The organism is Leptolyngbya sp. PL-A3 (assembly GCF_039962325.1).
In the GTDB taxonomy this organism is placed as follows: Bacteria; Cyanobacteriota; Cyanobacteriia; order Elainellales; family Elainellaceae; genus Vacuolonema.
In genome coordinates, this window is sequence record NZ_JAMPLB010000024.1 from 1 (window position 1) to 105,962 (window position 105,962).

Genomic DNA, 105,962 nt, shown 5'->3' on the forward strand with positions numbered 1-105,962 from the left:
CTCTAACTGCTCCAGGCTCTCCGTCACCGTGACTTGAAAAGGACGTCCTGTCATCGCCCATCACCTCAAAGAGGACTCTTCTAGTTTGGCGCAGCTTCATATTTGTTTGGTATTACATCTAGTACCGCTTTAGCAGCAGACTCCAGAACCATTATTTTTTTCGCCACTTCGCGATAAAAAACAACGGTTCTGGAGTCTGCTGCAGAATGTGAAGCAGGTTATAAGTCCTGCTCAATTTCTACCAGTTTTTGCCGTGATAATTGCCCCAACTTAATCGTGACTCTAGACTTAGAAACTCCATAGGTTTTCGCCAACAGCTTAATCAACTCGGCATTGTTTTAAGGGTTGTTTTTTCCTGCGCGAAGCGCAGGAAAAAACAACCCTTCCAGATAGCTGTAAAACGTGCCCTAGTAGTCTAGAAATAGCATATCGAAGGTATCCACATGATCGGGTGGAAGCACCACAGGGGGCGGTTGGACAGGATTACCTTCAGCCGCCCGCATCTGATCCACCGAGTTCTCCATGTGGGCAACATGGCGATCGAGAACGGTAATGCGATCGCAAATCTGCTGTCGTCGTTGATCTAGACTTTCCAACTCTTGCTGGAGCCGCTTCTTCTCAACTACCAACTTATAAATATCAAGAAAAGCCGCCGCTTCCGACTTCTGGCGGGGCATAGTAGAAATCTTGGGACGAATGATTCCGCGATGTTGGGAGCGGGGCATGGACGCATTCCTCAGCTAGCGACCCGAACGGTCTTATTCTTCCCACTATTCCATTCCCCTCATCGGAAATCCGACAAACTTCGCATTCATTTATGTCCAGGAATTTGTGTTGTGGGTGGGGATGCTTCGCATCCCTACCCACAACACAATTCGTAAGTCCTAATGTCCACAGTTCCAAGCGTTTTTTGCTGACTCATAACTATAAAGCCCAGATGCTGCCTGTTAAGCAAGCAGCATTGGGTGCATCCCACTTTTGCAGATTTGGAAACCCACTTTTGTAAGTGAGGCGGGCTTAGCCCGCCTCACTTACAAAAGTGGGATGCACCCGCAGCATTTAGCTACTTTGGACTGCTTACTTCCTGCGGGGAAGAATTAAGTGCGATAGGCAAGACGCAAGCTTTGATAGAGCAGGAAGAAGGAGGCGATCGCCATCAGTCCACCCCAAAACCAGTAGGGTAACAGCAAACTCTGGGCGATCTGCCCCGAATCTGACAACATAAAACGTCCGCCGATTAAAGCCTGACGAGTGAAGAGATAATCCAACTGGTGATACGTGCTGATACAGGCTTGTACCCCCAAGAATTGGATGGAGAAAACTTGCAACCAACGAGAACCCCTCAGAGCGATCGCCAGAATTGCTAACCCCATCAAAGGAATAGCCACGAGGCCAAAGAGCGATCGCACCCAGATCAACGCCGACAGTACCAACGTTCCTCCCAACAGCAGCAGAGCCGTACGAGCCGAAGCCCGACTGCGAGAAGCCAGGATTAAAGCCGCACCGGCCAACGGAGGCCCCATTGGCCCAGCCGCAGACACCAACGCTCGCCCCAGAGGCCCCAAAACTCGCACATCACTGTGAAAAGCTACCCCGGAGCTATTCGGAAAAATCAGCAATCGCTTAAAGTTGCCCCCCAACAGCATAGCCATCAGACCATGCCCCATTTCATGAAACCAGGTGGCAAGAATACTGAAGGGATAAAGAATGTAGTTGCCAAAGGGAAACTGCCAGAGCAAGACGGTCACGATCGCCGCAGACACCAACCAGGTCAACCCAACGCGATCAGGAGCTTTGTCCATACCTATCATCGAATCATTCCAGCGATCGCTCATAGAGGCCGCACCAAAATGAAGGGATCGCTTCCACTCTAGCGATTCCTTCAACAAATTGACCATTTCTCAAAACTTGAGCTGCCTTAATATCTCACCTTAATCGGCACCGTCTTCAAATCTGCCTCCAGAGCTTCGACTGATCCATAACGGTTTTCTAAAGTCGGTTCCGTCAGCCGATGCAAAATGGGCACCATCTCCTTCGGCAGTTTAGGAATCAGGCTAGCTCGGAACCGGAGTTGGCCTTCCTGATCACCGTAAAATACAACGGGGTTATGGCCGGTGATCAGGAAGGCCAGCAGCGGAGCCAGGGCGAAGAGGTCAGTACCGGGGGAAGCATGGAGCTGCATTTGCTCGGGAGCAAAGTAGCCGCGTGAACCGGGAAGCATGGGCCGTCCCAAAATAACCCGTTTAATAACCCCAAAGTCGACCAGAGCCAGGGTGTCTTGCTCAGGGTTATAAATGATGTTTTGAGGCCGTAGATCACGGTGGGCAACGGGAGGCGTGAAGTCATGGAGATAGCCAAGGATCTGGCAGAGTTCGAAAATCCAGGCGATCGCCCGCTCCACCGTGACAGGCCCATGGGCAGCAATATAATCCCGCAAATTTTGACCGGGCATCATCTGCATCACAAGGGCAGGCTTTTTCCCTTCGGAGAAAAACTCAATCAGGTGGGGAAGATGTGCGTGATGAAGATGGCGCAGGGTTTCGGCTTCATGCTCCAGGCTGGCGAGCACTTGAGGGTCTTTGAGCCACTCCTCGTTTAAGGTTTTAAGGGCCACAGTCCGACCTGCACGCCAGGCTTGATAAGTAATACTCAGGTCGCTCTGACCGAGCACCGTAAGCAACTGATACTTACCCAGAGTATCGAGCACCTTCAGGGGTTGACCACAATCAACACAAAACAGGTCTCCCCCCCGTAAGTGGGGGCAATCCTGGTCAAAAAAACCAGGGAATGAGCTAGGCCTTTCCCCAGAATCCATAGAAGGGATCATGGAAATTGGATCGGCCGGCTCATCAGAATCGGCTTCAGGGTCAATTTGAAGATGCGCCGGAACGGGAATGATGCCACTAATCGATGAGTAGGAAGCCCCCTCATGCGGCACACCTCGCTCCAGACCGGGAAAACCGGTCTTACGATCTGTGACTTCGGTCGGTATCAGTATGTTTTCACCCCGAGGTTGAGTCTCAGTGCGGTTAGCCCGCATGGCAGCTGTGTCTTCCTTCAGAGCCTCAGGCCCCAACCGAATTTTGATATTCGGCCCTGAGCGAGCCAGGCGAATGATCGACCCGTCAGAGACGGGCACCTGGGTAATACGTTTCCCATCTAGATAGGTGCCATTCGTACCGAGGTTAACAGCTTCCCAGTTTGCGCCCACTCGTCGCAACTCAACGTGATGGCGAGAAACAACGGCACTGTAGAGAATGACATGATTATCGGTGGATCGCCCAATACGAATCACAGACTCATTTTCAAACGTCCAGAGCTGTACTGGGATTTGCTTGATCGGGTGCAGGAGGGATAGGGTAATCACACTGATGGGGAGATGGGTGATAACGGGTTGATCGAAGTGTCGAGGTGGGCAGAACTCCGGTAAGGGCGGTAAGGTCAGCGTAAGGGGAAACGTCCTCACTTATAAAGGCAATTCTAGAGGAACCGTAGAAGACCGGGCGATGGCCAGGGCGGTAAAGGCCAAATGAGCTTAAGATAGTTGGAAAATGAAGGTCACCTTGTCCCCCTTACCGAGGGAAAGGCGATCGCCCGGACGCAACCGATGACGGTTCCCCATGGGCAAGGGCATGTTGTTGACGTAAGTGCCATTGGAACTACCCACGTCCTCCAGGTAATAGGCGTCACCCTCTACTCGGATATCAGCATGGATGCGCGAGACGATCTCAGAATTTGGGAAACCTGATACGTCGATGTTAGGGGGAATGCGATCGTTCGGCTTGCCCAGATGAACAACGGTAAGATGCCCTGGAATTTCAAGTAAAGTATCTGTCTGCACATGCAACAGGCGAGCGGTCTGAAGTTGCAGTTGGGTCGCTGTAATGGGAGCCGGTACTTGTGGTGGTGGCGGCGGCGGTGGGGGTACGACAACTTCTTGCCCTGATAGGGGCGGCATTGAGGGAAGCGCTACTTCCTCTCCTGCCGCAGGAGGTACAGCAGGAACCCCAACTTCAGCCACTAACGGGTCAGGCATGGCAAGGGGATCTAGAGGCGGTAGATCGGGGATATCCAGACCCGGAGTGGGAGCAGGGGGTATGGTAGCACTGGCATCGGGTGCAACAGCCGGGCTTCCCTTTAGATTAGACCCACACTGACCACAAAAGCTTGCGTCAGCCTGCACCTTTGCCCCGCAACTCGGGCAATTCATCATGGTGGGTAGAGGTGTGTAGCAGGCTTCACACTGAATAGCTCCGTCGGGGTTTTGGTGGTTGCAGTTTGGGCAGACAATCATCGTTGCAATCTCTCGGCTGTGTTCCCATCAACGACATCCTAAGCGAGCCGATGTGTTGGAAACAATTTTTTAATGTCCTGTTATGCATTTTGGCTGAAATCTGAGCTATCGGCACCCTCATCTTAGAATTGGCTGATTTTTGGGGGGCTATACCCCCCAAAAACCAACAATTCTCTTTTATTTCGTTTTTAATGCCGGTACGTGACATTAAAAATTGACAAAGCACTAGGCTTGGGGCCAGGCCGCTGCATCCAGTAACCAATACAGCATACCCTGTGGTTGAATGAGCCGGGAGGGGTACTGATCAGCATCTCCTTCAGGGGCAAACACCTGGATTAGGGCAGGATGCTTGCTAGCTCCAGAAACCATGAATACAACGCGATCGCTCTGGTTAATCAAAGGCACAGTGAAGCTGATGCGGGGTTGACCGTCTTTGTTGCCAACTGTGATCAGGCGATCGCGGACTCCCAGCGCTTCTGTATGGGGAAAGAGGGAGGCTGTGTGTCCATCGTCTCCCATACCCAGGAGGATCATGTCCAGGGTTGGGACGGTGCCGGAAGTGTTGCCCAAAAAGGCTTTGAGTTCCTGCTCATAGCGATCCGCTGCGACAGCAGGGTCGGCGTCATCGGTGGGCATGGGGTGGATGTTTTCGGCAGGAATGGGGACGTGGTCGAGCCAGGCGCGGCGTGCCATCCCAGCGTTGCTATCGGGGTGATCGTGAGGAACGTAGCGTTCGTCGCCCCAAAAGACATAAATCTGCTCCCAGGGGAGGGATTGTTGGGCGATCGCTTCATACAGCGGTTTGGGGGTGCTGCCTCCGGCCAGGGCAATAGTGTAGCGTCCATTGCGGGCGATGGCTTCTTGGACGCTTTGTAGCACTAATTCAAGCGATCGCGCGACGAGGGCTTCGCGATCGGGAAACACTTCGACTTGGCGGGGCTTAGCGGAATCCATAGCATTTCTCCGGAAAGTGGAATGGTGTGCCTCAGGGCCTCGAGTGTGGATTGGTAATCGGAGGTTTGAGGTTCTCCCCAGGTTTAAGGGCGATCGTCTGGATTCGCAGAAATATTAACGATTTCTAAGGGTTTGGCTTAGGGTCTGGGGGACAAAGTGGTGTGTTATGGCGTGGCTCTCCTGCCATAATTGGCTTGAATGTGGCGCTTCGCATCGGTGGGAGAGGATCAGGTTTATGCGCTGTAGGAAATAAGTCTGCTTAGGTACGCTTTATGCAGATCAGTTCTTATTCTTAGGTTCCTCGGCTCACTGAATATGATGTGCTATCCGGTTCGTGAGTGGCACATCATTTTTAATGTTTATTGATGCCTACCGACTGAGTACTCGAAAAATCAGTTTTGGGTTTTTGGATATTGTTATCGCTTGGATGGTTAGGACATGGAGAGACAGTAGGTTCTAGGTTCCTTCTTTCATGGCTCTCGCCAGAGCCATGACGCCGTAAACTCGGATTCCTTGCTGTTTGAAGGCATGGATAGCCGCTTGGGCTGTAGCTCCAGTGGTATAGATGTCGTCCAGGAGTAGAACGCTTGAGTTGGATGGGCAGTGCCACGGCGGATTGACTTGCATCGCTCCCATCAAGTTTTTGCTCCGTTGGTCTGTAGAGAGGCCGAATTGCGCATGGGTGGAGCGAACGCGGAGTAAGGCACGTCGTTCGAGGGGGAGGCGGGTGATCTGGCAAAAGCTGTCAGCCAAAAGTTCGGCCTGGTTGAAGCCCCGTTGCTGGTGTTTGTCAGGATGCATGGGGATGGGAACGACCAGGAGTTTGGGGGGGTGTTGGATGGATTTCCAGGAGCGGCCCATCCAGTGCCCCAGGGGTTGAGCTAGCTGGGGATGGTTTTCGTATTTGAGGCTGGCGATCGCCCGTTTCAATGCACCTCCATACTGCCCCCAGGCAAACACAGGCGGCGTTTCCTGTTTGAAGCTGGTGAGGGTAGGGAGCTGGCAGTGCTGTACCTGTCTGATACAGCTGGGGCACAACTCCTGTTGGGTTGGCCGTTCGCAGAGAGGGCAGTCCTTCGCGAGTACTAAATTTACAAGTGGTTCGAAGTAGCGTGTCCACCCTGAAAAACTCGGCATGGAGGAGGTCTCATTGATATAGTAGATTTCCAAGTAACGGTCTAACTCGGTTAATCGAGCCCAACCGTTAGGAAGATGTAGCTATGACAGAAGAGTGCCAGAATCAACAGCAATCTCCAAACGTTTGCCTTGAACTCACCGGGCTCAGCCCTGTGATGTTTAATGGATTTGGCATTTAACAAATCTATAGTTCCGCTTGAATCGGTTAGAACTAACATAGTTTTACTTAGTTATTGCTTTGGGCTACCTTCCCAGGGGCCGCCCTGTTGACGTTCTGTACCGAGGTCACAAACCCAACCGAAACGATTGACGCGTTTTACATTTCCCATGGCATTACCACTACCCACAAAAGCAGCTCGCGATTTACCGGCTATTAACGAACGTATTCGTTTTCCACAAGTCAGAGTTATTGATGTTGACGGTACCAATCTCGGCGTGATGCACCCGAGGGATGCTCAAAGAGTGGCAGAGGAGAAAGAGCTCGACCTGGTTCTTGTAAGCGGTGAAAAAGCCGACCCGCCGGTTTGCCGCATTATGGACTACGGCAAATATAAATTTGAGCAGGAAAAACGAGCGCGGGAAGCACGCAAGAAGCAGCATACCTCTGAAATCAAAGAGGTGAAGATGCGCTACAAGATTGAGGAGCACGACTACAACGTCTGTGTAAACCGGGCTGAACGCTTTATCAAATCGGGCGATAAGGTAAAGGCGACAGTCATCTTTAGAGGCCGAGAAATCCAACATAAGGATTTGGCCGAAACCCTGCTAAAAAAGTTGGCATCGGATTTAGAGCCTGTTGCTGAAGTGCAGCAAGATCCCAAGCAAGAAGGCAAAAATATGATTATGATGCTGGCTCCAAAACGTTAGAGTCTGCCTTAAAAGTTGTTTTTTCATGCGTTTCGCGCATGAAAAAACAACCTTCAGGCAGCTCTAAAGCATGCCCTAATCTTCGTTCCCTGTAAGGGTGGGCTGACTCACCTTTACCCGGTAGACCATAGCCGCTGTATTGAGCGGTTTGTTTTGCTCTGCTCTACGTCTGCAAAAGCAAATCTAACCTTCTGGAAAACGTTCGCTATGGAGTTTTGCAGTTCGCTGTTGTTTGTTTTTGAGCTGAGAATCTGGCGTAGCTACAGACAAAACCTCTCAGGAGATTTCCAGATAAGAACTTCCCCATTATTTGGAAAAAAGGCGCGGCTTCGCCGCGCCTTTTTTCCAAATAATGGGGATATTGTTTCTCAGAAATCTCCTAGGACTTAGATTTTTCCGTTGGGGAACTTTGCCTCCCAACGGAAAAATCTAAGTCCTAGAGGTAGTTTTATTTTTTGCCCTGTACTGAGCAGTACTTCAACAAAAATTTACAAGTCCTGTGTATGCTTGTGGAGTCTACCCCACAAAAGATACAGGTTTGGCATACACCAGGTTTCTTGAGGTCGGTTTAGGCCAGTAAAAAGGGAATGATGAGGTTAGAAGAATAGTAAACATCAAAAAAGGGCGATCGCTATCACCCTTTTTATGGTTATGACAGCCTGCTCCACAACTCATCCTGACCGCTGGTGTCTTTCACTTAATCGACCCGTATAATCCGGCCCACCTACTTTACGTGGAGGAAAGTACCCTAAAGGTCTGAGCTGACCTCTGGGTTTGCTTCGTTTTCCTCTATGCCAACATCTACCGCTCACCCAGTCAAAACTTGTACCATCATCGTCAGGTTGAGGCACCATTAGGGGTTAGAGCATCTGCAGGGACATTACCCAGACTGCATGGACACCAACACCGGGTCGCCGACCCATACTTACAAAAAATCCTTGCTTGAGCGCACCCTCCTGCGCTGGCTTAACCTGCGGGCCGAAGAGAGTGCCCGAACCTTCTGGATGTTCGCCTTCTACACCGCTACCTCGATTGGGGTCCTGTGGCTGGAAGTGAGCATTGCCGCTAAGTTTCTGGATGCGTACGGGGCCGAGGCGTTGCCCTGGATTTACATCGTCAGTGCGGGCATTGGCACGATTTTGGGGTTCTTCTACTCATTCCTCCAAAAGTTTTTGCCCCTGCGCCGAGTGATTGTCATTATTGCTGTATTGATGGCTCTGCCATTGCTGGTGTTCCGGGTAGGCCTGAGTTTGCCCTTGATGGTGGGCTACACGGTGTTTCTCATGCGGCTATGGATGGAAGCCATCTATGTACTAAATGAGCTGAACACCTCCATTACCGCCAACCAGCTTTTTAATATTCGAGAAATTAAACGCACCTATCCTCTCATTAGCAGTGGAGTGTTGGTGGCCGACGTCCTCAGTGGTCTTTCATTGCCTCCGCTTCGCAACCTGATTGGTCTGGATAACATTATTCTTGGAGCTTGTTTACTCCTATTAATTGGCGCTCTCATCCTGTTTTACCTGAGCCAGACCTATCGCCAGTTTTTCCCCGATTCTTCACGACGGCGGCTCCAGGAACGTCAGCCTGACTTTACAACACGACGCCTTCGAGGACCATTGCAGCGATATGTCATTCTGGTCATTGCGTTCTTTGTGATGGCTCAGGTGCTCTGGCTGCTGCTGGATTACCAATATTTGGCACAGCTAGAACAAAATCTAAACCTGGATAATCTAGTTGATTTTCTCGCCATCTTCAGCGCCATTCTGGGCACCTTCGAGCTCTTGCTGCAATGGTTTGCCTCAAGCCGCATGATTGAGCGTTTGGGGGTGTTCATTGTCACCATGTCGTCTCCGGCCCTGCTGTTTGCCGTCAGTGGGCTGGCCCTCGGGGGAGCCGTCAAACTGTTTATCGGCGTGATCCTTCTACGGTTTCTGGATGAATTGCTGCGATATACCGTATTGGCGACCACGGGGCCTATTCTCTTCCAGCCAGTTCCCGATACCGTACGGAGCCGTATTCAATCTTTTGTGCGCGGAATTGCAGAACCCGTCGCCACAGGGTTGATGGGGGTGCTGATGTTGGGTGTGTTGGCGATGTGTAAACGCTACTTCGGCAGTCTTGATGAAGCTGCCTATGGGGATGTTGTCAGCAAGGCGTTTGTTGGCATGATTGCGATCTTTAGCCTGATCTGGTTATTTACGGTCTGGCGGTTGCGATCGCGCTACGTCGAACTGCTGGTCAAAAGTGCTGACCGTGGGGATCTCAGTCTTTCCGATGTAGACCTGCGAACCTTCAAACGGGCCATTGTGGAAGCCTTGGGCCGGGGGACTGATGCTGACAAGAAATCCTGTATTGAGTTGCTCACCCACATCGATCCCAAAAATGTCGGGGATGTGCTCAGCCCAATGTTGCCTCAACTCTCCCCAGCTTTGCAACGGCAAAGCCTGGAGGCGATGGCCGAGTATCCCAGCGAGATCTATTTGGCTGGGGTGCGATCGCTTCTCTTTGAAGACCTAAAACCCGATGTGCTGGCCCTGGCTCTGCGCTACATCTGGCTGACAGACCCTAACCCCGAAATCGGCCAGCTCCGCCCCTACCTCAACTCTGACATTGACCCCGAAGTGCGAGGCACCGCCGCGTCATTAATGCTGCGTCGGGGTAATCCTCAGCAGAAGGCCGAGGCTACCGATACCTTACGCCGAATGCTCACCCATAAGCGGGAGCGGGAGCGGGTGATGGGTTGTCGAGCCTTGGGAGAAGCGGTTTACATGCAAGCCCTGCGGCTCTACATCCGACCGCTGTTGCAGGATGAGTCGCTGCGAGTGCGCTGTGCGCTGTTAGAGGCGATCGCTGCCACACGCCTGGAGGAATATTACCCCTCTCTATTGCGGGGACTGTATTACAAATCCACGCGTGAGGCCGCTACGCTGGCCCTGGTCAAGCTGGGAGATGATGCCATCCCCATGCTTGTAAAGCTAGGCGAAGACATCTATAAACCAGAGCTGGTGCGCTCTCAAGCCTGGCTTACTCTGGGGCGAATTGGCACACCCCAGGCCATTGAAGCTCTAGTCTCCCACCTGATGGCTGCTTGGGGGCATACCCGCCGTTCGATCCTCCGCATCTTGCTGAAGCTACCTCAAGAACGGGGCATTGATGCGGTGGCTGACATTCTGGGTCGCCAGGGGGTTGAAACTCTAATCAACCAGGAATTGCAATTCATTGGGCATACCTACGCTGGCCTGCTGGATCTAGCTCCCGATCGCATTGCTGGCGATGATGCCGAACTATGGCGGCGCGCGATGCGAGATGCCCAGGAGGATTCTCGTCAGCGCATTTTCTTGTTAATGCGTTTTCTTTATTCTTCCAGCACGATTCAGGCCGCTCTGTTCAACCTGCAATCCAACTCCTGGGAAAGCAACGCCCGAGGTCTGGAGATCTTGGACAACACTCTAGATATCGAGAGTAAGGGGGCCTTGCTTAATGTGTTGGATCGGCGCAGCGATCGCGAAAAATTGGACAGCCTCTCCGATTTCATGGAGTATCAGCCCTTGTCCCCTAGCCAACGACTGCGGCATTTGTTGGATTTACGCTACTTCCTGTCAGACTGGGTGACGGCCTGCTGCTTCCACCTGGCTCGGCAACAGCGCTGGAGCCTGACGGCAGAGCAAACCGTCGCCGGGTTGCGACATCCCACAGGGTATGTTCGAGAGGCCGTGCTGGCTTACTTAAGTGTGGCTTCCCCTCGCTCCCTTCAAGAGTTCCTCCCGTTGTTGCAGCAAGACCCCGATCGCCTGGTCATGGCTCAGGTAAATTATCTGATGGCAAAGCTGAGGCTGGCGGTTGATCGAAGCAATTCCTCAAATGGGCATGCTAAACCTGCGCCCTCTATGACAGACACGACCGGACTAAACCCGATTTAGTCTGTAACGCTTGATCTAGAGGGAATTTATGCATCAGGGGAACTATAATGAGCCGTTATGCTACTGACCAGCGTTGATCGATTACTATTTGTTCGAGCCGTCCCCATCTTTCAGGAATTGCGGGATGACTTTTTGGTAAGGCTGGCATCCATTATGGATGAGTTGTCCTTCCCAGCCCGGCACACCATTTTTACCGAGGGGCAAGAGGGGCGATCGCTCTATATTCTCGTTTCAGGGCGGGTGCATGTGCATGTGGGCGATCGCGAGCTGGCTCGTCTTGATAAGGGAGCCTGCTTCGGAGAAATGTCAGTATTCGATGCAGAACCACGTTCTGCCTCCATTACCACCATTGAAGCTTGCGAGTGTTTGATGCTCACTCAACAGCAGCTCTACGAGGCGATCGAGGAAACTCCTGGTATCGCTGTCAACATCATTCGCCTCCTTTCCCGTCGTATCCGTGAGCAAAACATCAAAATTAACGAACTTCAGGAAACGAGTGGAAAGCGGCTGCCTATAGCCATCCACGAAAAATTAAGTGGCTTATAAGAATTTCCATACTTGTGGTGAATATCGCAGTAGTCACAAGGCCTATAGCAAAAAGGGGTGGGCTAATCCCACCCCTTTTTACAGTATTCAAATTGATTACAGCGCTTTTCAAACGCTTCAAATCTGGTTGTTTTTGTGAGAGCCGCGCTGAGCGCGGCTCTCACAAAAACAACCGTGGCTGATTCAAGCGCAAAGCGCTGTAAGTACAAGAGGGAGTGTGTGGCAGCACACACTCCCTCTTGTACTTAATCAACCTACACAGGACTTACGCAAGCCCGCTATCCGTAGCGCATTTGTGTTGTGGGTGGGGTGCGAAGCACCCCACCCACAACACAAATGCGTAAGCCCTGCTACATAAAGCGGTAGGCTTTAGGACACATGATTATCGGGGCAAAGCAAAGGGATCGGCATCGAGTGGATCAGGTGGTAACTCTCCTTGAGGAGAGGGCTGTGTCCTTTGAGGCTGAGCTTGAGGTTGAGGTTGGGGAGGAGCCGAAGGCTCAGCTTGGGACCGGGGTGATGGAGCCGCACTGGGTGCGAGGGGATCACCTGGCAAAGGAGTGAAGGTTGTTCCCGGAGGCAGCGTACCCGGAGCTACAGGTGTAGTTTGATTACCCTCAGTGCCCCCCTGACTACCGGGAGCTTCTGGCAGCGTGGCTAAGGCAACGCGATCGCCTCCCACCGAACGTAGAATATCGAGCACCTGAACCACATCGTTGTAACTGGCTAGCCGCGACGCGTAAAGCACCATAATCCCGTCGGGATTTGCGTCTCGAAACTCCACCAATCGCCGTTGCAGTTCCTCTGCACTGACCGCTTCTTTGTCGATATAGATCAAGCCGACAGGATCTACGCTAACCAGTAACATCTCCCGCATCTGAGTAATGCCACTGGTCGCGCGGGGTAAATCAACATTAATCCCTGCCTGCCGGGTGAGTGTTACCGACGCCAATAGAAAAAATGTCAGGATGCAGAAGATAACGTCAATTAGCGGAATTAACTCAATCCGAACTTCCGTCGCACTCGGTTGATACTTGACCTTCATAGAAGAGAGCCCAAATAAACAGCGCAGGTAAATGGAGTAATAGGCTTCAGGGTTCGATAGACTCCTGAACCTCAGTCGGGGTATCTGAGGCACTATCAGGTGAAGTCACTCGCAAGTGACCACTATTATTTTGTGCGCTGCCTCGTTTGGCCCAATTTTGCCGGTAAAGCAACTCAAGTTCGTTGCCCGCTTTCTGAAAGAGCTTGACCTGTCCAGAAGCTAAACCCTGGAAAACTCGATAGAAGGCGAGGCTAAGCAAGGCGACGATCAAACCAGTGGCAGTAGAGTAGAGGGCTTCGGCGATCCCAAAGGATACACCTTCAGTCGCACTGGTACCAATATCCCCAAGGCGAATATTTCCCAGGGAGCTGATTAGACCTAGCACCGTACCTAGCAGACCGAGTAGGGGAGCGATCGCAATAGTCGATTCGAGGATCTTGTCCCCCCGTTGCATAGCAGCTAATTCCTCATCGGCAGAAGCTTCTAAAGCCAACTTCAAAACATCTGGCTCCGGGTCATACAGCTCGAGGGCTGAGTTGAGGAAACGACCAATGGGCTGATCCGTGGAGCGGCGGGCAATATCTGCAGCAGCACCCCAATCCCGGCGAGCTGCTTCTAACACACGTCCGGCGATTTCCCGCTCGCGGGTTAGCATCTTCCACCAGAACCAAGCTCGCTCAATCGCTACCGAAAGCGACAAAAAGGACAGTATCAGTAGCGGGTACATTACAACCCCGCCTCTGGAAAATGCCTCGGCAATATTCACAACCCATGTCCTCCCAAACGTCCCTCGCAGACTCTATCGCAATCTGGGGTCCCAATCAAAGTATGCGAACTCATTTTAGTAGCTATGTCGTATTCCAGTTAATTCTAGTTTTCGCTTCGGTAATCGGGTTATCCGCACGAAGCGTCTCAATTCAAAAAATCCACCTCAAACATTGACGAATTTTTTCCCGGAAAGTGCCACTCATCTTCCAAAATTAGGATGCTTTCAGGAATGAAATTACCTCTTGACGCAGGTGGTTTGCTTGCTCTGTAAGCAAACCACCCACCTCACAGGTAAATTCCTAGGCAGAAATCCCCTTACACCTTCATAAATTCGGGTTTTGAGGGGGTAAATCGTTAGGCAGCTTCACCCCGCAACGATTCATGCAGGAAGTCTATTGCATAAAGATTTGTCAGGCGATCGCCAACTCCAGAGCCCCTAAAACCCCTGGGTCTGGCTCGTCAAAGCGTTAGGTTATGTCTAGTCATTCAACAATTTCGTACCGAACAACTTGCAATGCTTTCTACAAGGAGTGACAGCATAAAAGGTTAGATGCGTTCTCTTCATATAGTGCAATAATGTACTCGCGACTCGTGAAAATCGAACGGTTGCTTACGTCTCGATTAGCAATCCAGTCGTTGTAGCTCAAGCAAATTCCCTAAAAACAGATCATGGCCACACTCGAAGAAAATAAGCGCGTCTGGGATGGTAAATACAAATGGCCTCAGGGCGGAGACGAATGGTCAGCAGCCTGGGGTGGTGCTCGGATGCAATGGTATGGAACACTTCTACCCCGGATTCATGACTTTGTTCCTGCGGACTCTATCCTGGAAATTGCCTGTGGCTATGGACGCTGGACTCAGTTTTTAAAGGATCTCTGCAAAGAGTTAACAGTCGTTGATCTCTCGGCAAGCTGCGTCAAAGCGTGCAAAGAGCGATTTGCGGATGAGACCCACATTAAGTATTTCGTTAATAACGGTAAATCCCTCGACATGATTCCTGATGAGTCGATGGATTTTATTTTCAGCTTCGACTCCCTCGTGCATGCCGAGGCTCCCATTCTCAAGGGTTACGTTACTCAGTTGAAGCGTATCCTGAAGCCTACAGGGATTGCCTTTATCCACCACTCGAACCTGGGTGAATATCCAATTTATAGCCGCATTACTCCCTTCTCCAAAACCCATAAAATTCTGGCCAAGCTGGGGGTGATGGAAGAAAACATCCATTGGCGTGAAGGGGGCGTAACCGCAGCAGACGTTGCGGCTCATGCAGATGCTAACGGCTTGCGGTGCATCAGCCAGGAAATCGTGAACTGGGGTACAAAGAAAGCACTGATCGATTGCTTTTCGGTGATCGTGCGTCAAGATTCTCCCCATTGCCATGACACCGAAGTCATTCGCAACCCTCGAATGATGGAAGAGGCTGATACCTTACTGAAGTTGTCGAAGCTATACGAGCCCAATACAGCCCGTTAAACTTCAAACAATTAAAGCGCTGTGCAGGTTGATTAAGTACGGTGGTGTGGGGCACTTCGTGCCCCACACCACCGCTTCTGTACTTAACGCACTTGCACATTGCTATATCGAGCGGGGAGCTGAATTCTTCCCGCTCGATTGCTTTAAATATCACCTTCTCCTTCAAAAAGCGTGCGCAGGGGTTGGGCGTTAATCTGGCAGGTTTCGCTCAGGTAGCGCGACAAAATATCTGATTGACCGTGGGTGACGTAAACAGTTTTGGCTTCTGTTTGCTGAACCGTCGCAATGAGACTGGGCCAATCGGCGTGATCGGATAGAACAAAGCCGCGCTCGTAACCGCGACGGCGACGGGCACCCCGTACGGCCATCCAGCCTGATGCAAAAGCGGTTTGAGGGTGTTGAAAGCGTTTCATCCAAGCTGAACGATGGGCTGAAGGAGGAGCCAGAATTAAATCCCCCTTAAAGCGATAGTCGCGAGGCATCGCTGAAACGGGAGTGGTTGGGGCCATTTCAACGCCAACTTCACGATAGATTTCAGTTAAGGCGTGAATTGCGCCGTGGACGTAGATAGGGCGATTGTCTCCGCTGTCCGTCTGAAAGTTGCTCAATCTCTGCAACTCTCCCAGCACCCGCTGAGCCTTACCAAAGGCGTAACAGAAAAGAATTGAGGGGCGATCGCTATCCCCTTGCCACCAATCATAAATTTGCTGGGCAACCTCTGCTCCCGTTTGCCAATGGTAGATGGGTAAACCAAAGGTAGCCTCCGTAATAAAGGTGTCACAGGGAACCACTTCAAACGGGTCACAGGTTGGATCGGCGCAACGTTTATAGTCACCTGAAATGACCCAAACTTCCTCCTTCGATTCCACTCGGAGCTGGGCTGATCCCAGTACATGCCCGGCAGAGTGGAACGATACCCAGACATCTCCCAATTTTAGTTTTTCTCCATATTCGACCCCCTGAAGGTTGGTGCGATCGCCCAACCGCTTGCGCAAAATCCCCTCAGATATATGGGTGGCAAAGTACTGCTGCGAACCTGAGCGAGCATGGTCGGAGTGGGCGTGGGTAATGAGAGCCCGTTCCACCGGACGCCAGGGATCAATATAGAAGCCGCCCTTCTCGCAATACAGCCCCTGAGCTTGAACTGAAATGAGGGACATTGGCTAGCTCCTTTCAGCAGATGGCTGTGTTTAAAGGTTGTTTGAAAGGTTGATCCGTCTATGCAGACGGATTAACCTTTCAAACAACCTCTTAGGATCTTAGACTGAATTGAAATTCTGTAAGCTGAGGAGCTGACAAGCCAGGTTCTTAGCTCAAGAAACCCGAAAAATTTATAGCTTGATAGCCCACTCCCAGAAGAAGAGAAGGCGGATGCAAAACATCCACCTTCTCTAGTTGTTGCTAACAATAAATTATGGAGCGATCGCCTGCACTCTTCCAAATAGGTAAGACGCTCATTCTACAAAGGTTTGAGTTAATCTCTCTAACAGCCTAAAGACTCCCGAGTATCAACACCTGTAGTGGGATTTGTACCGCTGGCCGTTTTACAAAGATGGGAAACCTGCTCACGATCGATTACGGCGAAGCTAAAATCGGCCCCGGTAACGTTGGCATCCTTGAAATTTGATTTCAACATCATGGCAGAGGTGAAAATGGCGTCTGTTAAATCGGCCTCGGCCAGGTTCGTAATGTAGGCAATGCCATCGCTAAAGTTAATACCATGCAGATTGGCCCCTCGCAAATTGGCCCCGTTGAATACAGCGCCTGTCAAATCAGCATTGCTGAAATCAACCCCTTGTAATTTGGCATCACTAAATTCGGCCCGTACCAGGTTCTGGCCCGAGTAGTTCTGCGTGGTGGGCTGTACGTCGTCATAAGCGCGAATTGCTGCAGAACTGGCAGCATCTGCTGGAGCTACAAACCCACTAAGGCTCACCATCAGAGCCATGAAGATTCCAAAGAAAATGCGAAGTAAACCCATAATGGTGTGAACGAACGGGGATGACATCATTACAAACGTTAACATTTTTGAATGTCACTTTCGCTCAGGATTTAAATCCAGCGGCAACTCTCGCCATATCGAGCAACCCCAGTCGATCGAAAACGAGTGTTTTGGGTGTACTTTGCACACCCAAAACGCCTAAAAATAGAGAGGAAAGTGGCGCTTTGCGCCACTTTCCTCTCTATTTTTGAGCATATTTGCACTCTACTAAGCCTGAGGTTAGGTTAGGAGCATTTTCAAATGCCGTACGTCACGCAGCATTTAAAAATGCACTTCAACCCTCTCACATACCTTGCCAGGTTGAAAGAGTAATAGCTGTCGCTAAAGTTGCTCAGTATGTAAAGCAGGATGTGTTTTCGAAGAGCCTTGTGGAGCGCTATCTTCCCAACACACACCCTGCTTTACATACTGAGCAACTTCTTTATCGTTATTAATGCAGCTACTAGAACGGGTTCCAGCTGCGGCGCTGGGGGCGTTCACAAAACCGCCGATTAAACCAGGTTAGAAACTCTTCATCAGAACGTAATCGGACGGTATGGCCTGTGCTGGGGTCGTAAATCATACAGCAGGGTTGGCCGTTGCGATCGTACGTTTGCCAGATTGCCGGCTTGTCACCCTGCAAAAGGCGGCAGGTGAGCGATCGCCGAACTCGACGTATCCATTGCTGGACAGGAGGGAGATCGGAATCATCCTGTTCCCAAAGCCATTCCGGGATAAGTTCTAGTTTCTTATATTGAACCCATTGGGGTCGCATAAGGGGGAGCCTCCTATAAAGCAATGTGGGGATTAAGTCGTATGGGCCGCTCTATAGTGAAAGTTCACCAGACACAGCCTTTATTACGCACGTAGGACTAAATCTCATCAAAAACTTTTATGATGAGAGGGTCGTAAAGTTTTGTAAATCATGCACGGCTCGTTAACCTTGCAAGAAAAAGTTGTCGTCGTTGTAGGCGCGACGGGGGGCATTGGTACAGCTCTGTGTCAGAAACTAGTTCCGACGGGAGCAAAATTAGTGCTGGCGGCAAGGCAGAGCGATCGACTGACGTCCCTTTCCCAGACCTTGACAGCCATGGGAGCGCAAGACGTTCAGGTGCTTCCCACTGATATCACCGATCCTCTTCAGCCTAACGCACTCATGAAAAAAGCTGTGGATCAGTTCGGTCGGGTAGATGCCCTGGTAAATACCGCCGGAGCCGCTATTTTGAAGCAATACAGCAAGCTTGGGCCGTCTGATTGGGATGCCATGTTGGATCTCAATCTAAAGGGGTGTTTTTATACGTCACAAGCAGCTGTAGAGGTCATGAAGGAGCAAAAATCTGGGCACATCTGCAATGTGGTAGGTATTTTAGGAAAACACTCCATGATTACTGGAGCGGCCTACTGTGCCTCGAAATTTGGGGTTGTTGGCTTCAGCAAATGTATGGCTGAGGAGGTGAAACGGTATGGCATTAAGTTCACCTTGTTCTACTTCGGCGGTATTGATTCTCCTTTCTGGGACACAGCTGGCTTAAAGGTCGATCGCAGCAAGCTGTTGCGACCCGAAACTGCCGCCAATGCAATTCTCTTTGCCCTATCCCAAGAGCCTCAGGCGATTCCTGCAGAAATTAACATTCAGCCTGAAAGCCACCAGTTCTTCTAAACATTGATTGCCTTGGGCAATCTGGCAGAATAGTTCATTTATAAAAAGCTGCGCGAAGCGCAGCTTTTTATAAATGAACTATTCTGCCCTCATAGCACTATGGTGCTATCAATTCAGCCATTCGTGGTCAGAAAGGACTAATTGAAGGCGCATAGCCCTCTAAATCTCTGAGTGAAGGACGGGCCTTGTTTCCAAGTTCCCCAGCAAAGAGATTTTGCAAGGGAGGCGTTAGATCACTACGCATCCGTGGGGTTCAAATTAGGCCGGATGTTGTTGCACAAAACCTTAAACCAGTGATTAGGAAAGCAAGGTTATCTGCCCCGTAGTGCCATCGATCCGCACTTGCTGACCATTACGCAGCCGCTGGGTAGCTTGTTCGACATTCATCACGGCCGGGATACGATACTCCCGAGCCACGATCGCCCCATGGGAGAGTTGCCCGCCTACATCCGCGATCAATCCACCCACCCGTGCGAGTACGGGAGACCAGCCAGCATCCGTGAAGGGCACTACCAATACCGTTTGGGCATCGAGGGGCGGGATTTGTTCCAGGTTTTTAAGAATGACCACAGTGCCCTCCATCTGGCCAGGACTGGCTCCAATACCACGCAGTTGCCCAGAAGGGGGAAGTTGGGTAATGAGTGTCGGGAAGAACTCAGGTGGGTCATTGCCGTAGACCAGAGTGGGCACGTGAGGTTGTGCGCGATCGCGCTCCCACCGTTCTCGTCGGGTTTCAATCCGTTGAGAAATAGAGGTTTTCAAACCTACCGGATTTTCAGCAATTAACTGGCGAATTTCACTCAATTCCAGAAAAAATAGGTCTCCTGCTTGCGTTAACAAGCCTGACTTCACCCATTGTTCTTCCAAGGCTAAAAAGCTCCAGCGCAGTTCGGCCAGCAGACGATTGTAAACTTCTGCAACACGGCCCTTCAAATCCAGGCGACGCTGCAATTCGCTACTCTTCCGATGGGCAGAGGGGCTATCTAACTCCTCAGACGGATTTTGCAAAAACTGTAACAACAACGACTGAACGGCCTGAGGATCTTCGCGCCATCGAGGAATGGCTATATCTGTTGCGACCGAGCCCAAGTAACCATACTGGACGAGAAAAGCATTAAATTCTTGCCTAATGGCTTCGGCTTCGGGGGCCTGACGCAAATACTCCAGCAGTTGGCTTGGATCCTGTAGCAAGGCATCCGCTGGAAGGATATGGCGAGCTTTAGCGGCGATCGCCCGCAGTGTTCGGGTAGCTGCGACATCCGGCTGCCGGGAATTATCGAGATGGGATGGGTCCGTTTTACCGATAGCCTGCCGTACTGCTACCCCTAAAGGAGCCAGGATGTTGTAGTAGGTCACGCGTTCCAGCACCGTGAGAATGGTTTCGATCCGGGCCAGTAAAGCTTCCGGATCAAGCCGCTGGGGCATCTGCGTAGTCAGGGTGTCCAGAGTAGGTTGGAAGGTGGTGCGATCGTCTTTCTCAAACGCCTTCACCAGCCCATTCTCACGGCCTACCAGCCGGAGTAAACCCGGTATATTGCCCAACGTTGAGCGGATCGGAGGTTTGCTAAACTTCGCGCCTCGGGTGAGAGATTCCAGGCTTTCCGGGGGCAAACCCATGCGTAAGAAAATATCGCCCAATAGCGTGGCATTGAAGTAGGCCGCAGAGTTGTGAAGCGTGGCTGTTTCGGTGAAATCGAGGTTGTGGGTGCGATCGCCCAACACTATGGTAAAAATTTGCCCCCACACACCACAGGTGAGCGGTCGATTAATCGACCAGGTCAGCGGGTGAATGAAGCCGGGGATAACCTCAGCCGCAATTTTCCGAGTCCAGATCGGGAGGAGTGTGGTGATGGGGCGAGACTGCAACAACCACAAAATCTGCCCGTCATAGCTCCATTCAATGTCCTGAGGAATCCCATAAAAGCGCCGCTCCAAATGCCGCGCCAGGTAAGCCACCTGTTGAATTAATCGGGGCGGGATGTTGCCCTGGCCCTCAATATCCAGAGTGAGGGTATCGGGTAGCTGCCAATCTCCCTGTAAAACGTCATCCGTCAGCCAAACTTTGTACTGTTCAGGGGTCACGCGGCCAGATACTACCTGGCTGGCTCCTCCCGGAAGCGCCTCAATTACCACCGCATCCCCCTGACGAGCAATGGGATCCCGACTAAAGGCTACCCCCGAAAAAACGCCCTGAACCTGCTGTTGCACTAAAACCGCCATCCCTTCCTCAAGAACTCCCTGTCGCTGTCGATATTGCACCGCAGCGGGTAGGTTATAGGAGCCCTGGCAACGAAGGATGGCCTGCTCCAAGGCGGGTTGACTGGTAATATCCAAAAACGATTCGTACTGTCCAGCAGCAGACGCTGCGATCGAGTCTTCACCCAGGGCAGAGGATCGCACCACTAAAGGCGCTTCAGGGGAAGGGTGGGCTGTTTGTAGAAGTGGTGCAGGGTCATCGCCTGGGGGTAGCACCCATCCCGGTGGCACAGGATAACCCCAGGCTTTTAGGGTAGAAAGAGTAGCGGCTTTAGCTCCGACTTTAGCCGCCTCCAGACGATAATCGAGGGAAATGAGCGCGCGATCGCCCCGAAAAAATTTGAACATCCGCTTAGACTCCGACTCCGCTGCACTTGCCGATAGATCCAGATCGTCCGGAATGGTTCGATAAATCAGAGCCATGACCAGGCTCAGACTCGTTACTGCCATAACCCTTACGCCATCATGAGGATGCCGTAAAGCGGTCAAAATGGGCAAGAGCACCAGAATGCTATATTTTCCGGTTTGCCGTTCTCGCAAAATTGTAAAGCTCACTCCACCAATCAGAGCCGTTAGTGCTGCAGTTACCCAATCATGAGCAATAAAGCCCCAGGTTACATTCGTGGTTCCTGCTCCTCGGCCAAAGAAGTAGCGTCCAAGTACCAGCAAAATCAGAGCCACGATTTCCAGAGATGGCTCTGTGGGAAATTGCCACCGGGCGTAGGCAACCACCGCAAGCCCCTTAATGGCCTCTGACAATACCGCCAGAATGCCCGCCACCTTGCCGCCATGGTAAAAAGCTGCCGATACCGTTACATTGCCCGTACCCAATTCTCGCAACTGCTTACGGGCAACCACTCGGGTTATCCAGGCAATCAGCGGTAGCCCGCCCACAATCGGACATCCCACCAAAAGAATGAGCACCGCCCACCAGGTTGGCAATGTCATGGCTCAGCTCCCTGTAACTCGCCGTGTCTAGTTTTCAGGGTATTTCAAAACTTCGATATGTGATACGAACTTCGCATGTTGTATAACCTCAATTCGGGATAAGCTCAAAAGCCCATTTTGTAGTGCGCTTCACGCACTACAAAATGGGCTTTTTCGAGGGGCGCTTTGCGTGCCCCTCGAAAAAGCCCTTAACCCGAACTCAGAGCCGTCTGTGAGGACAAAAAAGAGAGGGGGCCGTTGCCCCCTCTTTTTAAGAAGGATTAAGGTTGTGCTGAAGCCGTGGGACGTTGAAATGTCCCTGCAATGTCTTGCTCCAAAATTTCCAGGGCTCGGGAGTACTGAGGATCATCAGGCGTTCCAATCTGGTTCTGATTACGGCTCAAAGCCTCTCGCTGCTCCTCTGTCAACTCAATAGTGACATCGGGGGCAATGCCTTCATGGTTAATATCACGACCACTGGGAGTGAGGTACTTCGCCACGGTAATAGCAATTCCAGAACCGTCTCCCAAACCCCGTACTGATTGCACTAGCCCTTTACCGAAGGTTTGAGTCCCCACCAAAATAGCTCGATCGTTGTCCTGTAGGGCTCCGGAGAGAATTTCACTGGCACTTGCAGAACCACCATCCACCAAGATTACGAGAGGTTTATCGGTTATAGCTGTGCCGTTCGCTTGCTGAGAATCGGAAATTCCCTGGCGATTCACAGTTGAGACAATGACACCCTCATTCAGCCACATCCGAGCAATGGAGATACTGGCATCTAGGAGACCACCAGGGTTGGAGCGCAGATCCAGAACGTAACCTGAAACATTTTTGCCTTCCAGATCACGAATTGCTGTTTCCATTTCCTCATCGGAGTTGGCGCTGAACTGATTCAGACGAATGTAACCAACGGGGCCAGAGGGAGAATTTTGGACGTTGTAGCGCACCGGGTGGATTTCAATCCGGGTTCGACGCAGCTCGTAGTTGAGTTCCTCTTCGCCTCGACGGACGCTGAGGGTAACGCTAGACCCTACAGGCCCCCGAATCCGAGAAACCGCATCATTAACATCCATGCCCTCCGTGCTTTCGCCATCGATGGCTGTAATAACGTCCTGAGAGAGAATACCGGCTTCTGCAGCAGGGGTTCCCTCGATGGGGGATACAACAACAATATTCTTCGTTTCTTCGTCCTGGCTGATTTGGATACCAACCCCAGTCAGCTCACCGGAAGTATCGATTTGCATATCCCGGAATTCCCCAGGATCCATGAAGCGAGTGTAGGGGTCTTCCAGCTTCTCCAGCATCTCACGGATGGCAGTGTAAGCCTCTTCCCGATCCGTGTATTCACGGCCTAAATACTCCTCCCGAATCGAAACCCAGTCTACCTGGTTAAAAGTGGCATCGACATAGGTGCGATCAATCAGCTGCCAGACTTCGTCAATCAGCTCTTTCGGGCTTTCTTGAAAAAATGCTTGCCCCCGTGACAAGTGCAGCCCCGCATTGGTGACGGTCACTGCGGTGACGGCGACTGCCGTTGCGCCTAAGACAAGTCCGCGCTTGGTGATTGCCATAGTGTTCCTAAATGATGATGTTGCTAGGAGGTACGCCCAATCTAGCACAGACCTTGGCTAGGGGTGAGGGGGGATAGGGCAGAAGGATAGAAGGCAGAAGGCAGAAGGGAAAACAGGGTCAAGGAAGAAAAAATTAGAGCCTCCCTAATGCTGTTTTTATAAACAACAAGGGCAGTCATACATCAGGAAGTTCCTTCTGCTTTCTGCCCTCCGTTTCTTACCTTTTCTACCTTTTCTTCTTGTACCTTAAGGCTCTACCCAACGACCGTCAGCTTTAATCAAATTAATCAACTCCTGCACGCCTTCTGTTTCTGGAACGCGCTTGATTTCTTCGCGGCCACGATACAGGGAAATGTAGCCAAGTTGTTTGCCCACATATCCATAGTCAGCGTCGGCCATTTCACCAGGACCATTCACAATGCAGCCCATGACGGCAATGTTCAGCCCAGTCAGGTGATTGGTGGCTTCTCGTACTTTGTGGAGGACTTCTTCAAGGTTGAAGAGGGTACGTCCGCAGGAAGGGCAGGCAACATACTCAACCATGGTACGCCGCAGGCCCAGCGCTTGCAGAATGCTATAGCAAACAGGAATCTCTTTTTCAGGAGCTTCTGTCAAAGAAACGCGAATAGTGTCGCCAATGCCCTCAGCTAGCAGGGTTCCAATGCCAGCCGTGGATTTGATCCGGCCATATTCACCATCTCCAGCTTCCGTTACCCCAAGGTGAAGGGGATAGTCCATCCCCAGTTCATCCATCCGCTTCACCATCAGGCGGTTTGCCGCGATCATGACGGGTACGCGGGAAGCCTTGAGGGAAAGTTCAATGTTGTAGAAGTTGAGAGATTCGCAGATGCGAATAAATTCCAGGGCTGATTCCACCATGCCTTCGGGTGTGTCGCCGTAGGTGAAGAGCATCCGCTCAGCCAAAGAGCCGTGGTTCACCCCAATCCGCATGGATTTGTTTTGGTCACGTAGTTTGACGACCAGGGGTTCGAGGGTTTCGCGAATTTTTTCGCCGATTTCGTTAAATTCGGCTTCGGTGTATTCGGTGCGATCGCTCTTCGGCTTCTCAAACACATACAGACCGGGGTTGATCCGCACGTTATCGACATAGTTTGCCACTTCCAGGGCGATCTTCATGCCGTTGTGGTGCACGTCGGCCACTAGAGGCACGGGTTTGTAGGTTTTGATGAGGCGATCGCGAATTTCTTCCATGGCCTTAGCGTGAGCCATGCTGGGTACCGTTACCCGCACGATTTCACAGCCAATCTCATGCAGCCGTCGGATGGCCGCTACCGACCCCTCAATATCCAGCGTGTCTTCATTAATCATGGACTGTACCGCCACAGGATACCCGCCGCCGATGAAGAGATCCCCTACAGGGACGGCGCGAGTCTTACGGCGAACAATTGAGGTGTCAACTCCCGTCGTTTCGGGGGTGGCGTTAGCAGGCGGGTTAGAAAGCGTTTGCATACCCTGGGCTATTTCAGGAGATGGAGGACAACTACCGTAACTTTCGTTACTCATGTTCCAGAGTGCCACAGATTGGACGCATTCGGTGCAATTGGTATGCTGGATCAGCAATTCTCATTTTGAAATTAGGCCCGAAAACCGCGCGCCTCTGGCGCGCGGTTTTCGAGCATCAAAGCCGAGAATTGCTGAAGCTGGATGACCTTGAAGATTATTTAACCTGAGTTCGGGTTAAGGGCGTTTTCGAGTGCCGCGCGTTGCGCGGCACTCGAAAACGCTCATTTTGGCGTGCGCAAAGCGTACGCCAAAATGAGCACTTCAGCTTATCCCGAACTGAGGTTATTTATGGGCAGCCAAAGCTTGCTCAACATGGTCAATACCAGAAGTCGCAGTTCTTGAAGAACTGCGACTTCTAGCCCAGAATATGAGTGAAGAAACGTTACTCAATGTTGATAGAAGTAGGGCCGCTACCGCTGCCCGCAGCGGGTGTCGCGGATGCTTTTCGAACACTGGCGTACAGAGAATCTCGCCATTTAAAGAAAGGTTCAAAAGTACCTACATCTGCAATTCCAGGAACGCCTTTCCCTTTTAAGCCATCGGGTAAATCTAAATAGTCGCCGCTGGGAAATTTGACGTACATCGTGAGAGCCGCTACGGCGAAGTCTGCCAGGGTGGGATGGTCTGTGACCAGGAAGGGTTGCTGATCCAGGATGAAACAGAGGGCTGTTAAGTCGCGCTTCATAGCATCCAACGCCGTTTTTGAGGCATCGGGCGACAGGCCAGCACCTAATCCGAGCACCCCAAATACTTCATTGGGCACAGAACCCAGTACAGTTTTCAGAAGATCAGGAGTTTCCTTGGGTAGGAACGCTTGCCGAAAACTGACATCCTTACCCATAGCGCCCAACATGCATTTGCGGGCGTTGAGACCGACAGATTCGTCGGCCCACTGTTCCATCAAGATGGTCAGCCCCCGAAGTTTAGGCTCGGTGGGGATGATCGGGCGATCGGGATACTTACGTTCCAGGTACTCGGCGATCGCCGTCGAATCTGCAATTACTTCGGACCCATCTTTCAGCACGGGCACCTGCCGCTGCCCTGACATCCGAAATACCTCCAGTTGCCCGATGCCCGGTGTCACTTCTACTTTGCGATAGGGCAGACCCTTGTAATCCAGGATCAAGCGGATTTTTTCGCAATAGTGCGACAGTTCAAATTGATAGAGTTCCAACATGTTTGGTCTCCGTAAGCAACAGGAAGCCGGGAATAGCCAATGAATTTTCAGGAGATGGATGAAAGCTCCTGGAAGGAGAACTTTTCATGGATACACCCATAAAAAATTGACTTTCAAACACCGTGAAAGGCCAATCCAGGATTCAGTCTACTGAATGTTTTTCAAGAAACCCAGCTATATACCTGACATTCTGAGCCTTTTCCAAAGAATTCTTCCCTTGGAAAGGTTTTTTATGAGGCACTCCAATTAATCAGCTGCTGATCTTTTCTATAGCAGCTAAAGTGCCGTGCGATAGGCGGCACTTTAGCTATTTTGAGGTTCTGATTAGCTGGCTTCCACTTCGGCGATCGCCATCCGCGTCTTCAGCACAGAATCCGGGTTCAAGCTGATGGAATCGATGCCCAATTCCACCAGGAATTTGGCGAAATCAGGATAGTCACTCGGCCCCTGTCCACAGATACCGACCTTACGGCCATTGGCTTTGGCTCGTTCAATCAGGTGCTTGACCATACGCTTCACGGCTGGATTGCGCTCATCAAATAGGTGGGCGACCAGGCCAGAGTCGCGATCCAAACCGAGGGTTAGTTGAGTCAAGTCATTCGAACCGATAGAGAAGCCGTCAAAGATTTCACTAAACTCATCGGCCAGCATGATGTTGCTAGGCAGCTCTGCCATGACATAGATCTGCAAGCCGTTTTCGCCCCGCTGCAAACCGTGAACGGCCATTTCCTCAAGCACTTTCCGCCCTTCCTCTGGGGTGCGGCAGAAGGGAATCATGGGAATGACGTTGCGCAGGCCCATTTCATCCCGGACCCGCTTCAGGGCGCGGCATTCTAGCCCAAAGGCTTCGCGGTAATTGGGGTCGTAGTACCGAGATGCACCGCGCCATCCAATCATCGGGTTTTCTTCTTCGGGTTCGAACTCGCGACCGCCGAGTAAGTTAGCGTACTCGTTGCTCTTGAAGTCAGAGGTACGCACAATAACTGGATTGGGATAGAACGCAGCGGCTAAGGTTGCGATGCCTTGAACCAAGCCATCAACAAAGTAGTCCGGTTTGTTGGGATAGAGATGCGTTAACTGGGCAATTTTTTCCTTCGCTTCGGCATCTTTCAGATCATCAAAATGGAGGAGCGCGAGGGGATGTACCTGGAGTTGATTTGTGATGATGAATTCGGTACGAGCCAGGCCAACCCCGTCACTAGGGATGGATGCCAGGCGAAATGCCTCTTTGGGTTTCCCCACATTCATCAGAATTTTGGTGCGCGTTTGTGGCAAATTGTCGAGGGCTAGCTCATCCACCTCAAAGGGAATGGTGCCCTCATAGATTCGACCTTCATCCCCCTCAGCGCAGGAAACGGTGATGGCTTGACCTGTGCTAAGAACATCTGTTGCTGTGTTGCAACCAACGATCGCTGGAATTCCCAACTCTCTGGCAATAATTGCAGCGTGACAGGTACGACCTCCCTGGTCAGTAACGATCGCCCCCGCCTTCTTCAAAATGGGTTCCCAATCTGGGTCAGTGCGCTCTGTTACCAACACTTCACCGGCTTGGAAGGTGTCAAGTTCGCTCAAGTTGCGAATGACGCGAACCGTGCCCTGTCCGATGCGATCGCCTACAGCCCGCCCGGTTGCCAACGGTTTCAGCCCGTGGGATGCCGCCTTCTTCGGCCCCTCCGCCTCGGGCTTCAGGTGGTAGCTGCGCAGAACGTTCGCCTGCTTCTGCGATTGCACCGTTTCGGGGCGTGCTTGTACTACAAACAGTTCGCCGGTTTGCCCATCCTTGGCCCACTCCACATCCATTGGGGTGGGACGACCCATAATTTCGGAGTAGTAATCTTCAAGGGTGCAGGCCCAACGCGCCAGTTGGATGATTTCGTCACGATTCAGGGCGAAGCGATCGCGATCCTCATCAGATACTTCCTCCGTTCGAGTCCGGCCCTCTTCCGCAGAGGTTGCATAGACCATCCTCTTAGCTTTGCTACCCAGGCGCTTCGACAGGATGGGGTCAAATCCTTCTTTCAACGTAGGTTTGAAAACAATATATTCATCGGGGTTGACAGAACCTTGAACAACGGATTCTCCTAACCCGTAGGCTGCGGTGAGCAACACGGCATTTTGAAATCCTGTTTCCGTATCAATGGAGAACATTACCCCCGCCGAAGCCAGGTCTGAGCGCACCATGCGCTGCACACCAACGGAAATAGATACATCAAAGTGATCGAAACCTTTGTGGGTGCGATAGGCGATCGCCCGATCATTAAATAGCGAAGCAAAACACTGATGGCAGGTTTCCAGCACTGCATCGACACCATTCACATTTAGATAGGTGTCCTGTTGCCCTGCAAAGCTGGCATCGGGTAAGTCTTCTGCGGTGGCACTGGAGCGTACAGCTACCGAAATTGCTTCCCCGGCTTCAGCGCAAAGGCGTTCGTAAGACTGAATGATGGCCTGCCGCAAATCGTCGGGAAAGGGGGTTTCGAGGATGAGCGATCGCATCTTTTGCCCCTGCCGCTGGAGCACCTCAACATTATCCACGTCCATACCATCGAGCATTCCCCTCAGTTGAGGTTCCACGCCGGCAGATTTAAGGAAGTGACGATAGGCCGCTGCAGTAATGGCAAATCCATTGGGCACTTTAACGCCTCGGGATGCCAACCGACTAATCATTTCTCCCAGTGATGCATTTTTTCCTCCTACCAGGGCGACATCTCCCATCCCCACTTCATGGAACCAAAGCACCAAAGCCTGTTCCCGATTAATCGACAGAGTGGGTCGGTCTGTATCTGGCATAAAGTACCCTCCAAAATATGGCCGGTAAAAAGTGTGGTTTTAAAGTGCGTTAAGCTTCGCGATTTTGTTGCGAATCGCGTTCCTATTTCTATGCTAACGATCGTTTTTCTCCCTGCCACAAATGCGGTAAGTAGCAAACCCTTTCCAGGCCAGCCCTCTATGCCGCAGGGAAGAGGGAACTCATCATAAAAATTGACAAAACGCATTTAAGGATCAAGGTAAACAGCTTAAGATCCGATTACTTAGCGTCGTGCTACTGGGTGATTTCAGGGCTAGGGATAGGTGATTCTGGAAAGGGTGATCACCAAGAGCTAGCTCTACCGTTGCTGTCAAACTGGAACGGTTTGAATAGCGTACCTAAATCATTGTGTTGCGCTCAAAAAGACTAGACGCCCGGTGTTTTTAGAAACACCGGGCGTCTACTACAACATGCATCACTGATCTTCAAATTTAAAGTCTGATGGTGAAAGGTCGAACTCATGAATCAGGTTGTTCAGCGATCGCCCTCAATTTCATCAAGATAGCGGCAAAGCATTCCACATCTTCAGGAGGGATGGCCGTAGCAAAATAGGTTGCGATGCCCTCGGCGTAGATCTCCCACATACGCTCTTGCATGGCAATCCCCTCCTCCGTAAGAACGGCGTAGATGCCACGGCGATCGTTGGGACACGCTTTTCGGATGAGAAGCCCCGCTCGCTCCAGGCGATCGACCAGGCGCGTAAGATTGCTGCGAGTCAGGAGCACTTCTTCAGCTAACTCACTCAGGCGCATACGGTGCTCAGGCGCTTCTTTAAGGGTGTAAAGAACGTCGTACCATTCCAACGACGGTAAGCCCGCCTCATCCATTCGTTGTTGAATTCGTTCCAAAACACGGGTGTGGGCGGTTAAATACTGCCGCCAGAGGGTGTTGTACCGGGGTTCCAGGGAAGTTGAAGTTTTCATAGCTCTAGTATCTCTGAAAATTAGTTGCATTTTCAACTAAAGGATGTTAACTTCATTTTAGTTGCAAATGCAATTAATGCAAGCGCAACTAAACCACCTGCAACTATCAATGCAGTGAACCCAACCCTAAGGACAGTAAGTGCTTTCGGGCTTAGCCGTCCACCAACCTCAACCATTTCATCTGGAGACTTATGACTATGACTACGCAAGTTGCCACTAATTTCGACCTCAAAACCGCTTTCGAAGACATCAAGCAACTCGTGTTTCAAGGCAAAGCCATGGAAGCCTTCGAAACTTACTACGGTGACGATGTGGTGATGCAGGAAAACGAACAGCCTGCCACCGTTGGTAAAGATGCAAACCGCCAGCGGGAATTGGACTTCTTTAGCAAAGTGACCGAATTTCGAGGTATTGCCCTAAAGCAAGTGGCCTTTGGTGACAATGTCATCATCTCGGAATGGTCACTAGACTATACCCATGCAGATTGGGGCGATCGCACCTACGACCAGGTTTCCGTCCAGGTATGGCAAGACGGAAAAGTGGTTCATGAACGCTTCTACTACGGTGCATAGAAAATCTAGCCCTGTTGAATTTTGCGTGAGTTCACCTCACGCAAAATTCAGTCCTTCATCATTTGGAGCCACTTATGCCTGTCGATCTGCCCACTCTCAAGGTCATCAGCCACACGCTTTGCCCCTACGTTCAACGCTCGATCATCACCCTGCTTGAGAAGCAAATTCCCCATGAACGGGAATATATTGATCTGTCAAACAAGCCCGATTGGTTCCTGAAAATTTCACCTCTGGGTCGAGTACCTATCTTGCTAGTAAATGATAGTGAAGTGTTGTTTGAATCAGCTGTGATTTGTGAATATTTGGATGAAATCACCCCTAATTCGCTACATCCCCAAGATCCTCTCACAAAAGCTAGACATCGTGCCTGGATTGAGTTTGGCTCTGATATTCTAACTAAAATTGTAGGTTTCTATGCTGCTAAGGATGAGGAAACTTTCGAAGTGAAACGGCAGGCGTTAATCAGTAGTTTTCAAATCTTAGAAAATCAACTTCAAACGGCACCTTATTTTGCAGGAGCAACCTTTTCCCTGGTAGATGCGGTTTATGGCCCCATCTTCCGTTACTTTGCAGCATTTGAACGCTACGAGAATTTTGGCTTCTTTGCCCAAACACCCAAAGTACGAGCCTGGAGCGAGACTTTGCTGCAACGTCCTTCGGTTCAACAGGCTGTTGCCGATAATTATTTTGAGTTGCTCCACAACTTTCTGTTGCAACGCAATAGCATTTTGTCGCAACGAATTCTCGAAGCTGAAAAGCAAGCTGCGTAAGCTTCAATTTGCCTCTAGCCGCTGCTTCAACTGTTTCACCAAAGTGTTCGTTTCAAGACGGAGACTAATCAAACTCAAAACGTAGGCGATCGCTCCAATTTGCAGGAAAGAAGTTGCAGCAATTTGCGCCCAGTTTCCTGTATCCCGAAAGATAAAAATGGATAACCCGACGAAAGCAATCACCCCTATTCCCAACTGTATCCAGATTTGCCTGGCAATACGCGAGGTCAGCGCAAGGCGCGTGTAACGCTCATCTTCCAAATTCGGAAGAATCGTGACGTGGGTTACGAGAGTCCATCGTCGGTTACCATAAGGCCCCAAGATGCGGATACCTTTGGCTTGCGATCGCACCTTGTATTCATAACCTGCTAAAGTTCCCCGCTCACCCTGACGTATACCTGTCATGGTGAGCGTTTGCAAATTACCCAACACTCGGTGCAGGGGAGCCTCGATGGATAAAGTAAAGGTGCAGTAGGGGACGATCCAGGTTAGCCAGGGAGGGAGCGATCGCCACAATCCTATACTCATGCAGGCTGAGCAAATCGAATTTTCAGGTAATCTTCCTCCATCTTCGCCCCCGAAGGTTGCAGGGCTGCAAGTGCCTGGGGTAGCACCAGATTGCGACGGTGGTTACCAATGCGAACATTAAGTTCGTCGGCAGACTTGCTGAGTTCAATCTTGTCCTTCGGAATCCCTGGCAGATACAGCTCAAGGCTGTACTGGTTCTGTTCCTGTACAACCCGCATTGTGGTCTCTTTGTAGTAAACCTGAGCGGGATCTTCATTGGCGTAAAGCGTATCTTTCAGGCGATCGAGTGCCGCTAAACCGCACAGTTCCTCAGAAAACAGCGGCACTTCCTTCACGGGCAACGGCTGGAAGTTATCGTGAATTTCCTGACGATACTGCTGCTGATTTTCCTTCCAACGGGTGAAGAACGGATCAGATACCGAATCGGGAATAATGCGGTTCGCTACCACCATATCCGTCGCCACATTGTAGAGGCTGAGATAAGCGTGTGCCCGCAAGGATTCCTTAATCACCATCTTTTCGGGATTGGTGACCAGGCGCACCGAGGTTTTGGTGTTGTCCGTCAGTACCTTTTCCAAAGCCTCGATCTGCTCATAAAACTCGTAGGGCGCATCCATTACTTCCTGGTTGGGAAGAGAGAAGCCAGCGATCGGACGGAAGATCGGTTCTACCAGAGGACGCAATGCCGCAGAGACGGCCTGAAGTGGTTTGTAGAAGCGGCGCATGTACCAGCCCGCCACCTCCGGCAAGCTGAGAAGCCGCAAAGCTGTTCCGGTTGGTGCAGAGTCAATAATTAATACGTCAAACTCGCCTTCGTCATAGTGGCGCTTCATCCGTACCAGGCTGAAGATCTCATCCATACCCGGTAGGATAGCCAGTTCTTCCGCTTCAACACCTTCCAAACCACGAGCCTGTAAAACTTGAGTAATATAGCGCTTCACTGCACCCCAGTTGCCTTCCAACTCCATGAGGGCATCCAGTTCTGCCCCCCACAGGTTGGGACGCACCTGACGCGGGTCATGCCCCAGCTCCATATCGAAGCTATCGGCCAGGGAATGGGCAGGGTCAGTGCTCAGCACGAGGGTTTTGTGGCCCAGCTCGGCACAACGCAGGCCAGTTGCCGCTGCCACGGAGGTTTTGCCAACCCCTCCCTTTCCGGTCATCAGGATTACGCGCATAAAAAGCTTAAGTATTACGAACTGTATCTATCCTTAATGTATCGGCAATAGTTTGATTTTGGGAAATTTATATCAAATCTGGTTGAATCAGGTGTGACGCACCAAATCTGATTCAACCAAGGCCCAGGAATGGGAGAGAGCGATCGCTCTCTCAATGCCATTTAGAACCGCAATAATAGAAATTCTCTGTCACATCGTCGTAGGACAGATACTTCTCAAAACTCTGGAATCGAGCCTTAGCCTAAGTCATTGCAGTGTCGAAGGGCTATATAGAACAACCTTCCCCCTTCAGCCTAAACCGAACCTGAGCAGGGCTTACGCATCTGTGTTGTGTGCTTTGCACACAACACAGATGCACCAGGCAACGTATTTCTTCTATACGCACATACGGAAAAATAGATTCCTAGATTAGGCTTGCCCCGGAAAATGCTGCTTCAGCACATCCAAGCGAGAACAATGCCAGTAATCAATATGAGAAATAATCAAATCGTTCTCATTAAGCTTTAGTTCGCTCCAACCCGAAATTTGGATATGGGGATTCCAGGGTAGGGGCGTTGTCCAGTAAAGCGTCCAGTCAGTACGGATGTGTTTGCCGGTGCGCTGAATTTCGTGCAGTTCAAGACGGGGATCGCGAAACCAGGTGTCGATGAATCTAATCATTTTTTGATAGCGATCGCACCCCCGAAACTGAGTCATCGGGTCTTTGAAGTACACATCCGGAGCATAGAGACTGTAGGTTTGAGCTTTAGGAAAATTTTGATAATCCGCTTTGAGCGCCTCAAGAATATCCATCTTAAAAAATAGTTGAAATAGGTGTTTCTGAATGGGGGTATGAAATGGGATGCCAAACTACAGTCTTAATTCCATTTCATACCACCATTCAGAAATGGGTGAAAATATTCTTCCGGTACAAGTTCAGAGAATCGTTCTCAGTCTACGATAAGGAGTAGAGAGACACATTCTGGTTTGTAACAGGACGTTGCGGGCCATGACTTAAGAGGCCCAATCGTTGGGCAATTGGCTGAAGCCGGAGTTGCGGAACGATTGCAAAATCTGAAACACTCCAGAATTTCGGTGTTAGGATTTCCACAGAAGAAAGAGAGAAAGAAGGACAATTCGATAGATGGTCGGAGAAATAGAAAAGTCGATAGTCTTTGATGGAAGAGATATTCGGCTCAAGATTGGTCTGTTAGCACCCCAGGCAGGCGGTGCTGTGTTGGTCGAGTCAGAAGACACTGCCGTATTGGTGACCGCGACCCGAGCATCGGGCCGCGAAGGAATTGATTTTTTGCCGCTGTTGGTGGATTACGAAGAGAGATTGTACGCGGCAGGACGCATCCCTGGGGGTTTCTTGCGGCGGGAAGGTCGCCCACCGGAGAAAGCAACCCTGATTAGCCGTTTGATTGACCGCCCCATGCGGCCTCTATTTCCCCAATGGCTGCGGGATGACATTCAGATTGTGGCGACGACGATGTCGATGGATGAGCGGGTACCTCCCGATGTGTTAGCGGTAACTGGGGCTTCCATTGCTACCCTGTTAGCGCAAATTCCATTCAACGGCCCCATGGCAGCGGTACGCGTTGGCCTGGTCGGAGACGATTTTATTATCAATCCCACCTACGAAGAAATTGAAGTCGGAGATCTGGATCTGGTGGTTGCCGGATCGCCCGAGGGTGTGATCATGGTCGAGGCCGGGGCGAATCAATTGCCTGAGCAAGACATGATCGAAGCGATCGATTTTGGTTACGAGGCTGTCCGGGAACTGATCCAAGCCCAGCGTGACCTGATGAGCGATTTGGGTCTAGAGATTGTGCAGGAAGCAGCCCCCGTGGTCGATTCCACGTTGGAGGATTTCATTACGGAGCGTTCTACCGCTTCCATTAAAGAAATTTTGGCTCACTTCGAATACACCAAGCCCCAGCGTGACGAAAAGCTGGACGAGGTGAAAGCATCTGTCGCAGCAGCGATCGCTGAACTGGCTGAAGATGACCCCGTTCGTGTCGCCGCTGAGGCTGACGGCAAGGCCCTGCCGAATGTCTTCAAGAGCGTTACCAAGAAGCTGATGCGCCGTCAAATTGTCGAAGACGGCGTGCGAGTGGATGGCCGTAAACTGGATGAAGTCCGTAAGATTTCCTGCCGCACTGGGGTGTTGCCTCGGCGGGTGCATGGTAGTGCGGTCTTCCAACGGGAACTGACCCAGGTGTTGTCGGCAGTAACGCTAGGCACACCCGGTGAAGCGCAGGAGTTGGACGACCTGCACCCCGATGAGCAGAAGCGCTATATGCATCACTACAACTTCCCCCCCTACTCGGTGGGTGAGACGAAACCGATGCGATCGCCCGGTCGCCGTGAAGTTGGTCATGGGGCTCTAGCAGAGCGGGCACTGGTGCCGGTGCTACCCGAAAAGATCGACTTTCCCTACGTGCTACGGGTCGTTTCCGAGGTGTTATCCTCCAACGGTTCCACTTCCATGGGTTCGGTGTGTGGTTCTACCCTGGCCCTGATGGATGCTGGGGTTCCCATCAAGAAGCCCGTAAGCGGTGCTGCCATGGGTCTGATCAAGGAAGGTGATGAAGTTCGCATCTTGACAGACATCCAGGGAATCGAAGATTTCCTCGGCGACATGGACTTTAAGGTGGCCGGAACTGACACGGGTATCACCGCCCTGCAAATGGATATGAAAATCAACGGCTTGCCAATTTCTGTGGTAGCCGATGCCATCAAGCAGGCTCGTGCGGCTCGTCTACATATCCTGGGCAAGATGATGGAAGCCATCTCGGAGCCCAACAAGGAACTGTCACCTTTCGCGCCACGACTGCTTACCATCAAGATCGATCCCGATATGATCGGTATGGTCATTGGCCCCGGCGGTAAGACGATCAAGAGCATCACCGAACAAACCGGAGCCAAGATCGACATCGAAGACGATGGTACTGTGACGATCGCCTCCATCGATGGCATCAAAGCCCAACAAGCTCGCGCCATCATCGAAGGTATGACCCGCAAGTTGTCGGCAGGGGATGTTTATATAGGCAAAGTCACCCGTATCATCCCTATCGGTGCCTTTGTAGAATTCCTTCCCGGTAAAGAAGGCATGATCCACATCTCCCAACTCGCCGACTATCGCGTTGGCAAAGTGGAAGATGAAGTCTCGGTGGGTGAAGAAATCGTTGTGAAAGTCCGAGAGATTGATGGACGGGGTCGGATCAACCTGACTCGTCTGGGCATTCATCCCGATGAAGCCGCCGCTGCAAAAGCAGCCGCAGAAGCAAGCTAATTCAATGCTGTAACACAGAGAGGGGCGAATATTTCGCCCCTTTTTTGTGGGCACTTCTTAAAAAAGCACCTGGAACCTTCCAGGTGCTTTTTTTTTCAGACTAAACGAGCTCTAGGGAGCAGGAGTCAAAACCTTTTCAGCTTCAGCCTGAACTTCAGGGCTTTCGGCTTCCGAGGGAGGTACTACCTGCCAGAACTTGGGTAGATAGTTCGCCCAATCTGCCAAGACCGCCTTACCTTTAGCGCTACCCGTCCGTTCAACGTGAGCCTCAATCAAGGACTTCAATTGCTGTTCTCCAACAGGGCTTTGAATCCGCTGAAGTTTTACAATTTCGGGGTTCACGCGATCGCTAAACCCACCATCCTCATCCAGAAAGTATCCCAATCCGCCGGTCATCCCGGCACCTACGTTACGGCCAACGCGTCCGAGGACAACCACCACACCACCGGTCATGTATTCGCAGCAGTGATCGCCCGCTCCTTCAATCACCGCATGGGCGCGGGAGTTGCGTACTGCAAACCGCTCACCAGCCTGACCACTGGCAAACAAGCGACCCCCGGTTGCGCCATAAAGGCAGGTGTTGCCAATAATGACGTTCTTAGCTGCGTCATAGTTGGCGTTGGCAGGGGGACGGATGATAATTTCCCCGCCATGCATGCCCTTACCTACATAGTCATTGGCTTCCCCTTCCAGGTCGAGGGTCATACCGACCAGGTTGAAGGCACCAAAGCTCTGACCAACGCTGCCTTTAGCTTGAAGAGTAATTTGCCCTTCGAAGCCACTATCGCCATAGCGCTTGGCGATCGCCCCCGAAATTCGTGCCCCGAGGGTACGGTCGGTGTTGACGACTTTGATTTCCTTGGTAACACTGCTGTGCTGTGCGATCGCTGATTGAATATCCCCATCCTGCAGCAGCTCATCATCCAACACAGGCCCGTTGGTGTGAACATCACCATGCTCTAACCAGGAACGATTATCCCGAGTATCGGGCAGATTGGTCAGGCAACCCAGGTTCAAACTCTGAGTCTTGGTGAGGCCGACACCTTGGCGAGGCTTCAGCAGGTCAGCCCGACCAATAATGTCGTTGAGGTGGGTATAGCCCAAGCGAGCCAGGAGCGATCGCACTTCCTCAGCAACAAAGATGAAGAAGTTAACCACATGCTCCGGCATCCCAGTGAAGCGCTTCCGCAGTTCCTCACGCTGGCTGGCAACACCGACTGGACAGTTGTTGGTGTGGCAGATGCGGGCCATGATGCAACCTTCGGCAATCATAGCGATGGAGCCGAAACCGAATTCTTCGGCACCCATCAGGGCACCCATCACCACATCCCAACCGGTCTTGATACCGCCATCAACCCGGAGGATGACGCGATCGCGCAATTGGTTCTCCATCAACACTCGATGCACTTCCGTCAGACCCAATTCCCAGGGGCTTCCAGCATGCTTAATCGAACTGAGAGGCGAAGCACCAGTACCACCATCATGACCAGAAATCTGGATGATGTCCGCGTTGGCCTTGGCAACCCCAGCGGCGATCGTTCCAATACCCACCTCAGATACCAGCTTCACGGATACCTTTGCCAGTGGGTTGATCTGGTGCAGGTCGAAGATGAGCTGAGCCAGGTCCTCGATGGAATAGATATCGTGATGCGGTGGTGGCGAAATCAGAGTTACACCGGGCTTGGAGCGACGCAGCATGGCAATGTAGGGGCTCACTTTCTTACCCGGAAGCTGACCACCTTCACCCGGCTTTGCACCTTGTGCCATCTTGATCTCAAGCTGCTGAGCGCTCATTAGATACTCGGGGGTAACGCCGAAGCGGCCCGAGGCAATTTGTTTAATGGCTGAGCTGGCCGTATCCCCATTCTTGAGACCCTTCAGGTGGGGTAGCGTTCCCGACAGCCCTTCCCCATCCACGTCATCCAGAACTTTAAAGCGAACGGGGTCTTCACCACCTTCACCGGAGTTGGACTTACCACCAATTCGGTTCATGGCGATCGCCAACGTCTCATGTGCCTCTCGCGACAAGGCTCCCAGAGACATACCACCTGTGCAGAAGCGCTTCACGATATCCGTTGCAGATTCTACCTGGTCGAGAGGAATGGAGGGGCGATCGCTCTTGAAGTCCAGCAAGTCACGCAGAGCCGTTACCGGACGATCCTGCAAGTACTTCATGTACAGGTCGTAGTGGTCGGGGCTTTTCTGCTCGACTGCCTTGTGCAGATACTTCGCCATTTCGGGGCTGTTCATGTGGTACTCCCCACCAGGGCGATACTGCACGAAGCCATAGTTCTGCAACTTCTTGATGCTCAGTTCGGGGAAGGCACGGCTGTGGAAGGACATAACTTCGTTCGCCAGATCCGTCACACTTAAGCCGCCCAAACGAGAAGCAGTTCCCTTGAAGCCCAGGCTCAACAGATCCCCACCAATCCCAATCGCTTCAAAAATTTGCGCGCCATGATAGCTAGCCATCAGCGAAATCCCCATCTTGGAGAGGATCTTTAGCAAGCCAGATTCAACAGCCTTACGGTAGTTCTGCTGCGCTTTCTCTAGAGAAATAGCATCCAGCTTGCCCCGTTCCATTAGGCTCTGAGTCTTCGGGTCGGCGTACCAGTGGCGCACCGTTTCCAACGCCATGTAGGGACAGATAGCGCTTGCACCATAACCGACTAAGCAGGCAAAGTGATGGGTGCTCCAGCACTGAGCCGTATCCACAACCAGGGACGCCCGCATCCGCAAGCCTTGACGAATCAGGTGATGGTGGACAGCACCCACTGCCAGTAGTGGAGGAACGTAGGTCAACTCAGGGTTGAGAGTCGCAAGGCTACCATCGGTGGCAAAGCGATCGCTCAGAATCAATACCTTCTTGCCATTCTGCACAGCCGCAGCCGCAGCCTGGCACAGGTCATTTACAGCTTGCTGCAAACCGCCTGGCCCTGCTGACACAGAGTACAGGGTCGAGAGCGTTGCTGTATCAAAGCTAGACCGACGAATAACATCCAGTTCCCCGTCGTTTAGAACAGGGGAAGAAATCGTCAGCAAACGGGCATGCTCCGGCGTTTCTCCCAGCAGGTTGCGCCGTTCTCCCAGGTACATTTGCAGGGACATCACCAGTTTTTCCCGGAGAGGGTCAATCGGTGGGTTCGTTACCTGAGCAAACCGCTGCTTGAAGTAGTCATAAAGCAGGTGAGGCTTGTCAGACAGCACAGCCAAAGGCGTGTCGTCACCCATGCAGAAGGTCGGCTCACCACCCCGGGATGCCATGTCCTGAATGATCATCTCCACATCTTCAGAGGTGTAGCCAAAGGCGACCTGCTGCCGCAGCAGAGTAGGGCTATCCATCTGGGAAGCTGTGAGGAAGGGCTGAGCTTCCAGGGTTTGGCGGTGCTCCTTGAGCCACTGACCATAGGGCTTCTGGGATGCAACCCGCTTCTTCATGTCCCAATTTTTCAGAATTTCTCTGCTTTCGAGGTTAATGGCGATCGTCTGCCCAGGACCTAACCGCCCCTTCTCCACAATCTCCGCTTCGGGAATATCCACGACCCCAGCTTCGGAAGAAACGACAATGTAACCATCGTGGGTAATCACATAACGAGCAGGACGCAGACCGTTACGGTCCAGACAAGCTCCTACCGTGCGACCATCGCTAAAGACCAATAGCGCAGGCCCATCCCAGGGCTCCTGAATACCACTGTAGAAGTCGTAGAAGTCAGTAATCTCAGGATGATCGGCCAGATCAGGCTGATTCTTGTAGGCCTCCGGCACCATGATCATCAATGCCGTCAACGGATCGCGACCAGAACGCACCAGCAATTCCAGCACGTTATCCAAGTTGGCAGAGTCACTATTGTCTGGATTTACGCTGGGCATGAGATCGGGAAGTTCAGTTCCCCAGCAGTCATGAGCCAGTTCTGCTTCTCGAGCCACCATCCAGTTGATGTTGCCCAACAGTGTATTGATTTCACCGTTATGGCCCAGCAAGCGCATGGGTTGAGCCAGCGGCCAGCGAGGCATCGTATTAGTACTGAAGCGGCGATGATAGACGGCAAACGTGCTTTCGTAGGCAGGATTCTGCAAATCCTCATAGAAGTCAGCCAATACGGCTGAGCGCACCATACCCTTATAAACAATGGTGCGATTAGAAAACGAGCAAACGTAAAACTCCTGGTAAGCCAGGGCATGATCTGGGGACTGGCCAGCCGATGCACTCAAGCTTCGCAGCATCCGCTTGCGTGCCAGGAACAGCAAGCGCTCCAGGCTATCTCCCTCAACATTCGCCTGAACAATAACCTGCTCAATAGTGGGCTGATTATCGCGTGCCAATACCCCAAGAGTTTCTGGACGCACGGGTACTGAGCGCCAACCCAACAGTTTCAGCCCTGTCGCTTCAATGGCTTGCTGCGCAGTTTGACGGGCGATCGCTGCCGCCTTTTCCGCCTGAGGCAAAAAGACCATACCGACAGCCAGATTTTCTAACCGACTGACAGTCATACCTTGAGATTCTAACCAGGGACGCAAAATACCCCAGGGCAGGGCGGTCATAATCCCAGCCCCATCCCCAGAATCCATATCCGCGTTACAGCCGCCCCGGTGTTCCAGGCAGGTCAGGGCACCAAGAGCTTTCGAGACCAGGCTGTGGCTCGCCCGCCCCTGCTGGTCGGCTACAAAGCCAACCCCACAGGCGTCGCGCTCCTCCACCAACCACCGCTGGCCAGCGTATCCTTCGGTTTGTGCCAGATTCATCGAGTTGCTCGTATTCACGCCCTTATTACCCATAACGTAAATGTTTGACCTGTCCCTGACTCATCGATCTGCCATGGCACGCCAGTAGACTCACGTTCACCCGGCAGCTGATTGAATCGCCCCCTCTACCCGACTGCCGCAATCGGTAGTCAAGCCTCGCACACTGAATCTCTTATTCTTCACTCTAGGGTGAAGAAATAAGTCTAGAACGCAAAGTTTGTCACAGTTTCGTGAATCTACTCAACAATACTGTGAGTACTCGCTCAGTGGTGCCTCAGACCCTATCCTCGCAAATGGCAAGGCCCTGAGTGCAGTCGGTTGATCTATTTTCGTGCCCTATCGACAACCGACCCGCCTACAGGAACATGGGGAGGAGATCGCTGAGAGCCTTTCCAAAAGCCAAATAGAGAAGATCATATTAGTGGAACCTGAAAAACTTTGCAATCCCTTAAGATTTGAGGAATTGCAAATTAGGTGTTATCCACATGTTTTGAAGCTTGCTTCTGAGGAGTAGCTCATCGATCGATTGAGTTTCAATCCTAACGAATTGTATCAAGAATGGTTTCCTTCTAGATCCCGATCCAGATCTCAAACAATCGGTCTACTGCCGTAATCAGTTTTTCAGCGTGGAAAGCTTGTTCTGGAGTACCTGGGCACAGTTCTTAATAAAGGAACGTCTTCTGTCGAAGGGGGGGTATTCTCGTACCACAGCTCTCCTCTTTTGATAGATCGAATCCATGCCACGACGTTCCAACCGCTCCCCGTCTCGTCGTAAATCCCGCCGCTTAGCACGACGAAAGACATCTGCCTCAGCCCCTGCGCTGCCCCTCATGCATAGCTTTGGATTTGCTTTCGCCATCATGGTCGGGGTCGCTTTTTTGTTTCAATTTCCTGACATTCGGGCCAATGCGGCCTCTCGTTTCCAAGAAGCTCAAGCCACGACGAACCTCACCCTGTTAGCTCAGCGAAATGACGCGCAACGGGGTAATCAAATTGTGGTGAACGGCACTACCTTGCCTGTCGAATGGTCCATTTGGAATGGCCAAGTCGGTATCTCTGATGTTGGCCTCATGCAACTGGTTGGAGTGGAATTGTTAGACACCCGTGACCCTCAGCAACAACCAGTTCGTTGGTTTACCGACCCGGTTGCTACCCCCCTCATCCTGCGAGCCTGGAACGACGGTCAGTTCCGATACCTGGATATGAGCTCCATTGCGACCACATTCAACTGGCGTTTTTCACTGTCAGGGGGTTCTCTACAAATCCAAACACCGACAGCCCAAGTGTTAAATGTGCGCCAGGGGCGACAGTCCTGGGGCGATCGCTTTGTCATCGACCTGGCAGGCCCAACCACCTGGCAAGTGACGGAGCAAACCACTGGGGTTGAAATTAGCGTAGATGGGGCCTACAGCCCTGCGACTCCGCCTACCCCTACTCGCTCCGGTAATACCTTCCAGGGTTATCAGGTTTCTCAGCGCGGCACCAAGACGGTCATCCAGATTCAGGGAACGAGCGGTGTTCGGCCTGTAGCCTTTACACTTCCAAATCCCAATCGCTTGGTTGTCGACTTGCGCTCAGAGGTCTTTCCAAACCGGGACATCCAATGGTCTCCAGGAATTCGGTGGCGATCGCAACTCTTAAATTTGGGCGATAGTACATTCCCCGTCATTTGGCTAGAAATTAATCCTCGCCAAAGCGATACTCGGGTTCGTCCCATCTGGGGCAATCCAAACGGACAACCTGGCATTACACCCCTGACGACGATGGCTCGCCAGAATCAGGCGGCTGCAGCTATTAATGCTGGGTTCTTCAACCGTAATAATCAGCTACCTTTAGGAGCCATTCGTCGGGAATCTCGCTGGTTCTCAGGTCCTATCTTGAACCGAGGAGCGATCGGCTGGAATGAGCGCGGCGATGCCGTTCTGGATCGTCTGACCCTCGGTGAAACGATTCGCACGAGTCAGGGCTCAACTGTACCGATTTTCTCGCTAAATAGTGGATACGTTGGTACGGGTGTTTCTCGTTACACCCCGGAGTGGGGGCCGGCCTATACGCCCATTCTTGCTAACGAAACGATCTTTACGGTTCGACGAGATCAAATTGTTAGCCAGGGATTTGCTCCGACGGCTGGACAAGGCAGTTTTCCAGTTCCGCAGGATGGATACTTGCTGGTGTCCAGGGGCAGTGAGGCGATCGCCAACACTCTCCCTACAGGCACCACTCTACAAATTCAACAGGGGTCTAATCCAGCCGCGTTCGATTCCTTTCCTCAAGTACTTGGAGCAGGTCCACTACTGATTCAAAATCGCCGAGTTGTCTTGAATGGAGGAGCTGAGCAGTTTACAGCACAATTTGTTCAACAACGGGCCGTTCGCAGTGCGATCGCCCGTACGGCTGACGGCAACATCCTCTTAGTTGCCGGTCAAAACCGTATCGGAGGTCGGGGTCCCACGCTTTTAGAGTGGGCTCAACTGATGCAGCAACTTGGGGCCACAGATGCCCTCAACTTAGACGGAGGTAGCTCAACGTCTCTATATCTTGGAGGCCGCCTCATCAATCGATCTCCCCTCACGGCAGCCCGTGTTCATAACGGGATTGGGGTCTTTGCGGCCCCACCTCAGTAAAGTTACAGAACCTTTCAGCAAGAGCACAAAGTATCCACGTAAAGTTGCGCTCGTTCTTTGTTAAAGCCGTTGTTTAGATTGTGTGAATGAGCCCCTACAGGGATGACACTCATTCAGTGGGTCTTGTATGGTGGCTGAGTGGGCTAAATCTAAAGCTTGTAAAGCTCTGTGGCTTGATGTCCCACCCTTGAGGAAAATTTGCAACATTATCCTCACCCATCAGATATCGCTCTTGCCTGTTTCGCATTCAGTCCACTGCATCGTTTACACGAGTATTATCTTTTAAGGAGAAAGTGCCGTGGTCCAAGCCAAGGAAGTCGCTCAACCAACCGTCTTATCTGCCCCCGCTGTCGGCAAAGGTGTCGCTGCGACTGAACTTCGCCCCTGGGGTTCATTCACGGTTCTGGAAGAAGGAACTGGGTATAAGATTAAGCGCATTGAGGTCAAGCCTGGTCATCGGCTCAGCCTACAAATGCACCACCACCGTAGTGAACACTGGATTGTCGTGTCAGGTACGGCTCGTGTCATCTGTGGCGACCAGGACACCTTGTTGTTCTGCAATCAATCCACCTACGTTCCCCCCTGCACTAGCCACCGCCTAGAGAACCCTGGCGTTATCCCCCTGATTCTGATCGAAGTTCAAAATGGCGAATACCTCGGCGAAGACGACATCGTCCGTTATCAGGATGACTACGCTCGTACCGAAAAGTAATCCCGTCCACTTTGCATTAAATTGATAAGAAAATTAATTCACCTGGGCTTAAAAGCGAGATGCCGATGCAGCATCTCGCTTTTGCTTTATGAGCTAAAACCTTTGCGGTAAGGACGTTACGTACAACATTCTTACCACAAAGGCTTCAGTGACTTCAGGAGATACAATCACGACTGCGACTGAATCCTCTAGAATTGAATCCGGCCTAAATATTCAGTCCACGGAATGATTCATCTCAGCCCGCTGGCAATTCAAGAAATTTGCCGTTTGGTGACTACGGGTTCTCAACCCGAAAATCTCTCCTTTCGTGTAGGAGTACAGCCGGGCGGTTGTGCTGATCTGTACTACACCCTCCAACCCTCCACCCGTGTCACTCCAGACGATCAGGTCTGGGAACGGGATGGGTTGACGATTGTAGTCGATCCAAACAGCCTACCCGCCATAGACGGTACTACCCTTGACTATGCTGAAGATTTGATGGGTGGTGGCTTTCGGTTTCATAACCCCAATGCGATCGCCACCTGTGGCTGCGGAGCCTCCTTCTCGCTTGAAGCCACAACCATTTCAGATGTTGCGTGTACCGAACCCCCTAATTTCTAAAATCGCCGTCAACCTGAAATCCCTTATTTCAAGGAAGCGGGACTGTCAACTAAAAAGTTGACACAAATTGCGGAAAATCGGTATGATTGTAGACTGTGAAAACTTTCAGACCTTATTGAGAGGCGCAAGGCAGAGCATCCATGCCGACCATTCAGCAACTCATTCGTAGTGAACGCCAAAAAGCGAATCAAAAAACCAAGTCGCCAGCCCTAAAGAGTTGTCCGCAACGGCGTGGCGTATGTACTCGCGTATACACCACGACCCCCAAGAAGCCGAACTCAGCTCTGCGGAAAGTAGCTCGTGTTCGCCTGACCTCGGGCTTTGAAGTAACGGCCTACATCCCAGGGATTGGCCATAACCTTCAAGAACACTCTGTTGTGATGATCCGTGGTGGCCGGGTAAAAGATTTGCCAGGTGTACGCTATCACATCGTTCGTGGAACCCTGGATACCGCTGGGGTTAAAGACCGGAAGCAAGGGCGCTCCAAGTACGGAGCCAAGCGGCCTAAGGCTAAGTAAGCTGACTGGTTGATGTCTGCTCTGCGGCGATAGCCCATCATTAACCTTGAGCAGCTAAATCTTCCGCGCCTACTGAATCCCTTAACCTTCTTCCTGCTGACGCTTTAGTACCGAATCATTAAGCATAAAACTTCATCGCCAGAACTAGCCTTATGTCTCGTCGCACAGCCATTCAAAAACGCCCCGTTCCGCCCGACCCCACTTATGGAAGCCGCCTTGTTAGCATGTTGGTGAGACGCATGATGCGTTCGGGCAAGCGATCCATCGCCTACAGTATCGTTTACGACGCCTTCAAGACGATTCAGGAACGGACCGGAAACGATCCCCTCGAAGTTTTTGAACGCGCTGTGAAGAACGCAACTCCCCTGGTGGAAGTAAAAGCTCGCCGGGTTGGGGGTGCTACCTATCAGGTACCCATGGAAGTCCGTTCCGATCGTGGAACTGCACTTGCTTTGCGTTGGCTGATCCAGTTTTCCCGGAGTCGTGCGGGTAAGACGATGTCTGGCCGCTTGGCTAACGAGCTGATGGATGCAGCAAACGAGACCGGAAGTGCAATCCGTAAGCGGGAAGAAACTCATAAGATGGCTGAAGCCAACAAAGCGTTTGCCCATTATCGTTACTAGTGCCTGGGATTTCTGTAAGATTCCATGCCTTGTAAGGAATCTCTGCCATCAGAGGAAGCAAACGTATAGAATCTTTACAGAAGCAGTAGTGACCGAAAATTGCGGTAGCGACTTAAGGAGGTAGTTGTGGCGCGCACCACTCCGCTTGAACTTGTTCGTAATATTGGGATTGCGGCACATATTGATGCCGGAAAAACCACCACGACAGAGCGGATCCTCTTCTACTCCGGGGTGGTTCATAAGATTGGCGAAGTCCACGATGGTAACACCGTTACCGATTGGATGGAGCAGGAACGGGAGCGAGGTATCACTATTACGGCTGCTGCCATTAGTACTGCTTGGACTCGTCGTGATCCCAAAGTTCCAACCCAGCCTATGGCAGGGGAACCGGAATACAAGATCAATATTATTGATACCCCTGGGCACGTAGACTTCACCATTGAGGTAGAACGCTCCATGCGAGTTCTGGACGGTGTAATTACCGTTTTGGATTCAGTGGGTGGCGTTCAACCTCAGACGGAAACAGTATGGCGGCAGGCAGATCGCTACAAAGTTCCCCGGATCATCTTTGTTAATAAGATGGATCGGACGGGTGCGGATTTTCTGAAGGTCTATCGGCAGGTGCGCGATCGCCTCCGGGCTAACGCCGTTCCTATTCAGATTCCCATTGGCAGTGAAGATAATCTGCGGGGAATTGTAGACCTGGTTCGCATGCGAGCCTACCTCTACCAGAACGACCTGGGCACCGACATTCTTGAAGCCGAGATTCCCGAAGAGGTTCAAGACCTGGCTGAGGAATATCGCATCAAGCTGGTGGAATCCGTTTCTGAAATCAGCGATGACCTGATGGCGAAATACCTGGAAGGTCAAGATTTGACGGAGGACGAGATCCGAGCGGCTTTGCGTCAGGGCACGATTCATGGAACGCTCGTTCCCATGCTGTGTGGGTCTGCGTTCAAAAACAAGGGCGTGCAGATCTTGCTGGATGCTGTTGTTAACTACCTGCCCTCTCCCCTTGAGGTTCCACCTATTCAGGGGATCTTGCCCGACGGTAGCACTGCCGAGCGCCCAGCCAACGATGACTCACCATTATCGGCTCTGGCGTTTAAGCTAATGGCAGACCCCTACGGTCGTTTGACCTTTGTACGGGTCTACTCCGGGGTCATGAAGAAAGGGAGTTATGTCTATAACTCAGCCAAAGGGAAGAAAGAGCGAATTTCTCGCTTAATTATTCTGAAGGCGGATGAGCGTCTGGATGTCGATGAGCTGCGGGCCGGGGATTTGGGTGCGGCATTAGGCCTGAAAGATACCTTCACAGGCGATACTATCTGTGATGAGTCATCTCCCATTATCCTGGAATCTCTCTTTATTCCTGAGCCGGTAATTTCGGTGGCCGTTGAGCCGAAGACGAAGCAGGATATGGAGAAGCTCTCGAAAGCGCTCCAGTCTCTCTCTGAGGAGGATCCAACCTTCCGAGTGAGCGTTGATCCCGAGACGAACCAGACCGTAATTGCGGGGATGGGTGAGCTTCACCTGGATATTCTGGTCGACCGGATGAAGCGTGAGTTCAAGGTGGAAGCTAATGTGGGGGCTCCCCAGGTGGCCTATCGGGAAACCATCCGTAAGGCAACTGTTGAGGAGTGTAAGTACGCTCGTCAGAGTGGCGGTAAAGGCCAGTATGGCCATGTGGTCATTCGGGTTGAGCCAGGAGAACCGGGTTCGGGATTTGAGTTCGTCTCCAAGGTTGTGGGCGGCGTGATCCCGAAGGAATACATTCCGGCGGTTGAGCAGGGGATCAAAGAAGCCTGCGAGACGGGAATTTATGCCGGGTACCCAATGATCGATCTAAAGGTTACCCTGACAGATGGATCGTTCCACGAGGTCGACTCCTCGGAAATGGCGTTCAAGATTGCCGGTTCTATGGCAGTCAAGGGCGCTGTTATGAAGGCATCTCCTGTACTTCTGGAGCCTTTGATGAAGGTCGAGGTGGAAGTTCCTGAAGATTTCATTGGAACTGTCATTGGTGACCTTAACTCTCGTCGAGGCCACATTGAAGGTCAGGATACGGAACAGGGCATTGCAAAAGTAATGTCGAAGGTTCCCCTGGCGGAGATGTTTGGATATGCTACTGATATTCGGTCCAAGACTCAGGGTCGTGGCATATTCTCGATGGAATTCAGCGAGTACAGCGAGGTACCTCGTAACGTAGCTGAGACAATTGTTGCAAAGAGCAAAGGGAACGCTTAGTAATTTAGGGACAAGTAGATTCATGGCACGCGCAAAATTTGAACGGAATAAACCCCACGTCAACATCGGTACCATCGGTCACGTTGACCATGGTAAAACGACCCTGACTGCGGCAATTACTATGACCCTGGCCGCTCTGGGTAACGCTACAGCTCGCAAATACGATGAAATCGATGCGGCTCCCGAAGAGAAAGCTCGCGGTATTACCATCAATACCGCTCACGTGGAATACGAGACGGAATCCCGTCACTATGCTCACGTGGACTGCCCCGGTCACGCTGACTACGTGAAGAACATGATCACCGGTGCAGCTCAAATGGACGGCGCTATCCTCGTGGTAGCCGCTACCGACGGTGCCATGCCTCAGACCAAGGAGCACATTCTGTTGGCTCGTCAGGTAGGGGTTCCTAGTCTGGTGGTGTTCCTGAACAAGGTAGACCAAGTGGACGACGAAGAGCTGCTGGAGTTGGTTGAACTGGAACTGCGTGAGCTGCTGAGCAGCTACGAGTTTGATGGCGATAACATGCCTTTTGTTCGTGGCTCCGGTCTGATGGCTCTGGAAGCTATGGTGCAAAATCCTAAAACTGCGCGCGGCGACAACGAGTGGGTTGACAAGATCTACGACCTGATGGATGCCGTTGACTCCTATATCCCAACCCCCGAGCGGGATATTGACAAGCCCTTCCTGATGGCCGTTGAAGACGTGTTCTCGATTACAGGCCGGGGTACCGTTGCGACCGGTCGGATCGAGCGGGGTAAGGTGAAAGTGGGTGACACTGTGGAAATCGTAGGTATCCGCGACACCCGTAACACCACCGTAACCGGTATCGAGATGTTCAAGAAGATTCTGGAAGAAGGGATGGCCGGTGACAACGCTGGTTTGCTACTTCGGGGTATTCAAAAGGCGGACATCGAGCGTGGGATGGTACTGGCGAAGCCCGGTTCCATCACGCCTCACACCAACTTTGAAGGTGAAGTGTACATTTTGACCGACAAAGAAGGTGGCCGTAAGACACCCTTTTTCAAGGGTTACAAGCCTCAGTTCTACGTTCGGACCACCGACGTAACCGGAACGATCGAATCCTTCACTGCTGATGACGGAAGCGATGCCGAAATGGTTATGCCGGGTGACCGTATCAAAATGAACGTTACCCTGATAAACGCGATCGCCATCGAACAAGGGATGCGCTTCGCAATCCGTGAAGGTGGCCGCACCATTGGTGCTGGTGTTGTTTCCAAGATCCTCAAGTAGGATTTATCCTACCTGATTAACATTTCCAGCAGCCAGGTTTGCTGGCTGCTGGAATGTTTTGAGAATGATGGCTCTGAGGTAATACCGGAGTGCCTCGCTTTGAGTCTTGCAATGTCCGGTACTGAACCTTGAAATCTGGATATTTCTAATGGCTACTATTCAACAGCAAAAGATTCGAATTCGTTTGAAAGCCTTCGACCGGCGTCTGCTCGACACATCCTGTGAAAAGATTGTAGACACAGCTAATCGCACCAACGCTACGGCGATCGGCCCTATTCCTCTACCCACCAAGCGCCGGATTTATTGCGTACTGCGTTCTCCTCACGTCGACAAAGATTCTCGTGAGCATTTTGAAACCCGTACTCACCGACGTATCATCGATATTTATCAACCCTCCTCGAAGACGATCGACGCTTTGATGAAGTTGGATCTTCCTGCTGGCGTTGATATTGAAGTGAAGCTGTAAGAACTCGATTAATTTTCCGTGCGCAATCTGCACGGAAAATTAATTCATTTCTAGCTTGAGATCGATGAATTGTTCAGGCTTCCCTTGGGGAGCCCGATGCAATACGATAAACTGGAAGAGGCTAGTGTTTCAGATTTGTTATGAAAGTACTTGACTTTCGCAAACTCCCGAAACATTTTTGATATCCCTTTCCAGAAACGCAGATGACCTTTTCCTCCTCCTCGGTTACGGTTCGCGAGTTACCCCTTTTTCCGTTACCCGAAGTCGTTCTGTTTCCTGGGCAGAAGCTTCCTCTGCATATTTTTGAGTTTCGCTACCGGATGATGATGAACACCATTCTGGAGAGCGATCGCCGTTTTGGAGTACTCATGCTCAATCCGGCGGATAACAATAGCATTGCAACGGTTGGATGCTGTGCCGAGTTGGTGAATCACCACCGCCTGCCAGATGACCGGATGAAGGTCATGAGTGTAGGGCAGCAACGCTTTCGCGTGCTGAACTATGTGCGGGAGAAGCCGTACCGGGTTGGTTTGGTGGAATGGATTGAGGATCAACCAACTGATCAAAATTTGCAACCGTTAACGACTCAAGTAGACCAGCTTTTGCGAGATGTTGTCCATTTATCTGCAAAGTTGACGGGGCAGGAAATTGAGCTTCCTGAAGATATCCCGGCAACTCCTTTAGAGCTGTCTTACTGGGTAGCCCGCAATTTGTACGATGCGGCCACGGAGCAACAGCTTCTCCTGGAGATGCTGAGTACGTCAGACCGATTGGAACGGGAAGCAGAAATTCTTTCATCGACTCGTAACAGCCTGGCAGCGCGTACAGCTCTGAAAGATGCATTTCACAAAGATGCATTGCCTTGAATTGAGTTATTAAAACAAAAAGGGTGTGAGGCATTGCTTCACACCCTTTTTGCTGAGTAGCAACCCAGTTATGCCCATTAAATAACCTGAGTTCGGGATAAGCTGAAGTGCTCATTTTGGCGTGCGCAGAGCGCATGCCAAAATGAGCGTTTTCGAGTGCCGCGCGTTGCGCGGCACTCGAAAACGCCCTTAACCTGAACTCAGGTTTAAATAGACCTCTTGAATGAATCGGTTTTTGAAGGCGTGAGTCATTGTACGGCTTCGCCTTCAACGATTCACACAGGAGGTCTATATGAAGCTGCGTCTTATGTATGTTCTGTATCCTGATGCGTTAGGACGTAGAACCCAAGGCGCAGCTTCATCGTGAAAGGATGTTATTGGGTTGGCGGAACAGCAAGAATTTTATAACTACCGAATATTTTGAGAGTTTCTGTGTAGGATTGCAGTTCTTGTAAAGCATCCTGTACAGAGGGTTCGTCCGCATCAGCTTCGATATCAATGAAGAAGAGGTAGTCTCCCAAAGACTTTTTGGTAGGGCGCGATTCAATCCGGCTCATGTTGATATTGCGCGCGGCGAGAGCTTGCAGTGGTTTGACCAGAGCTCCAGGCAAGTTGGCCAGAAGGCTGAAGGCCATCGACGTATGAGTGCCACCAGGGGACGGTTCTAAGCACACGACCCAGAAGCGAGTACAGTTGTCGGGGCGATCGTTAATGGGTAAGGCACGGATGGGCAAGTCGTAAAGGGCTGCTGCACGCTGGGAGGCGATCGCCGCTGCCGGAGCCCCTGGTTCCAGACGTTGGAGCGCCTCACTCGTGGAAGGCGTAGGAATTAGCTTTGCGTTAGGTACGTTACGTTCTAGCCATTCCTGGCATTGGGCGATCGCTTGGGGATGAGAATAGACAGTACGAATTTCATGGATGGATTCGAGCCGTGAAATCAGGGCATGAGCGATGGGAAGCACCAGAGCACAATGAATTTGAAGACCCTGAAGTTGCCAGAGGGTATCGAGTGTAGTCGTTACTCCACCTTCCGTGGAATTTTCGACAGGCACTACCGCATAAAAAGTCTGCCTATCAGCTGCCGCTTTTAGTACCTGAGCAATAGTGGGATACGGATGAAGCTCGGGGGTTTGACCTGTTTGCTGAGCTACGGCATTGGCCCACCGGAGAGCCGCATCTTCAACATTCGTGCCAGCGGGACCAAGGTAAGCAATCGAACAATTCATGGGGGATCGACCCTGAAAAGAGCAAGAAGAGTGCTTAAGCAACCAAAAAATTAGTGCATGTTTTAGGCAGAAAGCCCACGGTTTAGCAGTCTATCAGACCTACGATACCCTGATGCTCCTAGGGGAAGAACAACCGTGTTTGCAACATTCAATAAAGCAATGCGAAGGAATATTCCCAGAAAACCGTATACTTCCTGAAGGTGAGGTTATGTTTTGAAGAAAATTGTAAAATTTAGTTACACATCGTTCGAACAATTCAATAGATTAGAGCTTTCTTCAGAGCATTTCAACCTTTAATTTTCACTCAGTTTCTATTTACCTCCCCACTCATGGAAGTTCACTTTCACTCCTCTCAATCTGTTGATTTGTCCGTACCGGAATTATCAATTCCAGTGCAGCATTATTTGCGGCAACCTCAGCGGTTAGTGCAGGCACTGGTTGACCCGAGCCGGGTTGAAGTACTGAGTGAGAATTGTTTTCGGCTGAAGATGCGGCCGTTAAACTTTTTGATGCTGAATATTCAGCCGGTTGTTGATTTGGAATTGCAGGTGGATGGTAATGGGGCGATCGCCCTCCATTCTGTGGGCTGTGAAATCCTTGGGGTTGAGTATATTAATGAGCGCTTCCGGTTAACGTTAGAGGGCCGACTACGTCCAGAGCTAGTTTATGGAAAAACCCATCTAAAGGGCCTGGCAGATTTGCATGTCCATGTGGATGTTCCACCCATGTTGTGGCTGACGCCCAAACCAATTTTGGAGGCGACCGGGAATGGGTTGCTGAAGAGTATTCTCATGACGGTCAAACAGCGGCTGACTCATCAGTTATTACAGGATTATCGGCATTGGGTTGAAGCACAGATGCAGGAGGCTCCTGCGGCCAATTCTTCTCTGCCTGCTCCTTTTTCTACGAAAGGCTCAGCAATATAAAACCTGCCATAGGTCGCTCATTTAACCTGAATTCATACAAAACAAAGTATGAGGCTGCACAGAATGGGAGGTGTAATGCGTGAGTATTACACCTCCCATTCTGTGCAGCCTTACATAAAAACAGTATCAGGTGATATTAAGATGATTCGGATAAACCAGGGTCGTGTTCGTAAATCGGACGCACCGTAGAAATTGGCTTGGGGTTGGGAACCATGGTTCAGCGTTTGGAAAGGGTAAGTTGGAAGCCTTGGATTGCAGGAGCCGTTGCCCTGATCCTTCCCTTTGGAGTTCATGCTGTGGCTTATGCTGAAAGTCCTTTGCGTGTTGTGTATCCAAGCGATGGATATGAGACCACGGCGGCTCAGATTTTCCTTGTCGGTACAGGGGCTCCGAACCAGCCTATTACGGTAAATGGAGAAGCGATCGCTCGTAGCCCTGCAGGGCATTTTGCTCCCAGTTTTCCGCTACAGGTGGGAGAGAATGTGTTCACCCTCCAGCAGGGCACTGAAACTTTAACGTTGCGTGTGGTGCGGCAGACAGATCAGCCTGTGCTGCCCGAAGGAACGGCGTTTGCGGAGGGAAGCCTGACCCCGGCCCAGGATGTTGCTCAGTTCCCGGATGCGCTGGTTTGTTTTGGGGCGGTCGCCCCCCCTGCATCTCTAGTCTCAGTCACATTGGGCAGCCGTACCGTAACTCTTCTGCCACAACCTGCACCCACTCAACTACCCCCTAATTCCGCCGTTTTAACGAATCAGAACCAACCGACAGCCCCTAGCGTTGCGCAAACCTATGAGGGGTGCGGTGTGCTTGGTAGTTTCATGGGAAGTGCGACAGCTCCTCGTTCAGGTCAAGCTGGAGAAGCGATCGCCCTTGGCTACCCCCAATTCACCCTGGAACAGAATGGGCAGCAAGTGACTCAGCAAGGCCCAGGCCAGGTTAGCGTACTGCAACAGGAGTTGCCACAAATCATCGAAGTCACTGCTGAGGGGGGTACTGCCCGCACTGGCCCCAGCACCGACTATTCTCGGTTAACGCCGCTGCCTCGGGGTACCCGTGCCGCAGTCATCGGACGGGAGGCTAACTGGTATCAGATGGATTATGGGGCGTGGATTCGGGATACCGATGTGCGAGTCATTCCGGGCTCTGTGCCGCCGCGAAGTCTGATTCGGGGAATTACGTCTCGTAATACAGGGGATTGGACAGAGGTGAGGTTTCCGTTGCAGGTGCCGGTACCCCTTGCGGTGTTTCAGGAGGGCGATCGCTTCACCCTCACCCTGTACAACACCACTGCGCAGACCGATACCATTGCTCTGAATGATGACCCAGTGATCCAGCGGTTGGATTGGACGCAACCAGCACCCGAGCAGATACAGTACCAATTTGCCCTAAAATCGGATCAGCAGTGGGGATACCGATTGCGGTATGAGGGTACGACGTTAGTGCTGGCACTGCGACATCCGCCTCGGGTTTATCCTGACTCAGAGCAGCCGTTGAACGGCATCACGATTTTGCTCGATCCAGGGCATGGTGGGCCAGAGGATAGTGGGTCTGTGGGGCCGAATGGCACGCCGGAAAAGGATGTGGCATTGACTGTGACGCGGTTGTTGCGCGATCGCCTGCAACAACGAGGAGCCTCCATTATCATGACCCGCGATGCAGATGTGGATTTGGGGCCGAATGAGCGGGCTCAAATGATTCAGGACATGGCTCCAAATTTGGCTCTGAGCATTCATTACAACGCTCTGCCGGATGCGGGCGATGCGGAGAATACAGCAGGGGTTGGGACGTTTTGGTATCAATCACAAAGCCATAGCCTGGCCGTGTTTTTGCACAACTATCTCGTGGAGGAGCGCGATCGCCCCTCCTACGGGGTGTTCTGGAACAACCTGGCATTGACCCGTCCCTATGTGGCTCCTGCTGTCCTGCTGGAGCTGGGATTTATGATTAACCCCAATGAGTTTGAGTGGATCACAAATCCTGAAGAGCAGGTGGCTCTCGCTGATACGCTGGCCGATGGGATTACCCAGTGGCTACTCGAAAATGGATCCCGTTAAGGGTGCCAGGCAAGCAGAGCTAGCATGAAATCTATTCGGTCGCATATGGATGACCCACGTATCAAGGCGTTGCTTCAAAGCTTGCTGAAAGGGTGGTCATTTTCGTGCGCGAAACGCAGGGAAATGACCACCCCAATTAATAGAGCGATCGCCTTAGAAACTCGCTCTACCGTACAAACCCATCAGCTCTGCTGCATCCAATACATGCCCGTCCATGGCCTGCAAAACCTCCTCTTTGGTTGCTCCTGAGGCCAAATCTAGAGGTTGATCGAGGGCATAGAGCTTGAAGAAATAACGATGAGTGCCATTGGCCGGACAAGGACCACCAAAACCCATCTCGCCAAAGTCATTTTTGCCTTGCTTCACACCGTGATGTAATGCTTCTTGCTTTGCAACGCCTTCTGCTAAATCTCGTTGATCTGCAGGTAAGTTGTAGAGAACCCAGTGCGTAAATTTGCCTTCAGGCGCATCGTGATCATAGGCGATTAAGGCAAAACTCTGAGTTTCAGCCGGTGGATCTTGCCAGTTGAGAGGCGGGGACTGGTTTTCACCATCACAGGTATATTTGAACGGGATGGATGTTCCTGTTAAAAATTCTGAGCTATACAGATGCATGGGTGTAACGGCAAAGGGTGATGGGTTGGCGATCGCCCTCAGACAAACGCTGAAGTATCTCGTTAAAGGGCGTCTGGGACGGGCAATGCAAGCTGTTGTAAACGTGACTATGCCATCAGCCTAAGCAGCTAGACCAATCTTTTCCTCCCACAGGTGGCGCATATTGCCAGGTCTCACTCCTCTGCCAATAGAGATACATAGCGAAATCCGTGAATGCCAGGACGAAACGGGGTACTTCGTGCCCCGTTTCGTCCTGGCATTCACGGATTTGAAATAAAACCGCTGTCGTTTCCCCTCAAGGACTTGAAGATGTTGCAGGAGCAGGAGGGAGCAGATAGATTAAGCCTGAAATCAGCGTGAGGGCGATCGCCGCCCAAAACATCCCCTGCGCCAGAACGCTAGAGGCTGTGGGAGGTGCAATGAGAAGGGCGATCGCCGCAATTTGGGTCACCGTTTTCAGCTTGCCCCAAATGTTTGCCCCAGAAACCTTGGGTTGACTGACCCGCCACCCGGCGATCGCCAACTCTCGCGCCAGTATTAAAAATACGCCCCAGGCAGATATCTGACCCAGCTCAATCAGCATGAGCAAGGGAGCCAACACCAGCAGTTTATCTACCAGGGGATCTAAAAATTTGCCCAGATCGGTCACCTGATTCAAGCGTCGCGCGAGATAGCCATCCAGCCAATCTGTTCCCGCTGCTACAAGGAAGAGAACGGCAGCAATCCACCGCATTTGTCCTGTAGGTTGATGCAACAGTACCAGCAGGAAGGGAACTCCCAGCAGCCGCGAAACGGTAATCCAGGTCGGTAAATTCATAGACGCGTAGCTCAAGCTAACGTCTTCAACCTTATATCAACTCCGGACGCATAAACATAAAGCCCAACAAAGGATTTGGTCGGCCCTCGGTGCCGCCCAAATCCCTCTTCTTAGCTTGCCCGAGCGCTGCTTTGAGTTGTGGGAGGTTTAAGTAGGCCCAGGTATTGTTTCAGCACTAGCCAGCAAAATACGGTGTTGCCGACGATGTAGCGCTTCCAGAGACGTTGGGGTTCCATAAACAGGCGGAACAACCATTCCATGCCCGTTACCTGCATCCATCGTGGAGCGCGCTGCACCATGCCCGATACAAGCTCGAAGCTGACCCCAATGCCCAGAGAAATGGGCACGCCAATCGCCTGGTATTGCTCGTACATCCAGTTTTCTTGCTTAGGGGCTCCCAAACCAACGAAAAGAATGTGGGGTTGAGCTTCGCGAATGAGGGTGTTGATATGTTCGAGTTCCTGGCGATCGCGCTCAAACCCATAGGGTGGGCAGTAGGTTCCGGCGATAGTCAGACCAGGGTTGCGAGTTTTCAGCAGATCTGCGGCCGCATCAGCCGCCCCTGGACGGCCCCCCAATAGGAATACGCGTAAGCCTCGTAAAGCGGCAGCAGCACATACGGCTTCAAACAAATCGGTACCGTTTACCCGGCCTTTCAAAGGTCGACCCAAAAGTTTCCCAGCCCACAGGAGGGGAACACCATCGGGCACCGAGAGATAAGCGTGTTTGTAAACCTCGCGGAAGTAAGCGTCTTCTTGCAACATCACCGTATGGTGGGCGTTGGGGGTGACCACATAGCGAGGTGGTCCTCCCGCGATCGCCGCTTCGATGACCTGATCGACGGTTTCTTGAAAGCTATAGCGGTCAATATCAACATTGCAAATACTGACACGTTGAGGTTCATTTGTGGCGATCGCACACATAGGGGCACCATCCTACAGCATCTGGCAAGATAGTAACGATCTCATCGCCGACTTCAGGAATGCTTCTGGGATTCCTCATGGTCCCTTCACAATTCATAAGTTTCTTGTAAAGTTTCTGGCTATTCTCCGTGAAAATATGGTCTTGACGGTGGAAACAGGGCTAATTTGCGGGTGCTATCATGGCGAATCTTTAAATAAATTCGAGACCCAGACGCGTTAGGTGGGCAGTTCCATGGCATCCAGAGATTACATTCTGATCAGTCCTTGCCGCGACGAAGCGGCTTACATGCAAAAAACCATCGATTCCATCGGTGCCCAAACCGTCCTTCCCAAAAAATGGATCATCGTGGATGATGGCTCGACGGACGCTTCCCCACAAATTTTGGCGGAAGCGGCTCGCAAATACCCCTTTATTCAAGTCATTACCCGGCGCGATCGCGGTGCCCGTTCCGTGGGCCCTGGCGTCATTGAAGCCTTTTACGTCGGTTACGACAGCATTCGGCCCGACGAAAACTACAACTACATTTGCAAAATTGACGTGGATCTCGATATCCCATCTACCTACTTCGAAACCATGTTGCAGCGCATGGAGGCGAACCCTCGGATTGGAGTGTGTAGTGGCAAGCCCTATTTTTATGGGGAGAACGGAAACCTGATTAGCGAAAAGTGCGGTGATGAGACGGCCGTTGGCATGATCAAGTTCTACCGCCGCGCCTGCTTTGAGCAGATTGGTGGCTTTGTGCGCGAAGTCATGTGGGACACTATCGACTGCCACCGCTGCCGCATGAAAGGTTGGATTGCCTGTAGCTGGGATGAGCCTGAAATTCGTTTTATTCACCTGCGGGCTATGGGTTCCAGCCATAAAAGTATTCTGGCTGGTCGTATGCGTCACGGCTACGGTCAGTATTTCATGGGCACCAGCCTGCCCTATATGACCGCCAGTTCTATCTATCGTCTGGCCCATCCGCCTTTGATTATTGGCGGTTTAGCGATGTGGTGGGGCTTTTTTAGCAGTATGTTGGCTGGGAAGCCAAGGTATAGCGATCGCGAATTCCGCAGTTTTATCCGCCGATATCACTGGAATTGCCTATTTAAGGGCAAAACGAAGGCGACTTATGAGTTAGATCAGCAACAAGCCCCCGTTTGGGAGGAGAATCGGCTGGTTTTGATGTCCTCATAAGTAACTCACCCAGAAAGCGAGGCTGACGGAGCCAGCCTCGCTTTCTACTAGGGGTGTGTGGAAAGGGGCACGAAGTGCCCCTTTCCACACACCCCATCCACACCTTTGAAATATTCCCTACCAGTTCTCGTAGGCTCCTAGGTCATAGCCGCGTCCTAACGGGCGAGCGCCTCCCATAATGTCGGTCGTGATGTCCGTAAGGGCATGCCCCTGGTCAATTGCGGAGGTAGCTGATTCCGACAGGCGGAAATCTCCATGATTTGCATCGACAAACAAACTCTGGCGCGATGGAATGTTATCGCCTTCCGAGGCACCGATATTATTGCGGAGGTCGGCCTTACCACTGTCATCCACAATATCCCCTTCACTGCCACCGTTAAAGACGGTGTTGTAGTAAATCTTGCGATCGCCCCCCTTATCCCCCTCACTCCGAATTCCGTACGCCTCGGTGTTGTAAACCACGTTGTTATAAACCTCAACACCACCGCCAAAGACTCGAATTCCTGTCCCATCGGAATCGTGCAGTTTGCCGCTGATATTGTAAATTTGATTGCCGCGTACAACGTAGTCATGCTCCTGGCCCGTTGGCCCATCCATCACGTTAACAGCGGCTCGCACCTCGGTATTGATGTCATGGATGCTGTTGTATTGAGCAATCAAGTCATGGAGACCCCGCTTCAGGTCGATCGCCTCGGCACTGGTACGAAAAATCTCGTTGCGGTGTAGCAGCACATGATGGGTTCCATCCTCGTCTCCACCCGAGGCCCCAACTCCCACATAAATCCCCTCACCATAGCGGGAATACTCGCCTCCTCGACGGCCCGTATCGTGAATGGAATTCTCTGCAATTAAGATATGGCTGGAGCGATCGCGCACATGAACGGCCTCCTGCCCAGTGTCATAAACATGACAATTGCGGATCGTCACATGCTGCAGCTTTTCCCCCATAATTCCCCAGAGTGAACGCCGCGCGGTTAATCCATCGAGAATCACCTGAGAGCTATCCTCGATCCAAATGCCAGCATCGCGTTCGTGGCTACCTGCTGTGAATAGGGCATCGCGATCGCCTCGCAACGTAATGGGTTTGCCTGCCTCGCCCCGCAATCCCGTAATCCGCAACGCCTCATAGGTGCCTGCGGCAAACTGCACCGTATCTCCTGGGCCAACCATCGATAAGGCCTTCTCAGCCGTCCGAAAGGGTGAATTGGAGCGGGTGCCAGAGTTGCCATCATCCCCGGTAGGTGACACATAGTAAGTGGAACCTATGCTACGACCTGTGGCTCCAAAGTCTGGTAGCGGTTGCAAGGCCTCATTTTCGGATGATGTCGATTTCGGTTCAGCGATCGCCACCCGAAAACGTCCAATTGGGAGTGTCGTTTCCGCTTGTCTCAGGGAAACCGTATAGGTGCCGTTATCCTGAACATCCCAGCGCTCGCCCGGGGCTTGCACCTGAAACTGTAGAGTATTTCCCTTCCTCGACACCCTGTGAGCCTCTGACGCAAAACCATTTGGACCTTCTATTCGTAGTTTGTCAGTCAGAGCAGGCAGATTTGGAGCGGATTGGACCTGACCGTAGGAAACCTGAAACACATAGGGGTTAGCGCTCTCCTGGCGAATCGGCTCTGCCTGCAAATCGAGAGATGGCAGTTGCCCCGGTGTAGCGCTACAGCCGAGGGCGATCGCCAGGAACGTGACCAATGCTAACAACCCCTGAAAACGCTTCATGTTGTTACCCCCACATCGATGTTTGGATATCTTCCGAAGTTCTCCCTAAGATAGCCTGCTCATTTTTTTAGGCATAGTATATTGAGCTGACAACCGGCAATCTTTACACAACCTCCCATCTTAAACTTGTAATAAACCTCAAAATCCTGTGCTGCCGCTTTGTGGGCAGCACAGGATTTTGGGGTTTAGGTTTAATTGAGTTAAGCGACTTATACCCATTCCCCATGAAGCTGCACCTTGTGGACTGAGCCCTGACACAAGGTAACAGGGGACAGAGGCAAAGCCTCTGTCCCCTGTTGCTCTAACGCTATTGGCAATAGCGATTTAACTTCGGTTGACGTATCAACCCTTAGGCTTACTGGCTCTCGTAAGCACCCATATCGTAGATTCCACCTTGAGGACGGGCCCGGCCAACCGCATCAATGTTGACCATGCTGATGCTAGTCCCCTTGTTAATGGCAGCCGTGGCTGACGAACTCAGACGGAGATCACCGCCCGTGGCATTCATGAACAGAGAGGCAGTGGAGGCAATATTCCCCGCTTTCGTAGAACCAATGTTGTTGCGGATATCAGCCTTCCCGGTGTCATCTACGATATTGCCGCGGGTGCCACCGTTAAAGACAGTGTTGTTGTAGATCCGAACAGGCCCGCCGACACTGGCCTGGTTACGGATTCCGGCATCCTCCGCGTTGGAGATGACGTTGTTGTAAACATCGACGCCGCCCCCAAAGATCCGGATCCCAACGCCATCACTGTTATACGTTTCACCGGAAATATTGCGAATGGTATTGCCCCGCACCACATAGCCGTACTCTGTACCCGTTGGGCCATCCATGACGTTGATGATGGCTCGAACTTTGGTATTGATGTCGTGGATGTTGTTGTACTCGGCAATGATGTTGTGCAACCCTCGCTTCAGGTCGATCGCCTCCACACTGGTGCGATAGATTTCGTTTCTATGCACCGCCACGTGGTGAGTTCCGTCATTTTCGCCACCCGCAGCACCGAAGCCCACATAGACGCCTTCACCGTAATTGGCATAGGTACCGCCCCGCATACCCGTGTCATGGATCTTGTTCTGGGCAATCAGAACATAGCTGGATTGAGCACGAACGTGAATCCCTTCCTGGCCGATGTCATACACTTCAGAGTTACGGATAGTTGTGTTGGTGATGCGCTCACCCATGATGCCGAAGAGCGATCGCTTCGCTACCACGCCATCCAGAATAATATTGGAGCTATCTCGAATGGAAACGCCTGCCCCTGAGCTATAGCTGCCTGAACTAAAGACCGCAGCACCAGAGGTCTTAATCGTGATGGGTGCGCTGGCGGTTCCATTTTTGCCGCTAATGGTCAGCGATGGGTAGTTACCAGCGGCAAAGACAATAGTTTCACCGGGGCGAACCATTGAGAGTGCTTTGGAGGCTGTGCGGAAGGCAGATGTTGCACTAATACCCGAGTTGTTATCGTTCCCCGTAGTAGACACGTAGAGAATTCGTCCGCTGCTCGTTCCAGTGGCACCAAATCCTGCGGGAGGGGCCAGGGGGCTAGGAGCTGGAGGCGGCGTAATAGCACCACCGCCACCGGACGTGGGAATAGCGACATCGAAGGAGCCGAGGCTACCCGCCGCGACGCTATTGTCGCTGGTGTCATTTACAGCTCCGGTTTGCATCGCGACCGAGTAGGTTCCGTTGTCTGCACTGTCCCAGCTTCCACCCGGCGCATTGACCTGGTAGGTCGCCGTGCGGGGAGTACCATCGGTCGTGCTATTGACACTAACCAGGGTCGCGGTTTGGCTAAATCCATTGGGGCCGGTTACGCGGACATCGGCATTATCAATCGTCGAAGCATCAATGCCCGCATTGTCGCTATAGGCGACGGTAAAGGTTTTGCTGTTAGAGCTAGCAGCGGTTATGTTGGATGCTGTCAGAGCCGCCGTTGGAGCCGTAGTATCAGCTGGGGGTGCGCTCACCGGGATAAATTCAACATAGTCAACGCGGGCGTGTTCTTCGCTGTTTTCTAACCCACGCAGCTCAATGCGATCGCCCTGCTGAACTGTTACTCCACTGGCAACAATCCGCTCGACCCGGTTGCCACTAGTCATCGCGTTGCTGCCCAGCTGTTGATTCAGGGTAGTCGTTGCCACCATGCTGCCGCCGACGCGGGTTTCAATCCGGGCTGCCCCATCATTCTCGTCAAAGTACCCAATCTTGATATTGTAGGTACCCGAGGCTCCCTGGAAGTTGCTTGAAGCCGTTCCTACTTCATTGGTAGCGACTCCCTTCAAGCCAACCAGACGCCCCCCCGAAGCCAAAGTACTGGACTCAATGCGATAGGTATTTAGCTGCATGTTTTCTGCTTCAACCCGAATGGGGCTGGGAGCGGCTAAGGCCGTCGTCGCGGCAAACGTCCGTAAGGTACTCTCGCTGCGAAGGCGAGCGCTGCTGGTGCTTGTTTGTTGGGTTAATGCATCCTGAGTACCGCTGCTAAGCAATTGAGTGTTTTCGGTATTTCCTAATAACAACTGACTGCCAGTAGACGGGGAAGCGACTGTGAGTGTTTCAGCACTCATAGCAGTGGAATTCAGCTGTTCTAATGATGTATCTCCCATCGTTGAAGACACACCCAAAGGAGCTAATGGTTGGTTCCAAGTTGAATCCAATCCACTACTACTACTTGTTCCAGTTTCATTTGTATTTGGAACAATTGTGTTGCTTGTCTGGGTAAGACTCAGCGCACTGACATCACTCTGATTAACCCAATTTTCAGCATTCATAGTCTCAAGCCTCTGAACTAAATCCAGGTGTTCCTGGAGATTTCTAATAAAGCTTTCATGAAGCTGAATCAACCACAGGACATTTACCAAATGAGAATGTTCATTCTAAAAATATTTCGTCAGGAATACCCGAATTAGAATAAATACATACTTTCAAAAAAACGCTGCTTAGGCGTTAACACGGTCGTTTTAGAAAATGGTTATGACCTTTGAAAAGCCGTTTTAAGTATTCAGCTTCTAAAAAATAAAATTTCAATACTTTTGCTTGAAGCATACAGATACAGCCTCAAAAGATATACGCAAATCTAAGAACTTGTAGTGCCTTCTCTCAGTACAATCCCTTACCAAAAAATTCCCGCAATTCAATACAGCAGACGAAGAATAATCGACGTATCCACTTGAGGCTGAAGAAAAATTCTCGTAAGTAGTTTTAAGGTTGTGTTTTATTTTTGTCTTTTCAAAACATAGATTTTTCTATGGGTTTTCCACAACGTATTTTCCGCAGTCTCTTTAAAGGAGTTCTACCTTTTCTCTGCACCACCGTAAAACCATGGAATTGATAAAGACTGATGGCGGAAATAAAGCAAAATCTCTGTATTGGCACGGAGATCCTCTTCGAGGATCGCTGGAATTAGAATTAGGATTCTTTTTTAGTGGTGACTCTCTCCGTAGATCAACGGATAAGATCGCACAGGAGCCCCGATTTTTCCGGGCCTAACACCTGCAACATCAGACCCTGTCTGCAGTTCTTCAATTTTTCAGGTCTATCGCTATGCGTAGCCTGGTGATTTATGAAATGATTTTTGAAAAGGGGGGTGGGCCTAGCCCACCCCCCTTTTCAAAAATCATTTGAGACCGCTCTATGCGCTATTGGCTGATGAAATCGGAACCCGACGTCTACAGTATTAACGACCTGGAACGCGACCAAGAAACCCTTTGGGACGGGGTTCGTAATTATCAGGCTCGCAATTTTATGCGGTCGATGGAGCCCGGTGACTGGGTCTTCTTTTACCACTCCAACACTCAACCCCCTGGCGTTGTTGGGCTGATGACCGTGGCCCAGAGCGGAGTTCCCGATCCCACTCAGTTCGACCCGGCTAGCGAGTATTACGATCCCAAATCCACCCAAGACAATCCCCGCTGGCAAACTGTCACACTCCGATTCCTGGAGCAGTTCCCCACAATGGTGCCTCTGGAACAGCTACGACAAACCTTTAGCGAGGATGAACTCTGGGTAGTGCGACGTGGCAACCGATTGTCGGTGATGCCTGTAGATGACCCTGTTGCTGAGAAAATTTTGGCGATCGCCCGACACTCATAAAAATCACCATTCAGCTCAGGGCTTAGGCATTCTTGTTGCATGTGATGTTCTAAGCACACCACATGCAACAAGAATGCCTAAGCCCTCAGGTTATAAAACTTCCTTAAGAGTTTTACAGCTCTACAGGAACACCAGCTTTTGAACTGCCATGTCCGAATCTGGACCCGATTTGCCTGGTAGAAGCTTCAGGCAAAATCTTGATCCGGATGTGGGTGTGATTCAACGGGAATTGATGAAAGTCCAGGGTGCAGGGGTTGAACCTGCCTGAGGCGAATTATGAGTTCGCTGCCTAAACCGCTCGGCCAACCCTGGCTAAATTTTTAATTTAGGATTTAATTGTAGATCGAGGTTGCAGGTAGTCAACCCCATTATTGCTCCAGAATTATTTGGAACCACGGAATGAAAGTAAATTCGACCGTTGCCCTGACATTAATTTTGCTGGCCTTGATGGTTGGTGCCGGTGTCGTCAGTGCCGCCTGGGGGTATTCTATGGGCCGTGAAGCCCTGAAAGGAGTCACGCAGCCCGATGTTCGACCCACCACTGTCGGCGAGGAGGGAGGCAATACAGCCAAAAGTAAAGCCTTTGAAATTATTCCCGAGTCAAAGATTTTAGAAGAAGTGAAGACCCAAATGCAGAGTTCTGCCCAGGGAGCCGAAGCCTCTGTGTCACACTTACCCGTATAGCAGTTTAGAGAGTATCCTGAGCGTTGATTGTTCGTAGGTTATGCCTACGCACGTTAACCCTTTTCAAGACTCTAAGAGCCTTCTAGAACGGGTTTGTTGGGGTAATTTCTATTTTCAGTAGATCTTGCCCCCTGTAGCCATCAACGTGATTTAACCAGTTCCATAATGATTGCCCTTGCCCAAGCGGAACCTCCCGGTGCTGTCTTTGTTCTCAGCGGAACGGATATCGCCCTACGCTTGCTGTCAGTTTTTCTCCTCATTGCCATTAATGCCTTCTTTGTAGCCGCCGAGTTTTCGATTGTCTCGGTACGGCAGTCGCGCATTAATCAATTGGCCTCAGCTGGAGATGTACAGGCTCGTACTGTGCAGGATCTCCAGCGCAGCATCGACCGCATGCTGTCGACAGCCCAATTGGGTATTACCCTCTCCAGCCTGGCTTTAGGTTGGATTGGTGAAAAAACGGTCGCCGTTCTCCTGGCGGCAACCCTGAACGGTACTATCGTGCACATGGTTTCCATTCCGGTAGCCTTTTTGCTGGTAGCCTACCTACAGATTGTGTTGGGAGAACTGTGTCCTAAGTCCCTGGCACTGCTCTACCCTGAGCAAGTGGCCCGTTTTTTGGGACCCCCGAGTTTGGCGATCGCTCGCTTCTTTAACCCCTTTATCTGGGTCTTGAACCAATCCACCCGTTGGTTACTGCGGCTCTTTGGCATCCGCAGCGATGGTCAAATCTGGTCCAGCCGGGTTACCCCTGAAGAGCTGCAATTGATTATCCAAACCTCCAGCGCGTCTCCTGAACTGGAGGAGGATGAGCGTGAACTGCTGACGAACGTCCTGGAGTTCGCTGACGTCACCGTCCGGGAAGTGATGGTTCCTCGCATTAGCATTGTGGCCATCCCACAGGATGCAACCCTGCGGGATTTCCTCCATCAAGTCAATGATGCTGGCTATTCCCGCTACCCCGTTATTGGTGAGTCGCTAGACCATGTTGTTGGCACGATTTATTTCAAGGATGTCGTCGGTGCCCTGGTTGATACCTTTACGACCCTGGATAGCTCCATCTCTAACTGGCTTCAGCCCACACGCTTTGTCCCTGAACATCTACAACTGAGCGAGTTGCTCCATTTGATGCAGGAATCTGGGCTGACGTTGATGATGGTAGCCGATGAATTTGGTGGCACCGCGGGCCTGGTGACGTTGGAGGATGTCACGGAGCAGATCATCGGGTACGCCGAAGAGTCCCCAAATTCGACAGAAGAATCTCCCATTCAAATTTTGGAAGATGGCACGATGTTAGTGCAGGCTCAGATGAACCTGGATGAGGTCAACGAGTTACTGGAACTTGACCTCCCCACTACCGAGGCTTATCAAACCCTGGGTGGGTTCATGATTCACCAATTGCAAAAAATTCCAGCGCAGGGTGAAAACCTGCGGTACAACAACCTTGACATCACGGTGGCCTCCGTCGTTGGCCCTCGTCTCCATCAAATTCGTATTCAACGGTTGCCGGATCCTGTGCACCCGACTGAACCGTTGGAAGGGGAGGCAATCGCCCACCACGACCGTAACGAGTCTAATTAGCCATAGCCCATCCCACTGACCATAACAGTTACGGCAGGGACGTTTCGCGAAACATTCCTGCCGTAACTGTTATGGCATTGCTTAAGACGGCTTACCCGATCGCTTCCAGAAATTGAACAAGCCCCGCTTCACTGTCTGCACTGACTCCTTGGCAGATTCCGTTGTATTCTCCACGTCCTTATCCTGCACCAGGGTTTGGGTAATCTGGTCAAGAACTTTTGATTCTTCTTCGGTAACGATACCGTCGGCTTCAGCAATCTGCCGGCATTGGGCCAGCAGGGGTACCGCAAAATCCTGATTAATCTCTACTAAAAGCGTTTCCAGGGGAGTGGGATGGCTGTGATTGTCGGTAATCACTTTTAGGGAGACAGGGCTGAAATTGAGCCGTTGCAGTTCTGGAAGGGTTTCCTGCCAGGTTAGGTTTGGTGCGCTGGCACGAACCATGTGGGCAAGGATTTGATCCATGGCAATTTGCTGGGCGATCGCCTCCTGCAAATACGCATCCCGTTCCTGCTGAGCCGCATCCACCAGGGTTTTCGGCGCTGTATCCTCCGCCCGAGCTTCGTAGAACTGGCAGGCCACATGCCCCACGGTGTAGAGCGCCACTGCATTCGTACTGGCCCCCACTACGGCCCCTGCCACAGGGACAAGGCGCATCATGCCCAACCCGGCCCGCAACGCATAGCTGCCACCCAGGGCCAACCCAAAGATGGCCAAAATTTCCCCTTTCCGAGCCGGGTCCCGAAGATCCAACCCATAGGCTCCTGCGATCTGGTATCCCATTTCCGCCTGAAGCACCGTGGTCGCCGCCAGATCCAGAGCCACCATGCCCGGAATAAAGCTACTGGCAGCCCCAGTCCCGCTAACCAGGAGGGCTTTCTGCATCATGATGCGGTGGGCGATCGCTCGAGGCGGTTCATTGGGATGCTTGGCCTGAAGCCGTCGCACGCTTTCCTCCGCTTTGACAATATCCACCCGATCCAGAACAGGAACCAACCAATCCATCTGGTCGACGACCTCGCCAACGGTATCCGTGGCATATCCCACCGCACTCATCGCTCCATGGGTCGTATTCGCCAGGACTTTTCCCGTTTGCTGAGCGGCTTGACCAACGGCCCCTGCCGCGCCAGTCACGGTACCGCTGACCACTTTTCCCGTTTGCTGGGCTGCATGACCCACTGCCTCAGCGGCCCCACTGACTGATGTGGTAATCGCTTTTCCACTATGATTTGCTAACTCACCAACGGTACCCACAGCACCGGATACCACCCCTGTCACCGAGTCCCACCAGGATGTGGTCTGGGCCTCCTGTGCTAACTCAAGTTGAGCCGTCGCTGCATCCTCGGCTTCCCGGCCAGTCGAGGGCGTAGCAGGCTGTGAGGCATGAGTTTTACCAAGGTGTGGAAGTTTAGGGAGTGAGTTACGCACTGCATCTAACCAGGTGTGATGAGCGCTAGAAAATGTCTTAGGCAGCTTCAGTTCCTCCTGCCAGGCGGGGAAGTCTTCGCCTTTCACCCATCCGTAAATACGAGCTTGTCGAATATCGGTGAGGGCCAGGTCTACCAGAACCGATTGAACAGTGGCGATCGCCCCCTTTAGCTCTGGTGCCTTCACAGCCTCAATTCGCAGGTAGAGACACGTTCCTTTCAGAGTGGCTTTCGTTAAAAATTCGCACTCTGGCGATGCTTGAACAAGACGCTGGTTGATCAGGTGGGCGATCGCCTCCAGATCTAAATTCTTGGCTGGTTCCAGCATTTCAGATTTCAGCGGTGACATAAGCCCATCCGATACCACAAACTCAATCCTATTTTCGAAAACTGGAAACGCTCTCTGGAACTAGCTTCAGGAGGAAATCCCCTCTCTTTCTGCCCTTTCAGGGATTACATCACCCCACTTCGGAATAAGCCGAAGTGCTCATCTTTGTAGGCGCGACACGCACGCAAAAGTGGATGTTTTCAAGGGTCACGTCTTGCACACAGCAATTTTCAGTATGAGCTTCAAAGCTGAGAGTTCCTGCCCTTCGGGCACGAACTCTCAGCTTTGAAGCCCGAAAATAGCCCGCCGAAGGCGGGCTATTTTCGGGTTGGATTCCAAAATGAGAATTGCTGTCTTGCACAGCACTTGAAAACGCCCTTGGGCCACGCTGAGGTTATGTCAGTCCTGCCTTCGGGGAGGATGCAGTTACTCCGAAAAATGGCGATCGCTGCAAGATCCGGGTGCCCAGAGTGCTACTATCACCATTGGCTTCAATCAATTCTCAATCATGTCTGACCTTGCTTCCCTGGCAACCCTGGATCTGCCAACCCTGCGTCAAAAAGTGCTCACCCTCTTCGCTGAGGTTGCCTACAAGGAGGGGGAATTTACCCTATCCTCTGGGCAGACCAGCTCCTATTACATCAATGGCAAACAGGTCACGCTCCATGCGTGGGGAGGTCTGGCTGTGGGGCGACTGCTGTTAGCCCAGGTGCCTGAGGAGGCGATCGCCGTTGCCGGTTTAACCCTGGGAGCGGATCCTCTGGTCACAGCAACCAGTGTGGCAGCGGCCTATGAGGGGCGATCGCTCACCGCTCTCATCGTACGCAAGGAAGCAAAGGGCCACGGTACCCAGGCCTATATTGAAGGCCCCACGCTTCCCCCGGGTAGTTCTGTGGCGGTGTTAGAGGATGTGGTGACAACAGGCCAGTCTGCCCTCAAAGCCGTAGATCGATTGGAAGCAGCCGGTTATAAGGTTTCGCACATTTTAGCTCTGGTGGATCGCCAGCAGGGTGGAGCAGAGCTATATCAGGAACGTGGATTAACCTTTCACTCGCTCTTTACGATTCAGGATATTCAGGGGGAGTGGCGATCGCAGAACTCCTAATCGTAACTGAGCGGCGCAAAGCGCCGCTCAGTTACTCTCAAAAATCCTTACCGATACCGTTGCTGCTCCAGCAAGGCCTTAGCCCGAGGCTTAAACAGGAGTTGGAACAGAGTTTCCATGTACCGCAGGAGATCCTCGCGGTTGTCCTGGGAGGTGTAGTCCCAGAAGCCGTAGATGCGGGCCAGGGAAAGGAGTTTACTGGTATGAATGCGCCAGGTGTACGTAGAGTAGACGCGATCGATCGCCCGCTCTGAAACCTGTTGCCAGAGGTCGGGTTGCTGCTCACACTTCGAGAAGAAGTCGAGCATAACATCGGCCATCTGTTGAGGTTGGGTGGGGTTGATGTAGAACCCATTCGAACCGTTGTGAATAATCTCCAGAGGGCCACCGAACTCCGTCGCAAAGGTGGGAAGGCCGGAAATCATGGCCTCCAATACCGTTAGGCCAAAGGCTTCAAACAGGGCAGGCTGCACGAAGACCCCGTGGTGGTCGGCAATAATGCGGTACACTTCGCCAGAATCAGTTTTCGAGAGACGTACCCCCAGCCAGCGAATTTTACCCCAGAGGTTGTGCTGCTGAATCAGGTTGTGCATTTTGACGATTTCGTCAGCTTCCTCAGCGTCGCTGGTTTCCTCGGTACGGGTTTTGCCCGCAATGATAATCAGATTGCAGCGTGCCTGTAGTTCGGGGCTCTGGCCGAAGGCTTCTACTAACCCGGTGAGATTTTTAATCCGATCCAGTCGGGCCATAGAAAAGATAGGAGGCTTACTGGGGTCGTCCAGTTGCCCTACGATGCTGTCGGGTTCTTGACGAGTAAACAGCAGTTCGGTGAGCCGTTCGATTTCCCCTGCGTGGCGATCGCTCCCCTTCGTATAAGGGAAGAAATAACTCTCATTCACCCCAGGCGGCACCACGTTGAACTTCGGGCTCGCCAACTGCACCCCATGCATAACGTGGTACAAGTCAGGCATGGTAAACGTGCGGTAAGACTCATACTGACCACGGGTTTCTGCGGTTCCCACAATTTCCTGGTAGGTGCTGCTGATGACGAAATCTGCCGCGTTCATGGCGATCAGATCCGCTGTAAATTGCAGGGAGAAGTGATACTGATCCTCCATTTCCTGCCAGTACAGGTTGCTGAACAGGTACTTCGATTTTTCTAGGGCATGGGCGATGATGCCGTTGGTTACCTTCAAGCGGCGGGATAGTAGAAAGGCCACCAGGTTACCGTCGGTGTAGTTACCCAGAATGAGATCAGGCCGTCCCTGGAACTCTGCCAGCAGTACCTTCTCAGAATCGACCGCGAAGGTTTCCAGGAAGCTCCAGATTTCAAAGCGGGAAATCCAGTTTTGTGACAGGTTGGGGTTGAAGTCGCGGAAGGGCACCCGCACAATCCAGACATTGTCGGTACCATGTACCTTTTCACGAGGTTGATCGCAACGTGTTCCATCGCTGTTAGGAATTAGGCGGGACAGGATGATCACCTTCGGCAGGGCCTCATCTGGGGTCAGCCCCGCCAGCTCCATATCTTCCTTCAGTTGCTTTTCCAGGCTACGGGCTTGATCCAGCACATAAACAACCTGGCCGCCAGTATCAGGTCGTCCCAGTACGCCCTCCTGCCCAAACCAACCATGCACCGAAACCAGCACAATCCGAAAGATCATTGGAATGCGGGAAAGGAACGATTCCAGCGCTTTTGGATCTGGGGAATCGAGTAGTTCATCCAGCAACTCAAGGGACTCGCATACCCGTCCCACAGTATTACCCCAACCTGGCTCAAACCCTAAGGATTGCAGATCAAACCGAAATTTCGAGTAGGATTCGTCAGGTTGATAGCGCTTCAAAAATTCGAGGGCTCTTTTAACCTGCGCGGAAAGATGAGTGGGTGATTCTACACGCTGATTTAATAGCAACTGCATCCCTTGATGGGAGTGTAATTGCAGAAATTGAAAGAGGACTTGTTGCCATTGCTGTGAGTACTGAAACAGCTTACTCGACAAGTAGCGATTTAGAAATTCCACTCCTCGACCAATATTTTTAGGGTCGCGAATGAGAGGAGAGTAATCGTAAAACGATTGCACATCAATTTCTAATAAATCGCCCTCGTCGGGATGGTAGTGATTGACGAGGCGATCGCGCAATTCCAATAGTTCTTTCGGGGCTGTCTGCTCCGCAGTTCCATCCTCAAAAAGCCAGTAAGCTTCTTCAGAAGCAATTCCTGGCCGAACAATTATGCAGGCTGTATGATTTTCAAAAATAACTTCCTGAATTTTTTGAATCAAATGATTTAAAAGCTCTAGTTGATTGCAGTCCAGCTCGTTGCCTTGAGAAGATTTCTGAGCCGTATGCCCATTGCAAAATTGATGAAATGCCAGCAGAACTTCATTCCGCAGGTAGTAGCGCTTATCTCCCTGGTGGAGCTGGTATAAAAACTCTCGTAGAGCAGTTTTTTCAGAACTTTCTAGAACGGCGTGCAGCGGTTCAAACATAGGCATCACCGGGTAATTTTGCTAGGGCTAGGCTAACGCACGATATTGGGAATGGGTAGTATTTTTTGCTTAAAATTCGCTTCTAGACGGAGATAGTTTTGTATGCAATTCGTCAGGCTCTATCGCTCGATATAATCCATTTGATAGAGAGGCGAAGCGTGGAGGCTATTTGAAAAGTTGATTTTTTGTGCACATAGTTCATAAAAATCCACCCTGTCAAACTTCTTTAAATTACCTCTTAGAAATATCGGAAATATTGGAAATTCAGGTCAGTCCAGTATGATAACGAGTGTTATTTATAACGTCGATAGTTATGCTCGCTTGTACCTTGATCAAACCAAAGCTCCGAGTGGAGATTTTTCTGTTGCGAAGTGGCAGAAAAATCTCCGTTCAGGGTTCTGCAAGATCTGAGTCTGTTCAATTTGGTTGCGGCAAAGAGAGAACCGTGGGCTCAACACCAAGCTCTCTCTTTGCCGCAACCAAATGAACCGGAGTATTAACTATGGCCCAATTTCTATTTATTACCGATCTGGACAATACTCTGGTCGGAGACGATGCCGCGATGAAGCAGCTCAATGCGAAATTGCTGCATCACCGAGACACCTACGGTACTCAAATTGTCTACTCGACCGGGCGATCGCGCACCTCTTACGAAGCCCTCTATCAGGAAAAGGGTCTGATTCCCCCGGATGCTGTTGTCAATGGTGTAGGTACGGCCCTCTACATTGGTGAGCAGGAGAAGCCCCATACCCCCTGGTCAGAACGGTTACAAGAGGGATGGGATCGCGATCGCATCCAGGCTATCACCGCCCACTTTTCAGACCTCACACCTCAGCCTGCCAGTGAACAAAATCCGTTCAAAATCAGTTTCTTCTTATCACCCGAAATCGCTCCTACCCTCGTACCCGAACTGGAGCGCCAACTTAAAGCAGCCGGGTTCACGGTCACCATCATCTATAGTGGTAGCCTCGACCTGGATATTCTCCCCATCCAGGCCAACAAAGGGCTAGCAATGTCCTACCTGCAGGAACTTTGGCAGGTGCCCTCCAACACAACGGTAGCCTGCGGCGACTCCGGGAACGATCGCGCCTTTTTCGAACGTCAGGACGAACGGGGCATTATCGTCGGTAATGCGATGCAGGAACTCCTGGAGTGGCATCACGCGAATCCCTCTCCTCACCGTTACTTAGCCCAAGCTTCTTACGCCGCAGGCATCCTGGAAGGGCTGAACCACTTTGGGCTGATTTAGAGCCCTTTAAAGCGAATTGATAGAACCAGGCTCCTATTGTTGTAAAAACTGGGAGCCTGGTCTGGTGCAAAGCTGACTCTGCAAAGCTCTTTATGGAGGGTATCTAGAAAAGTACTCTACAACTCAGCCTGAGAATCTGCTGCGATCGCTAACAACTTCGGAAACAAGTACACCGTAAACATGGTCCACCCATCCCGGCTATCGACTGTTACCGTCCCACCTAACTGCTCTGCCAGCTTCTGTACCAGCGCCAACCCGAGTCCCGTCCCCTCATGCAACCAGGGGTCATTGGAAGGAATTCGATAGAACCGCTCAAAAATTCGCTCCTGCTCCTCTGCCGGAATTTCGATACCCGAATTGCAGACCTGGATTTGTAAGAAATCAGACCGTGAAAAAACGGCTATCTGGATCTCCCCCTGAATGGGCGTGTACTTACACGCATTGTTTAGCAACTCCCCCACAATCCGCCCCAGATACATAAAGTCACAGGTCAGCGGCGGCAGTGCCGCAGGGATATCAACGGTGAGCGTTTGGGAGCGGGCACGAGTGCGCTCGATAAACGGTTCTGACAGATGATGCAGCCAATCTCCCAAATCCATCGTAGTGAGCAGCAGGGGCTCAGACTCGGCATCCAGGCGCGATAGATCCAGCAAGTCATTAATCAGCTTCAGCTCGCGGTGGCATTCATCCTTCAAAATTTGGAAATACCGCAGAAAGCTGGGAGACTGGCCTCCCTGCAAAAGCCCCATCTCCATGAGCTTGACTTCGAGCATTTCGGTCGCCATTTTGACGTTCGCCATCGGCGTCCGCAACTCATGGGACACACTACTGAGAAACTCATCCTTCAACCGATTGAGGTGAGCCAGATCCTTCACCTGAGCCTGGGCTGCTTCATAAAGGCGGGCTTGGCGAATGGCGATCGCACACTGATTAGCAATCTGCTCCACCAGGCGAACCTCCAGTTCGTCAAACGGTTCCGGCCCCGCTCGGTACAGCCATAGGTCTCCCATCACAATGTGGCTATCAATTAAGGGGCAGGCCAACACACTGTAATGCCGTTCTCCGTCATACAGGTTTGCCAGCGGCTCATTATCAAGAGCCCTCCAGCAAAAATGCACCGTTCTGCCCTGCATCAGTTGAGCATAAATTTCGGGGAAGTCTTGCAGGTAAATGACAGGCGCACGGGCAGAGGGTCCCCCCTCCGCCAGGTACTCGTATTGGATGGTAGAAGTCTGCCGCTCCAGGTCATACACACTGGTATCACAGGAGCTAATGCGCAGCTCTGTCGTTAGCTCTCGCACCACTTTTTGGAGAATCTGCTGCTCATCCAGACTATCCCGCACCTTGTCGGTGATGCCTTTCAGGAGAGCCTCAAAAGCATTGGCCTGTTGCAACCGCTCAGTGCGTTGCTGCACCATGGTTTCTAGTTCCACATTCAGCCGCTGTGCCCAGGCATAGAGTTCCGACTGCTGAACGGCAATGCCCACTTGAATGCCCAGTTGTTGCAGAAACTCCTGTTCCCAGGCTTGCCACTGCCGGGGAGCCTGACACTGATGGACAATCAGCAACCCCCACAACTCTTGCCCAGCCAGAATGGGGACTACCAAATTGGCTCGAACGTTGAACTGTCGTAAAAGTTGCCGATGGCAGGGGGCGATCGCAGCCAGTTCTACATCCTGAATACCAGAGCAGCGGCCCTGTCGGTATTGCTCTACATACGATACGCGGAAGCAAGGGTCATCGTAGGTCTGCGACAGAATGCTATATTCAGGCCGCAACACCGACTCCACCCGAAAAATGCCACTCCAGTTCGGCTCAAAGCGGTACACAATTACCCGATCGGCCTGAAATAAGTCCCGTACTTCATCCACCGTAGTCTGCAACACGTCATCCAGCTCGAGAGACTGCCGGATGCGCTGGGTAACATGCAACATGACCTGATGACGATGGGCTTGCTTCTGTTGTAGATATTCAATTTCTTTGCGGGTCGTAATATCCTGTAGGGTGCCAAAAAGATACCGGGGTTGTGAGGAGTTACCCTGCACGAGTTGGCCGTTCATCACAGCATGGCTCACCGAGCCGTCCGGCAACAACAACCGAAACTCCAGGTTACAGGGAGAGGCAAAGCCGATCGCCTCCTCAATCCAGGCTTGCAGAGTGGCCTGATCCTGGGGATGTACTCGCTGTACCAAAGTTTCAAAGGAAAACGTGACAGCTTGATGGGGCAACCCTAAAATCCGCAGCGTTTCTTGGGAAGCAGTCAGTTGCCGAGAAGTCAAATCCAGAGACCAATCGCCAATTTGGGCGAGTCGTTGGGTCCGGATGAGGGTTTGCTCGCACTGCCGGAGATGTTCCTCAGTCTGTTTTTGTTTGGAGATGTCGGTATTGGCAAAAATACAGGCGATCGCTTTTCCCTGAGAGTCAAAAATGGCAAAGATCCGCGACAACGTATGCAATGCCGTGCCATCTGAACGGCGGTACGTCATTTCCAGATCTGTCACCGCTTTGCCATTAAGCGCAGCCCTGATTCGTTCAGTAATGGCCGACTGATCCATGGTGTGGGCCAGCAATGACCAGACTGGTTGACCGCAAATATCGGAACTGTAGCCAAGTAACGATTCACAGGCTGCATTCCAGAACAGCACATTCCCATCCAAATCAATGAGAAAAATCGCATTGGGCGAGCGTTCAACCGCTTGTCTAGAGTAATGCAATGCCAGCGAGCAGAGGAATTTTGAAGAAAAGTCGGGGGTCAACCCCAAAAACTCTTCCCGGTGCCCATAATCCTCCAGGGCAGGCTCCTCCAAGACACGCAGCCATGGCCGTTGTAGCGTCGTGTTCTCCTGCCTCAAGCTAACTGAATCGGAGGCATCTTCCAGGGAAGCACCCTCCACCTTCCACTGCTGCTCAAGGCTCACTTCACCTAGAACATCCGCAGGGGTCAACACCTCCAGCACTGTGCCGTCAGCGGCAATCACGGGCAAGTATTGCACCCGGTTTTGTCGAAAGAGGGTTACCAGTAAAGGAATATTCAGTCGTTGCTCCCATGGCAGGGTTGGGACTGAAACCTGCATCAGCGATCGCACAGAAAGACTGTTGGCTTCCTGCCCTCCAGCTATTGCCCGCAGCATATCCGCTGCAGTAATTAACCCGAGCAACCCCTTGGGCTCCCCCACCAGAATACATTCCACCCCCTGCTGCATCTGAGCGATTACATCCGCCCCGGTTCCGTACACCGACACCCACCCATATAAGGGAGGAAATGCAGCGAACTCATCCTCACCTATGGTAGAGACTTGAGCCATCCTATTCCTGAGTTCGACAGTAATCCACGTTCAATCTGTCCAACAATCCCGTCTACGCCGAAGATGCAGACATACCCCTCCAAGACAGAACACACCCGCTCAGCGCCACCAATGGCTTAGCTCCCTGAGGTCATAGCCTGGATTACCGCTTCCTGGCTCACTCGCTCGTAAATCGTTTTGAGGTAGCTCATGACAACCTGTGGCGAAACACCGCTAACAGTCCCTAACAACTCTGGCGTTAAAGGTAATGTACCCAATAAATCTAGAACTGTTTCGCTTCCTGGGTTGGGAGCAATAACAACCAGGGAAGGCTCAAGTTGATGGTGATATTGCCAGAACTGAGCCAGATCCATTTCAGGTAGAGACTGGGTCGAAGCCGTTTCAGGTTCCGCTGTATCTGCGCTCTGCCCCTGGCGCAGCTCTCGTAAAGCGCTCAGCAGTTGCTCTTTGGTACGCCCTCGCAGTTGAAACAGAACAAAAGGATCTTCGCTAAAGCGATCGCCCAAGGTATAGTAGACCGCACCGATGTGCTTACAGGGGTTCGCCGGATCCGGACAGGTGCAACGGCTATGAATATCAAATTTTGTAAAGGGAAACAAACTTAACCCGTTGGCCGTAAACACGTCTTCAATATTGTGAGGCATTTCCCCAGCCAACAGCTTTGCCGTATAAAACGCTTGCTGAGAGAGTGATTCGATAATATATCCCCACTGTTCGTCGTCGAAGGAATCCAGGTGAAGCACCACCTTGTAGGGTTCTGGGGCGGTCCCCTGCACCAGCGCATGCACCTTGTAACCCCGAAACTCAATTTTCAGTACGTGGCCTTCCCGGGCATAGTTGCGGGCTCGGGCTAGGCGTCGCACCCAGCCAAAGGATTCCAACACATCGACCCATCGTTGTGCCCACCATTCCCGATTGGATTGAACCCCTGCCTCAGTCATGCAGCCATACCCATGACATTTAATTCTGCATCTACAAACCTCTATCACTACTCAAACGCGATTCCTCAGGATTTTCAACGGGAAAAGAACAGGACTGCTAAAAATTGTCATCAATCTTTGCCGTAATTACCCTGAGAAAAATCAGGTCTAAGGTTAGCGAGATAGGCGCTGAACACGTGCCCCTTCAACCTTATGCCCCAGAAACCGCTTTCCCAGTGTTTCCTCCAGGTATCCGCAAATTTTCCCATGCACGTTCTGTGCATAGTTGTGAACATAAATGTAACAATGGATCCAATTAGAAATATGTCTTGGGTCAGATTTACCTTATGATCTTTAACTCTGACGGAACAGAATTCTTTGCGAGCGGCAGCAGGGAGGAGCGGCAGGCCAACCAACTGCTGCAATACCTCCAGCACCAATCTCCAGAAATGCTAGGACGAGTCGCCCGCTCGGTCAGCCCTGAAATCAAGGAAATCATCTCCCAAAACGTACAGGGATTGGTGGGAATGCTTCCGTCGGAAGCCTTCAACATGCAAATCACCACCGACCGAGAAAATCTTGCAGGGCTGTTGGCTTCGGCCATGATGACTGGATACTTTCTGCGACGGATGGAACAGCGAATGGAGTTGGAATCTAGCATGGCTAGTTCCTTTTCCCTTCGCGATGATGATGACAATCGTCCTGACTAAATTAGGTCAAGGGTTAATTTGGGCACAGAGCCCACGAAAAATGTAACGGAAACGGGCTCTAAGGAGGTTTCTGCATAAGAATCTACCCAGGATGTTGGTGCTTTGCCCGCTTCGCGGGCAAAGCACCAACATCCTGGGGGTAATTTCATTGTTGGAAATCTCCTAAGCTCTAACCCATCTGATCCACTGGGAAGGCCGTAGGCCGTACTGTAATCGAGAGAACTCGGCCTTCTCGGTTTACTTCTAGCTGAAGGCGATCGCCCACTCGTACGCTTTCCACCTGTTCCTGAACCTCTGTTGAGGTTTTTACGTCGACCCCATTAATCTTTACAATTACATCTCCCGCTTGGAGCCCGGCTTCCTGAGCTGGTGTTTGCTCCATCACTTGTACAATCAGCACGCCTTCATCCACTTCAATCTTGGCGGTAATCTCAGTTTCCTCTGCCACGCGGCGCTTGATGTCGGGAGTCAAATCAATCATTTGTATCCCTAAATAGGGATGCTGGGCATTGCCGTTAGAAAAGAGCTGCTCTGAAATACGCTGGGCCGTTTCGATGGGAATGGCAAACCCCAATCCCTGAGCGTTGGCCCGAATGGCCGTGTTAATTCCAATGACTTCACCCCGGTCATTCAGTAGCGGTCCTCCCGAATTACCAGGGTTGATGGCCGCGTCAGTCTGAATGAACCGCACGCGGCGATCGGGCACCCCTACCTGAGAGCTACTGCGACCTGTGGCGCTGATAATGCCCGCAGTGACGGTATTGTCGAGGCCCAAAGGGTTGCCGATGGCGATCGCCCACTGCCCCGGAATCAGCGCTTCGGAGCTACCCAGGGTCACGGTTGGAAGATTTGTCGCATCAATTTTTACTGCCGCCACATCCGTCACCGGGTCAACCCCAACCACTTGGCCTTCCAGCACCCGTCCATCCTTCAGCGTTACCTGCACCTTATCAGCCCCTTGCACCACATGGGCATTGGTGATGATGTGGCCTTCTTTGCTAACAATGAAGCCTGAACCAGTGCCCTGTTCAATCCGCTCGGGCATGGGCATCTCCTGCTCCCCGAAAAAGCGGCGGAAAAAGGGGTTTTCAAGTTCACCCGGTCCGTTGCCGCCAACCTTACGTGAGGAGTCAATCCGCACCACAGCCGGGCCAACCCGTTCTACAGCCTCCGCTATAAAATTGCGGCTTTGTGGAGCAGATGCAGCTGGCAACGATGGCAGCGTTATATCAGTCTGGCTCGTAATAGCGCGTGCTACTGGCTTTGGGCTTAGAGCCATAGGCTGTTCTGGTTGTCGCAGCGCGTAAAGCCGATATCCACCTACCAATCCAGTTGCGATACCCGCGGAAAGAAGGGTCAGGTATAGTGCCACTTGTTTCATAAAGCAATGGAAGGGGTGGATAAAGTTGCGGATAAATTGAACGTTTGCTTCTAATCACGGTTTGTAGAAGGGTCCGCTAGACTGAAACCATTGAGGTAGCTCTACAGAAGAGCTTTTACTTCCCCAAGATAGTTTCCTCCTAATGGTAACGAACATCCTTCTTTTCCTGATGGTTCGGTCCATAGTTTGGAGTGATCTAACTCATAACCAGGAGCGCTAGCCCATAGCTCACCTGGTTTAATTGTGGCCCCCGTCTATTCTGACTCACCTCTGAACGATCTATGACTTTGCTTCCCCGGTTTGTTTCACTTGCATTCGGTCTGGTTACCTTAGGGACTGGGCTGCTGGCACTGCCACTGGAGGCAATAGCCATACCCGGCTCCCAACGAGTCGCCCAAGCTTCTTCACCGAACGGCGCTCTTTGCCCAGAAGCCGCACTCTCTCGTCTGCGCCGCCACCGCATTGCCACCGGAGAAACTCTGACCTCTCTGGCTCAGCAGTACGATCTGATTCCCGCAACACTGATGGGTTTCAACCCTGTTCTGCGCAACGGCAACGCCCCGGTCGGGACAGAAATTGTGATTCCTCCCTACAACGGCATCCGCGTAGAAGTTCCAGCAGGAAGCACCTGGCGGGACGTAGCAGCAGCTTACGGGGTACGAGCGGATGTCCTCTTTGAGGTGAATGGCTGTACCCAAAACGCCCCCAGGGTTGTTTTCATTCCAGGGATCAACTGGGCTCCGACACCTGTAGCTCAGGTGGTTGAATCTAACCCAACGTTGTCCCGCTACCCGCTGCCCAATGAGGCGGAGGTCGTCACAGGTTACGGTTGGCAAGTTAATTTCTTGACCAGTCAGATGGCCTTCCACAGTGGGGTAGATTTACAGGCGGCTGCAGGAACCCCAGTGTTGGCCGCCCAAGATGGCACCGTCGCCTTCGCCTCAACCCAGGGGAACTATGGCAATTTAGTGGTGCTCAATCATGCAGGCGGACTACAAACCCGCTATGCCCAACTGGCGACGATTGATGTTGCAGTGGGACAAACGGTTAGAAGAGGCGATCGCCTGGGTACGGTCGGGCAAACGGGGGATGCCTCCACTCCTCACCTGCATTTTGAGGTTCGCTCTAACTCTAGCCTAGGCTGGGTAGCCGAAAGCCCCACCCAATTCTTTCCCAGCATGGAAGTAGGACGCTGAACGATTACAACCCCAGCCAGTAAGGAAAGGTGCATGGAGCTTTTGGTTCCACGCACCTTTCTTTTTAGGCCAGAGTCAAAAAACTACGAGGCAAGTGCCATGTCGGATGAGGCATTCAGGAAACGTTCGAGATAAAGATAAACCCCTTCATTGGCCTGAAAGGAAATACTAATGTGATCGACAGCTTGTTCCACGGCCAAGATGTCGACCTGATAGTGCGGCATGATCAAAAAATTGAGCCAATCGGCAATCTCAGAAAAGGGGACATGAAGCCGTCCTAGACAACATCCATCAACCAGTTCTGTAGAAAAGCAAGGACTTGGGTGCATCTTAAACCCCTTATATGCTCAACCTGAACTATCTTGCATCACAAATAGTACATTTGAACTTATTATTCACAAGTTCTCTCAATCCGGCAAGAGAGATTTTCTAAAGAATTTACACAACTCTTAGTTTTCGGTTCTGCCCAATTGCGGCCCCATGGCGACACTAAGATTCAGCCGAGCCCAACTTTACAGAAATTCATTTGACAAAAATTGGCAAAACGGTAACATTAAATACAGAAAGCATTTTTCTTTCTTGCCTAAAGCCTGGCTCGTCATCTGTAGTAAGCCCTTTTGGTCCTGCTTTTCTACAATGAGTCGTTGTCCTCTCTTCATCCAGGTTGGTTCCCAAGGATTTGTTTTCGTTTCTTAAGAGGTGACTATGGAACTTCACTATCGCGGCGCGGCTTACAGTGCTCCAGACACAGGAGTGGAATTTTCTGAAGGTGATGTTATTGGCCAATATCGGGGAGCGGCGTTGAAAGCTCACCGGCTTAACAATGCCCCCAGTGAAACAGCCAAACCCCGGATGAAATATCGCGGGGCCTGGGTACAGTAAATCTCTTGAGAGATTTTGAAGTTTTCCCTAAAGTCTCTGCCTATAGTTTTGTGGATGTAGCGAACTCAACACCCCGAGAGGGGTGTTTTTCTTTAGGCTAATTTTCTTCGAATGCCAATATAGGCTCAGTTTGGGCAAGCTGAAGTGTCCATTTTGGCATGTGCGCAGCACACGCCAAGAAGGGCGTTTTCGAGCGCCGCATATGGCGTGACATTCGAAAACGCCCTTCATTCAAACTCAGCAATTCTCAGTATGGGTATCAAAGCCAAGAGTTCACGCCCTAGGGGCGTGAACTCTTGGCTTTGATACCCGAAAACCGCGCGCCAAAGGCGCGCGGTTTTCGGGCCTGATTTCAAAATGAGAATTGCTGGTTCAAACTGCTGAATTTGGCTCTTTCAAAAAACGGCCTGAACAAATGGCGATAGAATGCTGGAACGTTTGAAGCTCAATTTTTTTTATGACAGAAGACATTAGGATGATTGGCAAAGTGGTAGGAATTTCTGCCCTTTTGGCAATCGCCATTCGTTATGGAGCCCCCCTGGTTACCTGGCCAAGCGGTGCTCCAGTGGTGGTTACTTTAATTGTATTGCCCTCTATACTGGTGGGTCTGCTTCTTTTCTGGCGGGGACAGCAAGCATGTTAGGGGCGATCGCCGGAGACGTTGTTGGCTCCGTTTATGAATTTAATAATTACCGTTCCAAAGACTTTTCGCTTCTCCAGGCGACCTCCACCTTTACGGATGACACGATCCTGACGGTTGCCGTTGCAGATGCGCTGCTCACAGGCGTGGACTATGTCACTGCCTTCAAGCAGTATTACCAACGCTATCCCAACCCCTGTGGCAGCTATGGTGCTCGCTTTGCTCAATGGGCGGCCTCCAGCACACCCGAACCCTACAACAGTTGGGGAAATGGCTCAGCGATGCGGGTCAGCCCCATCGGGTTTGCTCTAGATACCCTGGAGGCGGTGCTACACGAGGCAGAGCGAAGTGCTGCCGTTACCCACAACCATCCTGAAGGAATTAAAGGGGCACAAGCAACTGCAACTGCCATTTTCCTAGCACGCCAGGGGGCGTCTAAAGCAGACATCAAGGTTCATGTTGAAACAATTTTTGGTTACGACCTGAGCCGTAAGCTGGATGACATTCGTCCGGTGTATCGGTTTAATGAATCGTGCCAGGAAACCGTCCCCGAAGCGCTGATTGCATTTCTGGAAGCAACGGATTTCGAGGATGCCCTGCGTAATGCAGTATCTCTAGGTGGGGATAGCGATACGTTAACCTGCATTACGGGCGGTGTTGCCGAGGCGTTTTATGGGGTGCCGGAGGCGATCGCCCAGGCCATTCTTGATCGGCTTGATCCCTTCCTGCGTCAGAAAACAGAAACATTCCGGCAGCAGTTCGGGACTCGGATGCCTCGTCAATCCAATAACAGAAACGGATGGGCTGTGTGAGGCAAAGCATTCGGAATAAACCTTTAGACAATCGTGAAATGTTTGCTCTGAATGCTTCGCCCTTGGCCTTCTACCTTCTATGGCCTACCCCTCTGCCTTCTTACGAAACCGCATTCGATAGACAGGCTTATCTTGCTCCAATGTGAATATTTCTCGTTCGGTCATGACTGGAAATGGGTTGGGAGTTTGTTCAGGAATGCCGGTCTCGCGCTGGAAGATGGGGTGTTCGTGGAAGCGATCGCCCATTTCCAGTAACACTTCCTCCACATCAGATTGTAAAAAGACTTCGCCGCTGGGGATGAGGAATTGGGCGATCGCCCCCACAACTTCAGGTTGAATAACTCGGCGCTTCTGGTGGCGCTTTTTAAACCAGGGGTCAGGAAACTGTACAGCGACCTTTTGGAACACCCCGACTGGTAGTGAACTTAGTAGGGGGTGTAGAGCATTATTGGCGTTGCAAAAGAGGTAATGCAAGTTTTTCAGACCGGCTTCTTGACATGCATCGTTAGCCCGGATAACCAAAGGTTCACGAATTTCCAGCCCCAGGAAGTTCCAGTCAGGTTGTTGGGCCGCCATTTCTAAAAGGAAGCTACCCCGTGCACAACCAATGTCAAGCAGCAGCGGCTGTTGGGGCGAGGCATAGATTTGTGACCAATTCGGTGGCTGAATCGGAGTCTGATATTTCTGACTAAGAGGGTTTACGTGCTGCCGTACTCGAACGATTGACAAATTTCATCACTCCTGTTGAAAATAAGCCTTTTCCAGGCTACAGCAATTTTCTGACACCTATATATAGCGGGTGTATCCCACTTTTACAAAAGTGGGATACACCCTACATAGCTATAACCCTTTCCAGCAATTCTCATTGTGGGCTTCAACGCCAAGAGTTCGTGCCTTACGGGCACGAACTCTTGGCGTTGAAGCCCGAACTGCTCGCGTGGAGCGAGCGGTTTTCGGGTTGGATGCCAAAATGAGAACGCAGAAATGTTGATTTAACTGACTTCAAACCGGCCGGAAAGTGCCCAACCTAACCACACAATCCAAAAGAGTTGGTGAAGGATAACAATGGCCCAAAATTCAATCTGATAGGACTCTTTTCTGCTTTTATGGCGAAGTTTTCGCTGGGCAACGAAGCCTCCTACCCATCCACCCGCGAATTCTAGAACATGCAATGTTCTTTCTGGAATTCTCCGGGTTCTTCGTTTGGCAGAGGATTTATCGTTGGCATAGCAGGCAAAGGTTAACAAGCTCATTCCGGGATAGAGCAGGAGGGGCAACATGTTCATGGTCAACCAGGCAAAATGTAGGGACCCCGCCAGCGGCAGAATGGAAAGCAGCAAGAGCTCGACTACAGGAAAAGAGAATTTAGGCGGGTGTCGAGAAGATTCTGGAGACGGCTTACACCGTGCCCCTTGAATAAAGGCATTTTGTGCACGAAGCTTACCTTCTTGAAGCGTTGAATAGTAATAGATGACGTCTCCAACTTGCGGTCGACGTGTTGAATCTTTTAATTCAGAAATATGCAGAAAAACATCCTGGCTGCCATCAGCAGGGCGAATAAATCCAAAACCCTTTGCATCTTTCCAGGCTGTCAGTTGTCCCTTCTGGAGAACAGACATAGCACACCTTCACGGCTATACTCCTTACTGTAGGTTTCCCTAGCCTAAAAAAATATCTAAAACTCTTTCTTTTTGTCGTAATTCATTCCAACAATATTCTTTTGACAAGACCAATTTTCGTGATTGAAGGGCACAGAAAATCAATCTTTTCAAATAGCTTTTGAGAGCTCGATTTTGATAGTAGATCTTGCCTGTAAAATCATCTCTTTAACGAGCGTTGCGTTCAGCAATCAGCACATCTGCTAGATTTTCGGGAATGCTGTCCAGATCGGTGTAGCCATTGGAAGGAAGGATTGGGGAGCGGAAGGTGTAGGACGGTTCGCATTCGCCGGAGTCATACACCTGAATAATCCACTCATCGGGTAAACCTTCAAAGCCAATTTCGACAACGTACCAGTCCTCTCCTAGGGGGCGAGCGCTGCGAATGGTAAACCATTCTTGATACTCAAGCGAAAGGCTCCAGGCGTCCAGGAGAAAAGCAAGTGCTTGTTGTCCCGCCTCGTTTGCTGTGAGCTGCATAGGATCAGGATGAGATAAATTGCAACGTATTACAGACCTGATGATCGGCCTCGCTCATACTTATCTTCATACTTACATCAGTCTTTATCGGGCTGTCACAGTCCGAAATGATTTGTGAGATTGCCTCAGGCTAAGGCTCAAAGGTGATGTAAGCCTTTCCAATCTCAATTTCAACATAAGCTGGACCTTATCTACATTCTGCCTGTGCAGCTTCATATTGAACCGGTATAAGTAAGCTCAACCCAAATGTTTTTTTATACATTAGTTCGGACGGTTTTTCTGAAACCCTTGATTTTGCGTGTGCGAAGCGCACGCAAAATCAAGGGTTTCAGAAAAACTGTGCAGAGTATTGTTTATAGCAACTTATAGCAAATATCAAAGCTGGTTAAAAAACCATTACACATTATGGTTCTTTAACCGGAGATCGCATTGAAGCTGGGAAGCAAAAACTGCTGCGATCGCGTTCAGGACTGTGATGCAGGAGCCGAAACATTTTGAGGTTTCTGCTGGAGAGCGTGGAGCAAGTCTTCTGTTGTAAAGGGCTTAGCCAGAAAGCGACTAAAACCAGCACGTTCTGCTTCAGCGATCGCATCCACGGAACTCAATCCACTCATCGCAATAGCATAAACTTCGGGGTGTATAGATTTCAGGATAGGAATGGTTGCCAGACCATCCATTAAGGGCATCATTACATCCATTAAGACGCAGTGAATCTCGTTGTAGTGCTCGTTAAAAAGGGCGATCGCAGCCTCTCCGTTATGGGCTGTAAGAACGCGGTAATTGTAGGTTTCCAGGGTCGTTCGCGTAATTTCGCGAATGGCTTCTTCATCATCAACGATTAAAATTAACTCCTGCTGGCCGAAGAGCAAATCTAGAGCATTCTCCATCTGAGTGGGTTCCACATCACAGGCTGGCAAAAACACTTTAAACTCGCTGCCGTGATTGACCTGGCTCCGAACATCCACAAAGCCCTCATGGCTTTTAACAATGCCCAGTACAGCCGACAATCCTAGCCCGGTGCCCTGCCCTAATTCCTTAGTGGTGAAAAATGGGTCAAAAATTCGATGGAGAACATCGGATGTCATGCCAGTGCCGGTGTCTGATACCGAAACCACGACATAGGCCCCTGCCGATCCATCTAAATAACGACGAGCCTGACGGTCATCTAACCACAGATTTTGGGCCGTAATCTCTAATGTGCCGCCTTGAGGCATTGCATCTCGGGCATTGACACAGAGATTCATGAACACCTGATGCAGTTGGGTCGCATCCCCCAACAGGCTCCAGAGACTTGGGTCGATTTCGTTGCGAATAATGATCGACTTGGGGAGCGTCTGCTCCAAAATTTGCGTCACCTCATCCAGTAAGTAATTGAGCTGGAGGCTGACCCGCTGGCCCTCAACCCCACGGGCAAAGGACAGAATTTGTTTTACTAGATTAGCTCCCCGATGGGCACTGGTCTCCAGAGTCTCCAAAATGCGTCGGGTGTCGTCGTTCAACGCAGGAAGCTTCATGGGTAGCAACTGTGACACTACCAGCATGGGTGTCAGGATGTTGTTAAGGTCATGGGCAATCCCGCTGGCCAGAGTTCCCAAGCTCTCTAAGCGCTGAGCACGAAGAAATTGGGCCTCTAATTGTTTCTTCTCGGTGATGTCCATGTGGATACCCATCATTCGCCGGGGGCATCCCGCTTCATCATGAAAGGCGCTACCTTTGATGGCAATCCAACGAGTATCGCCCTTCTCGCCCACCATACGGAATTCGGTATCAAGCACCTGGCCGTGGTTAACCGTTCGCCACAGTTCTTCGTTAGTGCGATCGCAATCCTCTGGGTGAAGGCTTTGCAACCAGGTGTGATAAGAACCAGCAAAAGAACCAGGACGCATTGGCCCCAGGGAATGAGGATCACGGCTCCAGATGAAGGTATCGGTTTCCAAGTCCCACTCAAAGGTGCCGATTTTTCCAGCCTTCTGAGCAAGCTCCAGGCGTTCCTGAATGCGTTGCCGCTGCTCTACTTGCTGGCGTAGTTGGTCGTTGGCCTCTTTTAACTCTGCTGTACGTTCCTGTACTCGGTTTTCTAAGACTTCGTTGGCTTCCCGCAGGGCTTCGGCTGCCTGTTTACGTTGGATGGCATACCGGAGCGATCGCACCAACAACTCCTGGTTCACCTGGCGCTTCAGCAGATAATCTTGCGCGCCGCGCCGCACTGCTTCTAAGGCCAAGTCCTCATCGTTAGTATTGGTCAGCACCACGATGGGAAGGCTGGGCCTGGCCTGGATTAAAGTATCCAACGAATCCAGGCCCGTACTGTCCGGCAGGGTCAGGTCCAGGAGAGCCACATCCACGGGTTCGGCTTGGAGGTGGGCGATCGCCTCCCCTAATCGCTTCACATGAGTTGAAGTAAACCGCTGGTGCAGCGTGCCTTTCAGGGTTTCCTGAAGCATGCGAGCTTCTGCAATGTTGTCTTCTACCAGCAGAACGTTAACCCCCGCTGGATTTGGCCCCATCGAATTCATTGCTGCTCCCCATGACTCAGCGGCAGATCGGGTGGGGGCAGTATCGCTGTTTCTAACCAAAATTCCTCAATCCCCCGGACAATCTTGAATAACTGGGCCAGGTTGCGTGATTTAGAGATGTAGCAGTTGACGTGCAAATCGTAGCTTTTGAAAATATCCTCTTCACTGCGCGAGGTAGTCAGCACAATGATGGGAATGTGCTGTAAATCCGGGTCTGCTTTAATCTCTGCCAGTACCTCCCGGCCATCTTTTTTAGGCAAGTTCAAATCCAGCAGGATGAGGTCGGGGCGGATAGCCGCCTCGTACTCCCCATCCTGCCGCAGATAGGTCATCGCCTCCATCCCATCACGGGTTACCACCACCTCACAGGCGGCTGACGTACTCTTCAGCGCTTCCTGAATAAGGCGGATGTCGCCCCGGTTATCTTCGACTAAAAGGATAGTTTTGAGCCGTGCGTCCGTTTGCATGGTTGCGATCGCGCCCCCCTACTGGAATCGTGAAATAGAAGGTAGCCCCTTCGCCCAGGGCTGCATCTACCCAAATCTGCCCCCGATGGCATTCAACAATCTTCTTGCAAATCGCCAATCCCATACCAGAACCAGGGTACTCGTCCCGAGTATGTAGCCGTTGGAAGATCACAAAGATCCGTTCGGCAAATTGTTGATCAAAGCCAATACCGTTATCCTTCACCGAGAATAACCAGTCTTCATCCCGCCGCTGTACCCCAATATGAATTTGCGGTGACTCTTCGGGTTTACGGAATTTGATGGCATTCCCCAGCAGGTTCTGGAACAACTGCATCAGTTGGGTACCATCCGCAACAATGGTAGGCAATGGATCATAGGTAATGATGGCTCCGGTTTCGGCAATGCGGTTTCGGAGGTTGCCCTGAGCCTGTTCCAACGAAGTTTCCAGATGAGTCAGTTCCCACTCGATGCCCTTTAAATCGACCTTGGAGTAAGCCAGAACGTCATCGATCAGGGTTTGCATCAGGCTGACACCATCTACGACGAAGCCGATAAATTCCTTCCCATCGTCTCCCAGCTCTGCGTCATACCGCATTTCTAGAAGTTGAACGAAGTTCGCAACCTGATTTAGAGGTTCTTGTAAGTCATGCGATGCAACGTAAGCAAACTTCTTCAGTTCAGCGTTCGAGCGCTCCAGATCTTGGGCTAACAACGCCAGTTCTTCCGCCTGCCGCAGGATGATGTTGACGATCGCTTTCCGTAATTCCAGCACCGCTTTCACCTCTACTGACTTCCAGGGCAGAGATTTCAGCCGCACCGTTTCCTTCCACAGATCAAAGGACTTGCGGGGGCAAAGGCGCATATGCCCATCCGTATCCTTGAGCTCGTAAGCATTGTTGGGATCGCCGCCCCAGTTCACGGTCTGAATCACTTCTGGGCGGAACCACAGCACATAACTGCGCTTCGAGATAGGAATGGCTAACAGACCGCTTGCTACGTTCTTGAACCGTTCTGCATCCGAGTAAACCAGGGGCAGCGCATTGGTCGAGAACACCTCTCCGTCTACGGTTTTGTTCAGCCATTGCACCAGGAAGTTGAGTTCCTCCTCAGGGGGCGTTTGGCCCAGGGTTGTCCAGTGGCCGTTGAAGCAGATAGCGGCCCCTTTCGCATCGACCAGATCGAGCAAGTTTGGATCGCGACGGATCAAGCCATCAATGAAATAAGCCTCCTCGGACATGGATTCCACCAGGGCAGACTGCACCTGGGAAACTTTTGTGCGGTAGTTATAATCCGCCTCCTCTTCACGGGTAGAAATTTCAGCAAAAATCACCCGTCCCAGAAATTCACACGCCTTCCGCAATTCGTAGGGCACCAGTTTAGGGGTGCGGTGATGACAGGCGATCAGCCCCCACAGTTTCTCATCCTTCATGAGGGAAATGGTGAGAGATGCCCCAACACCCATGTTGTGTAAATACTCCAGGTGACAGGGGTAGGGGCTACGGAGGATGGACAGCGTAAGGTCAGTGGGCTGCTCCGTCATGGGGTTGGTGGTGGGATAGAGATCCACCGCATCCGCTGCCGCATCGGGAATGACCCGTATCCAGTTGGACAGGAACATTTTGCGGGCTGTCGTGGGAATGTCTGACTCCGGATAGTGCAAGCCCAGGTAAGACTCCATGGCATCGATTTTGTCTTCAGCGACGACTTCCCCATGCCCGTCATCGTCAAATTTGTAGAGCATGACACGATCGAAGCCCGTCACGTTGCGCACTTCCCGCACAATCACGTGACAAAAATCTGCCAGGTTAGAGGTCGCTTCCAATTGTTGAATGGAAGCTTTAGCTAGATGATAAAAGCTCAAAAAAGGAATGGTTTCCTGGGTTAGTGCTGGCTCTAATTCCAGCACCAACGTGTTATCAGCGGTGCGGTGGAAGATGGCATCAAATACACTGTATTCATCCCCGGCACGGCGTACCCAAACCTTTGTGGGGTTAATTAATTCCAAATTGTTGTATGCCAAGCCAGCTTTGAAGCGATCGACCTGAAAGGGATCAAGAATTTCGTCTAAAGTTCTGCCTAACACGAATTCAGGTCGGATACCAAAGGCTTTTAGGGTATTGCTGCTAACTTGTAATACGCGCAGACCAGGCTCATCCAGCACCAACAGTACACCGTGAGGTTGGATTTTTGTCAGGTAGTTAATTTGTGGCTGTTTGAGATTGGTTAAATTAATTTCTTGGACGTCAAGATTGACAGCAGCCATAGCCTTCTCCAGGAATAGTGTTTTCTGACGAACGACATAGTTCATACGCGATCGCGAACCCACAACGTTGGTTCACAACCCCAGCGGTTGATTGAATCAATTCAGCACGCTTACAAATCCCACGACCCAATGCAGAGTTCGGATAAACCGGAAATCGATCAATGGGAATTTAGATAAAATTTATTCCACAATTTCAGCCTAATTTTTATGAAGAAACAGGAGGTTTATGGAAGAGGGCGACACAGTCTTACCTCAGCAGCATATCTCAGAAAAAGCTACCACTGCTAATAGGAATTATTAAATAAACCAGAAACTTTTTCAGCACAATAGAGGCCATTTTAACTACATTAAAATGCCCAAAAACTTCTATTCGCTTACAAACAACTACAGTTTTTAATATGAAGAATTAATCACTTAAGTATTCACTCTACAGGTAGCGTTACAATTCCCAACCAAAACTCTTCAATTCGCTTGACGACCTGTGACAAATTCTCTAAGTCATCAGATTTCAATACATAGCAGTTACCCTGAAGTGCATAGCTGCGAAAAACTTGCTCAGCGCGATCGCGTAGCGTAAATACAATGATCGGAATGCGCCGTAACTGCGGATCTGCCTTCATATCGGCCAGAATATTCAGACCATCCGTATCGGTCAGATCACAATCCAACAACACCAGATCGGGCCGGGTTGCTCCCTCATAATTTTCCCGCTTATGCAAAAAGTCAGAGGCATCGGAACCATTGGCAACCGCGACCAATCGATAGCGCTCCTCACTTTCACTGAAAACAGTTGTAATGGTTTCAATATGGTCGGGATTGCCATCAATCACCAAAATTAAACGCTCACCAGCGACATCTAGCATGGGCATTGGCTCACAGATAAACAGTAGTGGCAGTTTGAAGTTTTATAGACGATCAATTTCGATGGGTTTAAGCTGTACTGAATCTATCAACTAAACATTCTCATCTATTAAGAACTAGTTTGAGAAGGATAGACTTCTGTTTTCCCACGAACATCAAACATAAACTTTTTAAACAGATTGTAAGGATATTCATAGCTGATGGGAAAAGCGATCGCTCAAATCCCTAGAAAATTTTCGCTTTCTTATTCGTTCCCAGAGTTTCCGCACGCTTGTCGGGGGCGATAAGTTTCAAACACCAACCTAACGAAGATGCACTATAGCCTTGGCCCAATTTATTAGGGCATTAGGAGCGATTACAGGGATTGTCTTCATAGCTTCTAATGCCCTAACAAGCCAAGCGATAGCAATATAGGTTAGCAAACTTGCATCAATTCTAATTTCCTGCCAAAAGTGTGTTACGGAGGGGTCGTGAGGAGTTGCACTCTAAACAAACGCAGTCATCTAAAAGCACCCATAGATTCTTTTCCTAATGGAGTACACGCTCCTATAACCCAGAAAAAGATGGGAACGATCTTTTCCGATTCTCCCTTTGTTCTCAAGGTTATATCTGGCTGGCATCCGCCCAATCATGAGCAAAAGAGCATGTGAGTGGGCTAAAGCCGTCTCAGTGTTCAGTATCGATATATCCCATCGGTTAGACGAAAATATCGATATCGGTCCTTAGGCTAGGTATATATGCGGAGAAATTGGTAACGCGATCGCAGCTCGTGCATTCGGGTTCAATCCTCTTCGAGGTGCCTATTATCCTTACCATTGAGCCGGCTCCGGTACATTTTCATAGCACGTCGCTGACTTACCAGGGTTCGTAATCACAGCAATTGGAGCATGAGCCAAACTGATTTTCTACCACCCACTATCTTGCTTGTCGAACCGGACAACCGGGTACGACCTCTCTTAAGAGACAATCTCAGTCATTGGGGCTACAGCCTGATCGTGGCACTTGATGAAGCTGATGCCCTGGAACGCACACACAATGGTAGAGAGAACTTTGACCTATTGCTACTCGCACAATGGGACCAGTCCCTTGATTACTTTGTGGACCTTGGCCGACGTATTTGTCAACAGGTTAATCCGTCGGGCTTCATTCCCATTGTCATTATGGCTGAGCAGTTCGGAGCTGAGTTGGAAGGACAAAACATTCAAGTAGGAACGAACGAATATATTGTATATCTGGAGGATGGCCAGCAATTGAAGGATTTCCTCTACCGAATCTGCCCTATTTAAGCCCACCGGCAAGATTGACCTTGTGCTCTTCAGAAGCACAAAATTGGTCTTACCAAAAGTCTTACCAAAAACTGAAGAGTGTTCAAAATGGCTCAACCTTGAGTACTTGGCATTTTGGATTTAATAACTGTAATTCTTTTTGTAGGTGTGGCGACCATGCCGCCACATCTACAAAAAGAATTACAGGTTGTTTTATTTGTGATCCTTAACAGCTTAAGTTTTCCTATGTTTAAAGGTGCTTCGCACCTCCCAATAAATTAAAAGGTTAGCGAGCTCATCCATAGCAAATCATCCCAGGGTACGAAACCGTACTGAACTTTAGAGTTAGAAGAACTATTATCAGCGTGTTTTGCTCAAAACCTGGAGTAACCCACTGGGCGGCTTACTTCAGGTGCATTCGCATTGACCCCTTCTATGAGCCAGCTTACCTTCCTAAATCATTTTGGATTAGAGGGGTAACCCGACTCACCAGAAGCAGTTACGCACAGGGCAGATAACCTCTCGAAAACTCGTCTTAGCGATTCCCTTATTTATCGTTCACCCAACCTAACAGGGAGGGCCAGTGTGCCTGATTCAGACTTTCCACAGAAGATACAAGTACTTGTCGTGGATAGTGATCCGGATTCAAGAGATTTATTGGCAGCATTATTTAATGGCTATGAAGCGAGAACCATCATGGCAGCGAGTGCCAGCGAGTGCCTTGAAAAAATACAGGAATCTCCTCCCGATCTATTAGTATGTGAACTTGCTTTACCCGATGAGGATGGGTATTCCCTCATGGGTAAAGTAAAAGCATTTGAAGCAGCCCAGGGTATTCGGATTCCGGCGATCACCCTGACTGTATATGCCAGTGATGAAGACCGTAGCTTAGCTTTAGCTGCCGGTTTTTCCAGGCACTTGTCCAAACCCTTGGATATAGATGAGTTTCTTGAAGCAGTAACCTACGCTCTGGCACAACCTTAGAACCTTCATAAGAAGCTGGTTGTTCGTGTCAACGTATACGTATAATCAAACTTCTTTGTAGGGTTTTTAAACCACTTTTAGGCTGTTTCTAGGGATGTTTTCACTAACCACAATCATGATGAATGACAACCTGGGAACTTCCATTTTGAGATGAGTTCCTCCAAGAACCACTCAACGACCTTTCGAGGCTTCCATGACCGCTGAGAACCAAATATTAGCAATCTTATCCCCTGACGTTCTACAACAGCTTGAGCCTCATCTCACTTCTGTTACTCTCAACCAGGGTGACGTTGTTTACAGGCCAGGTGAGCCGTTGTCTTACATTTACTTTCCCATTGACTGTCTGTTCTCGATCATCGTCACCATGAGTGATGGATCAACGGCAGAAGTCGGCATTGTGGGAAATCGGGATATGTTGGGGATTAATGCGTTTATGGGCAATATTGTCATTACCCAAACCCAATATTTGGTTCAAATTGCTGGGAGTGCCAAGCGAATTGATGCACAAATTGTGCGAACCGAATTTGAGCGTAATGAAGAATTGCGCGAAGTACTGTTGCGCTATACTCAGGCGTTTTTAGTGCAGGTTTCTCAGACGGCTGCTTGCAACTCCCTTCATGTGCTAGAACAACGACTAGCCCGTTGGCTATTGGGAACCCGGGAACGCATTAATTCCAACACCATTCCTTTGACCCAAGAATTTATCGCAATCATGTTGGGCGTTCGTCGGGCAGGGGTGACATTGGCTGCACAAAAGCTGCAAGAGCGCAAATTGATCCAATATCGCCGAGGTAATGTTCAAATTTTGAATCAGGTTGGATTAGAAGCCTTTGCTTGCGAATGTTTCAAAACCATTCAGGCGGAATACGATCGCCTGCTGGGTGAAAGATTGGAGAATCAGTCATGAATTTGAGAGAAGGAGAGAGGGTACGCCGCATCCGCTTCTCGAGTTTTTACGCCGTCTGATGAGGAAAGACGATTTCTGAAAAGTTGTGTGAACACAACTTTTCAGAAATCGTCATACAGCACTGCGTTGAATACTGCTATAGAAAAGGGCGATCGCCCTTTGCAATCGCCCTGGAGAGGCAAACTTTCTCCCTGAAAAAGGCCAGAGTTGAGAGCCTGTGCTGAAGCAGAACAAACTCTCAATTGCTCATGTCTGCTTAGGCAACAATTTGGACGTTGTTAGCTGTGAGCCCAGGCTGGCCTAACAGACGGGCGAACTGGCCGCCATCTCCGAACCCTGCTGCTGCGCCGTTTTCATTAAAGTAGAGGTTGCCCGATGCACGGCTGTAGATGATCAGACCCGAGCTACGGGCAGCGGCACTATTGGTATTAACGACTTGAACTTGGGCAGCGGTGAGGGTACCAAAGGTAGCCTGGCTCAGCTCGATCCGATCGAAACTACGGTTAAAGTCTTTAATCACATCAACACCCAGGTTGGCAGTGTTAAATGACGTGTCAGACTTGAAGACAAAGGTATCAGAGCCATTGCCACCGGTTAGGCGATCGAGTCCCGCTCCACCAACCAGGCGATCGCCTCCATTGCCACCGTTCAGGAAATCGATTCCCCGTCCTCCATCCAGGGTGTCATTGCCATCCCCACCATTGAGCCGATCCAAACCAGAGGCCACATTGGGAAGGATGCTGGACGTTAGCCCCACAATGTTACCCAAGGCTCCGCCAATTTGGCCCAGGCGGGAAGCGGCTCCTGTGGCCAGATCAATGGTGTACAACGTGGAGTCGGATACTGCAAAGGCCAGGTTTAACCCATTGGCCGTCGAGAGAATATCAAAGCCGCCCAGGTTGTCAAAATCAATACCCAGACTACCGATGGTGGTTAGCGCCCCATCATTGGGTGGGTTTTGTAGGACGAGAACATCTTGAGCCGCGGCAATGTTATAGAGCTGGGTGGCTGTGGTACCTGCAAAGGCATTGGTGTACGCAGCAGCGGTAACGTTGGGGGTCAGGCCAGTGTTGGAGTCAGTGGGGGCGTAGGCGATCGCCGTATCTACTGTGACTTCTCCTGTCTCTACATTAATCCGGTAGTTTTGGCCGTTGCCTCCTACCAGTCGCAGGCGATCGGCCACTGGGTTAAAGTCAAAACCCGAAACAGTGCCACCTTCAAACGACATGTTCAGAGTGCTGGCAAGAGTAGCGGCTCCAGTATTGGCATCAATGGTGTAGAGCTTATTAGTGCTGGAAAGACCGTAGATTAAGCCATTGGCTGGACGAACATCGATGCCCAGCAAGTTGCCATCCACTCCCGTAACTTGAATTTGCTGACTACTGCCAGGACTGTTGGGGTTAAAGGCAATCAGGGTGTTGGCATCGGTCAGAGCGACCATTTGCAACCCACCGTCTCCCAATAGATAGTCATTGCCACCCAAGCCGTTGAGAAGGTCATTACCCTGCCCGCCCAACATTACATCATCCCCTTCACCACCATTGAGGATGTCATTGCCTTGACCGCCCTTCAGCAGGTCACGGCCATTGCCTCCACGCACTACATCATTTGAGGTGCCGCCATCCAGAATATCGTTATCGCCACCCCCATCTAAGGTGTCAAAACCGGCTCCACCAAACAGAGCATCCACCCCGGTTTCACCCGAAAGACTGTCATTACCCGCGCCTCCGTCGAGCAGATCATTGCCGTCACCGCCGCTGAGGGTGTCCCGATTCGAGCCACCCATGAGCTCATCATTTCCGGCACCACCGGAGAGCACATTGTTGCCAATTCCACCATTTCCTGTCAGCGCAACAAGCCCCTGTAATGACAGAGTGCCATTGCCAATCGCACCCAAGCTAGTGGCCGCTCCTGTTGCTAGATCAATGCTGTAAAGAGTGGAATTGGATACGGCATAGGCCGTATTCACTCCATTGTTGAAGGACAAGATGTCAAAGCCGCTCAGGGAATCGAAATTAACGCCTAATTCACCAATAGTTGTCAGCACTCCGTTGTTGGGTGGGTTTTGCAGCACCAGAGTGTCTTGCTCAATGTCGATATTGAACAGTTGGGTGGTCGTGCTTCCGGCAAAGCTATTGAGGTAGGCAGCCGCCGCAACAGTCGGGTTCTCTCCGTTGTTGGTATCTGCTGGATCGTAGGCCAGAGTACCATCCACAATTACCGCTCCCGTATCGACATTGACTCGGAAGCTCTGATCATTGCTACCAACCAGACGCAGGCGATCGGCCACTGGGTTAAAATCAAACCCCGAAATGGCTCCCCCTTCAAAGGGAACGCTGAGGGTGCTGACCAGAGCCGCAGCCCCGGTTAAAGCATTGATGGTGTAGAGCTTGTTCGTGCTGGAAAGGCCATAAATCAGACCGTTAGCCGGGCGCACATCAATTCCAAGTAAGGTACCATCAACACCCGATATGGCCGTTGTCGTCACGGCAGCAGGGTTATCAATTGAAAAAGAGGTGAGGGTATTGTTATTCAAACCGACAAAGCGTACCGTACCATTGCCGCTGAGGCGATCGTCTCCTGCACCGCCGTAGATCGTGTCGTTGCCTGCACCGCCGTAAATGGTGTCATTTTCAGGAGTTCCTGTCAGGTTGTTAGCAGCGGTCGTACCTAAGGTGAATGCCATAGTGATTACCTTTTTCAGTGATAAAGGGTGAACAGAGCATGACAAACTGCGCCCCATTCGATGAATGGAACGACACTGAAGGATGCTTCAGCAAAAAGGAATTGTTATAGGGGCGATCGCCTGTCCCAGATACCCCAATGCTGGGAGTTTTGATTAGATGCCCCGAAGGGACAGGATGGATGCGATCGCCAGGAAGCCCTAGGCTTGAGAGGATGCATAACCCAATTCCCACCGCATCAGGTGAGATCGGTCATCGACAGCAAGTCAACTGTTCTGCCAACCGCTGATGCCCCTCCACGGGGTAGGGGTTGGGTTAGCGAGATGTTACATGCTTAGTACGGAGACGTTGGGATGTTGGCTTTAAAAGAAACAGCAAAAACTGTCACATCTTCTGTCACATTCCATTGTCCACGTTATATCGAGCTTGCGTGAAGAGGAGAAAGGCAGAGCTATGACCCAATTTCTTTCCTCTTCAAGCAAGCCTTGCAAGCGCTGCTATATCAAGAAAACTAGTTCAGATCAAACCTGGAGTTTCCTGTAGCAGGTGCGAGTAGTCACACTTGCCACAGGAAACTCCAGGTTTGATTCAATTAGCGTTCCTTAGATACTTGTATGAGGCATCCCCTCTTACAGGCATCTAACCACGTATCACATCGCTTTTATGCAACTTCAGATTAATGAGTACAAACACTGGCACTGTTATACAGCGCTTTGCGCTTGAATCAGCTCCGGTTGCTTTTGTGAGAGCCGTACTCCGCACGGCTCTCACAAAAGCAACCGGATTTTAAGCGATTGAAAAGCACTACAAGCACAGAAAATTGCGACTTGCAATCAAAAATTTTTATCAGCGTATTGAGAGAACTTTAATCATTTTTGAAAATTTAATTTGATGTTGTTTTTAGATGAAATATTCTGCTTGAAGGATTATTTCTATATATCTGAAAAGTTCCGCTTCCGGAAGAATCAGTTCTAAAATTCCTTTAAAGGTTCCCATAGCGATTGCTCTCAATGCTCCATTGGCCAAAAAGATTCAACCTCCTCGCACATAGAGATTCGTTTTCTAACACTGAATTCTCAACAAGGTTAAACTGAATGAGGGGTCTAGCCCCTTACCTCACTTTTTTGCTTTTTGCGTCTGCAAATCAGAGCGGTCTAAATAAATCCAAAGCTACTCCATGACTTTTAGTTAAATTTACTATTTATGGGCATCCCGCCAGTTGTCTTAATGGTGGATGATTCGATCGAGAGAAGGGCTCACGTTCGATCGTTTCTTGATCAAGAAATTCAGCAAGCCTATATATTTTTAGAGTCTGATAATGGGGTTGCAGGACTGAATCTGTGCCAGTATTTAGCCTTGCTGTCCCAACAGCGATCGCTCCCCAATGTCATTCTGCTGCACAATCCCCTCCCTGACATGGATGGGTTGGAGTTTCTGCGACGTCTGGCTCAGCAAGCGGGCCAATACCAGCTTCCTGTCATTGTGTTGACAGATGTTGAGGAAGTAGCAGTTGCTGTGGAGGCTATTAAGTTAGGTGGGCAAAATTATTTTGGATGGAACAACTTAACCGCAGCATCTTTGGGGGCTGCAGTGCAGTCTGTATTAGGAGGGCAGTCCCCACGGGAACCGCAGAATCAAACACAAGATTCTCGGCGATCGCCATATCCATCTCAAAATTCTCAAGCAGAAACGCCCATGCAGCCCGAGGATAGGCTTAATCACAACTATGACCTGGCATCGGCTGTTTTAGAAGCAGTCAATAGCCTGATTATTGTGCTTGATCGCAAAGGGCGAATTTTGCGCTTTAACCGCGCCTGCGAGCGTCTCACGGGCTATAGCTTTGCTGAAATGCAACATCAAGGACTGCAGAAACTTCTGCTTCCAGAGGAGCAAGACGCCGTTCAAGAAACCTTTCAGACCCTGACCGCTGGGCACTTTCCCAATCAGTACGAAAATTACTGGGTGGCAAAAGATGGTAGCCGTCACCTGATTGCCTGGTCAAATAGTGCGCTCGTGGATGATCAAGGCCAGGTAGAGTACGTCATTGGCACAGGAGTTGACATCACCGACCAGCGACAGATGGAGGCTGACTTGCGCCTGAGCGAGGCTCAACGTCAGCTAGCAATAGACGTAACCCACATTGCGACCTGGGATTGGCGCATCAAAAGGAACGTCATTGAGTGGAATGACAACCATTTTCGGTTGTTGGGGCTTGTACCTGGAGAGGTCACTCCTTCCTATGAGGCATGGCGCGATCGGGTTCATCCAGAAGATGTGGAACAGGTCGAACAAAGCATTACGAGAGCGTTGAGCACTCAGGCCGATTACACAATCGAGTATCGTGTTGTTCACCCTGATGGCACAGTGCATTGGGTCTCAGCTCAGGGACGGGCGCTCTATGATGATTCCGGGCAACCGTTTCGGATGCTAGGCATCATGCTAGATGTCAGCGATCGCAAACAAGCTGAACAAGATCTTCACCAGCTCAATCAGGAACTCGAAAGGCGAGTCGCTCAACGCACCACAGCCCTTCAGACTAGCGAAGCTCGTTACCGCGCCATCATCGAAGACCAGACCGAGCTTATCGTTCGCTTCTCCCCAGATGGCATCGTTCGGTTTGTCAATGACGCCTACTGTCGCTACTTCGGTCTGCAATCAGACGATCTTCTGGGCAACAGCTATGACCCCGTCATTTATGAAGCAGATCGGGAACTGGTATCTCACCAAATTCAGGCAATTAGTCCTGAGAACCCTACCGTTACCCTTGAAAACCGGGTAGTCGTTCAGGGAGAAATTCGTTGGACACAGTGGATTACTCGCCTATTATTTGATGCCCAGGGGCAAGCGTCTGAATTTCAAGCCGTAGGCCGCGATATCACCAATCTCAAACGCACCGAGGAAGCCCTGCGCATCAGTGAGGAGCGGCTTAAATTGGCTCTGGAGGGATCGGGGGATGGCCTGTGGGATTGGGATATCGTCACGGATGAAACTCATCTCAGTCCTAATTGGTTAGGAATGTTGGGCTATCAGGTGGATGAATTGCCAGCAGGGCAGGAAATGTGGCTCCAATTAATTCACCCTGAGGATAGCCCCTGGGTTGTGGAGCGGCTCAATGCCCATTTCGCAGACAGTAATGTTCCCTATGCCTTTGACTACCGGATGCGGATGAAGTCGGGGGAATGGAAGTGGATTGCCAACTACGGCAAGGTTGTCGCGCGAGATGAACAGGGTGCGCCGTTGCGAATGGTAGGGACGCATCAGGATATTAGCGATCGCAAACAAGCCGAAGAACAACTGCGAAACCTCTCCGTTCGCCTTACCCTGGCCTTGCAATCGGGGGCGATCGGCACCTGGGATTGGGATCTGATCCAGGAAGCCTATTGGGATGATGCTATGTACGCGCTTTACGGTTTCGATCGTGCAGTGCGCCCCGCAGTATATCAAGACTGGCTTAATGCCCTACATCCAGAAGATCGAGAACCTAGCCAAGCGGCTTTACAGAGTGCCTTACAAGGTGAGCGCGACTTTAATATAGAGTTTCGCATCTACCGGACGGATGGGTCCCTTCGCTATATCAAAGCGGCTGCCGTCGTTCAACGGGATGACCAGGGTAATCCCCGTCGTATGGTCGGCATCAACTACGACATTACTGAGCGCAAACAGGCTGAAGAAGCCTTAGCCACCTATACCCGCGAAGTTGAAGACCTCTATAACAATGCCCCCTGTGGGTATCACTCCCTAGATGCAGAGGGGCGCTACATCCGGGTCAACCAAACGGAGCTCGACATTTTGGGATATACCTGCGAAGAAATGTTGGGTCGCCCCGTAACCGACTTCCTCACAGAATCCAGCCAGCAAACGTTTCAGCAAAATTTTTTAGACTTTCTACAACGGGGTTGGGCCAGGAATCTAGAGTATGAGTTTGTCTGCAAAGATGGCACAGTTCTACCTGTGCTGATCAACGCAACCGCCGTCACCGCCCCGGATGGCACCCACCTGTACAACCGGGCAACGCTGCTGGACATTCGCGATCGCAAACAAGCCGAAGAACAATTGCGCATCAGCAGTGAGCGCATTAGCCTGGCCAATGCCGAGTTAGCTCGAGCCACTCGTATTAAAGATGAATTTCTAGCAGGCATGAGTCATGAACTGCGTACCCCTCTCAACGCCGTGATGGGGCTATCGGAGGCTTTACTAGAAGAGGTATATGGCCCGCTGAACGAAAACCAGCGCAATTCTTTGCGGGTCATTGAGCAAAGTGGTCAACATCTTTTGTCCTTGATCAACGATATCCTTGATCTCTCCAAGATCGAGTCAGGTCGTATGGACCTGGAGATAGAGGCGATCGCTGTTTCCAGCCTTTGTGAGGAAAGTCTGTCCTTTGTTCGGCAGCAGGCAAACCAGAAACATCTACGGCTAAGCCTCAACATTTCTGAGGGCCTAGTTCAAATGCAATGCGATGCCCGGAGGATTCGGCAAGCTCTCATTAACCTGCTCAGCAACGCGGTCAAATTCACCCCGAATCATGGGGCAGTCACGCTTCAAGTCTCTGCAGATTCTCTGCAAGAAACCATCAATTTTTCAGTCATTGATACAGGCATTGGGATCGCACCCGAACAGTTCAGCAAACTCTTTCAACCCTTTGTACAGCTAGATAGCAGCCTATCTCGTCGTTATGAAGGAACGGGCTTGGGGCTGGCTCTAGTACGCCGCATTGTCGAACTGCACGGCGGCAGTATTTCCCTGGAAAGCGAAGTTGGATCTGGCAGTCGGTTTACCATTACCCTGCCCTGGGTGCCGCAAACGTCAGTCTTACCCACTGAACGCCTCGACCTTCGCACCACCCCACTCCCCCTACTTCAACAGGCGCTGGTGGTGGAAGACTCCCAGGATGCGGCGAATCAGATTGTTCGCTATCTGGCCGAGATGGAAGCGGAAACAGTAGTTCATCCCCAGGGGGAAGGCGTCCTCGACATTGCCCTCGAAACTCAACCGGATCTGATCATTCTGGATATTCTTTTACCCGACCAGTCGGGATGGGACGTGTTAATTGCCTTGAAGGCAAATCCAGCAACGGCCTCAATTCCGGTTATGATTATTTCCGTTTTGGATGAGCGGACTTACGGCTTAGAACTGGGCGCAGCGGAGTATTTGGTGAAACCCATCACGCGCCAGCAGTTGCAGGGAGCCATGGGCCAAATTTTAGAATCGAGGAATGCCCTTGAAAAGCAGACAACCCTGGTTATTACCCCCAATCAATCGACCCGATCACCGCTTATCCTGCTGGCGGAAGACCAGGAAGATAACATTGTCACCACCCTTCCATACCTGCAATTACATGGATTTGAGGTTATCCTGGCCCGAAATGGCCTGGAAGCCCTTGATCTGGCCGAACAGCATCACCCAGATTTAATTCTGATGGACATTCAAATGCCCGAAATGGATGGGTTGGAAGCAACCCGCCATATTCGGGCAAATGTCACCCTAAGTCGTGTTCCCATCCTGGCCTTAACAGCCCTGGCCATGCCAGGCGATCGCGAACGGTGTTTAGCGGCTGGAGCCAATGAGTATCTCACAAAACCTGTCGGTCTGAAACAACTGCTGAAGGTGATTGCAACCTATGTCCCAGCCCCACGAATCCCAGACTGAGTCCGCCCCAGCTCCGACGCCTCCCTCAATCCTTGTAGTTGATGATGAACCCAGCGGTGCTGCGGTAATACAGGCATTGCTTCACCGGGAGGGCTACCGCATGACTTACCGCGACAGCGGTGAGAAAGCTCTGGCGGAAATGGAGGCGATCGCCCCTGACCTGATCCTGTTAGATGTCATGATGCCGGGGCTGAATGGTATTGAGGTGTGCGATCGGCTCAAATCAGATTCTCAGTGGCAACATATCCCCATCATCATGGTGACAGCCTTGAGTTCTAAGGAAGATTTGGCCAATGCTCTGGAAACGGGAGCGGATGACTTTATCACCAAACCTGTCAATGGCGTCGAACTACGAGCCAGGGTGCGCTCCATGCTGCGCATCAAGCAGCAGTATGATGCCCTGAAAGCAACCCTGCAACTGCGGGAAGACATGTCAGATATGGTGGTACATGACTTGCGCAACCCTACAGCAAAAATCTTGCTGAGTTCTGAATTGTTGCTGCTAGCTGGCCTGTCAGGAAAAGAAATGGAGCGGGTGCAAATGATTGGAGCGGCAGCGCGATCGCTCAATTCTCTGATTAACGATCTTCTGCTAATGGCCAAGATGGATGCTGGAAAGCTGATACTCCATGCAAGCTGGTTCGATCTCAACGCTCTGCTAAGGAACATCACAACTGATTTACAAGAAGTTTTAAACCAGAGAAACCTGCGTCTTGAAACCGAAATTCCCAATACTGAACACACTATTCTGGCTGACCAGAATTTGCTCCACCGCTTAATTGACAACCTAATGTCAAATGCTATTAAATTCTCTCCCCGCAACAGCACAATAACGCTACGGGTTGAGTGGTTATCAGGTGCGGCATCCGAGGATGGCAAACCAATTCAAGTCCGAATAGAAGTAGCTGATGAAGGGCCAGGGGTCAAAGAAGAACTCCGACAGCAAATTTTCAAAAAATACGAAATTGGCGAAAGCGCCTCTGGCGTCACCCAAATTGGGCTGGGTCTAGCATTTTGCAAAATTGTTGCTGAAGCCCACGGTGGTCGCATCTTTGTGGAAAATAACATGCCCCGAGGTGCGATCTTCACTGTTGAGCTTTAGCTTGAATGCATCAGGACGCTTGCAGGTTAAGAACATCTTTAAATGTCGTGTTGACCAACACCTAAAACGTCCTTAACCCAAACTCAAATTTGTTACGATATGTAAAGACTACCTGTGGACCGAGGGTTTATGTTGACAGACGATTGCCGACCGACCGAGACTTTGTCTGCTAACCAATCCTCTGCACAGCCCGTCGAGCTTCCCGCTGGGGGTAACGATCCCACTCGATTTGATTGGAAAGAAGCCTGGTATCCCGTTTTTTACCTGGATGATCTCGACAAGGCTCGACCTCAAAAATTCACCTTGTTAGAGCGAGACCTCGTCATCTGGTGGAACCGACAAACAGAAACTTGGTGCGCCTTTGATGATCAGTGCCCCCATCGGCTCGCGCCCCTCTCCGAAGGACGCATTGCCGAGGATGGTTTGTTGGAATGCCCCTATCATGGGTGGGCTTTTCAGGGTGATGGAACGTGCGATCGTATTCCCCAAGCACTTCCTAACAGCAGCGCTCACACGTCTCCCCGAGCCTGTGTTGCCTCGCTTCCTACCGCTGTACGTCAGGGTTTGCTCTTCGTTTACCCTGGCAACCCCGACAATGCCCTTCGGGTCAAAGTGCCTACTATCAGCCCTTTAGAGGAAAACCCCGAAGGTTGGATCTGTCTTAATACCTTCCGAGACCTGCCTTATGATGCTCTTACCCTACTAGAAAACGTCCTGGATGCCAGTCATGTCCCCTTCACTCATCACCGCTCCGTAGGCAACCGCTCCAATGCCGCCCCTGTAGAATTGGAAGTGATTGAAGCCACCAGGCAGGGCTTTACAGGTACATGGGCAGAGGGTCCTCGCAAAGGCACCCTGGGGCAACAAAACACTACTTTTATCGCTCCCTCCCTAATGTGGCATGACCTCACTTCCAAACAGTTTGGCCGTACCCTTACCGTGGTCTACGCTACTCCCATTCGCAAGGGTGAATGCCGTATTTTTGCCCGCTTTCCCTTCAAATTTGCCAGCAAACTTCCTGCCTTCTTCATCGGGCTCAGTCCTCGCTGGTACTCCCACCTGGGTCAAAATAGTGTACTCGAAGATGACCAAATCTTTCTCCACCATCAAGAACGTTACCTGGCTGCAAAGCCAGACAGTGAGAACGTAGCAAAAGCTTTTTATTTGCCTACTCGTGCCGATGCGTTCGTTCTGAAACTGCGTCAGTGGGTAAGCCAATACTGTGCAAATCCCTTCCCTGAACAATCCCTAAGTTCAGCTCTAAAACCTGAAGTTCTGCTCGATCGCTACCACTCTCACACAAAGCATTGTGCCAGTTGCCGCCGTGCATTGGCTCGCATTCAACTTCTACGACAAATATGTGTGGGGGTAGCGGCGATCGCGTGGTCACTCATTCCCCTCCTTTCTCTACTCTCTGCCCCTCCTCTTTCCTTAGCCCTGATGGCTACAACCATCCCACTGCTAGCTGGCGGTATCTGGGTAGGTCTGGGAAGATTAGAACGGCAGTTTTATGAAGGGCGAATAATTCCTCCACGAAACCTCCCCGAGCGAAAATCCTAACTATCTTTTTGAAAATTTGCATCTCTAAGGGGCTTTACGCGATACGTAGAACTCTCTGCAGATGCAAATTTTAGACTTCAAGCCAAAAGGCAAAAACCTTCCTCAGATTGAGGAAGGTTTTTGGTTGAGTATTACCCTGGCACTGAGCTATTTTCCCGTGGGGCAACCCCCAAAGTATCTTCGCCGCTGGTCTGTTTCACACCTCAGTTCGGGATGGATGAGAGTGGGGCCAAACCGCCATTAGCACCAGGAAAGCTTTGAATGCTTTTATTTGTGCGTTTGCAGTTTCAATAAGAAACTCAATCGTAGAACCGCTTGCACAGCAATTAAATAACTGTCGTTTTCACACACAATGATGTAGATATTGAGGACAAGCCCTCGGTCTGTTAGTATTCCTCGACTTCGCCCATTACTGGACTTCCATCTAGAACCTATTAACCCGTGTTCTGCGGGTGACCTTACTCCCTTATGGGATGAGAG

General features: G+C 51.1%; 79 protein-coding genes, 1 tRNA gene, 1 rRNA gene and 1 pseudogene. 36 read left to right on the forward strand and 46 right to left on the reverse strand.

Features of this window, described 5'->3' with window-relative positions:
• Window positions 1–218: 218 nt before the first annotated feature.
• The 7 genes and pseudogenes from NDI52_RS18220 to NDI52_RS18250 form a co-directional block, all read right to left on the reverse strand.
• Window positions 219–335, reverse strand: a pseudogene (locus NDI52_RS18220) (DUF167 domain-containing protein); the annotation flags it as partial.
• 72 nt (window positions 336–407) lie between these two features.
• Entirely contained in the window at window positions 408–725 is a 318-nt protein-coding gene (locus NDI52_RS18225) for a hypothetical protein (protein WP_190773437.1), read from the reverse strand.
• A 372-nt stretch (window positions 726–1,097) separates the two neighbouring features.
• The gene (locus tag NDI52_RS18230) at window positions 1,098–1,835 is read right to left on the reverse strand and encodes a M50 family metallopeptidase (protein WP_190773439.1); all 738 of its coding nucleotides are present in this window, start codon (window positions 1,833–1,835) and stop codon (window positions 1,098–1,100) included.
• An 83-nt stretch (window positions 1,836–1,918) separates the two neighbouring features.
• A complete protein-coding gene (locus NDI52_RS18235; protein ID WP_190773436.1) occupies window positions 1,919–3,466 on the reverse strand; it encodes a protein kinase in 1,548 nt (515 codons plus the stop codon).
• 69 nt (window positions 3,467–3,535) lie between these two features.
• Window positions 3,536–4,294 carry an FHA domain-containing protein gene (locus NDI52_RS18240; protein ID WP_190773435.1) on the reverse strand — a complete coding sequence of 253 codons (759 nt, stop codon included), beginning with the start codon at window positions 4,292–4,294 and terminating at the stop codon, window positions 3,536–3,538.
• 225 nt (window positions 4,295–4,519) lie between these two features.
• Window positions 4,520–5,248 (reverse strand): 6-phosphogluconolactonase, encoded by a 729-nt coding sequence (gene pgl / locus NDI52_RS18245; protein WP_190773434.1) that lies wholly within the window; start codon window positions 5,246–5,248, stop codon window positions 4,520–4,522.
• Window positions 5,249–5,704: 456 nt separating this feature from the next.
• Window positions 5,705–6,385, reverse strand: a complete 681-nt coding sequence (locus tag NDI52_RS18250; protein ID WP_190773433.1) for a ComF family protein — start codon at window positions 6,383–6,385, stop codon at window positions 5,705–5,707.
• A gap of 327 nt (window positions 6,386–6,712) precedes the next feature.
• Here NDI52_RS18250 and infC point away from each other — a divergent pair, with 327 nt between their 5' ends.
• The 3 genes from infC to NDI52_RS18265 all read left to right on the forward strand — a co-directional run bounded on the left by infC (window position 6,713) and on the right by NDI52_RS18265 (window position 11,721).
• The gene (gene infC / locus NDI52_RS18255) at window positions 6,713–7,252 is read left to right on the forward strand and encodes a translation initiation factor IF-3 (RefSeq protein ID WP_190773432.1); all 540 of its coding nucleotides are present in this window, start codon (window positions 6,713–6,715) and stop codon (window positions 7,250–7,252) included.
• Window positions 7,253–8,145: 893 nt separating this feature from the next.
• Entirely contained in the window at window positions 8,146–11,175 is a 3,030-nt protein-coding gene (locus NDI52_RS18260) for a HEAT repeat domain-containing protein (protein WP_190770361.1), read from the forward strand.
• 57 nt (window positions 11,176–11,232) lie between these two features.
• Entirely contained in the window at window positions 11,233–11,721 is a 489-nt protein-coding gene (locus NDI52_RS18265; RefSeq protein WP_190770362.1) for a cyclic nucleotide-binding domain-containing protein, read from the forward strand.
• Window positions 11,722–12,103: 382 nt separating this feature from the next.
• Here the strand turns inward: NDI52_RS18265 and NDI52_RS18270 are convergent, their stop codons facing one another.
• On the reverse strand, window positions 12,104–12,766 hold the full coding sequence (locus NDI52_RS18270; RefSeq protein ID WP_190770363.1) for a biopolymer transporter ExbD: 663 nt from the start codon (window positions 12,764–12,766) through the stop codon (window positions 12,104–12,106).
• Between the two features lie 46 nt (window positions 12,767–12,812).
• Window positions 12,813–13,532 (reverse strand): MotA/TolQ/ExbB proton channel family protein, encoded by a 720-nt coding sequence (locus NDI52_RS18275; protein ID WP_190770364.1) that lies wholly within the window; start codon window positions 13,530–13,532, stop codon window positions 12,813–12,815.
• A 671-nt stretch (window positions 13,533–14,203) separates the two neighbouring features.
• On the opposite strand from NDI52_RS18275, the gene NDI52_RS18280 reads away from it, so the two are divergent.
• Complete coding sequence (locus NDI52_RS18280) at window positions 14,204–15,007, forward strand: class I SAM-dependent methyltransferase (protein WP_190770365.1); 804 nt, start codon at window positions 14,204–14,206, stop codon at window positions 15,005–15,007.
• 143 nt (window positions 15,008–15,150) lie between these two features.
• Here the strand turns inward: NDI52_RS18280 and NDI52_RS18285 are convergent, their stop codons facing one another.
• From NDI52_RS18285 to NDI52_RS18295, 3 genes are all read right to left on the reverse strand, one after another.
• Window positions 15,151–16,167: a ligase-associated DNA damage response exonuclease gene (locus NDI52_RS18285; protein WP_190770366.1), complete on the reverse strand. Its 1,017-nt coding sequence runs from the start codon at window positions 16,165–16,167 to the stop codon at window positions 15,151–15,153.
• Window positions 16,168–16,490: 323 nt separating this feature from the next.
• Complete coding sequence (locus tag NDI52_RS18290; protein ID WP_242035989.1) at window positions 16,491–17,018, reverse strand: pentapeptide repeat-containing protein; 528 nt, start codon at window positions 17,016–17,018, stop codon at window positions 16,491–16,493.
• 433 nt (window positions 17,019–17,451) lie between these two features.
• Entirely contained in the window at window positions 17,452–17,763 is a 312-nt protein-coding gene (locus tag NDI52_RS18295; RefSeq protein WP_190770367.1) for a hypothetical protein, read from the reverse strand.
• A 168-nt stretch (window positions 17,764–17,931) separates the two neighbouring features.
• Here NDI52_RS18295 and NDI52_RS18300 point away from each other — a divergent pair, with 168 nt between their 5' ends.
• Window positions 17,932–18,648, forward strand: coding sequence for an SDR family oxidoreductase (locus NDI52_RS18300; RefSeq protein WP_190770427.1), 717 nt, complete (start codon window positions 17,932–17,934; stop codon window positions 18,646–18,648).
• Window positions 18,649–18,945: 297 nt separating this feature from the next.
• On the opposite strand, the gene NDI52_RS18305 is transcribed toward NDI52_RS18300, so the two are convergent.
• The 6 genes from NDI52_RS18305 to NDI52_RS18330 form a co-directional block, all read right to left on the reverse strand.
• Window positions 18,946–21,852 carry a glycerol-3-phosphate acyltransferase gene (locus tag NDI52_RS18305; protein WP_190770368.1) on the reverse strand — a complete coding sequence of 969 codons (2,907 nt, stop codon included), beginning with the start codon at window positions 21,850–21,852 and terminating at the stop codon, window positions 18,946–18,948.
• 260 nt (window positions 21,853–22,112) lie between these two features.
• Complete coding sequence (gene ctpC / locus NDI52_RS18310; RefSeq protein ID WP_190770369.1) at window positions 22,113–23,405, reverse strand: carboxyl-terminal processing protease CtpC; 1,293 nt, start codon at window positions 23,403–23,405, stop codon at window positions 22,113–22,115.
• 246 nt (window positions 23,406–23,651) lie between these two features.
• Window positions 23,652–24,875: a (E)-4-hydroxy-3-methylbut-2-enyl-diphosphate synthase gene (gene ispG / locus NDI52_RS18315; RefSeq protein ID WP_190770428.1), complete on the reverse strand. Its 1,224-nt coding sequence runs from the start codon at window positions 24,873–24,875 to the stop codon at window positions 23,652–23,654.
• Between the two features lie 436 nt (window positions 24,876–25,311).
• A complete protein-coding gene (locus NDI52_RS18320; protein WP_190770370.1) occupies window positions 25,312–26,106 on the reverse strand; it encodes a glutathione S-transferase family protein in 795 nt (264 codons plus the stop codon).
• Between the two features lie 324 nt (window positions 26,107–26,430).
• Complete coding sequence (gene ppsA / locus NDI52_RS18325; RefSeq protein ID WP_190770371.1) at window positions 26,431–28,896, reverse strand: phosphoenolpyruvate synthase; 2,466 nt, start codon at window positions 28,894–28,896, stop codon at window positions 26,431–26,433.
• A 477-nt stretch (window positions 28,897–29,373) separates the two neighbouring features.
• The gene (locus NDI52_RS18330; RefSeq protein ID WP_190770372.1) at window positions 29,374–29,838 is read right to left on the reverse strand and encodes a MarR family transcriptional regulator; all 465 of its coding nucleotides are present in this window, start codon (window positions 29,836–29,838) and stop codon (window positions 29,374–29,376) included.
• 197 nt (window positions 29,839–30,035) lie between these two features.
• On the opposite strand from NDI52_RS18330, the gene NDI52_RS18335 reads away from it, so the two are divergent.
• Together NDI52_RS18335 and NDI52_RS18340 are read left to right on the forward strand one after the other, a co-directional pair.
• Window positions 30,036–30,410: a nuclear transport factor 2 family protein gene (locus NDI52_RS18335; RefSeq protein WP_190770373.1), complete on the forward strand. Its 375-nt coding sequence runs from the start codon at window positions 30,036–30,038 to the stop codon at window positions 30,408–30,410.
• Between the two features lie 74 nt (window positions 30,411–30,484).
• Window positions 30,485–31,180 (forward strand): glutathione S-transferase family protein, encoded by a 696-nt coding sequence (locus NDI52_RS18340; RefSeq protein WP_190770374.1) that lies wholly within the window; start codon window positions 30,485–30,487, stop codon window positions 31,178–31,180.
• A gap of 3 nt (window positions 31,181–31,183) precedes the next feature.
• On the opposite strand, the gene NDI52_RS18345 is transcribed toward NDI52_RS18340, so the two are convergent.
• The 3 genes from NDI52_RS18345 to NDI52_RS18355 all read right to left on the reverse strand — a co-directional run bounded on the left by NDI52_RS18345 (window position 31,184) and on the right by NDI52_RS18355 (window position 33,678).
• Window positions 31,184–31,708: a hypothetical protein gene (locus NDI52_RS18345; protein ID WP_190770375.1), complete on the reverse strand. Its 525-nt coding sequence runs from the start codon at window positions 31,706–31,708 to the stop codon at window positions 31,184–31,186.
• On the reverse strand, window positions 31,705–32,886 hold the full coding sequence (locus tag NDI52_RS18350; protein ID WP_190789195.1) for a TRC40/GET3/ArsA family transport-energizing ATPase: 1,182 nt from the start codon (window positions 32,884–32,886) through the stop codon (window positions 31,705–31,707). The genes NDI52_RS18345 and NDI52_RS18350 overlap by 4 nt, the downstream gene beginning before the upstream one ends.
• Window positions 32,887–33,294: 408 nt before the next feature.
• Complete coding sequence (locus NDI52_RS18355) at window positions 33,295–33,678, reverse strand: DUF2358 domain-containing protein (RefSeq protein WP_190770377.1); 384 nt, start codon at window positions 33,676–33,678, stop codon at window positions 33,295–33,297.
• A gap of 331 nt (window positions 33,679–34,009) precedes the next feature.
• On the opposite strand from NDI52_RS18355, the gene NDI52_RS18360 reads away from it, so the two are divergent.
• Entirely contained in the window at window positions 34,010–36,163 is a 2,154-nt protein-coding gene (locus NDI52_RS18360; RefSeq protein ID WP_190770378.1) for a polyribonucleotide nucleotidyltransferase, read from the forward strand.
• A 111-nt stretch (window positions 36,164–36,274) separates the two neighbouring features.
• Here NDI52_RS18360 and gltB read toward each other — a convergent pair whose 3' ends face one another.
• Window positions 36,275–40,939 carry a glutamate synthase large subunit gene (gene gltB / locus NDI52_RS18365; RefSeq protein WP_190770379.1) on the reverse strand — a complete coding sequence of 1,555 codons (4,665 nt, stop codon included), beginning with the start codon at window positions 40,937–40,939 and terminating at the stop codon, window positions 36,275–36,277.
• 704 nt (window positions 40,940–41,643) lie between these two features.
• Between gltB and NDI52_RS18370 the strand changes: the two genes are divergently transcribed.
• From NDI52_RS18370 to NDI52_RS18410, 9 genes are all read left to right on the forward strand, one after another.
• Entirely contained in the window at window positions 41,644–43,530 is a 1,887-nt protein-coding gene (locus NDI52_RS18370; RefSeq protein WP_199307584.1) for a phosphodiester glycosidase family protein, read from the forward strand.
• A 298-nt stretch (window positions 43,531–43,828) separates the two neighbouring features.
• Complete coding sequence (locus NDI52_RS18375; RefSeq protein ID WP_190770380.1) at window positions 43,829–44,242, forward strand: cupin domain-containing protein; 414 nt, start codon at window positions 43,829–43,831, stop codon at window positions 44,240–44,242.
• A 225-nt stretch (window positions 44,243–44,467) separates the two neighbouring features.
• Entirely contained in the window at window positions 44,468–44,842 is a 375-nt protein-coding gene (locus tag NDI52_RS18380; protein ID WP_190770381.1) for an iron-sulfur cluster assembly accessory protein, read from the forward strand.
• A gap of 140 nt (window positions 44,843–44,982) precedes the next feature.
• The gene (gene rpsL / locus NDI52_RS18385) at window positions 44,983–45,360 is read left to right on the forward strand and encodes a 30S ribosomal protein S12 (protein WP_190770382.1); all 378 of its coding nucleotides are present in this window, start codon (window positions 44,983–44,985) and stop codon (window positions 45,358–45,360) included.
• A gap of 152 nt (window positions 45,361–45,512) precedes the next feature.
• The gene (gene rpsG / locus NDI52_RS18390) at window positions 45,513–45,983 is read left to right on the forward strand and encodes a 30S ribosomal protein S7 (RefSeq protein ID WP_190770383.1); all 471 of its coding nucleotides are present in this window, start codon (window positions 45,513–45,515) and stop codon (window positions 45,981–45,983) included.
• Between the two features lie 126 nt (window positions 45,984–46,109).
• Entirely contained in the window at window positions 46,110–48,230 is a 2,121-nt protein-coding gene (fusA, locus tag NDI52_RS18395; protein WP_190770384.1) for an elongation factor G, read from the forward strand.
• A 22-nt stretch (window positions 48,231–48,252) separates the two neighbouring features.
• Window positions 48,253–49,482: an elongation factor Tu gene (gene tuf / locus NDI52_RS18400; protein ID WP_190770385.1), complete on the forward strand. Its 1,230-nt coding sequence runs from the start codon at window positions 48,253–48,255 to the stop codon at window positions 49,480–49,482.
• A gap of 148 nt (window positions 49,483–49,630) precedes the next feature.
• Window positions 49,631–49,948, forward strand: coding sequence for a 30S ribosomal protein S10 (rpsJ, locus tag NDI52_RS18405; protein ID WP_018399487.1), 318 nt, complete (start codon window positions 49,631–49,633; stop codon window positions 49,946–49,948).
• A 203-nt stretch (window positions 49,949–50,151) separates the two neighbouring features.
• Window positions 50,152–50,814 (forward strand): LON peptidase substrate-binding domain-containing protein, encoded by a 663-nt coding sequence (locus NDI52_RS18410; protein ID WP_190770386.1) that lies wholly within the window; start codon window positions 50,152–50,154, stop codon window positions 50,812–50,814.
• A gap of 374 nt (window positions 50,815–51,188) precedes the next feature.
• On the opposite strand, the gene pheA is transcribed toward NDI52_RS18410, so the two are convergent.
• Window positions 51,189–52,040: a prephenate dehydratase gene (pheA, locus tag NDI52_RS18415; protein ID WP_190770387.1), complete on the reverse strand. Its 852-nt coding sequence runs from the start codon at window positions 52,038–52,040 to the stop codon at window positions 51,189–51,191.
• 329 nt (window positions 52,041–52,369) lie between these two features.
• On the opposite strand from pheA, the gene NDI52_RS18420 reads away from it, so the two are divergent.
• Both NDI52_RS18420 and NDI52_RS18425 read left to right on the forward strand, forming a co-directional pair.
• Complete coding sequence (locus NDI52_RS18420) at window positions 52,370–52,966, forward strand: DUF1997 domain-containing protein (RefSeq protein WP_190770388.1); 597 nt, start codon at window positions 52,370–52,372, stop codon at window positions 52,964–52,966.
• Between the two features lie 212 nt (window positions 52,967–53,178).
• The gene (locus NDI52_RS18425; RefSeq protein ID WP_190770389.1) at window positions 53,179–55,020 is read left to right on the forward strand and encodes an N-acetylmuramoyl-L-alanine amidase; all 1,842 of its coding nucleotides are present in this window, start codon (window positions 53,179–53,181) and stop codon (window positions 55,018–55,020) included.
• Between the two features lie 153 nt (window positions 55,021–55,173).
• Here NDI52_RS18425 and NDI52_RS18430 read toward each other — a convergent pair whose 3' ends face one another.
• A complete protein-coding gene (locus NDI52_RS18430) occupies window positions 55,174–55,635 on the reverse strand; it encodes a YbhB/YbcL family Raf kinase inhibitor-like protein (RefSeq protein WP_190770390.1) in 462 nt (153 codons plus the stop codon).
• On the opposite strand from NDI52_RS18430, the gene NDI52_RS18435 reads away from it, so the two are divergent.
• Window positions 55,634–55,759 carry a hypothetical protein gene (locus tag NDI52_RS18435; RefSeq protein WP_277874352.1) on the forward strand — a complete coding sequence of 42 codons (126 nt, stop codon included), beginning with the start codon at window positions 55,634–55,636 and terminating at the stop codon, window positions 55,757–55,759. The two genes, NDI52_RS18430 and NDI52_RS18435, sit on opposite strands and share 2 nt — an antisense overlap.
• A gap of 171 nt (window positions 55,760–55,930) precedes the next feature.
• On the opposite strand, the gene pgsA is transcribed toward NDI52_RS18435, so the two are convergent.
• Window positions 55,931–56,452: a CDP-diacylglycerol--glycerol-3-phosphate 3-phosphatidyltransferase gene (gene pgsA, locus NDI52_RS18440; protein WP_190770391.1), complete on the reverse strand. Its 522-nt coding sequence runs from the start codon at window positions 56,450–56,452 to the stop codon at window positions 55,931–55,933.
• A 110-nt stretch (window positions 56,453–56,562) separates the two neighbouring features.
• Complete coding sequence (locus NDI52_RS18445; RefSeq protein WP_190770392.1) at window positions 56,563–57,375, reverse strand: WecB/TagA/CpsF family glycosyltransferase; 813 nt, start codon at window positions 57,373–57,375, stop codon at window positions 56,563–56,565.
• 232 nt (window positions 57,376–57,607) lie between these two features.
• Here NDI52_RS18445 and NDI52_RS18450 point away from each other — a divergent pair, with 232 nt between their 5' ends.
• Window positions 57,608–58,555: a glycosyltransferase family A protein gene (locus NDI52_RS18450; RefSeq protein ID WP_190770393.1), complete on the forward strand. Its 948-nt coding sequence runs from the start codon at window positions 57,608–57,610 to the stop codon at window positions 58,553–58,555.
• A gap of 117 nt (window positions 58,556–58,672) precedes the next feature.
• Here the strand turns inward: NDI52_RS18450 and NDI52_RS18455 are convergent, their stop codons facing one another.
• A complete protein-coding gene (locus NDI52_RS18455; protein ID WP_190770394.1) occupies window positions 58,673–60,280 on the reverse strand; it encodes a right-handed parallel beta-helix repeat-containing protein in 1,608 nt (535 codons plus the stop codon).
• A gap of 355 nt (window positions 60,281–60,635) precedes the next feature.
• Complete coding sequence (locus tag NDI52_RS18460; protein ID WP_190770395.1) at window positions 60,636–63,056, reverse strand: right-handed parallel beta-helix repeat-containing protein; 2,421 nt, start codon at window positions 63,054–63,056, stop codon at window positions 60,636–60,638.
• Between the two features lie 862 nt (window positions 63,057–63,918).
• Between NDI52_RS18460 and NDI52_RS18465 the strand changes: the two genes are divergently transcribed.
• A complete protein-coding gene (locus NDI52_RS18465; RefSeq protein WP_190770396.1) occupies window positions 63,919–64,377 on the forward strand; it encodes an EVE domain-containing protein in 459 nt (152 codons plus the stop codon).
• Window positions 64,378–64,616: 239 nt separating this feature from the next.
• Here NDI52_RS18465 and NDI52_RS18470 read toward each other — a convergent pair.
• Window positions 64,617–64,689 (reverse strand) — tRNA-Ile (locus NDI52_RS18470).
• Between the two features lie 87 nt (window positions 64,690–64,776).
• Between NDI52_RS18470 and NDI52_RS18475 the strand changes: the two genes are divergently transcribed.
• The gene (locus tag NDI52_RS18475; RefSeq protein WP_190770431.1) at window positions 64,777–65,061 is read left to right on the forward strand and encodes a hypothetical protein; all 285 of its coding nucleotides are present in this window, start codon (window positions 64,777–64,779) and stop codon (window positions 65,059–65,061) included.
• A 165-nt stretch (window positions 65,062–65,226) separates the two neighbouring features.
• The gene (locus tag NDI52_RS18480; protein ID WP_190770397.1) at window positions 65,227–66,642 is read left to right on the forward strand and encodes a hemolysin family protein; all 1,416 of its coding nucleotides are present in this window, start codon (window positions 65,227–65,229) and stop codon (window positions 66,640–66,642) included.
• An 81-nt stretch (window positions 66,643–66,723) separates the two neighbouring features.
• Here the strand turns inward: NDI52_RS18480 and NDI52_RS18485 are convergent, their stop codons facing one another.
• Window positions 66,724–68,418: a hypothetical protein gene (locus tag NDI52_RS18485; protein WP_190770398.1), complete on the reverse strand. Its 1,695-nt coding sequence runs from the start codon at window positions 68,416–68,418 to the stop codon at window positions 66,724–66,726.
• 487 nt (window positions 68,419–68,905) lie between these two features.
• Here NDI52_RS18485 and pyrE point away from each other — a divergent pair, with 487 nt between their 5' ends.
• Window positions 68,906–69,502 carry an orotate phosphoribosyltransferase gene (pyrE, locus tag NDI52_RS18490; protein ID WP_190770399.1) on the forward strand — a complete coding sequence of 199 codons (597 nt, stop codon included), beginning with the start codon at window positions 68,906–68,908 and terminating at the stop codon, window positions 69,500–69,502.
• A 47-nt stretch (window positions 69,503–69,549) separates the two neighbouring features.
• Here pyrE and NDI52_RS18495 read toward each other — a convergent pair whose 3' ends face one another.
• Window positions 69,550–71,991, reverse strand: coding sequence for a sucrose synthase (locus NDI52_RS18495; protein WP_190770400.1), 2,442 nt, complete (start codon window positions 71,989–71,991; stop codon window positions 69,550–69,552).
• A 502-nt stretch (window positions 71,992–72,493) separates the two neighbouring features.
• On the opposite strand from NDI52_RS18495, the gene NDI52_RS18500 reads away from it, so the two are divergent.
• Window positions 72,494–73,240: a sucrose-phosphate phosphatase gene (locus NDI52_RS18500; protein WP_190770401.1), complete on the forward strand. Its 747-nt coding sequence runs from the start codon at window positions 72,494–72,496 to the stop codon at window positions 73,238–73,240.
• 116 nt (window positions 73,241–73,356) lie between these two features.
• Here the strand turns inward: NDI52_RS18500 and NDI52_RS18505 are convergent, their stop codons facing one another.
• Entirely contained in the window at window positions 73,357–76,545 is a 3,189-nt protein-coding gene (locus tag NDI52_RS18505; protein ID WP_190770402.1) for a GAF domain-containing protein, read from the reverse strand.
• Between the two features lie 116 nt (window positions 76,546–76,661).
• Complete coding sequence (locus NDI52_RS18510) at window positions 76,662–77,486, reverse strand: SWIM zinc finger family protein (RefSeq protein WP_190770403.1); 825 nt, start codon at window positions 77,484–77,486, stop codon at window positions 76,662–76,664.
• A 326-nt stretch (window positions 77,487–77,812) separates the two neighbouring features.
• Here NDI52_RS18510 and NDI52_RS18515 point away from each other — a divergent pair, with 326 nt between their 5' ends.
• Window positions 77,813–78,175 (forward strand): DUF760 domain-containing protein, encoded by a 363-nt coding sequence (locus tag NDI52_RS18515; RefSeq protein ID WP_190770404.1) that lies wholly within the window; start codon window positions 77,813–77,815, stop codon window positions 78,173–78,175.
• Here the strand turns inward: NDI52_RS18515 and NDI52_RS18520 are convergent.
• Window positions 78,172–78,324 (reverse strand): hypothetical protein, encoded by a 153-nt coding sequence (locus NDI52_RS18520; protein WP_190770405.1) that lies wholly within the window; start codon window positions 78,322–78,324, stop codon window positions 78,172–78,174. The genes NDI52_RS18515 and NDI52_RS18520 overlap by 4 nt on opposite strands.
• Window positions 78,325–78,344: 20 nt before the next feature.
• A complete protein-coding gene (locus tag NDI52_RS18525) occupies window positions 78,345–79,556 on the reverse strand; it encodes an HhoA/HhoB/HtrA family serine endopeptidase (protein ID WP_190770406.1) in 1,212 nt (403 codons plus the stop codon).
• 281 nt (window positions 79,557–79,837) lie between these two features.
• Here NDI52_RS18525 and NDI52_RS18530 point away from each other — a divergent pair, with 281 nt between their 5' ends.
• Window positions 79,838–80,752 carry a M23 family metallopeptidase gene (locus NDI52_RS18530; protein ID WP_190770407.1) on the forward strand — a complete coding sequence of 305 codons (915 nt, stop codon included), beginning with the start codon at window positions 79,838–79,840 and terminating at the stop codon, window positions 80,750–80,752.
• A gap of 83 nt (window positions 80,753–80,835) precedes the next feature.
• Here the strand turns inward: NDI52_RS18530 and NDI52_RS18535 are convergent, their stop codons facing one another.
• Window positions 80,836–81,081, reverse strand: coding sequence for a hypothetical protein (locus tag NDI52_RS18535; RefSeq protein WP_190770408.1), 246 nt, complete (start codon window positions 81,079–81,081; stop codon window positions 80,836–80,838).
• A 376-nt stretch (window positions 81,082–81,457) separates the two neighbouring features.
• Between NDI52_RS18535 and NDI52_RS18540 the strand changes: the two genes are divergently transcribed.
• Together NDI52_RS18540 and NDI52_RS18545 are read left to right on the forward strand one after the other, a co-directional pair.
• Complete coding sequence (locus tag NDI52_RS18540; RefSeq protein ID WP_190770409.1) at window positions 81,458–81,634, forward strand: DUF4278 domain-containing protein; 177 nt, start codon at window positions 81,458–81,460, stop codon at window positions 81,632–81,634.
• Between the two features lie 636 nt (window positions 81,635–82,270).
• Window positions 82,271–83,086, forward strand: a complete 816-nt coding sequence (locus NDI52_RS18545) for an ADP-ribosylglycohydrolase family protein (RefSeq protein WP_190770411.1) — start codon at window positions 82,271–82,273, stop codon at window positions 83,084–83,086.
• Window positions 83,087–83,170: 84 nt separating this feature from the next.
• Here NDI52_RS18545 and trmB read toward each other — a convergent pair whose 3' ends face one another.
• The 7 genes from trmB to NDI52_RS18580 all read right to left on the reverse strand — a co-directional run bounded on the left by trmB (window position 83,171) and on the right by NDI52_RS18580 (window position 91,333).
• Complete coding sequence (trmB, locus tag NDI52_RS18550; protein ID WP_190770412.1) at window positions 83,171–83,815, reverse strand: tRNA (guanosine(46)-N7)-methyltransferase TrmB; 645 nt, start codon at window positions 83,813–83,815, stop codon at window positions 83,171–83,173.
• 263 nt (window positions 83,816–84,078) lie between these two features.
• The gene (locus tag NDI52_RS18555; protein WP_190770413.1) at window positions 84,079–84,705 is read right to left on the reverse strand and encodes a DUF1294 domain-containing protein; all 627 of its coding nucleotides are present in this window, start codon (window positions 84,703–84,705) and stop codon (window positions 84,079–84,081) included.
• A gap of 207 nt (window positions 84,706–84,912) precedes the next feature.
• Window positions 84,913–85,224, reverse strand: a complete 312-nt coding sequence (locus NDI52_RS18560; RefSeq protein ID WP_190770414.1) for a hypothetical protein — start codon at window positions 85,222–85,224, stop codon at window positions 84,913–84,915.
• A 464-nt stretch (window positions 85,225–85,688) separates the two neighbouring features.
• Window positions 85,689–87,740, reverse strand: coding sequence for a response regulator (locus NDI52_RS18565; protein WP_190770415.1), 2,052 nt, complete (start codon window positions 87,738–87,740; stop codon window positions 85,689–85,691).
• Window positions 87,737–88,207 carry a response regulator gene (locus tag NDI52_RS18570; RefSeq protein WP_190770416.1) on the reverse strand — a complete coding sequence of 157 codons (471 nt, stop codon included), beginning with the start codon at window positions 88,205–88,207 and terminating at the stop codon, window positions 87,737–87,739. The genes NDI52_RS18565 and NDI52_RS18570 overlap by 4 nt, the downstream gene beginning before the upstream one ends.
• Window positions 88,161–90,470 carry an ATP-binding protein gene (locus NDI52_RS18575; RefSeq protein WP_190770430.1) on the reverse strand — a complete coding sequence of 770 codons (2,310 nt, stop codon included), beginning with the start codon at window positions 90,468–90,470 and terminating at the stop codon, window positions 88,161–88,163. Before NDI52_RS18575 ends, NDI52_RS18570 begins: the two co-directional genes overlap by 47 nt.
• A gap of 422 nt (window positions 90,471–90,892) precedes the next feature.
• Window positions 90,893–91,333 (reverse strand): response regulator, encoded by a 441-nt coding sequence (locus tag NDI52_RS18580; protein ID WP_190770417.1) that lies wholly within the window; start codon window positions 91,331–91,333, stop codon window positions 90,893–90,895.
• 885 nt (window positions 91,334–92,218) lie between these two features.
• On the opposite strand from NDI52_RS18580, the gene NDI52_RS18585 reads away from it, so the two are divergent.
• From NDI52_RS18585 to NDI52_RS18595, 3 genes are all read left to right on the forward strand, one after another.
• On the forward strand, window positions 92,219–92,617 hold the full coding sequence (locus NDI52_RS18585) for a response regulator transcription factor (RefSeq protein ID WP_190770418.1): 399 nt from the start codon (window positions 92,219–92,221) through the stop codon (window positions 92,615–92,617).
• A gap of 564 nt (window positions 92,618–93,181) precedes the next feature.
• On the forward strand, window positions 93,182–93,580 hold the full coding sequence (locus NDI52_RS18590; protein ID WP_190770419.1) for a response regulator: 399 nt from the start codon (window positions 93,182–93,184) through the stop codon (window positions 93,578–93,580).
• Window positions 93,581–93,773: 193 nt separating this feature from the next.
• A complete protein-coding gene (locus NDI52_RS18595) occupies window positions 93,774–94,487 on the forward strand; it encodes a Crp/Fnr family transcriptional regulator (RefSeq protein ID WP_190770420.1) in 714 nt (237 codons plus the stop codon).
• A gap of 256 nt (window positions 94,488–94,743) precedes the next feature.
• Here the strand turns inward: NDI52_RS18595 and NDI52_RS18600 are convergent, their stop codons facing one another.
• A complete protein-coding gene (locus NDI52_RS18600) occupies window positions 94,744–97,173 on the reverse strand; it encodes a DUF4394 domain-containing protein (RefSeq protein ID WP_190770421.1) in 2,430 nt (809 codons plus the stop codon).
• Window positions 97,142–97,405 (reverse strand): hypothetical protein, encoded by a 264-nt coding sequence (locus NDI52_RS18605; protein ID WP_190770422.1) that lies wholly within the window; start codon window positions 97,403–97,405, stop codon window positions 97,142–97,144. Before NDI52_RS18605 ends, NDI52_RS18600 begins: the two co-directional genes overlap by 32 nt.
• 969 nt (window positions 97,406–98,374) lie before the next feature.
• On the opposite strand from NDI52_RS18605, the gene NDI52_RS18610 reads away from it, so the two are divergent.
• The 3 genes from NDI52_RS18610 (at window position 98,375) to NDI52_RS18620 (ending at window position 105,482) form a co-directional block, all read left to right on the forward strand.
• On the forward strand, window positions 98,375–102,820 hold the full coding sequence (locus tag NDI52_RS18610) for a PAS domain S-box protein (protein WP_190789197.1): 4,446 nt from the start codon (window positions 98,375–98,377) through the stop codon (window positions 102,818–102,820).
• Window positions 102,792–103,922: a hybrid sensor histidine kinase/response regulator gene (locus NDI52_RS18615; protein ID WP_190770424.1), complete on the forward strand. Its 1,131-nt coding sequence runs from the start codon at window positions 102,792–102,794 to the stop codon at window positions 103,920–103,922. The genes NDI52_RS18610 and NDI52_RS18615 overlap by 29 nt, the downstream gene beginning before the upstream one ends.
• A gap of 129 nt (window positions 103,923–104,051) precedes the next feature.
• Entirely contained in the window at window positions 104,052–105,482 is a 1,431-nt protein-coding gene (locus NDI52_RS18620; protein WP_190770425.1) for a Rieske 2Fe-2S domain-containing protein, read from the forward strand.
• 366 nt (window positions 105,483–105,848) lie between these two features.
• Here NDI52_RS18620 and NDI52_RS18625 read toward each other — a convergent pair.
• Window positions 105,849–105,962: ribosomal RNA gene (locus NDI52_RS18625) — 23S ribosomal RNA — on the reverse strand; the annotation flags it as partial.

Coding starts and splice junctions, on each gene's coding strand:
- NDI52_RS18225 (WP_190773437.1), bottom strand. CDS start 725: ATGCCCCGCTCCCAACATCGCGGAATCATTCGTCCCAAGATTTCTACT.
- NDI52_RS18230 (WP_190773439.1), bottom strand. CDS start 1,835: ATGAGCGATCGCTGGAATGATTCGATGATAGGTATGGACAAAGCTCCT.
- NDI52_RS18240 (WP_190773435.1), bottom strand. CDS start 4,294: ATGATTGTCTGCCCAAACTGCAACCACCAAAACCCCGACGGAGCTATT.
- pgl (WP_190773434.1), bottom strand. CDS start 5,248: ATGGATTCCGCTAAGCCCCGCCAAGTCGAAGTGTTTCCCGATCGCGAA.
- NDI52_RS18250 (WP_190773433.1), bottom strand. CDS start 6,385: ATGCCGAGTTTTTCAGGGTGGACACGCTACTTCGAACCACTTGTAAAT.
- infC (WP_190773432.1), top strand. CDS start 6,713: ATGGCATTACCACTACCCACAAAAGCAGCTCGCGATTTACCGGCTATT.
- NDI52_RS18260 (WP_190770361.1), top strand. CDS start 8,146: ATGGACACCAACACCGGGTCGCCGACCCATACTTACAAAAAATCCTTG.
- NDI52_RS18265 (WP_190770362.1), top strand. CDS start 11,233: ATGCTACTGACCAGCGTTGATCGATTACTATTTGTTCGAGCCGTCCCC.
- NDI52_RS18270 (WP_190770363.1), bottom strand. CDS start 12,766: ATGAAGGTCAAGTATCAACCGAGTGCGACGGAAGTTCGGATTGAGTTA.
- NDI52_RS18280 (WP_190770365.1), top strand. CDS start 14,204: ATGGCCACACTCGAAGAAAATAAGCGCGTCTGGGATGGTAAATACAAA.
- NDI52_RS18285 (WP_190770366.1), bottom strand. CDS start 16,167: ATGTCCCTCATTTCAGTTCAAGCTCAGGGGCTGTATTGCGAGAAGGGC.
- NDI52_RS18290 (WP_242035989.1), bottom strand. CDS start 17,018: ATGATGTCATCCCCGTTCGTTCACACCATTATGGGTTTACTTCGCATT.
- NDI52_RS18295 (WP_190770367.1), bottom strand. CDS start 17,763: ATGCGACCCCAATGGGTTCAATATAAGAAACTAGAACTTATCCCGGAA.
- NDI52_RS18305 (WP_190770368.1), bottom strand. CDS start 21,852: ATGACATTGCCAACCTGGTGGGCGGTGCTCATTCTTTTGGTGGGATGT.
- ctpC (WP_190770369.1), bottom strand. CDS start 23,405: ATGGCAATCACCAAGCGCGGACTTGTCTTAGGCGCAACGGCAGTCGCC.
- ispG (WP_190770428.1), bottom strand. CDS start 24,875: ATGCAAACGCTTTCTAACCCGCCTGCTAACGCCACCCCCGAAACGACG.
- NDI52_RS18320 (WP_190770370.1), bottom strand. CDS start 26,106: ATGTTGGAACTCTATCAATTTGAACTGTCGCACTATTGCGAAAAAATC.
- ppsA (WP_190770371.1), bottom strand. CDS start 28,896: ATGCCAGATACAGACCGACCCACTCTGTCGATTAATCGGGAACAGGCT.
- NDI52_RS18330 (WP_190770372.1), bottom strand. CDS start 29,838: ATGAAAACTTCAACTTCCCTGGAACCCCGGTACAACACCCTCTGGCGG.
- NDI52_RS18335 (WP_190770373.1), top strand. CDS start 30,036: ATGACTACGCAAGTTGCCACTAATTTCGACCTCAAAACCGCTTTCGAA.
- NDI52_RS18340 (WP_190770374.1), top strand. CDS start 30,485: ATGCCTGTCGATCTGCCCACTCTCAAGGTCATCAGCCACACGCTTTGC.
- NDI52_RS18345 (WP_190770375.1), bottom strand. CDS start 31,708: ATGAGTATAGGATTGTGGCGATCGCTCCCTCCCTGGCTAACCTGGATC.
- NDI52_RS18350 (WP_190789195.1), bottom strand. CDS start 32,886: ATGCGCGTAATCCTGATGACCGGAAAGGGAGGGGTTGGCAAAACCTCC.
- NDI52_RS18355 (WP_190770377.1), bottom strand. CDS start 33,678: ATGGATATTCTTGAGGCGCTCAAAGCGGATTATCAAAATTTTCCTAAA.
- NDI52_RS18360 (WP_190770378.1), top strand. CDS start 34,010: ATGGTCGGAGAAATAGAAAAGTCGATAGTCTTTGATGGAAGAGATATT.
- gltB (WP_190770379.1), bottom strand. CDS start 40,939: ATGGGTAATAAGGGCGTGAATACGAGCAACTCGATGAATCTGGCACAA.
- NDI52_RS18370 (WP_199307584.1), top strand. CDS start 41,644: ATGCCACGACGTTCCAACCGCTCCCCGTCTCGTCGTAAATCCCGCCGC.
- NDI52_RS18380 (WP_190770381.1), top strand. CDS start 44,468: ATGATTCATCTCAGCCCGCTGGCAATTCAAGAAATTTGCCGTTTGGTG.
- rpsL (WP_190770382.1), top strand. CDS start 44,983: ATGCCGACCATTCAGCAACTCATTCGTAGTGAACGCCAAAAAGCGAAT.
- rpsG (WP_190770383.1), top strand. CDS start 45,513: ATGTCTCGTCGCACAGCCATTCAAAAACGCCCCGTTCCGCCCGACCCC.
- tuf (WP_190770385.1), top strand. CDS start 48,253: ATGGCACGCGCAAAATTTGAACGGAATAAACCCCACGTCAACATCGGT.
- rpsJ (WP_018399487.1), top strand. CDS start 49,631: ATGGCTACTATTCAACAGCAAAAGATTCGAATTCGTTTGAAAGCCTTC.
- NDI52_RS18410 (WP_190770386.1), top strand. CDS start 50,152: ATGACCTTTTCCTCCTCCTCGGTTACGGTTCGCGAGTTACCCCTTTTT.
- pheA (WP_190770387.1), bottom strand. CDS start 52,040: ATGAATTGTTCGATTGCTTACCTTGGTCCCGCTGGCACGAATGTTGAA.
- NDI52_RS18420 (WP_190770388.1), top strand. CDS start 52,370: ATGGAAGTTCACTTTCACTCCTCTCAATCTGTTGATTTGTCCGTACCG.
- NDI52_RS18425 (WP_190770389.1), top strand. CDS start 53,179: ATGGTTCAGCGTTTGGAAAGGGTAAGTTGGAAGCCTTGGATTGCAGGA.
- NDI52_RS18435 (WP_277874352.1), top strand. CDS start 55,634: ATGGGTGTAACGGCAAAGGGTGATGGGTTGGCGATCGCCCTCAGACAA.
- NDI52_RS18430 (WP_190770390.1), bottom strand. CDS start 55,635: ATGCATCTGTATAGCTCAGAATTTTTAACAGGAACATCCATCCCGTTC.
- pgsA (WP_190770391.1), bottom strand. CDS start 56,452: ATGAATTTACCGACCTGGATTACCGTTTCGCGGCTGCTGGGAGTTCCC.
- NDI52_RS18445 (WP_190770392.1), bottom strand. CDS start 57,375: ATGTGTGCGATCGCCACAAATGAACCTCAACGTGTCAGTATTTGCAAT.
- NDI52_RS18450 (WP_190770393.1), top strand. CDS start 57,608: ATGGCATCCAGAGATTACATTCTGATCAGTCCTTGCCGCGACGAAGCG.
- NDI52_RS18455 (WP_190770394.1), bottom strand. CDS start 60,280: ATGAAGCGTTTTCAGGGGTTGTTAGCATTGGTCACGTTCCTGGCGATC.
- NDI52_RS18460 (WP_190770395.1), bottom strand. CDS start 63,056: ATGAATGCTGAAAATTGGGTTAATCAGAGTGATGTCAGTGCGCTGAGT.
- NDI52_RS18465 (WP_190770396.1), top strand. CDS start 63,919: ATGCGCTATTGGCTGATGAAATCGGAACCCGACGTCTACAGTATTAAC.
- NDI52_RS18475 (WP_190770431.1), top strand. CDS start 64,777: ATGAAAGTAAATTCGACCGTTGCCCTGACATTAATTTTGCTGGCCTTG.
- NDI52_RS18480 (WP_190770397.1), top strand. CDS start 65,227: ATGATTGCCCTTGCCCAAGCGGAACCTCCCGGTGCTGTCTTTGTTCTC.
- NDI52_RS18485 (WP_190770398.1), bottom strand. CDS start 68,418: ATGTCACCGCTGAAATCTGAAATGCTGGAACCAGCCAAGAATTTAGAT.
- pyrE (WP_190770399.1), top strand. CDS start 68,906: ATGTCTGACCTTGCTTCCCTGGCAACCCTGGATCTGCCAACCCTGCGT.
- NDI52_RS18495 (WP_190770400.1), bottom strand. CDS start 71,991: ATGTTTGAACCGCTGCACGCCGTTCTAGAAAGTTCTGAAAAAACTGCT.
- NDI52_RS18500 (WP_190770401.1), top strand. CDS start 72,494: ATGGCCCAATTTCTATTTATTACCGATCTGGACAATACTCTGGTCGGA.
- NDI52_RS18505 (WP_190770402.1), bottom strand. CDS start 76,545: ATGGCTCAAGTCTCTACCATAGGTGAGGATGAGTTCGCTGCATTTCCT.
- NDI52_RS18510 (WP_190770403.1), bottom strand. CDS start 77,486: ATGACTGAGGCAGGGGTTCAATCCAATCGGGAATGGTGGGCACAACGA.
- NDI52_RS18515 (WP_190770404.1), top strand. CDS start 77,813: ATGATCTTTAACTCTGACGGAACAGAATTCTTTGCGAGCGGCAGCAGG.
- NDI52_RS18520 (WP_190770405.1), bottom strand. CDS start 78,324: ATGAAATTACCCCCAGGATGTTGGTGCTTTGCCCGCGAAGCGGGCAAA.
- NDI52_RS18525 (WP_190770406.1), bottom strand. CDS start 79,556: ATGAAACAAGTGGCACTATACCTGACCCTTCTTTCCGCGGGTATCGCA.
- NDI52_RS18530 (WP_190770407.1), top strand. CDS start 79,838: ATGACTTTGCTTCCCCGGTTTGTTTCACTTGCATTCGGTCTGGTTACC.
- NDI52_RS18535 (WP_190770408.1), bottom strand. CDS start 81,081: ATGCACCCAAGTCCTTGCTTTTCTACAGAACTGGTTGATGGATGTTGT.
- NDI52_RS18540 (WP_190770409.1), top strand. CDS start 81,458: ATGGAACTTCACTATCGCGGCGCGGCTTACAGTGCTCCAGACACAGGA.
- NDI52_RS18545 (WP_190770411.1), top strand. CDS start 82,271: ATGTTAGGGGCGATCGCCGGAGACGTTGTTGGCTCCGTTTATGAATTT.
- NDI52_RS18555 (WP_190770413.1), bottom strand. CDS start 84,705: ATGTCTGTTCTCCAGAAGGGACAACTGACAGCCTGGAAAGATGCAAAG.
- NDI52_RS18560 (WP_190770414.1), bottom strand. CDS start 85,224: ATGCAGCTCACAGCAAACGAGGCGGGACAACAAGCACTTGCTTTTCTC.
- NDI52_RS18565 (WP_190770415.1), bottom strand. CDS start 87,740: ATGAATTCGATGGGGCCAAATCCAGCGGGGGTTAACGTTCTGCTGGTA.
- NDI52_RS18570 (WP_190770416.1), bottom strand. CDS start 88,207: ATGCAAACGGACGCACGGCTCAAAACTATCCTTTTAGTCGAAGATAAC.
- NDI52_RS18575 (WP_190770430.1), bottom strand. CDS start 90,470: ATGGCTGCTGTCAATCTTGACGTCCAAGAAATTAATTTAACCAATCTC.
- NDI52_RS18580 (WP_190770417.1), bottom strand. CDS start 91,333: ATGCTAGATGTCGCTGGTGAGCGTTTAATTTTGGTGATTGATGGCAAT.
- NDI52_RS18585 (WP_190770418.1), top strand. CDS start 92,219: ATGAGCCAAACTGATTTTCTACCACCCACTATCTTGCTTGTCGAACCG.
- NDI52_RS18595 (WP_190770420.1), top strand. CDS start 93,774: ATGACCGCTGAGAACCAAATATTAGCAATCTTATCCCCTGACGTTCTA.
- NDI52_RS18600 (WP_190770421.1), bottom strand. CDS start 97,173: ATGGCATTCACCTTAGGTACGACCGCTGCTAACAACCTGACAGGAACT.
- NDI52_RS18610 (WP_190789197.1), top strand. CDS start 98,375: ATGGGCATCCCGCCAGTTGTCTTAATGGTGGATGATTCGATCGAGAGA.
- NDI52_RS18615 (WP_190770424.1), top strand. CDS start 102,792: ATGTCCCAGCCCCACGAATCCCAGACTGAGTCCGCCCCAGCTCCGACG.
- NDI52_RS18620 (WP_190770425.1), top strand. CDS start 104,052: ATGTTGACAGACGATTGCCGACCGACCGAGACTTTGTCTGCTAACCAA.